This is a genomic window from bacterium (genome assembly GCA_016702305.1).
In the GTDB taxonomy this organism is placed as follows: domain Bacteria; phylum Electryoneota; class RPQS01; order RPQS01; family RPQS01; genus JABWCQ01.
Window position 1 is genome coordinate 519,044 of record JADJEH010000001.1, and the last position, 115,343, is coordinate 634,386.

Consider the following 115,343-nt stretch of genomic DNA (forward strand, 5'->3'; position numbering starts at 1 on the left):
GGCAAAGGCCCCGTATTACGGAAGAACATGGTCATCGCAATTGAACCGATGATCGCGCTGGGCGGACCGGAAGTGGACATGATCGGCGATTGGGACGTGCTTACGCGTGACCGCAAACCCGCCGCGCACTTTGAACATACGCTGGTCATCACAGACGGTTCCGCCGACATATTAACGATCTAATCCATTGCAACGCAAGGTTCTCGTATTTCAAAAGAACAGTCCATAAAAGTTGACGGGGTGATCGAGGAGTGCCTGCCCAACGCGACGTTTCGAGTCGTGCTGGAAAACGGACACAAAGTCCTCTGTCACATTTCAGGGAAAATGCGCATGCATTTTATCAAAATCCTGCCCGGCGACAAAGTTACCGTGGAACTGTCGCCTTACGATTTGAACCGCGGCCGTATTACCTACCGCTACAAGTAAACCGACCAATCTCGGAACAACGACGATGAAAGTCCGGACGTCCGTCAAAAAGATCTGCGAACACTGCAAGATCGTCCGCCGCCGCGGCAGAGTCTTCGTCGTGTGCGCTCGCACCAAAAAACACAAGCAGCGCCAGGGCTAACCCCCGCGCCGTAACCTCATCAGGCAAGCAGAAGCATGGCACGTTTAGCCGGCGTAGATATTCCGCGCGACAAGCGCATCGAAATCGCCCTCACCTACATTTTCGGAATCGGTCGTCCCACCTCGCAGAAAATTCTCTCCGAGTGCAAGATTGACTGGAATAAGCGCACACACCAGCTCACCGACGATGAACTCGCCGCAATCCGCGCCGTCATCGCCGAAATGAAGCTCGAGGGACCGCTCCGTTCCGAAGTGCAGCTCAACATCAAGCGCCTGATGGACGTCGGCTGCTACCGCGGCATGCGCCATCGTAAGGGTCTGCCCGTTCGCGGTCAGAATACCAAGAACAACGCCCGCACGCGCAAGGGCCGCAAGAAAAACTTGATGGTCAAGAAGAAGGGCAAGTAATGAGTTTCCCCGACCGCGATCGTGCGGCGTTAGCTTACACGGAGTCATACCTTGGCGACTAATACCAAGAGCAAAAAGGGCAAGCGCAAGAAAGAACGCGTCGAAGACACCGGCGTTGTGCACGTCAAGTCTTCGTTCAATAATACCCTGATCACCATCACCGACAACTACGGCAACACTATCTCGTGGGCGTCCGCCGGCAAAATGGGCTTGCGCGGTTCACGCAAGAACACACCGTTCGCCGCGCAGTTGGCCGCCGACAATGCCGCCAAGGCCGCCATGGCCCTCGGCTTGAAAAAAGTGTCCATTGAAGTGCGGGGACCCGGTGGCGGTCGTGACGGCGCCGTCCGCGCCATTGCGGCGTCCGGTCTTTCGATCAGCACCATCCGCGACGTGACGCCGCTGCCGCACAACGGCTGCCGCCCCGAAAAAGCGCGCCGCGTTTAAGCTCTGTCTGTTTCGTTCATAATTCACTCAACATAGCTTCGTACATCTATGGCAAGAAACCGCGGTCCCACAGACAAGATTTGCCGCCGAGTCGGCGTGCAGCTCTATCTTAAGGGCCAACGCGTGCGCAATGGCAAGTCGGCGTTCGACAAAAAGGGCTACCCGCCCGGTATGCATGGTCGTAACCGTCGCCCAAAAATCTCCGAATACGGACGCCAACTGCTCGAAAAGCAGAAGATCCGCGAATCGTACGGCCTGCTCGAACGGCAGTTCCATCGCTTCTTCACCGTGGCGCAGCGTCAAAAAGGCGTCACCGGTGAAAACCTGATGGGCATGCTCGAAAGCCGTCTCGATAACGTCGTCTACAGACTGGGCTTCGCTTCGACGCGCCGCCAGGCACGCCAGCTCGTTGTGCACTCGCACTTCACGGTCAACGGCAAGAAGGTCAATATTCCGTCCTACATCCTGAAGGCGAACGACCGCGTTCGCGTCCGGGACCGCTCGCGCAAGATGGAGGTGATTCACGCGGCCATGCAGCTCGCCGCGCACGGCAAAACGATGCCGAATCTGGATGTCGATCGCGCTAAAATGGAAGGCGTGTTCCTCGGACCGCCCGCGCGCAACGACATTCCGTTCGAGGCCAACGAACAGTTGGTTGTCGAACTCTACTCGCGTTAATTTCACCTCGAGGAGACCCATGAACGGTTTGAACTTCCAAATGCCGGAAGCGGTGGAAATTGATGAATCAACCCATACCGATACCTATGGCAAATTCATCGTCCAACCCCTTGAACGCGGCTATGGAGTTACCATTGGCAACAGCCTTCGTCGGGTTCTGATCTCCAGCTTACAGGGTGCGGCGATCGTCTCCATCAAAGTGGATGGCGTACTGCACGAATTCTCGACCATGTCCGGCGTATCCGAAGACGTGACTGAGATGATCCTGAATCTGAAGGGGGTGCGCTTCAAGCTCCTCAACAAAAAGCCGGACAAAATCTACGTCCAGCTTAAAGGACCGAAGGAATTCACAGCCCGAGACTTGCAGATCGGAAACAATGATTTCGAGATTCTGAATCCCGACCATCTGATTGCCACGCTGAACAGCGACGCGGAACTGAAGATGGAATTGGCGATCAAAAAGGGCCGCGGCTACGTGCCCGCCGAAGAAAATCGTCCCGCAGACGCGCCTATCGGCACGATCCCGCTCGACGCGATCTATTCGCCGATCCGCAACGTTACCTACACCATCGAGAACACGCGCGTCGGACAGCGTACCGACTACGAAAAGCTGATTCTCGAAATCTGGACCGACGGATCGGTCACGCCGGAAGACGCGCTGTCCAACGCCGGCCGCATCCTCCGCGACCACATCGCCCTCTTCATCAGCTTCGATATGAAGCCTGAAAAGGAAGATGAAGAGGACATTGACGAAGAAACTCTGCAAATTCGCAAACTGCTCCGCAAACCGGTCGAAGACCTGGAACTGTCGGTGCGCAGCGCGAACTGTTTGAAGGAAGCCAAGATTCGCACGATTGCCGATCTTGTGCGCCGCGACGAAAACGAAATGCTGAAGTTCAAAAATTTCGGCCGCAAGTCGCTGGTCGAACTGAATGAAATCTTGAAGGCTAAGGCACTGCATTTCGGTATGGACGTTGACAAGTATCTTTCCCCGGAACTCGATAAGAAATGAGACACCTTAATAAGGGACGGCAGCTTTCGCGCTCGTCCAGTCATAAGAAGGCGCTGCTTGGCAACCTCTCGCAGGAGCTGTTCGAGCACAAGCGCATCCAGACGACGCTGGGCAAGGCCAAAGAACTGCGCCCCTTCGCTGAAAAGCTGATTACCAAGGCCAAGGCTGGTTCGCTGGCAGCACGGCGCGATGTCGCCCGTTTCTGCTCGCGCAAATCCGCCATTGCCATGCTGTTTGACGATGTGGCTCAGAAGATGGCCGAGCGGCCCGGTGGTTACACGCGCATCATCAAACTCGGCTTGCGCCGCGGCGATGCCGCTCCGATGGCGATTATCGAATTGGTCGGCTATGAAGGTGCCGTCGTGACCTCGGCGTCTCCGGCCGCCGATGAAAAGAAGGCCGCCAAGAAGACCCCGGCCAAGAAGACTGCGGCCAAGAAGACCAAGAAGGCCGCCGCTTAAGCCTCTCCTTCCGCTGAATTCAAGAGGCCGCTTGAGCAATCAGGCGGCTTCTTTGCGTTGGTAAATTCCCCATTTCCCGCACAATGCGAGACTGACCCGGCGGCCAAACCCGAGTTTATTGCTGATTCGTGAGAGACCATTCAGCGGAAATTCCTTGATAAATGGGAAACGCTATGGTAAATTGGTAGTAATGCCTGTGCTATTCCATACGGAGGGCCTACCGATGCTGCGTTGTCTATTGATTTGTTCGCTACTGCTGGTAGCTGGGAATGCGTTCGCGGATTATCAGTACGTGATCTATAATTCGACGGGCATGACAACCTGTCCTCCGGAGAGCGCGCCCTTGCCACTTGACTGCATGGGCATGATCTACTGGGATCAGAACGAAAATGGACCGGACGCCGCCGACGCACCACCTCCGGTCGGTGCGTTGCCCGGCCAGTGCAACTTTAACACTTTCCCGTTGAACGGTGAAGCCGGCGGATTTCCACCGCACGCCTTTCTCACCGATCCGATGTTCATCTACCATGGTTCATTCCCAGTCCCTGTTTTCTACGTTGTCTTTGAGTGCGCGGGCGTGCGTTTGACCTCCCGTACTTTCACGGGCAATGGTGCAATCATGGATGTTCAGCTTGACGACGCATGGACCTGTGAGGCGATCGTGGACACCTGCCTGCATGCGGTTGAATTGTATCTGTGGGATATTCCGTCCCTGCCCGAAGACCATCGCCGTATTGTGTACACGGACTGCATTTGGCTTTGCGCTGGTGTGCCGGTAACCATGCATGTCGCCGGGCTGGATGATTTGTGGGGCGTGCGCCATGCCTATGCGACGATTGCTGCCGGATGCGGCGGCGAGACCGCCTGTAATTCCAATGTCGTTTCCCCGGCGGCCAGCCCGCTGTGGGAAAACGGCCAGACGACAGTTGATTTTACTGAATTCTGGCAAGGCACTTCGTTTACATTGAATTCTCCCGTAGCCGGCTGGGCCTGCTTGTACGTGGATATCTTCCTGCCCGTCGAGCAAGGCAGCATTGATGCCGTGGCCGGTGACGGCCGCGTTACGTTGAACTGGAACACCCTTTCGGAAACGGGCGTGGACCGCTTTGAAGTGCTGCGCAAGACTGTGACTTCCGAATATGAAGTCATCGGATCAATTCCGGCGGAGAACAATGCCGCGGGTTCGCACTACTCGTTCTTAGATGAGCAAGCCATCAACGATGTAAGCTATGCGTACACGCTCTCGGTCGTCAACCTCGACGGCTCGCGGCAGGAGTGGGGAGTGGAAGTCAACGCGACGCCGCGCGCCAATATCGTCAGCCAGTTCGCGTTACATCAGAACTATCCCAATCCGTTCAATCCCGAAACACAAATCGAGTTTGATCTGGCTGCCAGCGAACACGTCACGCTGACCGTGTTCAACACCAGCGGCCAGACGGTCACGGAGCTCGTCAACGGAACCCTCGAGACCGGTGCGCACACCGTCAACTTCAACGGATCAGTGCTGTCCGCCGGAGTCTATTTTTACAGACTTCAGGCCGGAAGTTTCACGGAAACCAGAAAGATGCTGCTGCTGAAATAGCGCATTCATCGCTGTAATGAACAAAAGCCGCTCGAGCAATCGGGCGGCTTTTGTGTTACGGGAATCGAGTGGCGCTTACTTCAACATAATCATGCCAATCGTCTCTGCCTGTGTTGCGGTGACGAGATGGCAATAGTAGGCGCCGCTCGCAAGACCTGCGCCGTCGAATCGCACCGTATGCTCACCTGCGGATTGAACGCCGTCGAGAAGTGTGGCAACCTGTCGTCCTAACGCGTCAAACACGGATAGCGTGACGTGCGCCGCGGACGGCAGTTCGTACGTGATCAATGTCGTAGCGTTAAACGGATTCGGGAAATTCTGGCTGAGCGCCCTATCCTCTATCATTGCGGCTGGACGCTGGCGCACTGTGTTCGGCGTCCGGCCGCGAAAGCAGCGTACGTCGGTGCCTGTGCCGCACACGATCATATGCCCGAATTGACCGATCGCCGGATTGCCGATATTTACATTGGGTATCTCTTCGTCCCAGAGAAACTGGAGATTAGCGTCAAACGACAAGAGCTTTCCCTGCGAAAATCCGCCGTTCGTCAGAAACACGACGCCCGCCGTGTCAATGGCCATGCGCGGCTGATAGAAGTCGGATTCGATGACTTGTGATGAATCCAGCGTTGCACCCGTGAGCGGATTGAGCCTGAGCACACGGAACTCACGCGAATAGCTGTAGACGCTGCCGTCAGGACCGATACCCAGTGTCCCGAACGGCACAAAACCAAGTGGAACGCGCCAAAGATCTTGAAAGGACGTGCCATTGTCCTGCAGCGCGACGAGCGAATCTGAAACCACGTTGTTCTGTGTGCGCGGCGCGTAGATTGTTCCGTTAGGACCAATTAGCAGGCTCAACTGTTGAATGAAACCGCCGCCGATACCGCGGCTGGAATAGAGTCTTGCACCGCTCGTCAGATCAAAGGCCGTCACCTTCGGGCCCTGCGGTGAGGCTTCCCATAGGTAGGCCCGCTCGCCAAACACCGCCGCTTCGCTGCCCCCTGAGGTGGGGCTGGTGCGGGCGCTGCGCCACACGCGCGATCCGTTCGTCGCGTCAACCCGCGGATCGCGCTGAAGCCGCCGACAATCAAATCACCGTTGTCCGCAAACGCCGGGCTTTCGGTCGAGCTGTCGTCGAGTGAATCTTCCGATTGCCAGAGAAACTCGCCCGTTTGTGCGTCGAGCGCATAGTAGTAAGAGTAGTTCGTATTCCCCGAGCGGCTGGCATAGACGCGCCCGTCGCGAATCGCCAGCACGCGGCTGCGCCAATCCGTCGCCGGGAAATCCACTGGCAGTTCAGCCGTCCACAGCGTGTCGCCCGTTTCCAAATCGTGCGCGACCATCAGCGTCCCGTGCAGCGGATCCACGATATTGAACGTGCGCGACATCACCGCAATATTGCCTTCAATCACCGCCGGCTGCGCGAACTGCGACGGCAGACTTTCATTCCATAAAATCTGACTGCCATCCGGCCCGAATTCGCTGGTCATGCCGTTACGCTGCGGATTGCCGCCCGTACCCGCATTCCAATCAGCAGCCCAAAGCAGAGCAGGGAAGAGGAGAAGAAGAAGGAGACGCATGGGAGAAATAGAAAATAGAAAATGGAAATAGGAAGGAGGAAACGTGTTACAAAAGAACCATGCCATCATCTCACATCTGAGGGGAACCCGCAGCGGTTGCCGCCGTGGGGAACTCAAACGAAACATTTCCCACAAAGTTCGTCCACGTCGGGTCCCAAACGAACCCGGATCTCCCCAACAACAAAACCGCGAACCCCACCCGCTTCAGAAGTCTGAATCCAGATAGAATTCGCGTTGACATGTTCGTGGACTCCAGGCGGGGCGGCAGGGTGGATCGGCTTGCGAGAAGGTAGCGACCGCCAACCGAATTGTCAAGCCGCTACCCCTTGACTTTTCCCCTCTGATGTCGTATCTTATCCCCTGAACAGACGTTCATCTCCGGCCTTCCCTTGCGCCGGATTTCTTTGACGGGTCATTTGAACAGATGTTTAGATAATCATGAGTGATACCGAACTACTTGATCCCATAGAAGTTATCGCGCTGTTCCAGCACGGTAAGTTGACCCCGATCAAGTTCCGCTGGCGCGAACGGGTGTACCGGGTGTTCCGGGTCAATGGCACGTGGAAGCAAAAAGACGGTACCGCAATGTACCACTTTTTCTCCGTCCACTGTGACGGGCCGGAGGTCTATGAACTCTCCTTCAACAACGAATCCCAGGCCTGGCGCATGGAGCGAATGCGACTCGGAGCGTGAGGGCGGAGGGGATGGGGGATGAATCAGTAGCCTTTCCGCCGTTTCCATTTTGAACTTTTCTATTTCCGTATTCTGACTTTTGACTTCTGATTTTTGACTTCTGATTTCGTATGAGCAAAACCCTCTTCCACCTCGACCTTGACCAATTCTTTGCGGCCGTTGAGATTCGCGACAATCCGAATCTGCGCGGCAAGCCACTGCTTGTCGGCGGATCCCCCGGCGGGCGCGGTGTGGTCACGACGGCGTCCTACGAGGCGCGTAAATTCGGCGTGCGCTCAGGGATGCCCATGCACGAGGCGCTGCAGAAGTGTCCGCAGGCCGTCTGCGTGCGCTCAGATACCGGGCGCTACGTGGATGCGTCGCGCCGCGTGCGCGAGATTCTGGTGGACTATACGGACCGCGTGGAATTTATCTCGATTGACGAGGCCGCGCTCGACGTGAGTGATGTGGTCTGGCAATGGCCCAGTGTCAAAGCGCTGGCCGATGAAATTCAAGAGCGCATCGAGCATGAGGTGGGTATTACCGCTTCCATTGGTGCGGCCGCCTCGCGCTGCGTCGCCAAGCTCGCCAGCGGCATGCACAAGCCGCGCGGCTTTACCCACATTCCACCCTCGAAAATCGCCGAGATCATGGGACCCTTGCCCATAGAAGAAATGAACGGCATCGGCCCGGCCACGAGTCACGTCTTGCACGGGCTCGGCATTCGCACGCTGAATGACTTAGCAATTTACCCGACGGATATCTTGCGCAACAAGCTCGGCGTGCGCGGACCTGAATTGCAATTGCTCGCGCGCGGCGGCGGCAAGAATACCGTCTTGCGGGCCGAGGACCTGCCGCCCGAGAAATCCATGAGCCACGAGACGACGTTCCACGAGGACCAAACGTCCGGCGATGCCATTCTGGGGCGGATGATGCTGTTGTGCGAGAAGGTAGCGCGCCGACTGCGCAATGCGCGGTTGACCGGGCGCGTAGTGACCGTCAAGGTGCGCTACAAGGGCTTCGAGACGCATCATCAGCAGCGAAAGCTCGCGCGCTTCGTGCATCTGGACACGGATATTTTCGTCGCGGCCAAGCTGATCTTCGAGCAGATCTACGATCCAACGCGGCCCGTACGGTTAATTGGTGTGGACATTTCGGATTTGGTGCCGATGGGACGGGTGCTGCAGGAGGAGCTGTTCGCGCCGCGGCAGGACCGCGATGCGCTGACGCACGCCTGTGACGATATCAAGGAGCGCTTCGGCGCCAACCTGATCGGTTATGCGGGACACATGACCGGACCCAAGGATCGCTATCATTCGGCTCGGCGGGGCCGCGAGTTTGGTTCGATTTCCTTTCGCTATCCCGGCATGAACGGCCGATAGCGGGGGAGAAGCTTTCGTTCGAGAACAGGATGAAATGCGGCCTGGGTGTATTGCTTGGAGGTACTCCCGGGCCGCGACCAAATTCAAAACTCCCGGTGTGCGGCACCGGGAGTTTTTTGTTCGAAAGCACACGGCATACTCGGCGCAGTGCAACGGGCTTATGTAGCGGATGGCCATCTGCCCGCATTGGACCGAAGCCAGATAATACTCGTACGGTTCATTGCGCCAATTCAACGAAATCTATTTTAAGATAATATTAATCAACATATTATAAAACATATCTTTCGCGCTCGCAATTCTTGACCAGTGGTCAGTTCGGCCTTATATTATAGGATAAATAATTCTGGGAATTGGGGGTCACTATGTCTTTTCTGCTCATTCTTCTAATTGCCTCGTCGTTGTGCGCCGCGCCCATTGACACCGTCTGGACGCGCAAGTTCGGCACGACACTGACCGACTTGGCGCAAGGCGGCAGCGCAGACCTAAGCGGTGGCTACATCACGACAGGATACTATCAGCATCCTGCTCCGAGCCCGCGCGGACAGGACATGCTGGTTGTGCGCGTGAACTCATCCGGCGACACCATCTATGCGCGCACCTTCGGCGGCAATTCCTCAGACAACGGTACCGACGTGCACGTCTCACCGTCCCAGACTCTTATCGCCGGAACCACATCCTCGTTCGGAGCAAATCCCTCCAACTTATTTGTCGTTGCGCTGAATGACAACGGAGATTCCCTCTGGACGCGCAACTACGACTTCGGCGCAACTGATGTTGCATTCGCACTGAAGCGCTCCGTCTCAGGTGACTACTACATCGGCGGCTACTCAATTGCATCCGGCAACTCCAGCTTCTTGTTGTTGAAGATTGACTCCACCGGTAATTTACTATGGTCGGAGACGCTTGGCGGGAGTGGCATTGACTGGGCCTTCGATGTTGAGCCGTTAGCCGATGGCGGCTGTTTGATAGCAGGCGGCAGCGCCAGCTTCGGTGCTGGTGCGCCGCCGCGCATGAACGGATGGCTCGTGCGCTATGATTCAACCGGTGACACCGTTTGGACACGCACCTACGGCACCGCGGCCCTTGATGAGCGCATCAATGACATCGAACCGACAAGTAATGGCGGTTTCCTCTTAGCAGGATATCAAGACGATCCATTTGGCGATCTGGATGTCTTTGTCGTCAAGGTTGACTCCAACGGCATCGAAGAGTGGAGCAACGTCTATGGCGGATCAAGCGATGACGATGCCCTCGGAATTGTTGTTGACTGCGACCGCTACATGGTCGCCGGCCACACAACGTCATACGGAGCTGGAGGTCGCGATGCCTACTTCCTAACGCTGGATCAAAATGGCGACACGCTATGGACGATGACCTTAGGCGGCACGCTCGATGACATGTTGTACGCAATTCACTCCGGCTGCACGACCGGCGAGCATCCGGGCTACTATGCCACAGGCCTCACGCGCAACGGCACCAGCGGCCCGCAAGACGCATGGCTCGTCAGGCTTGCCGCCGAACCGCGTCTTGAGTTTACGGCGCCTCAACCGTGCGACCGCTTTGTCTTCGGAGATATGATCAATGCGACATGGGATGACGACGGCCTGGAGGGATTCCCTGATGTTTCTCTCGAACTGAACCGTGACTATCCGAACGGCGCATGGGAAGTGCTTAACGCATCGTTCGTCAACAGCGGCTCGTTCAGCTTTGCGGCAACATCGCCGGCATCCTACCACTGCCGCTTGCGGCTGACGAAACTCGGCGGTGTCTCCGGTCAATGGATCAGCGACGAGTTCTCCGTTGTCCCACCTGGAGCGTTAACTCCGCCGCAGGTAGACTGGGACAGCAGTTACTTCCAAACCATCATCCGCGACATCGAGTATGTCGAGAGCGACGCCGGATTCGCTTATCCGCTCGGTGCATCCATCACCAAACGCGACTCGATCGGCGGATTCCTCTGGGACTACGCGCTTCCTAATCCCGGGAATGTCTATAACTACGGCGCAGCGGATATTGGCGAAATGAACAACGGCGACTTGTTAGCTGCGATAACCATGGATTCCGCCGGCACGTCCGATCCATCGTCTATGTTCGTGTTGCGCCTGACTTCAACGGGCAGCGTTTCTCCGCTAAACGTTGGAGGAAGGCCGATGGGAAGATCCGCAGTGGCAACGGAAATCCTCCCCGATGCTTCGGGAGGATTCTGGCTATTGGGCAACACCTATCCCGACGGTGGAGGTTTTGGGCCTCTACCTGCCGTGATTCACTATCCCGACACGAACGTGCCGCAGCTGCTGGATATGTACTTCTGTTCTGCGCAGGGCGCTGCACTCGCGGACAGCGGCGTTCTGTTAGCGGCATACTCAGGTGATCCCTTTGCATCCGCCGTAAACGTGCATCTTGTCCTGGTCAACGAATCGTACGACACGGTGTGGACGCGCACATACGATTTTGGTGGGAACGATACGCCCGAGCGCGTGCTCCGGCATTCAAGCGGAAATCACGTTGTGATGGGGAACACCTCGCCCTTCATCGGCGGCTCCAACACGGCATTCTTCCTCGAAGTGGATGCCAACGGCGATTCGTTGCGGTCATGGACTTACAGCGAGCGCAATAACGTCGAGCTGCACGGCCTCGCCGAAGACGGTGACGGCGGAATCATTGCTGTTGGCACCACAAATTTCACGGCCCAACCAAGCGATTTCGTATTGGTGAAGTTCGATTGCGACGGCGCAATCATGTGGGAGCAAATCTACGGCGGTGCCAACAGCGAGACGTTCTGGGATGTTGCCGTGACCAATGACGATGGCTACCTTGCCGCCGGATCGCGCTTCTTCCCGTCGGGGCCGGGACTCGGCGATGACCGAGGCACGGCAGTGAAGTACGGCAGCGAGACATTCTATGTTCCGCCCGCATGCGTCGCGGCGGATAGTCTCGTGATTCTCCACAACGCAGGTGCGAACTCCAACACGTTGACCTGGGTCGGCCCGGATAACGGCGCATTCTTCATCTACAGCACGACCGATCCGCTGGCCGTTTACCCAGCGGGCACATGGTCGCTAATCGGCTGCACTGAACCCGGCCCGCCGCCAGCCGCATCCGTCATGAGTTGGACCGACTTCGATCTGTCCCCCGCACAAAAATTCTACGTCGTCGTCCACGCCTGCAACCAATCCTGCGGCGGCGGCAGCAGCTTGGGCCAGTAAACATGGCGTATCATGGTGGAGAGCCCCCGCCTTGACTTTCCCCCCCAAATTCGCTATATTCCGCGTTCAACTTCGAGGATTTTGTATATGAAGCCTGACATCCATCCCGCTTATCACCTTGTTACCATTGAATGTGCGTGCGGAAACTCGTTCCAGACACGTGCGTCCCGTAACGAAAACCCCTGGAAGGTCGAAATCTGCAACGCCTGCCACCCCTTCTTTACGGGTCAGCAGAAATTGCTGGATACGGCCGGCCGTGTTGATAAGTTTCGCAAGAAATATCAGAAGTTTGCGACTAAGTAGTCCGCAGCTAAGTCTTTCCAGTAGGCGGTGTCTCGTGCGAGGCATCGCCTTTTCTGCATTCTGGGGGGTAAAGGAATCCCGTCAATGACCAATAATCCCACAGATTCGTCCGTCAACCGCCAGCACATGTCCACCGAACTGGCCATGGGCGGTCAGGCCCTGATCGAGGGCGTCATGATGCGCAGCCCGCACCGCGTCGCCATGGCCGCCCGCACGCCGGACGGCGGCATCGCCCTCCGGGCCTACCCCTATCGGCCCATCACCCGGCGCAATAAGTTCCTCGGCCTGCCCATCCTCAGAGGGGCTATCGGCATGGTCGAGGCCATGAAAGTCGGGGTGGACGCCCTGAACTGGTCGGCCGACAAATCCACACCCGCCGATGAAAATGCCAAGCCCGCCTCGTTCAAGGACAAGCTGCTCGGCGCGCTTTCTACGGTGCTCGCGATCAGCCTGGGCGTCGGTATCTTTCTATACCTGCCGTACGTCCTGGCTCGCGTGGTCGTAGGCGGGGAAGAGAACCAGATTCCCTTCCACCTGATCGCCGGCGGCGGACGGGTGATTGCCCTGATCGGCTATATGTGGATTATCTCGAAGTTCAAAGACATCTTTCGCGTCTTCCAGTATCACGGTTCCGAACACAAGACGATCTTCGCCTACGAACAGGGCCAGAAGCTCGAACCGGCCCAAGTCTTGAAGCAGACGCGCTTCCACCCGCGCTGTGGGACGAGTTTCCTGCTGATCGTGGCCATTCTCGCGATTATCTTCTTCGTGGTCGTAGACTCGATTGTAGTGGCACTGTGGGGACCCTACCGCAACGCCGCCACGCGCTTGTTGGCCCATCTGCCGCTGATTCCGCTGGTGGCCGGGGTGTCCTTCGAATTCCTGAAGTTTTCGGCCAAGCACGTCCGCAACCCGTTCATCAACGCCCTGATCCAGCCCGGCCTGTGGCTGCAGCGGATCACGACCAAGGAGCCCGAGGCTCCGATGTGCGAGGTGGCCATTTGTGCCCTGGAAGAGGCTCTGCGCGACCCGCAGGACAATGTTGAGGTCGAGACCGTCTTTCCGCCCGGCACGCGCCCCCATTCGCGGGCTGCGGCTCCTCTGGCCGCGATGTTCTAAACAGTGGCGCGGGAATTGCGCCGTTCCGTGTGACCAACATCCCTGTCTGTGACGCTCCGCGCTCCAGCGACAACGGGTCCGGTGTCCACGCCGGGGGGGCTTGACAAAGTGTGAAGAGAGTTGTATCTTCAAAAGTTAGACAATCCATCTGAACTGCCGCAGGCAGGCAAGACCATGAAATATCTGCTGATTTTGATGTTGGGGCTGGGCCTTTTGGGACCGGCGGCGTTGGCGGGGGACTCGTGCTGCAAGTCCAGCAGCAAGTGTTGCCCGGAAGATCCGTATGCCAATCCGGACTGGGGCTACAGCTACCGCAACGCGCATTATCTGCCGGACAATCCGCCGGCCGAACTGGAAGCCTTCTGGCACAAGCTGATTCCGATGCTGGAAGCCCGGCACACGGCCGAGTCGGCCTATCTGCGCGAGTATTCCAAGGAATTGCTCACCTATGCCCGTGATGTTAAGGGTTCGCTGGACGAGGGCACGCGCTATCAGAAGCATTTCTACAACGAAGCCGCCGCCGATCTCGTGCGCGCCTGCAAGGAATTGCATGTGCTGAGCTACGGTGCGCCGTCGCCGTCGTTGTATGCCGAGATGCACAAAGTCGAAGAAGCCTACGTGCGCCTGGCCAACCTGTGTGAATAAGAAAGTCCTTTCGATAATTTCGCAAACTTAGGTCGGGCCTCCGGCCCGACAAGGTCAAGCGAGACTGGGAAGATCAGCCCGCCCTTTTGGGCGGGCTGATTTGCTAAGCCTGGAGGCCACGAAAATGTCAACGCGAATTCTATCTGCATTCAATCTTTTGAAGCGGGTGGGGTTCGCGGTTTTGTTGTATGCGCGTTGCGCCTTTGCGCAGCCCTACGAGCCGACTTATTTGTTGGATGTTACGGGAGGGTACTTGGATTCAATTTGCAATCCATGGGATCAAGACGGAGATGGCTTTGAGGATTTTTTCGTCTATGCAGCTTCCGAAGAAGTGCAGGTCGGGATTATTGGCAAGGCTCACGAGGAGTTAAGGACTTTTGAGTTTGGAAGATTTGACTCGCTGTCGGGTTTGGCTGGTTTGATGCGGCCTTTGATGCGGGATTTACAGTTCCGGCAGGAGATGTCAATGGAGATGGGCATGCCGACATCATGCGCACGTTGTGCGTTTGGTACGATGGACTGTGACCTCTATCCCTATTGGGCGGTCCGGGCGTTTCGACACCATACCGGACTGGAATGGACCTGTCACAAGTCTGGATCACCAACGTAGGCGACTACAACGGTGATGGCCGTGATGATTATACGAGTCGTCCGTTGAGTGCGCAGTATTTCGGGTTGTATTTTGGGCAGGAACCGCCGCTGTCGCAGGAGTATGAGTGGGAGCACACTCCCAACCGGAATCACATGGGGTTTGGCGACGTGAACGGCGACGGGTTCTGGATTTTGGAATGAGCTACTTCATTCACGACTCGCGGATAGAGATGTTCTTGGGCTCGGCGGATGCGACTCCATGCCTTTGGTTTCTACCAATATGGACCAGACGATCCAGGCCTAATAGAGGCCGGATTGTGGGTGACATTAATGGTGATGGATACGACGACATTGTCGCATACTTTGCCATTTGAAATGGCGCGCAAGCATGTCTATTACGGACAGCCGAGCTTGATTTTTACTGGGGAAACGGGAATGAAATCGCCGGTTATGTCACACCGCTGGCGCGCGGACGGATTTGATGACTATGCACTATGACGCCCGAGGTTGGCTGCGGGACCCTCTGAACTCCGGCGTGGATCTGAGTCCACCGAGGCGACCGCCGGTGAAGGGCGTGGGTGGCTCGGCGCGTGGCGCGCCGGAGCGCACGCGTTGCGGCGGAGGCTCCGGCGGAAATCCCAGCAGCTCGCCTCCGTCCTGGAGATTCCGCTGGAAGTAACGGGAACGGGAACGCACACGTCACGCTGACCATGCCAACACGCTTGGCGATCGCCACAGTTTTTCGCAAACGGAATTCACGGTCTAACCTGCGGCTCGAGGGACCCCGCGGAGCGGCGCTCCAAAATTTGCAAGGATACCAAGACGGGGGGCTTCGTGACTTTGACTTCAATCCTAAATCGAATGACATCGCGCTTCGCTCTATTAGGAACGACGTAAGTATCGCCACTTTCAGGTTGGGGACGAGTTTTCTGGTCGGAGCGCCGGGGGGACGGCCACCCAGTTTTGCGCCTATACCTACTATTTCTGGGCGGTCCCGGCGTGTTTGACACGCTTGCAGATTGGGTGGCGACCTGACCACAATGCGATTCACCAACGTAGGGGACTACAACGGTGAGGCCGGAGATAGTCGCCGTGAGTGCACATTTCGGGTTGTATTTGGGGCGGGCCGGCTGTCCAGGGATGAGGGGCACCCAACCGGAATCACATGGGGTTGGCGACGTGAACGGCGACGGGTTCTCGGAGGGAATGAGCCCTGGGTGCGGCTCTTTCGGTCCGAAGCAGACTCTGTCCGGTGTTATCCAGCCCAGGAGAGGTAGGGCAGGATGTTGGCGATGTCAAGGGAGGGTTGACGACGTTTAACACTGTCCTGGTCGGCCAGCGCTGGCCTTGTATCGGGGAATGAAATGGACGGACCAAGGCTCTGGGGCGATGGATGGCCCAGAGTATGTCACGCCATGGCGACGTCAGCGATGCCTTTGACGACTATGCTTTTACGATAATGAGGCTTGAATACCAAATCGAGGTCTGGCTTGGGCGGTAATCCGTTACCCACCGCACCTGCATGGGTTCTTGAGGCCCACGGCATGACTACCCATACCGCATCGGTGAAGCGGGCGATTTTAACGGAGACGGGATAGATGACTGGTTCTTCTCGGCGTATCACGGTCTCGAAGAGCGTGGCCGCATCATCGTGGTTGCCGGAGACCGCAACTTCGGCGTTGCGGCGGATGACAATCCTGCGACAATCCCCGCCGCATTTGTGCTCCATGCCTGTTATCCCAATCCGTTCAACAGCAGTGTGACGATTCCGCTGGAGGTTACGGGGCCGGAGTCGCAGCACGTCACGCTGACCATTGCCAACACCCTCGTACAGATCGCCTACAGTTTTTCGCAGACGGATTTCACTCCTGGCCTGCACACGCTGCGCTGGAACGGCAGCGACGCCGCCACTGGACTCTATTTCGTCACCGCACATTCCCATAACGCTCGGCACATACAGAAGATCCTCCTAATCAAATGAGGGAAATCATCATGCGGAACATGACATCCTCTGGCGTTGCCCAGACTCGCCCCTTGACACATCCGTTCAAATTTCGTATATTAAAGATTGCCCAAACAACTCGCGGCGGCGTGCGCTGCGCGTGCCCCGAACGCCTGCCTCATTAAAAACAGTCCCTTCCGTTCCGACAATTGTGAGCGTTTAACGCAAAAACAAGATTTTAGCTTCGTCCCGCTTCCGCTTCACACTTCTGACTTCAGACTTCATACTTTACCCCACCCGTGAATATCGGCCTAATCGGCGCCCCGCAGTCGGGCAAAACCACCGTCTTCCACCTTCTGACCGGCACTGAGCCGGATGCCGCCGCCGCGCACAAGCGCGAAACGCTGCGCGCCATGACGCATGTCCCCGACCCGCGTGTGGACAAACTCGCCGAAATGAGCGAGTCGCGTAAAATCGTCTATACCACCGTCGAATACCTCGACACGCCCGGTCTCGAAGAAGGCGCGTCCAAACAGAGCTGGTTCGAAGGCGTGTTCTCGGGCGAACTCAAGAATTCCGATGCCCTCGGTCTGGTCGTGCGTGGTTTCGAGTTGGATGGGGCCGATGCGCCTGACGCGCCGCGCGACATTCGCCGCATCCAGGACGAACTCATCTTCAGCGACCTCGTCGTCATTGACAAGCGCCATGAGAAACTCCTAAAGCAGGTGCGCGTCAAATCGCCGTCCGCGCAGGAGACCATGGAGCTGTCCGTCCTCGAACGCGCCAAAGAGCGGCTCGAGGCCGGGAAGCCGCTGCGCACGCTCGCCCTCGAGTTCCACGAGAAAAAGGCTCTGCGCGGCTTCCAACTCTTGAGCGAAAAGCCGATGCTCGTCGTACTCAACCTCGCCGAAGGGGACCTGAACCAGGCCGAAGCGCTCGCCGCCAAACTGACCGCAGAGTTCGCCGCCGACGCCATGGCCGTCATCGGCCTGTCCGCCGGTATCGAAGGCGAAATCGCCCGGCTCGATGACGAAGAGCGCGCCGTGTTCATGAGCGATCTGGGCATCACAACCTCCGCCCGCGACCGCGTCCTCCAGGCGAGCTACGCGCTGCTCGGCCTGCAGAGCTTCCTGACCACCGGCGACAAAGAGACCCGTGCCTGGACCATCCGCGCCGGCGAAACCGCCCTCGACGCTGCCGGCGTGATCCACAGCGATCTGGCCAAAGGCTTCATCCGCGCCGAAGTTGTCCACTACGACGACTTCGTCCGCGAAGGCGGCTATCCAGGCTGTAAAGGGAAAGGACTGGTCCGCCTCGAGGGGAAAGAATACGTCGTCAAGGACGGCGACATCCTCGTCATCCGGCACAGTGGTTGAAAGATACTTCAAGCAACACTCGCAAGACCCGCTGATTCGTCAGCGGGTCTTTTTTTGCAATGGTTATTTGCGGCGGTCGCGCGCCTTCAACGTTAGCCGGACAAACTGTCCGAAAAGCACGAGCTTGGCAGGAAAATCGGCAGTTCCGCGCGAAACGATGAAGCAGAATGCGATGTTTCCGTGGCATGCACTTTGCGAACAATTGGCGTGATGCAAAGGCAATCTCCCGCAACGTTGGAAACGGTAAACAGCAGGCACAAGCATTCATGAGTTCGCGGCTACCGAATCTGCTGATCAGTAACGAACTGATCACGCAAGAGCAGTATCTCATCTTCAAGTCGCGCCAGAAGGACTCCGGCAATTCTGTTGTGACCGAACTGACGAAGCTCGGGGTCATCAGCGAAGAACAGATTGCGCAGTTCATCAGCAGCTACTACAGTCTCGAGCTCGTGGATCTCGAAAAGACCACCGTGCCCGAGGCCGTGCTGAAACTGTTGTCGAAGGACTTCATCCAGAAGTACCAGGTGCTGCCGCTGACGCGTTCGGGCAAGACGCTGCGCGTCGCGCTGGTGGATCCCAGCATTGACTTCGTGCTCGAAGATATCAAATTCATCACGGGCTTCAACGTGCAGCCCGCGGTGTGCACTGAAACCCAGTTCCTGCGAGCGATTGAGCGTTACTACCAGATGGGCGGAACGCTCAACAAGATCCTCGCGGACATGGGCGACGACAGCAATGTTGAAGTCGTCTCGCAAAGCAACGACGCCGAGCTTGACCGGCTCAAGGAAGAAGGCGAGACCGCGCCGGTCGTCAAGCTCGTAGATGGCATACTAACCGACGCCGTCAACAAGCGCGCCTCGGACATCCACCTCGAACCCTACGAAAATCAATTCCGAGTCCGGTTCCGTATTGACGGTGTTCTCATAGAGGTCATGTCGCCGCCTTCGCACTTGAAAGCGGCGATTGTGTCGCGCATCAAGATCATGGCGAAGCTGAATATCGCCGAGCGCCGCGTGCCGCAAGACGGCCACATCAAAATGAAACTGGGCGACCGCGGCATTGACTTGCGCGTGTCGTCGCTGCCGACGCTCTTCGGCGAGAAGATCGTGATGCGTATTCTCGACAAGACGAATCTTACCCTTGACTTGAACGGATTCGGCTTCAGCGAAAAGGCGCTCTCGGATTTCGAGCGAGCGATCCGCCTGCCGCACGGCTTGATTCTTGTTACCGGACCCACGGGATCGGGCAAGACCACCACATTGTACAGCGTCCTTTCGAAGATAAACACGCCGACCGTCAACACGATGACGGCCGAGGATCCCGTTGAGTACAACTTCGCCGGATTGAATCAGGTACAGGTCAAGGACGACGTCGGTCTGACATTCGCGTCGGCGCTGAAATCGTTCCTGCGGCAGGACCCGGATATCATCATGATCGGCGAGATTCGTGATCTTGAAACCGGCTCGATTGCCGTGCGCGCCGCACTCACGGGCCACCTTGTGCTCTCCACGCTGCATACAAATTCAGCTTCCGCGACCATCACGCGTATGATTGACATGGGTATCGAGCGTTTTCTCGTGTCGTCGTCCGTGAATCTGGTGCTTGCGCAGCGATTGCTTCGTAAGATCTGCAAAAAGTGCAAAGTGCCGATTGACGTGCATCCGGAGGCGTTGCGCGAAGTCGGGCTTGATCCCGAGCAACTCAAAGGCCACACCTTCTACCATGGCGCGGGCTGCGCGGAATGCAACGGCAGCGGGTACCGCGGACGAACGGGTATATATGAGGTGATGCCGATGTCCTCTAAAATCCGCGAAATGGTGCTTGATGGCAAAAACACGTATGAAATAGAGGCGCTTGCCGTGAAGGAAGGAATGTTGACGCTGCGCATGGATGCCTGCGAAAAATTCAAGAACGGCATCACGACTATCCAGGAAGTGCTGCGGATCACGGGCGAAGGACACTAATCATGAGCACAAGGATCGGCCTCTACTTAGAGCGCCTTACGCTGGATGATCTGTTGTTCCTTGAGAGTGAGCTGGAGCGGCGCAAAGAAAAGTACCGGCGCCAGCATGTCGTGATGGCCGTCCAGAGCGAACAACGACTGCTGACGACACTGAAGCGTGATAAGCTGACGATCATCGCAAAGGAGATGCGCCGCTACGTGCATGAATGCGCCGTGGCCGGCAATGGCGTAGTCTTGGCGTTCTCGCCGGAATCGTCGCTCATGCTGTTTCGTGACGTAAAGAGCGCGGCTGCCACCGCCGCGCGGTTGCTCACGACGCTCGCCGATTTGAATGGCAGACTCAAAGCAGAAACATCCAGCATTGCTCTGAAGTTGGGAATGGCGACCGGAAGTGATGTACTGGCTGCGGGTTCGATGCGCTCGGTGCGACAGTCAGTGCTCGTTAAGCGCGCCGGGCATTGCGCGTGGAAGGCGCCGGCGGGAAGCATGCTGATGGACGAACACTGTGCGCAGCAATGGGAGCCGCGCAACGAGGCGCTGCGCTTACCCATGGAAGTTGACGGCATTACAATCTATCGCGCAAACCCGGCGGCGACCAACAATACCACGACCGGCGCGGATGACGACCGTCTAATCGCCTACCTGGATGCTGTGGTCAGTAAAGGCATTTCCACGTTGAAATACTTCCTGCTGCGTGAAGACACCGCCGATGACGCCGAAGCCTGGACGCAATCGAATGGGCGTGCTGTAATCACGCTCGAAGGATTTGATCCAAGCACCATGAAGAACTTGTCATTCACGACACGCTGCCCGTTGAATGACTACGCGAACAAGGTGGACGCCATACGCCGGCTAATCAGCGACCGCGGCTTAGGGCTTGTAAAACACGAAGAGTCAATGCCGATTATCGCGGCCTAATGAGGAGATAGAATGTCCGCTAAACTTGACATACGTAAACTTCTGGAAGAGCTCATCGCGGCGCGGGGAAGCGACTTGCACATCGCCGTGAATAGTCCGCCGCGCGTGCGAGTTGACCAGCAGCTCGTACCGCTGAAGTACGATGCACTTTCACCGGATGACTGCCGCGTATTGGCGTACAGCGTACTGACCGACAAGCAGCAGAAAAAGCTCGAGTTGGACTACGAAGTGGACTTTGCTTTCGGAATTGAAGGGTTGTCTCGTTTTCGCGGCAACATCTTCTTCCAGCGCGGCTCGTTGACGACGGTAATCCGCGCGATTCCGTTCACGATTCCGCAAATGGAGCAGCTTAGACTGCCGCGCATTTGCCAAGCGTTTCCGAATAAACCCAAGGGATTAGTGCTTGTCACCGGTCCGACAGGATCGGGAAAGTCCACGAGCCTGGCCGCCGTGATTGACCGCATTAACACCGAACGCCCCGTGCACATCATTACTATTGAAGATCCAGTTGAGTATGTGCATTCTCATAAGCGAGCGTTGGTCAATCAGCGCGAAGTCGGCGCAGATACGAAGAGCTTCGCAACCGCATTGAAGTTTGTGCTGCGCCAAGACCCGGACGTTATCCTCGTCGGTGAAATGCGCGACCAGGAAACGATTCAGGCGGCGCTTACCGCAGCGGAGACCGGGCACTTGGTGTTTGCGACATTGCACACCAATTCGGCGACCGAATCCGTCAACCGTATTATTGACGTGTTTCCACCACACCAGCAAGGGCAGGTGCGCGCACAGCTCTCCATGTCACTGGAGGCTGTCATGACGCAAAAACTAATACCCAAGAAATCCGGGCCTGGCGTTGTGTTGGCTGCGGAGGTGATGATCTTAACACCGGCAATTCGCGCGTTGATTCGCGAGAATAAGGTGCACGAAATGTACGGTTTGCTGCAAGTGTCGCAGAAATACGGAATGCAAACCCTGAACATGTCGTTATTCGATCTGGTTATGACCAAGCAAATCAGCCCAGAGCGCGCACTGATGGTGGCGAATGTGCCGGAAGAGTTGCAGCGCATGCTGGGATTGACTCCGCAGCCCGTGCAAGCTGGCGGATCACGCATTCAGCCGAAGTAAACAGGGAGACTTAGACCATGCCAGTCTTTGTATATAATGGCCGTGGCGCAGGCGCCCGACCCGTGTCGGGTGAAATTGAGGCGTCTGACAAGCAGGAGGCTATGTCGAAACTGCGGCAGCGGCGCGTCGTCGTTCAAGACCTGCGCAGCAAGCCGAAAGATCTCAAAGTCGGTGGAATGGGCGGCGGCGTCGGGACGAAGGACCTCAAGATCTTCGCACGTTTGTTCGGCACGATGATCAATGCCGGCTTGCCGATCGATCAGTGCTTGCAAATCCTTGTGGACCAGATGCAAAACAAGAGATTCAGACGCACAATCGCTGAAGTGCATAATCAGGTCGCAGGCGGCGAATCGCTCTCAGAGGCGATGAGCAAGCACAAAGCGGTGTTCGACAACTTGTTTGTGCACATGGTTGCCGCAGGTGAAACGGGCGGCGCGTTGGCCATGGTTTTCAATCGTCTGGCAATTTATCTCGAAAAGGCGGATGCGCTAAAACGCAAAGTCAAAGGCGCGATGATCTATCCTGCCGTGATCGCATGCGTTGCCCTAAGCGCGACGATATTCCTGCTGATCAAGGTCATCCCGGTGTTTGCAGGAATGTTCAAAGATCTTGGCGCGGAATTGCCGAAGCCGACTCAATTCGTGCTGGCATTGTCAGACCTCGTGCAGAAGACATTTCTACCCGGCATGGGTGTTTTGATTATCGCGTTCTTTGTCTTTCGCAAGTGGCACAAAACTGCCAACGGCAAAGCGACGGTAGATAAGTTTCTATTGAAAACGCCGGTGATCGGCGGTGTGATCCGCAAAACGGCCGTCGCTCGATTCACGCGCACGCTCGGCGTGCTGATCTCGTCGGGCGTTCCGATTCTACATGGGCTTGAGATCACGGCCAAGACGGCGGGTAACACGGTGATTCAAAAGGCGGTGGATCGAGTGCGCAAGGAAGTTAGCGAAGGTCGCAACATCACACAGCCGCTCATGGAGACCGCTGTCTTCCCGGCGATGGTGTGCCAGCTCATCGCTGTTGGTGAGCAGACCGGACGACTCGCGGAAATGCTTGAGAAGATCGCGGATTTTTATGACGAAGAAGTTGACGCCGCGGTCGCCGCGATGACGTCCTTGATCGAACCCGTTGTCATCGTGCTGATGGGCGCGGTCATCGGCGGTATGCTTGTGTCCATGTACTTGCCGATGTTTGACATGATCGGCGCGATTAAGTAAACCCAGAACTGCAGGACGCGGAGAATACATACATGCTACGAGAGAAAATCCTGCTGGTGGATGACGAGCCCGGTCTGGCGTCATTCCTTGAAGAGGTCGTGCGAGAGGAAGGATTTCGGGTGCGTAAAGCGCAATCGGCGGCCGAGGCTCTGAGTGCGCTGGAGGAAGAGGCCTTCCAGCTCGTGATCACCGACTTGCGCATGCCGGAAGTTGACGGGCTTGAGCTGTTGCGCCGGGTGCGGGAGCGTGATCCGCAGCTCGGGGTTATCGTCATGACGGCCTTCGCCTCACTCGAGACGGCGGTGGAGGCCCTGCGGCTCGGCGCCATGGACTACATCACAAAGCCGCTGCACGTTCAGGAGATTCAGGTCGTGCTGCGGAAGGCGGTTGAGAGCCTTGACCTCAAACGTGAGAATCGGCGGCTCAAGGCAAAGCTAAGTGAGGAGAGCGGAGAGCCTCGCATCGTGGGCAGTTCCATGGAGACGCGTTCGATGCTTGAGCTTGTGCGCCGAGTGGCGCCTTCGGATTCGACCATTCTCATTACGGGAGAATCGGGAACCGGCAAGGAACTCATTGCACAGGTCCTGCATTTCTTTTCGGAACGGGCACGCGGTGAATTCGTGACTGTGAACTGCGCGGCGCTGCCGGATACCTTGCTGGAGAGTGAGCTATTCGGCCATCGGCGCGGCAGTTTCACCGGAGCGGTGCGCGACAAGGACGGCCTTTTTAAAGTCGCGAGCGGCGGAACGCTGTTTCTGGATGAAATCGGTGATATGTCGGCCGCGCTGCAAGTGAAGCTGTTGCGAGCCTTGCAAGAGCGTGAAGTGCTGCCGATTGGCGCGACGAAACCGGTGAAGATTGATGTGCGGGTCATTGCTGCTACAAATGCCGATCTCGAGCGCAAACAGCAAACGGGTGAGTTTCGGCCGGACCTATATTATAGGTTGTCGGTGATTCCCATTCATATTAAGCCGCTGCGCGAGCGCACGGGCGACATTCACGAGCTGGCAGCGTTCTTCCTGGAACGTGCGTGCAAGAAGGCGGGTGTGAGCACGCGCCGCTTCGCTCCCGAGACGATGCAGCGACTGATGCAGTATAAGTGGCCCGGCAACGTGCGTGAGCTGGAGAATACGATTGAGCGCTTGGTGATTTTGAGTGACCATGAAGTCATTGAGCCAGCGAGCCTGCCGGAGCGTTTGGGCGGCGGAGTCGCTGCCGCACCGTCGCAGCCGTATGCAAGCTCTGCAAGTCGTACACTTGATGATATGGAGCGGACCTACTTGCTGCAGGTGCTCGAAGAGTCCGGTTGGCAGAAAAAACGTGCTTCGGAGATTTTGGGAATTGATCCATCAACCATCTACCGCAAATTGCAACGTTACGGAATTAAGCCTCCGGCAGGTGTATGATGTTGCGGCATTTGAACGCGACCATTCGCGTATCGCTGGCTTAAATCAACACTTCGCATTGTGCAATGTGTCCGTATCAGTGTAAGTAAATGATAAATCTGATCCGCGTATCGGCGCCAAGTCTGGCACATGTGTTGCTCAATGGTAAGCTGAACGTGGAAGTATCACCAAGTGCCCATACACAAGAGAAGCTAGGAGACCACCATGCTTAAGGCCATCCGTAACAAGAAGAACCAAAAGGGATTCACGCTCATCGAATTGTTGGTCGTGATCGTGATCATCGGCATTCTGGCCGCCGTGGCCGTGCCGCGATTCATGGGCGCGCAGGATCGCGCTCGCATTGGCGCCGCGCGTGCCGACCTTGACCTGTTCCGTCAGGCTCTCGGTATGTTCGAAATTGACAATGCCGACTATCCTGCCGCGTTAACGTTGGTCACCGCCGCGACCGTGCTGGTTGACCCGCAAGGCAACCCGTATATGTCACTGCCGACGGGCGACAACTTCGCGGCCTTCACGTACACCTATGACGGTGCCGCGAACCCGACGTCGTACAGCATTGACGTTGAGTGCAACGACAACCAGGGGACCGTGTTGACGGCGACACCGGAAGGCATTCAGTAATCCCTGACAGCCTTGAAGAGAGACCCGCGGTCGTGAGACCGCGGGTTTCTCTTTTGCAACATGCAAGAAATTGCTCGGCATTGACACGAAACTCGGCAAAAACTACGAAAGCCGTTGCGAGAACGACGGCGAAGCCGGAAAGGTCGGCCGCGAAGCATTTGAAAAATAGAGCTATACCCGGCAAGAGTTGCATGGCACATGCATTGCACTCGTAAGCTTGGGCTCGAATCGGATTTTCCCCGACCGTCGAGCCGAGCAAATTTTCAGTTCAGTCAATGAATAGGGTAGACGCTTTTGAACGCATTAGCAACCCTCGGAGATACGTCGAATGATGTGAGTGCATCTGCTTGCGGTAGCGACCCGCAGGACCAGATGCAGATCTCATTGCCGTCGGAGACGGTGAGCATCAAACAGGCGCTGGCACGAGTCATTCCGGAAGTGGAGAGTGCGCTCATTAAACGCGCGCTCGAGCTGACAGGAAACAATCGAACCCGGGCCGCGAAGATTCTGGAGATTTCTCACCGCTCGCTACTCTACAAGCTCAAAAGTTACAATTGTGGATAAAGTGCAAGGAGTGCATGTGATGCAGCGCCGTTTGCCATTCAGTTTCTGGTTGCCCATGGGCACGTTGCTCAGCGTTGCCCTGTGGTACGGTTGCGAACAGAAGGGAGATTTGAGTCCGGTGTCCTCTGCACGGGACAATCTCGCTTTCATAGACACCATCATCATTGATCCGCCGGTTATTAGCCCATTGGGCACGGCGTGGATCGAAGCGCGTGTCGTTAACGAACAGCAGGAGCCCGCGGCCGGTGAAGATGTTCGCTTCACGGCGACGCGCGGAACGTTCGGCGAAGATGGACCTGACGTGACCATTCCCGCCGACAACTACGGCGTGGCCCGCACATTATATACGGCTCCCGCTGATACGGGCAACGTGTCCTTGCACATCGAGTTGGTCAGCATGCAGACGGCGCAATCGCGCTCGCTGCCAGTTCAAGTCGGTGCGGGATCGCAAGACGGCCTGTTAAGCGTAAGCGCTGACGAAGACACGCTGTTCGCGGACAACGGTGCTTCCACCACGCAGGTCCGGGCTCGAGTGCGCAATGCGCTGAATAACCCCATCGGCGGCGCGGAAGTTACCTTCTCGACGTCGCGCGGCGTGATTACTTCACCGAGCGTCACCGACGCGCAGACCGGCGCGGCCACCGCCACGCTAACGTCAACAGAAGCGATCGGGCGCGCCATGGTGGTTGCAACGTACAATGGAAATTCAGACACGGTCTACGTGGAATTCCTCGAACCTTTCGAGGCTTCGGCGATTCACGTGAACACGTCCCTGTCATCGCTGACGGCGGGCATGGATTCGTCGGTCATTAGCGCGCGGGTCATTGGCGAAGACGGCCAAACACTGCGTACAAATGTCATGGTGACGTTTGCCGCCAACGCCGGATCGTTCACCGCACAGGCTGTGACAACGGTGAATGGTGTGGCGACGACGACCTATCGCGCTCCAGTCACGGCCGGTCCGGTGACCATTGTAGCTTCAACCGGTACCGTTACGGGCGAAGCGGACGTTACCGTTAATCCCGGTGCGTTAGCGTCGTTGACACTGACAACGGGCGCCGACACCCTCGACGCTGACAATGCCAGCGAAACCATGGTCCGTGCACTCGCTCGTGACACCTACGGGAATCCCGCGCTGCCCGGAACCATTGTAGCGTTCAGCAGCGTCAATGGTTCGATTACCGAATCGGCATCCACCGACGCTTCCGGATACGCCAACGCGACGTTCCGCGCGGGCTTGAATTCAGGCAATGCCACAGTCACGGCGCTTAACGGCAGTATCGGCGGTAGTGCAGCAATCTACCTGCAGATGACCGAGGCCGAAGCTCTGAATATGACGGTTACACCCCGCCAACTTGTGGCCGACGGCCAAAGCACTGCGATACTGCGTGCGCAAGTCCTTGACGGCGATAATCGCCCCGTGTCCAACGGAACGATTGTTACTTTTACGTCGGAGCTCGGTCAGCTCGATGGCACAGGCGCCATTCATGATGGTGGAAAGCAGAGCCCGACTTGGAAGAATTCCGGTAACAGCGCCTTGGCGCGCACGCAAACTGCGCGGCTGCACGGCCACAACAAGGCCATGCGTGGCCCGGAACGTCGCGGCGATCCGGCCATGAGTGTTTTCAACGCTGTGACGCAAGACGGCTATGCCGTGGCGACGCTGACGAGTTCTACGACGGCGGCCAACGACTTGATCTCGGCCGTGGTCAACGGGCTGACGGACGAAGAGACCGTTACATATAGTGCAGGAACGGCGGCGAGCGTGGAAGTGACCCCTGCGGATGCAGATTTGCCCGCGGACGGTGCATCGAGCACGCCGGTTGTCTGTCGCGTCTATGACGCTTTTGGTAATCCGCTGGGCGGCGGTGTCGCGATTGCCGTGACGAGCACGATCGGTACGCTGTTGCCGACGTCCGGCTTCACCAATGCGAGCGGCACGTTCACCACGAATTTGACGAGCGCGCGCCAGGTGGGTAACTGCGCGATCGTGGCCAATGCAGGCGCGGCGAGCGGCTATGCCGAAGTAGATTTCACGGCACCGGAAGTCGCCGGACTGGTGCTTACCAGCACATCATCGTCCATTCTAGCGGATGGATACTCGTCAACGGTCGTCGTAGCGACGGTGCGTGACCAGCTCGGTCTCCCCGTCAGCGGACGCACTGTGGCCTGGTCCGCCGGCAATGGCATCGGCACACTGCAAGTGATTACCGGCGTCACCGACGCGAACGGCACGGTTAGCGCAGAGTTCTTCAGCGGTGCGTCAAACGTTGACGCGTCCCAAGTTGTGGATGCCGCTGCGGAAGGCGAAGAAGGATCCTACGCCATCACGATGCGCGGCGTTACCGTGCTCGTCAACGTGGAAGCGGACAATCTGCCCGCCAACGGCCAGGCGACTACTGACGTTCATGCAACGATACGTGAAACATCGAGCGGTTTGGCTGTGCCGAGCGCACCGGTCCGCTTCGCGACGACGAACGGCTCGATCGAGCAGTTCGCGGAGACGAACGAAAGCGGCGTGGCGACGGCTGTCTATCAGGCGGGCAATGACGCAGGTGAGGTTCATATCAGCGCATCGTTTGGCGACACGCTTCGTGCACAGTCCATGATCACGCTGACGAACACCGACGCCGAACAGATTGTCGTGACGATGGGCGATTCGGAACTATTAGCCAACGGTGAATCGTCCACGGAGGTCAGCGCATTCGTGACCGATGAGGGCGGCTATCCGGTGGAAAATGTCGAAGTCGTGTTCACGTCCGTTGCCAACGGTTCGTTCGAACCGGTGACGACCTTTACTGACGCTGCTGGCTTTGCGCGCTCTGAATTCATCGCCGTGGCGTCGGAGAACGATCTTGTCGCTCCGATTGACGTCGCCATCGAACGAAGCGCAATTCAGGATACCTTGACATTGCGCGGCGTGACTTTGCATGCGTACAGTGACGCGACGCTGTTGCCCGCGAATGGCGCGGCGACCGCGACGATAACGGTCAACCTCCGCGAGACGAGCAGCACGATCGCGATATCGGGTGCAACAATCCTGTGCGGCGCGAACATGGGTTCGATTGCCGCGAGCGGCATCACCAGTGAAGCCGGTGTTGCAACCTTCACGTATACTTCGGGAGTTGAAGTGGGCGACGCGAGTATCATCGTGCGCTACGGCAACCAGTTGCGTGATACGGTGACGATCTCTATGTTCTCGCCCTCGCCATCCGGATTGGACCTTGAGTCCGATCAGATGTCGTTGTTGGCCGACGGTCAGAGCTCGGCGAATCTGAGCTGCCGACTGTTGGATCAATCGGGCAGTCCGATTGCGAACACGCAGATTGTCTGGAGCGTGAGCGGTCCGGGCAGCCTGACGGATGGCATGAGCTACACGAACTCCGACGGCTATGCGACGAATGTTTACAACAGCGCAGGCCGCGCCACGGATGCGACGACCATTGTGCGGGCGCATTCGCAGTCCGCGTCTGATTCCGTGTCGCTTGCGTTGCGTGGCGTGACGGTCGTCTCATCTGCACAATTCAATGCGATGCCGGCAAACGGCATTTCAAGCAACACGATTACGGCTCAAGTTCGTGAGACAACCAGTCTCGTTGCGGTGTCGGGACGAGACGTGACGTTTGGCACGAGCCTCGGTTCCATACCGAACACGGCTGTTACGAACTCGTCGGGTATGGCCACCGTGAATCTTGTAGCCGGAAGCACGAGCGGCAATGCGCTGGTCGTGTGCACGATGGGTCCGCAACTTGGTGATTCGGTGATGGTCAACATGTATGCGCCAACGGCGCAGAACGTGGCGGTTGTCCCGCAGACCAATACGGTGCGTGCCGACGGATTAAGCAGTGTACCGGTTACGGCCACGGTCAGCGACGCCATGGGTGTACCATTGGCCGATGCGACCATCACCTGGACGGCAAGTGGAATCACTTTCACGCCGGTGACGACCGTGACCGGACCCGACGGCGTGGCGATGCTGAATTTCGCTCCGGCGGGCCGTTCGACCAATCTGAGTACTACCTTGACTGCGGCTGCCGGTACGGCGCAAGGCACAACCGCGATTACGCTGCGCGGCGTCACAGTGACGACGACGGCGATTCCGGACATGGTCATTGCGGACGGCAACTCGACCTCAGAGATTCGCGTGCATGTTTACGAGACCGTTTCGCAGATCGCGATTCCTGAAGCGACGGTCTATTTCGGGACAAATCCCGGTACGATACCGCAATCGGCTGAAACGGATGCGAGCGGCGTCGCGTCGGTAAACCTTGAGGCTTCAACGACGACTGGCACCGCCACGGTAACGGCAACGTATGGTCAGACGCTTACTGCGCAGACCAGTGTCCTGTTTGCCGCTTCGACGCCTACCACGCTTTCGTTGACGGCATCGCCGACGATTCTGTTTGCTGACAACAACTCGGCTTCAACGCTGACCGCGAATGTGACGGACCAGAACGGCAACCCGGTGCCCGATGGCACGCAGGTACGATTCAGCATTCCGCCGCAATCAGGATCGCTCGAGAATCTGCGGACTACAGTCGGCGGCGTGGCGAGCAATTCGTTGACGTCCAGCTCGAGTCCTGACACGTTCTATGTCGCAGCGTGGGCCGAGGATAACCCGGTCGTGCGCGACAGCGTTCAAATCATCTACCGCGTCGGCGATCCGTCTGTAGTGATCATGTCGGCGATGACCGATAGCTTGCTGGCGAACGGCATCGCAACTGACAGCATCACCGCACGGGTGACGGATGCCGTGGGGCACCCGCTGCCCAATGTGGAAGTGCAGTTCAACGCCACCATAGGCAACATCACGGCCAGCCGCGTTACGAACGCACAGGGCAACGCGACCGTACCGTTTAGTTCGTCGCAAACGGGCACATCCATTGTGACGGCCCGCGCCGGGTCGGCGGTGGCGAGTTACAACATCTTCCTGTTGCCCGGCCTGCCGAACAGCATCCAGTTGACATTCCTGCCGAATTCGGTTGGCGTGCGCGGAAGCGGACGCAACGAAACGCTGTTGATTACGGCGACCGTCAACGATGCGAACAACAATCCAGTCGTGGATGGAACGCCCGTGACGTTTAACATCAACAACTCCCCCGGCGGCGGTGACTTCCTGTCGAGCGGGAACGCGATTCCGACGATTAACGGTCAAGCGACGGTCGCCTACAATTCGGGCACCGTGAGCGGTACGGCCCGCGTGCGAGCGGTCTGCGCCGGCGTGAGCGCCGTATCCACGGAAATTTTGATTCACGCTGGACCGCCGTATATCGAGAACATTGGCGACGGCTGTCTGTCGAGTCACATGGCAATCGGCGCGAGTCCGTGCAATATGTTCGGCATGGATATCGTGGGCGAGAGCGTCCAGTTGGTTTGCCTCGTGGGCGATCGTTATAACAACCCCGTGACGCCGGGTACCGCCGTGTACTTCACGACATCCGGCGGCGTAGTGACCACAGCCACAGGTTATACCGACTCGGCCGGCTTTGCGCGCGTCACGCTGTACAGCGGCAATCCGCTGCCGACCGTGAGCCGTTGGCTGAACACCTTGACCGATCCGAATCTGGGCACAACGGTGCTTTGTACCGACGTGCCGGATCAGAATGGCATGGCCAAGGTCATGGTAAAGACGGCCGGTGTTGACGCCACGGGCGACAGCGTCTGGGTGTGGGCCACGACAAACGTCGTGTTCGATTACAGCCAGCCGATCCTGAACCTCCGAGAAGTGACTGTCAACGGCGACCCGGACGAGCGCACACTGTTCATCGGCGAAAATGCGTTGATTCGCTTCGCACTGTATGACAGCAACTACTGGCCGATGGTGTCGGGTACGACCGTGACCTTCAGCGCGAGCGCAGGCAACGTCTACCCGAGTGAAATCGAAATCGGCTGTCCGGGCGACACCACCTACACGGTCAGCTTCTTCAACAACATGACGACGAACGATGACGACGCCGCCACCCCGGTGCTGATCAACGTTTCCGCAGAGTACGGCGCGGCCTATGCGTTCACTGAGACGTTCACGTTGCGCGCGGCATTCAGCGGTGCGGCGCCACCGCCGTCCCGCGATGATGAGACCATTCAATAAGCGAGGCATACATGAAGATCAGATACATTTCCATTACCTGCGCAATGCTGCTGCTCACTTCCGCAGCAACCGCAATGGTCGGAGGTCCGCTGTTTTGCGTGGGCAATAAGGTCACAAGCATGACGGTTGAAGTCGAGCGAGTTGACTACAGTGTGCCGATGTCCGCCGACTTGAGCGGGCGCGGCGGCAGCCAGACACAACGGCTATTCCTTACCGGCAGCTATGGCTTGGCGGAATTCGTTGACGCGCACGTGAAACTCGGTGCCGCGGACTTGAACTTCGACGAGTTCAACAACGGCTTCTCGCCCTTCGCGAGTGATCCGTCGTTCGCGTGGGGCGCGGGCCTGAAGGCGGGCATTCCGTTCAACGAAAAGCTACAATTGAACGCGAGCTGTGATTACATCGGCTTCAATGCCGAAGGCGAAGTGTCGCGCACAGGCCGCACGATTTCGAACAAGTACTTGTGGCAGGAACTTCGTCCAGCGGTCACGCTCGGTTACAGGATTTCGGACGTAACGCCGTATGTCGGCGTGAGCAAGACTTTCCTGACCGGAAACCGCGAGTTCACGGTGGCCTATAACGGCAACATCCTTGACGCGGCGTCCGGAAGCGAAACTTATACAGATGGAGAACAGCCGATCAGTCCGCTTGTTGGTCTCGAATGGCATCTTCCCGACGGCTATTCGCTGACAGGCGAAGCGGCCAGCGGCGAGGACGGAAACTTCGGAATCTCGATTGGCTTGTCGCAAGCCTTGCGCTAAGCAGCAACCGGCAAGGAGAACAAGATGAATATGAAACGAGCACTACGAAAATGGCAGGCCGGCATTAGCCTGTTAGAGGTACTGGTCACGACACTCATCGTGACCGGCGGTCTGGTCGTTGTGATGGCGTCGTTCGTGGGAATTGCCAAATCGAATCGCTACGTTGAAAAGATGGAGACCGCGAACAATCTGCTGCGACTCGAGATGGAAAACTTGCGCAACAACGACTACGGCGCGATCCAATCGTTGTCCGGCGACTACAACGAAAGTTTCTCGGATCAGCCGGACTTCAGGCGCAGAATCACGGTGACAGACCTTGGCAGCGTAAAACGCGTTACCGTTCAGATCTTCTTCAATGACGATCACCATGTTGCCGAAGCCACGACGATGGTGGCGAATCTCTAAAAGGAAGCGAACATGCTTGCAATAACACGCATGGGCGAACACAGGGCAATCGGGCGCATACAGCGCGGCGCATCGTTATTGGAGATGACACTCTCCATGACTCTGGGCGCCGTAATTCTGGTTTCACTCTTCTCGCTCTACTACGTCGCGGCGGCTACCGCGGCCAAAGAAGAGAGCAGATCAGTCGCTACTTCGGAAGGGCGCTTGCTGACCATGCGCGTTGTGCGCGACGTGCGTTTAATGGGGCTTCTCGCGACCGAAGACATTGACGGCGACAGCAATGACATTGACACCGATGTTCCGGACATAAACTGGAGCAACGGGGTGCTTGAACCAATCGAGCATGCGTCCACTTACAACCTTGTCTTCAGTTGTGACATTGACGACGACTCGGTCACCGAAACCGTCGGTTATTGGATGAATGAGAACGGCATTCAGCAGGACATGTGGGAATGGCAACGTGACTCGACGGACTGGAGTATTCGCACCGCTCGAATCATTGGAGACAATGTGGACGCGGTGTTGTTCCGTTACTACGACAGAGACGGAAATGAGCTTCCGACGTCCGGGCCGATCCCGGTAGGCGGATATACTCTGACCGCGGGCGAGCGCATGCGGGTGACAGCCGTTGAGGTGAGCGTCGTCATTCGTTCGGAAGAGGCCGCCAACGTTACGCGCAGCAATTACCTGATGCTGCCGGACGGCAGATACTGGTACGATCACTTTCACCGGGAGCTGTACCGCTTCCTGGTGCGCGGACGCAATTTGAATCTTGAATCATAACGCCCGAGGATGAACATGAAACGAAGTCATGGCGGCTCGAAGGGCGGCAAGGCAGGGCAAAGTACGCGCCAGCAGGGCATGATTATGCTGGCCGCGGTAGTTATGCTGGCTGGTCTGATGTTTGTGGCAACGACTTCCTCGCTGAACTCGATTGGTACAACAAAAGTTGAAACGACTGCGCTGGATGAAACCCGGACGTTCTATGCGGCGGAGGCCGCCGTCGAATGGGGTGTTGATCAGTTGCGCGACTACCTTATGGTCAATCTGGACCCGGAAACCGCAGAGCTGGATTCACTGCCGCTCCCGGACATGGATGGTTATGTGTACGACCTCTACGAAGTCGAACGTGTTGGAGTGACGACGCAAGAAGTCATCACGGCAGGTGACTATCAGGGCCTGATCGGTTTTGTTAATCGGTACGGCATCACAGCGCGCGCGCAGTCCAACCGATCCTCGACGACCATTGCGCGCGAAATCCAACATCAGTTCATTCCGCTGTTTCAATTCGGCGTGTTCTATGATAAGGACCTTGAAATATACCCGGGCCCTGAAATGACTTTTGAGGGTCGAGTGCATACAAATGCAGACCTATTCATGGGTGCTGAGACCGGCATCATCTGCAATTCGTATGTTACATCGGGCGGTCAATACTGGCACCACCGCAAGGATGGCGCGCACGTTGACCCGCCGGGCTATGTGCGCATCATGAACAACCTTGGCGCTTACGAAGATGTGTGGCGGGGCGGATATTGGTTGGACAATCGCCAGGCGGATTGGGCGAATCAGGCATTGACTGTGTGGGGCGGACAAGTACGCGACAGCGCGCACGGCATGTCAACGCTCCGGTTGCCGCTGCCGCCCGCCGCTGACCAGCACGAAATCGTCGAGCGCGCGGACACGCTCAATGACGGCGCTCAAGAGATTGCCGCAAAGTACTGGTACAAGGCCGGTATGCGTTACGTAGACGGAGTGCTGACGGACAGTGCGGGAACGGTGCTGGCGAATCCGGGCTACTTCGTCTATACGGTCAACAAGTTCACGGACGCTCGTGAAGGTCGGAGAATGGACGTTGTTGATGTTGACATAGGTGCGATCCGGGCCGCCGGAGTGTATCCGGCAAACGGCATCATCTACATCAGCGATTACCGCGGTGCGGACAAAGCCGTACGCATCAAGAATGCAGCACAACTCCCGCCGAACGGGCTAACGATCGCGACCGATCTGCCGCTTTATATCTGGGGAAACTACAACACCGTCAGCAAGCGTGGTTCGTCGCTGCTTTGCGATGCGATCACCTTCTTGTCGCCGGCCTGGCTTGACGCAAACTCTGCGTTACCGCTGAACAGCCGGGTACCCAGTACCATGACGGTGAATGCCTGCATAATGACCGGTCATGTCTCGAGCGTTGACGGCGGAGCCTATAGCGGCGGTCTGGAAAATCTGCTGCGTTTCCTCGAAAAGTGGAGCTCGCAATGGGTGAACTACCGGGGGAGCATGATAGACCTGTGGTATAGCCGCTACAACGTTGCGCCATGGGTGTATGGTGGCTACTATACGGCTCCAAAACGTAACTGGGGATTTGATACCGACCTACTTGATCCGGACAATTGGCCTCCGGGAACTCCGCGCGTACACACAGTGCAACGCGGCGCGTGGCGGCAGATAAGCTAAAGGAAGATAAGTATGAACCTGTCCTTAAAGAGCGGGAAGAAACCTGATTCGAAATCGCGCCTCTTGCTGCGCAGCGGCAAGTGGAAAGCCGCGCTGCCGTTCTATGAAGAACAGGCGCGAGCGGACGAGCAAGACTACAGCAAGTTGAATCTGCTGGGTGATATACAATTCCGCGCCGGCGACTCGACTGCCGCCGCTTCAAGCTGGTTGCGCGTCATGGACGGCTTCGCTCAGGAAAGCCTGCATGAGAACGTGCTGGGCGTCGGCCGCAAGATTGCCAAGCGTTGTCCGGAGGAAACGTCCGTTCACCTGGTCCTCTCCGACGCCTATCTTGGACTGGAGTATTACGCCGACGCAATCAGTTCGTTTCGCAGTTACGTGAAGCTCTGCAAGCAGGCAACGAGCGCGGAAAAGAAGAACTGGTTCCGCCGTGTGTTGACGATTGACATTGCGCACCCGCATCTGCTGGAAGAAGTACAGCAGATCTACGAGGAATGTGCCTTTGAAGACATCGAGCTCGAGCGCGAGGTTAAGGCGTGGGTGAAGCGGATGTTTGAGGCCCAAGAGTACAAGCCCGAAAGCGAGGAAATCCTGGTCGCTGAAGAGAATAACTTCGAATCGCCAATGCTTGCCGTCGAGACTGATGGCTTGATGACGATAGACACAGGTTGGTCAGGGCAAGGAGCTGATTTCATCCGGCAGGATGCGATCTCGTACGATTCTCCCGTCCCCGCCTATGCGCCGCAAGACGCTGCAAGTTCTTATGTTGCCGCAGCCGACACGCCCGAAGAAGATATCCCCGATGGCCAGGGCAAGGACCATTTCGATCTGGGCGTCGTCTACGCCGAAATGAAGTTGTGGGATGCTGCCATCACGGAGTTTCAGACGGCCCGGCGAGACCGCAGTATTCGCAGCAAAGCGACGATTGAGCTCGCTCAGTGCTTCAAGAACTCCAATGATCCTCATCGAGCGTTGCGACTGCTCGAGGACGAGACAGCCGTCACCGCAGCGGAAGCGGACGTTCAGGATGATCTCAATTTCCAGATGGGCGTCCTCAATGAGACTTTGGGCAACGCCGCTGCCGCCGCCGCATGTTACGAAAAAGTCAGCGCGGAATCCCAAAATTACGGTGAAGCCACATCGCGAGCCGCTCGCGTGCGCGCTTAACAAATAGGAGAAGAAGGGCAAGGGCATGGAACTCAAAGGGCTGTTGGAGATGCTGTTCGCCAAAAAGGCGTCGGACTTGCACTTGCGGGTCGGCAGCGTGCCGGTGTTGCGGATTGATGGCAATCTGTTCGGCACGCGACCGGAGCCGGTGAGCGAGCGCGAGATGACGGTGTTGTTGAATGAAGCCCTGACATCGGGTCAGTTGGAGCGCTTCCTGCGCGACAAAGAGCTTGACCTTGCGTTGACCGTTCCCGGCCATGGCCGAGTGCGCGTAAACGCCTATTTCCAAAAAGGCACTCCGGCGCTGGCTTTCCGCGCCATCAAGACGTCCATTCCAACGTTTAAAGAGCTGGGGCTTCCGCCTGCCATCGAGCGCCTGTGCTCGCAGCGCCGCGGCATCATTCTGCTTACCGGCGCCACCGGATCGGGAAAGTCCACGACGATGGCCTCGATGATCGAGCACATCAATCAAACGCGCAGCCTCAATATCCTGACGATTGAAGATCCGATCGAGTTCGTGTTCTCGAACAAAAAGTCGCTGATCGCTCAGCGCGAGGTGCTGATTGACACGGAGTCGTTTCTGGCGGCTCTGACGCATGCGCTGCGCGAAGACCCGGACATTATCATGGTCGGCGAGATTCGCGATCAAAATACCATGAAGATCGCATTGCAAGCCGCGGAGACCGGCCACCTTGTGCTGACGTCTCTGCACACCCTGAATGCGGTTGAGGCTATCAACCGCATTATCTCGTTCTTCCCGTTGAATGAACAGGCGCAGATCCGCGCGATGCTCTCCGGCGCCTTGCAAGCCGTGATTTCACAGCGGCTCGTCGGCCGCAAAGATGCGCGGGGCCGCGTACCGCTGGTGGAGATCATGATCAGCACCGCCGCCATCCGTGAGTGTCTCACGCAGACTGACAAGATGAACCTGATTCACGGACTTATCGAGGACGATCAGGGCACTCACGGTATGCAGACATTCGACCAATCCATTTTGAATCTGTTTAATCTCGGACTGATCTCAATTGAGACAGCCCTTGAAAACGCGAATAATCCGAATGACCTCGAAATGGCCATACGCGGCATTAAGTCGTCCGGATCCAGACTTGCGGAGGCGGCCCATGGAGTCGCATAATGAGAGCAATTTGTTGGAGACGCTGGAACGCTATCGCGTGCGACGGTTCACGGGCAAGATTTCCGTCGAGAACGAACTGACCACAGCGGACATTTGGTTCGTGCGCGGAAACTTGACGCACGTTGAGAACCGCAACGGCGAGACCGGTTGGAAAGCACTTGAAGGCCTCAAAGGCGGCACGTTGTCATGTGCCGAGCTGATGGACGCGCTGCCGCCGCAGCGCTCGATTCGAGTCGAAACGGGGCGGCTGCTCAAGGCGATGAGAAGTTCGGCAGGCGCGCAGCGGGAAGCTGCTTTGCGCGTGCCGGTGCCGCTGCATTTGCGGCTGCAAACGAAGTTCATGGAGTTGCGCAACCGGATAAGCGGCCTGCGCGCTTTCGAGCTCAGCCGGGCCAAGCACGAACGTGAAAGCAGCCGGGGTAGTGGTGAACGTCTAATCCTCGAGCGCGATCCGCGCGGGTGCCGGTGGACGCACCGGAATAGCCAAAATGAGCTGACTGTTCGTGGAGACGAGAGTACGACCACGACCGAATTAATGCTGGCCGGAGAAGAAATGTGGCGCGAATTTGAGCGACTGAATCATTCCGACCGGGGCCATGAGTAACTCCGCAGCTCTTGACGCTCGCCTCGAGAAACGACTTGTTCGCAGCCGTTTGTTGAATGACGAGCAGCTTTCGCGAGCGCAAGTCGTGCAACGCGAATCTGCGGTCAGTCTGGCCGAGGCAATTGCCCAATTGAACCTGATTTCTATGCATGATCTCGCGACAATCGTCGAGAGCATGCAGGAGACACGCTCGGTTAAGCTCGAGGATGTTCAGATCGACTCCGAAGCGGTGAGGCACATCCCGGCGCAAGTGGCGTTGAAATTCGCGTGTGTCCCGGTCAGGCGATCAGGCAACACAATTGTGGTGGCGATGTCGGACCCCGGAGATAAGGCCGCACTGGATGCGCTGCGCGCCGTCACCGACTTCGAAATCATGCCGGTGCTGGCTGATTTTGAGGCACTTGAACATGCGCTGTACATCTTTTACGGTTCCGGAGCAAACACGGACGCAGGACGATTGGAAACGACCAAACGCGGCGGCGTGTCGAGCGGCTGGGAAATTGGTTCCCCGTGGAACTCGGACTTTGATTCTTTTGTTGACCACGAGGGAGTGACGCGCGCGCGCGAGCTTGCCAAGATTGTGGCAGCGGGCCAGTGGGACGGCTTGAGTGAAGCGCTTGTTCTCGTCGGCCCGAGCGGTTGCGGCAAGTCGCATTTGCTAAGCGCAATTCGACACTATACGGCAACCCGCGAGCCCTTGCTGCGCGGCCTGCATGTTCACGGTGACCAGCTTAAGCGCGCGTTTGCCGATTACATGTTGGCGGGAAAAGAGAATGCGCTCCGCTTTGAAATGCGCGATAGATCATTGCTGCTCTTTGACGACTTCTACAGCGCATGGGGACATGAAGCACTTGAAGAAGAGATCGTAACGGCCATGAACATTGTGCTTCACTCGGGCGGTGTGGTCATGGTTGCGCTGACAGTTGAACAGTTCTTCGGTGGACCGTTCAGCAAAGCGATGCGCGAGCTTATGGCGCGAGCGACCGAAGTCCGGATGCAACTGCCGACGGAGGACGCGATGCGGAGTATTGTCCGGGCCCGCTGCGGCGCGGAGCGCGCAGCTTCTCTGTGCGCCGAGCTGTGCAATCAGCAGTCCTCGCACACTTTGTGGTCTACAATGCAAGAGTGGGCGCTTGCCCATCCGGCACTCGATCAAGACAAAGCGGTGCAACGATGAACAGCACGAGGGTCATGCTGCTGGATGATGATTCGCGGTATCTGGAAGTCATTCAGTTCAGCTTGGAGTCCGCGGACATGACGGTCGATACAGCCGTTTCGGGAGCCGGTCTCAGCGCCCGCATAGAGCGCTTCGCACCAGATGTTCTCGTGATGGATGTCATGCTTGGTGAGCATAACGGGATTGCACTCGCGCGTGCCTTTCGTGAGGAAAGTGGGCGCTATGACTTGCCGATCGTGTTTGTGAGCGCTTGGACCGGAACCGGTGAATTGCGATTACCTGGGAATTCAGTGATGCTGTTCAAGCCGTTTACACCGAACGAGTTAATCAAAGCAATTGGTGATGCGCTGCGTGGGCAGCAGGTCACCGCAGACAATAATGTGCGCTGAAGTTACATCAAATCACACCGCGCTTGTTCTGGCCGACGCAATCCTGCGTTCTGCTGTTGATCTGGCGTATGTTATAGATCGCAAAGGGCAACTTGTGGCCGGTAATGAGCGCTTCTGGTTGGAGTTCTCCGTTACTGGGGCGCCCAGTCCGCTGCAACCGCTGGCTGGTATGATCGCGGAAGATGAACGCGCGATGGCTGAGCGTATATGGGAGACCGTACAGCGACACCGGCGAGCGGAGCGATCGGTGCGCCACATGCGAACGACAGGCGGACAGATGCACACCTTCAGCGTCGTCGAGACTCCGGTGGTGCATGCCAACGAGGTGACGGGTGTTCTGGGTGTGGCGCGCGACGTGAGCGAAGAAGCGACCATTGAAGATAAGTTGTGGAATCAGCAGGAACATCGCGAGGCGGCGCTCGAATACGCCGTGCGTGCTTCGATGGGATTGGTCAAGGGTTACGTATATTCCCTACGCAAACTTGAGAACATGCCCGAAGATAAACGCAGCCGTTTCAGTCAGGTGATCGCAGACGAAATTGACACCATGGGCCGGAGCATTGATAATTTGCTATTCAGTCGCGGCTCTGCGGACCTCCACGCGGATGAAGAGGTGTTTGACCTGCGGCATGTAGTGCACGAGGTGTTGAGCAACTGCAGAGCGGAAAGTGTGCGACGTGAGATCCGCCTGGAGTTTGACGATCCCAATGTGGAAGTGAATTACCACGGCCATGAAGAAGCGGTAGCGCGCGTGATCGCGAACCTCGTAGACTTCTGCCTGTTGCGCCTCACTCACATGGGCACGGTCACGGTCAGCATCTCAGACTGCGTCGAGTATATTGATATCGGCATCGTGGACAAGGGCGCGCCGGTCAATCGGGAGCAATTGGACGGGCTATTGAGTCCGGCACGAACTCCCGTGAAGGCTGATGGCGTCGCCTTCAGCGGCACGTTTGATCTTGAAGTCGCCAGACTACTGTGCGATTCAATGGGCGGAGGACTGGATCTGCGGGTGAGCGATGACCATAGCATTCAGTTTACAATCATGCTCCCGCGTTCGATCAATTATTTACATCGCGGCACCGTTCAATCACATTCGGCGGTCGAGTAACCGTACGCATAGACATCAGAGATAAGGGCAAGTCATGGCAAAGCGGAGCAAAATCGGCATCGGGATTGACGTGGGCAGCAAGCGTGTTCGCCTCGCGGTCCTGAAAAATACGGGTGACACCGTGGCCGTGGATAAACTGGCATGTGTGGATCTGCCACAGGACGCTGTCGTGGACGGCATGCTGATGGACAGCACGGCCGTTAGTGATGTGCTGACCCAGTTGGCCAAAGAGCACGGTCTGAAGGGCAAAGAGATCGCTGTCGCCGTCGGTGGCCGCCAGTTGATGATCAAGAAGATCACGACAGACGACATGTCTGACGAAGAACTGCGCCACGCGATTGAATACGAAGCGGACACAAACCTGCCGTTTAATATTGATCAGGTGTCGCTCGACTATGCCCGCTTGCATCAAGACGTTGACGGCGGTCGGATGGACGTCCTGCTTGTGGCCGCGAAGAATGAGGTTGTATTCGACTCGACGGAACCGCAGCATTGGGCCGGCATGAAGCCGAAACTTCTCGAAGCCGCGCCGTTTGCCATTCAAGCCGCGCTCACCGAGGCGGGATACCTCGATATGGAAGGTATCGTCGGAGTCTTGCACATTGGTTTTCAAAGCACGGAGGTTATGCTCTATGACATGTCCCAGTTTGAGACCAGCCGCAGCATTCCGATCGGCGGTAAGGCCTACATTGAAGGACTGATCAGGCGATGTGGCTTTGGATTTGACAAGGCGGTGGGTATGCTCGGCAAGACCGTGCGTACTGAAGAGGAGCAGGATGCTCTGGATGCGGTGGCACGGAGCGTCAGTGAGCGTCTCGCTGAACAGATCGAACGCGGCCTGCCCGAGTACCTTGGAGTTTTGGCCGAGCGCCCGATTTCGCGCATGCTGATGTGCGGCGGAGGTGCGGAGCTGCCGTGCCTTCAGTCGGCCATGCGTCAGCGCTTCGGCATTGATGTTGACGTTGTGGATCCGTTCCGCAAGATGAATGCGCCGTCCAAAGGTGTTGTGCTGCCTGAAGGCGGCGACGCCGCAGGATATTCGAGCGCGGTAGGGTTGGCTCTGCGAGCCATGGGCGGCGATCACCCCGGATTCAACTTAGTGTTCCGCAGTGACCGCCCGGAGACCAAGCGCGAGCACTATCTGGGCGCGCGCGCGGTGGTACCGATTCTGGGAATCTCAGCCGTGCTGCTGGGTATGACGATTGTGCATCTCAGCCAGCAAAACCGACTATCTGCGCTCGAATCCCGACTGGAGGCTATTCGCTCCGAGACGGACATCTACAGGGACAAAATCGCCGTTGTTGAAGACCTGACGATGAAGCGCGCCGACGTCTCGGAACGCATTGACGTGATTCAAGAGCTCGATCGCAATCGGTTCGCACGTGTCGAAGTGCTTGAGATGCTTGCACGCCGACTGCCGTCCTTAATGTGGTTGACCGAAGTCAAAGAGTCGCCGACGCCCAACGGTGCGGGCGTGCACGTATCCGGTATGACGAGTTCAAATACTCGCGTCGCTGAGTTTATGACGGCGCTGCTGAACGAACCACGCGTCAAGGCGGTGGACCTACTGGTCACGCAAAGCAACCAAATTGGCGAGACCGATGTTACCGAATTCACGCTGCAGATAACCATACCGACGATTGAAATGCAGGCGATTAAGTCCAAGCGCGAAAATCTGATCAAGAAGGGCGCGGCCGCCGTGAAAGAGAAGAACAAGGCGCTCGATGAGGCTAAGAAAGAAACTGAGAAGCATTAAACTCAAGATAGATTGGCAGGAGGTTCCATGCGGAACGTAATGTGGATGACAATGATCATGATCGCCGGCTTGCTGGCAGTGTCATGTGAAGAGGGAATCAACGAGGACAACAGCTCCGCGAAGGTCACGGGCTACGTCTATCGTTCGCACGGCGACCCGTCCGGAGTGCCCGGCGTGCGAGTGATCATTGAAAGTGACGTTGAGTCGGAGAATCCGTACCTCGGTCCAGACCGATGGTTTGAAACGGATGCCAACGGCTATTTTGAGGCCTACGTCTTCCTCGGTACCGATGAAGAGACCGGCGGGTATGACTATGTCGCCGACTGTCTGATTCAGTATTTCTACCAGGACGCTTCCGTCGGCTTGCCGACCGGCGGCATCACGCTGTCGCCTGGCTCGAACTTCACGATGCCGCCGCGCTATCTCAACTGACGAGGAGTAATTCGATGTCGCTCAATTTACGCAGTCCGGGCACGCAGAAAACGCTGATCGTCATCTTCCTGATGTTCGGCGCCGTCTATGCGTACTCGAACTTTGTGTACACGCCGCGGGAAGACAAAGCGACGCTGCTGGAAAAGAGTATTGCCGAAGAGCAAGAACTCTTGACCAAGGGCAAACGTATCGCCGCGAACTTCCAGACGGTGCAGGAAGACTACGCGCGGCTGATGGAAAGCTGGGATATCGCGATTCAACTCCTGCCGACGCAGCAGGAAATGGACGCGCTGCTGAAGAGCATCTCTGAAGAGGGAAGCCGCCGCGACGTGAACTTCCTCTTGTTCAGGCCGATGGATCCCGTCGAGCAGCCGTACTACTGGGAATATCCGATCCAGATCCGCACGCTGTCATCCTATCACAGTTTGGGCCGCTTCGTGTCGGCCGTCGCCGGATTGGATAGAATCGTGAACGTGCGAAATTTCAAACTGGCCGCCTATCGCCCCAACAAGGGACGAAGCCCCAATACGGTTGAAGCCGAGTTTTTGGCCACGATCTACGTGTTCAAGGAGTTGGGCTCGCCCGTCGGTGTTACACCCAAGGAAGAAGAGACGAAGGGCAAGAAGCGCAAGAAGCCGGTGGAGGACGCATAATGAATTCGCTGATCAAATGGCTGACCATCGTGTTGTGCGTGGTCACGGTGTTTGCCGAAGAGGATAGCCCGGCCAAGCGCAAGAAGCTCGCGCCCAGCGAGCCTGTGGTCGTCGAAACGGACGGCGCGCCCCGCGCGGGCGAGACGCTTTCGACAAAGACCTCAGGGCTTGATTCTCTCGGAGTTATGCCGACAGAGATGGAGACGCAGGCCAACGGCGGCACGCGCCGTGTGAAGCTTGAGTCGCTCGTGTTCAATCGCCACGAGCCGGTGCAATATCTGGCGTCGGATCTGCGCGATCCGTTCCGGGCATTGGTCGAAAAAGACAAACCGGACGACGCGCCGTCGGATCTACTGTCGCTTGACGGCGCGGTCCTGACCGGCGTCGTATGGTCCGATGGAAAATATTTGGCCATGGTTAAGGACAAAGACGCCAAGAGTTTCTTCCTGCGGGAAGGCGACGCCGTACAGAATGGCAAGGTGCTATACGTCGGCCAGACCGAGTCCGTGTTCGAGGTTACCGAATTCGGTGACTACTCGCGCATCACGTTGAAAGTTCAAGGATAATCAAAACGGAGTCCGCTCCGGAAAATAAGCGGAAAGGTGCAAACATGCAGCGGTATTGGAATTTCCTTCTGTTGACCCTACTGGTTTGCTCGCCAGTATGGGCGCAGACAACACGCGACGCGAATTACGAGCGCCGCATCTCAATGAATGTGGAACAGGCGGACATCCGCACGGTGCTGCGCAGCATCGCCGAATTCTCCGGGACGAATATCGTCGCGGGCTCCGAAGTCACCGGTCCGGTCACGGTCCTGCTGAACAATGTGCCGTGGCGCGAAGCGCTCGACAACGTGCTGCGCATTAACGACTTCGTGGCGGTAGAAGAGAAGGGCGTCATCCGCGTGACGACGCATAAAGACATCGCGAGCGCCGCCCAGCTCGAACAGCTGACGACGAATATCTATAAGATCAGGTACGCGCGCGCCGAGACCCTCAAGAAGACGCTGACGAAGCTCTTGAGCGAACGCGGCAAGATGGAGTCGGACACGCGCGCGAACACGCTGATCGTCACGGATATTCCCAACGTGATCGAGGCGATGAACCGGATCGTCAATGAGTTGGACCAGCAGACGGCGCAGGTGCTGGTCGAAGCCAAGATCGTGCAAGTGGATGCCGCGCGCAGCCGCGAGCTGGGGATCAACTGGTCGGCCGGCAACCTGAACAATCCGACCGCCAACACGAAGGCTGGCGCGTCGGTGGATCTGGGTGTCGCTAACCCGACGGGCTCGTTCACGTTCGGCAAGCTGCACAACGGTGTGGACATCGGCGCCACCCTCAGCGCTCTGGAAGAGGATAACGATGCTGAAGTCCTGTCACAGCCGTCCGTGCTGATCAATGACAATGAATCCGCGCAGATTACGTCGGGCAAGCGGATCCCGATCAACCGTCTCGACCAGTCGGGGAATATTGTGACGGAATTTTACGATGTCGCGGTCAAGCTGAACGTCACGCCGCACATCAACCCCAACAACGAAGTGCTGATGACGCTGAATCCCGAAGTCGCTGACCTGTCCGGTGAAGCGACCGTGGCTGGAGGTATCATCATCCTCACTTCGGAAGTCAAGACGACGCTGTTGGTCAAGGACGGTGAAACGGTTGTGATCGGCGGGGTGATTCGGTCGAAGGAGGGGACGCTCAATCGTCGTGTGCCGCTCCTGCACGCGATTCCGCTGTTTGGCCGCTTGTTTGAGTACGAAGTTGAAACCTCGGACAAGTCCGAGATTCTTGTCTTCGTGACCCCGCGGGTTATTCCGGCGGACATGGCCAAGAATTAGTTGGCAGCAACGTGTGATTCTCGCACCGTCGAGAGGCCGTGCGTGGGAAATGCACGTGACAATGCATGTTTTGCACGGCAAGAGGCCCCCAACAAGGGCCTTTTTGCTTGTTTATATTTAGGTTACAGTAACAACTTGGACTGGCCTATGTTATGCTCAAAGTAATTGTAAACATTGACTTTCTTGCACAGTCTCCGTAGCTTTTCCCTGTCAAAATCTGAGATTTATGATTCTCCGTCCCGCCGTGAGTGGGCCCACGGCGGGAACGATCTTTATTGGGCCCCAACAATTTGGAGTGAGTGGATGAGTTCCGCACGAACTGGTTTCTTGATGTTACTGCTGGGGCTGTTGGCGTGCGCGCAAGCGAGCCCTGTTGAACAATGGCAGGGAGTGGATTATCTACAGGGACGCGCGCTCGTTGTTCTCAATGACAACGCCAGCGATGTCGTGCCGCACGTGAATGAATTCGGTGTGGTCGAAACCGGCGTGGCGGAGTTGGATGCTATCCTTGAAGAATTTGAGTGCCGTTCGATGGCCAGGCTTGTGCCGGACGCGATCCTTGACCGCATCCCGACGGCCAGCCCCGAGGCCTACCGTACCTATGTTCTTGTGTTTCGTGCGGAATATCCCGTTCTGACGCTTCTGGAGAACCTTCTGGCGACGGCACACGTGCAGTACGCGGAGCCGGATGTGCTGCAGCGCATGTTCCGCACGCCTAACGACTCGCAGTTCAGCAGCCAGTGGGACAAGACCATCATGGGTTCGCCCGCGGTCTGGGACTTTACCACCGGTAGCCCGAGTATTATCGTTGCCGGTCTGGACACCGGCGTGGATTGGCGTCACCCGGACCTCGTGAATGCACTCTGGGTTAACCCGGGTGAAGACAGCGATGGCGACCAGGAACCTTGGTCCTTCAACGACTATCCCGGTGACATAGACGACCTAAACGGCGCCGACGATGAAGGCAATGGCTACGTGGATGACTTCCTGGGCTGGGATTTCATTCAGGGCATCGGCGGCTGTTTCACCGGCGAGGATTGCGATAACGTCCAGGATAACGATATGTTCGGCCTCGAGTCGCATGGCACGCACGTGGGTGGCATTATGGCCGCGTCCGGCAATAACTCGATCGGTGTGGCCGGGCACTCGTGGAACGGCACGCTCATGGCCCTGCGCTGCGGCTATCTCGCCAGCGACGGGCAAGGCTACATGCCGCAGTCGGCGACCGTGCCGGGCACCTACTACGCAGTGGCCAACAACGTGGACGTGATCAACATGTCGTACGGCGGCGCGGGCTTCTCCAATGTCGCCGCTCAGGCGACGGTTGCGGCGTGGCAGGCCGGTGTGATTCTCTTTGGAGCGTCCGGCAACGACAATGTCAACAGTATTCACTACCCGGCCGGCTATACGGACGTTGTCGCCGTGAATGCGACCAGTCAGAATGACGGCAAGGCCGGTTTCTCGAACTACGGAACATGGACGGATATTTCGGCGCCCGGCGTCAGTATTCCCAGCACGGTTATCAATGGCGGCTATCAGGCTTGGGACGGCACGTCCATGGCCTCGCCGAATGCGGCTGGAGCCGCGGCTTTGTTATGGGCACTGTTCCCTGATTTGTCGAATTCATCGCTGCGTGACTTGATGTACACGTCCGCGCAGAATATTGACACGCAGAACCCTAACTACATCGGCCAGCTTGGTGCGGGTCGTGTGGATGTTGAAAACGCGGCGGCGCTGCTGATGCCGAACATGTCCGTAACCTCGGCACTATTGAATGACAACGGCGGGGATGGCGACCAGCGGCTGGAGAGCGGCGAGACGGCGCAATTGGCGCTGGTCATCACGAACCAACCGAATTGGGCCGCTGCATCCTCCGTTGTGGTTACGGTGAGTTCCCCCGATGAGCGCGTGGTCGTCAGCAATGCCGTCCAGCAGATTGCCTTCCTTGGACCCGGTCAGTCGGAAAACGTGACGGTAACGCTGACCGCAGGTAACATTGGCGATGCCTTCTGGCTGCCGGTGCAAGTGAACATCACCAGCGGTGAGGGCGCGAATCTGAATGTCGAATACGAGATTCGGGTTGGCCGCGGCCGCGTGCTGGTTGTGGATGACGACGGCACGGGCAACTTCCAGCGCTTCCTGTTCAACGAGCTTGAGGAATTCGTCGCGTATCCCGACCTGTGGAGTAATTCGCTTGACGGCACGATCTCAACCTTTGAATTGAGCCACTATCAGGGTGTGTTCTGGGTCTGCGGCAACGAAGCGGTCAACACTTTGATTCAGGAAGAGCGTGACGCAATCGCCGGCTATCTGAATGGCGGAGGTAAGCTGTTCATCTCCGGACAGGGCATTCGCAACGACATTTCCGGTGATGCGTTCTTCGCGGATTACCTGCATGCCGCGGCGGATGGCGATGCCAATACCGGCGACCGCGTGGTGCGCGGTACGGCCGCGAACTCGATGTTTGGCGACCTTAATCTCCTCTTGCAGGGAGGAAGCTGCGCTAACAACGGTCAGATCGGTCCGGATAAGATCACGCCGACCAACGGCGCGGTCGCCGCGTTCGAATACACCACCGTTGGCGGCACAGGCGCCGTGCAGTATGACGGCGACTACAAGCTGATCTACTTCGGATTCTCAATCGAAGCCGCGTGCGGTTTGGCCGGTACGACGCACTTCTCCGAAGTTGTCAACCGCACGCTAGAGTGGTGGGGTGTGCCGCTTGCAGCTGAAGAAATCACGCCGGTGGCCGTGCCGACCTCGATTCGGCTGCTTGGCAACTATCCCAATCCGTTCAATCCGGCCAGCGATATTCGGTTTGAGCTGAGCACGGCCGCACTCGTGACGCTGAATGTGTACGATGTGCAGGGCCGCTTGGTTAACGAGCTGGTCAACGAAGTCATGCAACCCGGTGCGCATAGCGTCCGTTTCGACGGATCGGCGCTGGCCAGCGGTGTTTATTTCGCGCGGCTGTCGAGCGATCATTTCGCTCAGACGGCTAAGATGGTCCTGCTGAAATAGCGCGCCCAGTTTGTCGGTTTGCCCCGGGGTTATTCTAAACGGGAAAGGAATAACCGTGTTTTGTCTGAGGAGTTTGCGCATGGTCGCGCTGCTCGCTCCGCTTCTGGCGTGGGCGAGCGGTGCCGTCGCGCCCGGCAGCGAGTGGTTGCCCGGCCGACTGTTGGTGAATTTCGACGAAAGCGTCGGCGAGGTGCAATCGCAACTACGCGAGCGCGGCCTATTGAGCTTGGACCAGGTGGACGTGGACGAGCTTCTGAATCGTTATGAGGTCTTCGCGCTGACGCGCATCGTGCCCGATGGCGTGCTGGATCGCATGCCCGCCGAGCCCGACGCGCGCCGGCTGGTCGTCGTGGAGTTCCCCGCAACGTATGACGTACTTGCCGTGCGTGATGCGTTTTTGGCGCTCCCGGCGGTCGCTGATGCTGAACCGGATTACCTCATGCGCCAGCTCGATACCACGCCGAATGACCAGAGCTGGAATCAGCAGTGGGACAAGCGGCTGATGAACTGTCCGGTCGCCTGGGACTTCAGTCAGGGCAGCCGCGAGATATTGGCGGTGGCAGTGGATGGCGGTTTTTTCTGGTCACACGATGATGCCTACGATAATTTGTGGGTTAACCCCGGCGAAGACGTTGACGGTGATCAAGTTCCGTACTCGTTCCCTGATTATCCGGGCGACATAGATGACCTGAATGGTATTGACGATGACGGCAACGGATTCGTGGATGATCTGATCGGCTGGGATTTCATTGACAACATCGGCAATGCCGCGCCAGGCGAGGATGCGGATGTGCCGGACAACGACAGCTATAGCATCGGCAACCACGGCTCGCACGTACTGGGTTTGATTGGCGCACGCGGCGGCAACGGAATTGGCGTGGCGGGCGTGTGTTGGAACATGCGCATCATGGCCAGTCGGGCCGGCTACGTGCCCAGCAATGGCGAAGGCGTGGTGGTAACCTCCGCGGCAATCGCCACGATTAACTGGGCGGTCGCACATGGCGTGGACATTATCAATATGTCTTACGGCGGTCCGTCGTTCAGCAATCAGGTGAACAACACGATTCAAGCTGCCTGGGCCAGCGGCGCGCTGCTGTGCGGCGCGTCAGGCAACGATGGCTCAACCAATCCGCAATACCCCGCCGACTATGTGAATGTCATTTCCGTTGGCTCCGTGGATACGGACGATGGGCTGTCGAGCTTCACGAATCGCGGTCCTTGGGTCGAGTGCTACGCGCCGGGCGGCGGCGTCTATTCACTCAATCTGAATGACGGCTATACCAATTTGCAGGGCACATCCATGGCCAGTCCCAATGCGGCTGGCATTTTTGCTCTCGTCTGGTCCGTGTTTCCTGACTTGAACAATGGACAACTGCGTGACTTGGTTTTGCAGAACTGCGCCGATATTCAGGCGGCTAATCCCGGCGTGGATCCGACGTGGCTGGGGTGGGGAAGAGTGGATGCGGAGCTGGCACTGGCCGCGTTGCTGCCGAACCTGTCCGTAAACGCCGCGACGATTTCGAATGATAACGATGCCGACGGCCGCCTCGAAGCAAACGAGACCGGGCAATTGGCGCTGTCCGTGAGCAACGCGACCGATTGGTTTGAGGCGTCAGGCGTAAATGTGACGGTCACGTCCAATGATCCGAATCTCACGCTGTCGAACACGAACTACACGATTACGTCACTGCCCGGCGGACAGACGCAGCAGTTAGCGAATGCGAACGCCACGATCGCCTGCGGCGCGAATGTGCCCTGGGCGTACACGACGACGCTGACGGTTGAATTTTGGATCCCCGGCGACGTGCGCTTGGTTCGCAATGTTACGCTCCGTATTGGGCGCGCGCCGACACTGGTAGTCGACGACGATAACGGCGCCACGTTCGCCGGATTCTATGGCGCCGCCCTCGCGAATGGCGGCTATAATTTCGACGACTTCTCGACGGCGCTTGACGGCGGTGTCTCGACCCAGCTTCTGAATCATTACGACAATGTGATCTGGGCCTGTGGGAACGAACAGACCGGCACCTTAACGCAGTCGGATCGCGACGTCCTGCAATCATATCTTAGTGGTGGCGGCAACCTCATGCTCGTTGGCCAAGGGATTGACGAAGATACTGACGTGCGCAACAGCGAGTTCTACACAGATTATCTGCACTCGCAGAGCGGAGCGGCCGGTGGTTCCACGCAATTGACCGGAGTCGTTGGCGATCCGATCTCGGAGAACGCTAATTTGATTCTGCTCGGCGGTGGTTGCGGCAGTAACGGCAATGTCAGCCCGTCAGTGCTCACGGCCACCAACGGCGGGGTGATTGTCTACACCTACAATTCCAACGGTTTGGGCGGTGCGGTGCGCTACTCAAACGACACATATCGCGTCGTGTATTTCGGATTTGCGCTCGAGGCCGCCTGCGGCTCCGTCGGCTCAACTCACCACCGCGAAGTTGTGCGGCGCGTTATGAACTGGTTCGGCGCGGTCTCTGACGCCGACGATTCGCCGAACGAATTGCCGGTGAGTTTCAACGTGTCGCGCGCCTACCCCAATCCGTTCAACCCGGAAGCCAGCGTAGACCTTGAATTGAGGCGCGAGTCACACGTTCGCGTGACGCTGCATGACGTTCTGGGCAGGCAGGTCGAGACAATTGTGGACCGACCAGTCAGCGCGGGTACGCATACGCTGACGATTAGCGGCGCGAACCTGCCGAGCGGATCATACTGGCTCAATGTTTCCGTGGACAACCTCAGTCAGACGCAGCGTATTGTTCTGCTGAAGTAATCACGGCCTTGTAGCAATTAGAAAGCCCCGCGAGAACATCGCGGGGCTTTCTATTATTGCACGGCGTAATATTTCTATAGCTTGTCGTCCAACTCGTAGCCTGAGCCCGTCGTGGTTTCAAGATACGCGGCCAATAGCTTCACGCAGGATTCCAAGTCATCTTTGTGCGCCGTTTCCACGGTCGAGTGCACATAGCGCAGCGCCACCGAAATCGCGCCGACCGCCGTGTTACCCGAGACCATGCGGATCGCGCCGCCGTCCGTGCCGCCGCGCGGGAGGATTTCGTACTGCCAGGGAATCTTTTTCTTCGTGGCGATGTCCTTCAGCTCACGCACGAGCTTCGGATTGGAGATCATCGAGCCATCCATCACCTTGATACACGCGCCGCCACCGACTTTGGTCACATGATCCTGCGGCGGAGTGCCGGGGATGTCCGCTGCAATGGTCACGTCCAGCGCGATACCCACGTCCGGCTTGATGTCATTGGCCGCGCCCATTGCGCCGCGCAATCCGACCTCTTCCTGCGTGGTGGCCACGGCATAGATGTGCACCGAGTGCTTCTTGACGAGCTTAAGCGCCTCGATCATCAGCCACACGCCGAAACGGTTGTCGAGCGACTTGCCGGTTAGGCAATCACCTAACTCATCTAATTCGCGCGCCATGGTGATCGGATTGCCGACTTCGACTAACTTCTCAACTTCCTTATGCGGCAGGCCGAGATCAATGAAGTAGTCGGTGACGTCCAGCGACTTCTTCTTTTCCTCTTCCTTCAAAATGTGCACAGGCTTTGCGCCCATGACACCCAGCAGCCGTTTCTTGGCTGTGTGTACATAGACTCGCTGGCTCATCATCGTGCGCGGATCAAAGCCGCCGAGCGGCTGAAAGCGCAGGAAACCTTCCTTGTCAATGTGCGACACGATGAAACCGATTTCGTCCATGTGCCCGGCAAGCATCACGCGCTTCTTGCCCGTACCTTTTCGGTAGCCTGTCAAGTTCCCAAGCGAGTCCACGCCAACCGTTAACCCGACTTTTTCGAACTCGGCGCGAATCAAAGCTCGAATGCCCTCTTCGCGGCCCGATACGGCGTGACATTCGCACAGCCGTTTCAGCAATTTGAAATCCATAACTCCTCTATGGTGTTTGATTTCGACACCTTTTGGCCATAATAACAATTCTGCCGCAGAAATGCAAGAAAAAGGGCCCCGGTTCCCCGGAGCCCTTTGAAACGTCTGTGCAAATCCGTTAGTCCATCTGGCGGCGGAGGAAGGTCGGCACTTCGAAGTCTTCCAGTGAACTTTCGCCCTCGTCGCCCACGACGACGGGTTCGGTGCGACCATTCACTTCGCGCGTTAACGGACGCACGTTCATTGGGAACGATTCCGGCATGCGTTCGATCCGAATCGGCTCGCGCCGCAGGACCGGCTGCGGAGTTTCGGCAACCGCTGCGGGGATCACCACGGGCTGCGGACGCGTGATCACCGGAGCGCGATAGACATTTTGCGTCGAGCGCGAATGGGCCGGTGCACGGTTGAAGCCGGTGGCGATGACCGTGACGCGCACTTCCTCCGAAATGTTACGATCAATCACGGCGCCAAAAATCACTTCGGCTTCCTCGCCTGCGGCCTCGGTGATCACCGTCGTTGCGTCGGCGACATCCATCAGCGTCAAATCGCCGCCGCCCGTGATATTCACAAGCACCGAACGCGCGCCGTCAATCGAGACTTCTTCAAGCAGAGGAGAGGAGATTGCCTGCTGCGCCGCTTCCACCGCGCGATGCTCGCCCATGCCCACACCAACGCCCATCAGGGCATCGCCCTTGGCGGCCATGACCGTGCGCACGTCCGCAAAATCGAGATTCACCATACCCGGTTCACTGATCAAATCGGAAATACCGCGGGTTGCATGCAGCAGCACATTGTCCGCGAGCTTGAAGGCATCAATCAACGATGTCGAACGATCCACAAGCGAGATCAACCGCTGATTCGGAATCACGATCAGTGTGTCTACCTGCGCACGCAATTCTTCGATTCCTTCGAGCGCATAGGTCATGCGCTTTTTGCCTTCAAATGAAAACGGCTTGGTCACGATACCTACGGTCAGTGCTCCGATTTCGCGCGCTACTTCCGCAACGATCGGCGCCGCGCCAGTGCCCGTGCCGCCGCCCATACCCGCCGTCACAAACACCATGTCCGCGCCGGTCAGAAGCTGGCGGAGCTCGTCGCGATTTTCTTCAACCGCTTCACGTCCGACTGCCGGATTCGCGCCTGCGCCCAAACCGCGCGTTGAAGACATGCCAATCTGCATCTTGCGGGCCGCGGCGTTTGTCGCCAGCGCCTGCGCATCCGTATTTACAGCGATAAAATCAACATTCTTCAGTCCCGCCTCGATCATCCAATTCAGGGCGTTGCCACCGGCACCGCCTACCCCGACAACCTTCATCTTTGCGCCCAACGTATTGTCGGCGAACATGAATTGCATGGCTGCCATTGCTCGTACTCCTTGCTATGATTGAATTATCAAAAGATTTCAGAGAAAAACTTGCGCACTTTGACCTTTGTGCGCGAGGTCCACGATTCGGAATTGCCGCCGGACGCTAGCATCTCGACATACTGCCGATTGCCATAGCGCACCAGGCCGACCGCCGTCGCAAACTTGGGTCCGTATGCCGCGTGGTCGTGTCCATGCATCTCGACCGGCGTGCCCACGCGCACCGGTAATGCAAAAATCTCTTCGGCGATCTCGGGCATGCCGCACATCGAAGCACCGCCGCCCGTCAGAATGACGCCCGCGCCAATGTGATCAAGCACGCGCGCGCGTTTCAATTCGTCGCGCGCAATGGTCAGAATTTCTTCAACGCGAGGTCCGATGATTGACACCAGCATCGAGCGGCTCAATTCGCGAGGTTCCCGGCCGCCGATTCCTGGAATCTCGAGGAAGTCGTTCTGACCAATCGCGCGTTGATGAGCCGAACCGTGTTCAATCTTGATAAGTTCCGCCGAGTCCATCGGTGTGCGCAGTCCCATGGCGATGTCGCGCGTAATGTAATCGCCGCCGTAACCAATCACGACCGTATGGCGAATCGCGCCGCCTTGAAATGCCACTACGTCCGTCGTACCGCCGCCGAAGTCGAGCAGCACGACGCCGAGCTCTTTTTCGTCTTCGGTCAGCACGCTTTCCGCGGACGCGAGAGGTTCAAGAATCAGGTCATTGACCCCGACGCCCGCCCGCTTGCAGCATGCGATAATATTCTGCGCTGAAGACACCGCGCAGTGAACGATATGAACATCCGCCTCCAGACGCACGCCCGCCATCCCGACGGGCATGCGAATGCCGCCCTCGGCATCCACCATGAACTCCTGCGGTAACACATGCAGTACGCGGCGATCCGGCGGCAGCAGAATCGTGCGCGCTGCTTCGACGACTTTCTCGACGTCGGCGGTCGTCACTTCGCCGGTCTGTTCACCGCGCCAGCGAGTCACCGGAATGACCCCGCGCGAATTCAGACTCTTAACGTGTTCGCCCGCGATTCCGGCCCAAACCGTGTCCACGTCAACGCCGGCCTTGTCCTGTGCGAGCCCGATGGCCGTGGCGATATCGTGCGCCGTCTGCTCCAGATTCACGACGACGCCGCGCCGCAATCCGCGCGACGGAACGCAGCCCATCCCCAGCATGCGCGGTTCTCCGTCCATATTCGGCTCCGCGATAATCGCAACAATTTTCGTCGTCCCGATATCGAGACCGCAAATAATGTCCTGGTGCGGATGCGAGTGTTTCATACGATTACGATTCCTCCGCCTGCTTGACAGGCAAATGAAGTGTCACAAATCCAGGAAGACGCAAGTCAACGACCGCGTTTGAATCAATCTTGTTTCGAAATGAACCGTCATGCAGCAAGCGGTCAAACGCCAGCCAATTCTCCGCGCTCATGTCCGGCGCGAGCGATATCGAAAGCACCGGATCTAACAGCACCGCACCCCATGTCCCGTCTATCCGGTACATTTCAGCGATGTTGCGGGCAACATCAGGCGCAACGGCGAGAACGTTCGCGTATTGCCGGGCCACCGCGAACAACGGATCGCTTTGCAACATCGGCCCGGCGCTCCTTCCAAACGGTTGATTCACCGACAACCACGGCAGCGCGTTAGCCCACGGTTTGCCGTCGGCAGGGAGAAGATATAGATCAGAACTCACCGCCAAGTTCGACCCGTCGTTCAACAGTGCCACGCCCGTGCGTTCGGTCACGCGCACCTCAATCACGTTCGGTGGACGGCGCGTTACCAGAGCAGTGGCAATCCAGGGGCTGCGCAAGAGCCGCTCGGCAATCTGCGAAGTCGAATATGCGGCCAACGGGTAGTTCGGTTCGATTCCAGCGATTTTTAAGAGCGAATCCGCCGACAGCTCGGCACCCGCGACAACCTGAATCTGCTCGCAACGCCATGACTTTGTCCGAAACGCAAGCTCTGTGATGCCCAGTTGCGCGAGTCGCGGCGCCAATGCGGCGAATACGACGGCCAATACGGACAATACAACCATCGCGGCGATTTTGAAACGCTTGCGGCGCAATTGCGTATCGGGTTTAGACTGCGAACGGGTCGCCATCGAAGCCTACAGGTATGATTTCGTTTTCGAGAAGAACGTCGAACTGTTCGAACACACGGCGGCGCACCGTGCGGATCAAGTCCGCAATTTCGGTTGCTGACGCGTGGCGGTCATTGATGAATATCCCCGCATGCTTCGCCGGGACGCGCGCCCCCCCGATGCGCAATTCCTTGCAGCCTGACGCTTCGATCAAGCGTCCCGCGAAATCTCCCGGCGGGCGTTTAAAAATCGAACCGGCACTGGGGAATTCAATCGGCTGTTTCTGCCGGCGCAGTTGCCAAACCCGACGCATCTCCGAAAAGATCTGCGCAGAATCCCCGGTCGTCAGCTGATAGCGGCTGCTCAGTACAATCTTGTCGCGCAATTCCGGCGCACTCCGATAGCTGAAGTGAATATCGCGCTTCTGCAACGTGGTGATTTCCAGTTCGGGAGTGATGACACGCACGTCCATGAATGCATCGCAGATTTCACCGCCGTAAGCGCCGGCGTTCATCCAAAGTCCGCCGCCCACCGTGCCGGGAATCCCCGACAAGGGTTCTAATCCTGACAGTCCGTGCCGAGCCGCGATTGTTGTCATCAAGAGCAGTCGCGCCGCCGGGCCAGCCGTGACGATACTTCCATTCACCGACAACGCCGCCAATTCGCCGCATGCCCGAATCACGACGCCGCGAATGCCGCGGTCAGCGATCAGCAGGTTGGAGCCAAGACCGAGGTAGAAGTGCGGCAGGTCAAGCGCATTCAACGTACGCAGCAGTGCCAATAATTCCGCTTCCGTGCGCGGTTCGGCCAGAACTTCGGCGGGACCACCCGCGCGAAAGGTCGTCAGCGGAGCAAGCGGAACCTGAAAGCGTAAAGAGCAAGGCGCACGCTGCGTGAGCTCGGTTAGAGCAACGGCCTTCATGCGTGGGTCGGCAAAATGCCTTGAATAATTCCGGAGATCGAGCCCGCGCCCATCGCGATCAAGACGTCATTAGGGCGCAACTCAGCGGCAATCTGATCGCCGCAACGTTCAGCGCTGATCAAGACAACGTCTTTGCCCGCAAGTCGTAGCGGCGCCGCGACGAGTTCACTTGTCACATTCGGAAGCGGCCGTTCGCGCGATGGATAGATGTCAAGCAGCAAGATACGATCGGCAATTGACAGCGAATCCGCGAATTCACTGGCAAAATCCCGCGTGCGCGTGAACAAGTGCGGTTGAAATGCCGCGACCAATCGGCGATCCGGCCAACTGCGGCGGGCCGTTTCCAGCGTCACGCGCACTTCGGTCGGATGGTGCGCGTAGTCATCGAAGATCAGCGCGTCGTTCAGTTCGCCCTTGAACTCAAAGCGGCGATGAACTCCAGTGAACTCCCGCAATCCACTCTGAATCCGCGGCACCGGAAGGCCCGTTTCGAGCGCAATCGCCACGGCGGCCGTAGCGTTCAACACGTTGTGCGCGCCCGGCACTTGTAATTCGATGCGAATGCGTTCGCGGTCCAACGTGACCACTTCAAATGCTGATGTCAGCCCGGCATACTCTTCGGAAACGATTCGAAAATCCGCCGATTCCGCGCGACCATACGTCAATAGCGGGCGCTTGATGCGAGGCAGAACTTCAAGCGTGTGCGGATCGTCGGCGCAGGCCACGACTAATCCGTAGAACGGAACCTTGTTAGCGAATTCGACGAACGCGTCTTTGATGCTCTCCAAATCGAGATACGTATCGAGGTGCTCGGCCTCAATCGTCGTGATGACGGCCAGCGTGGGGGAGAGCCGCAAGAATGACCGGTCAAACTCATCGGCTTCCGCCACAAGGAACTCACCTGTGCCCGTTGCCGCTCCCGTGCCCAACGCGCGAACCTTGCCGCCGACGATCACGGTGGGGGCAAGTCCCGCATGCGCGAATAACTGACCGATCATGGATGTTGTGGTCGTCTTCCCGTGCGTGCCGCTAATCGCGATGCCGCGCTTCAAACGCATCAATTCGCCGAGCATTTCACTGCGGGGGATCGTCGGTATCCGGTTCTCGCGTGCATAGCGAACTTCAGCATTCTCGGGGCGTACTGCTGATGAGAACACGACGACGTCGGCGCCCGCCGCTTGTTCCGCGTTGTGTTCATAGCAAACGCGAACGCCCATGGACTCCAAACGTTCCGTCACGTCGCTGTGCTGCAAATCAGAGCCGCTGACCTCAAAACCCATGCTCACGAGCACTTCGGCGATACCGCACATGCCCGCTCCGCCGATCCCGACCATGTGGATCCGGCGTACGTGGCGAAATGTCGTAAGTGAGGGCGAAGTATTCAATGTTGGGTCAGAATATATTGAGCGATATCGTGCGCGGCCCGCGGTTTGGCGATGGATCGCATCGCATCGGACATCGCATGGCGTGTGTCAGAATCCGCCAGAAGTTTCGCAACAGCCTGAAAGAGACTCGCACCGGTAAGCTCGGCGTCTTCAATCACGCGCACGGCGCCGATCTTCGCAAGCGCGGCTGCATTGGCGCGTTGATGGTCGTGTGCGGCATGCGGGAATGGAATGAGGATTGCCGGAAGACCGTACAGTGGAAGCTCGGAAAGGGTCATAGCGCCGGCGCGGCAGACCACGATGTCCGCGTCCGCATAGTGCACGTGTATGTCGTCAAAGAACGGCGCGCAGACGAGTCTCTGCTGAGCTGTCAACTCTGAAACGGCGGCTGGATCAACGGTCGCCGGAAGGCCGGTCTTTCCGTATTGCCAAGCCAGTCGTGTGACGCCGCAAAGTTCGGCAAGGCTGCCAGCCACGGCATTATTAATGGACTTGGCGCCCAATGATCCGCCTGTCACGAATGTGCGCGGTGTACTCGAACTAACCTTGCTCGACACGCTCGCCTGTTCCACAATTGCATTGCGAAGTGGATTCCCAGTGAGCATCGTGCGAGCGCCGGAAAGATAACCCTTCGCGTCCGGATAGGCCAGAAACACCGCCCGTGCGTGTCGAGCGAACTTGCGAGTGGTCAGGCCGGGGAAGGAATTCTGTTCTTGAATTAGAAATGGAATCCCCAGCAAACGTGCGGCTAACAAAACAGGAGCCATCACGAATCCGCCCGTGCCGACAACCACATCGGGCTTCAAAGAACGCAAAGCGCTTAGCGACTGCAAAACTCCCAGCCCGGCGCGCGCCAATCCTGACAAGCGGTTGAGAGAACTTTTTCCGACGATGCCCCCGGCCGCAATGTGGTGCAACTTTTCGCCTGCTTGCGGCACTAATCTCGATTCTATACCTTCCGCAGTGCCTAAATAGTGCAAATCAACGGCGTGATCCGCGGCGCGCAGCGCTTCGCCGATGGCGAGCGCCGGAAACACGTGTCCGCCTGTTCCGCCGCCGCACAACACAATGCGCATGTCAGAAACTCAGCGTGCGCACGGAGCCTTGCCACTTCGTGGACGTGTTCTGTTGCTTGGCAATATTGAGAAGAATACCGACCGCCGCCAGTGACATCACGATTGATGTTCCACCGTAACTCACGAACGGAAGCGGCTGACCCGTGGCGGGCAAGAGCGCCAGATTCACACCAATGTTAATGACGGTCGAGCAGGCCAAGGCAACGGTGATGCCGGCCGCGAGGTAGTACGAAAATTGGTCCTGTGCGCGCAACGCGACTTTCCAGCCGCGCGCGATCAGCACAAGAAACGCGGAGAGCAGCAGCAGAGCCCCGATCAGCCCGCTTTCTTCACCGACGATGCTGAATATTGAGTCGTTGTACGGTTCGGGCAGGTAGTAGTGCTTCTGCGTAGATTGTCCGAGCCCCAATCCAAATATGCCGCCTTGGCCGATGGCAATGAGCGCTTGGCGCACGTGGTAGCTCGTATTCATCGGATTTGAGATTCCCGAAATGAAGGACGCGATCCGCTCAACCATGTAGGGTTTCACGAGCAGAATGCCCCCGACGCCCAGCGCTCCGATAGGGGCCAGCAGCAGCAGTTTCCGCCACTCCAGGCCGTGCATCATCAGCATCGTGCCAACAGTACCCGCGATCAAGATGACCATGGACAAGTTGGGCTCGATGATAATTAACCCGAGTGTCAACGCCACGATGATAAGCAGGGCATTGAATTTCCGCTTGCGCTCAACCGGAAAGGAAGACTCATCTATTTCGGAAAGGCGCTTCGCAACGTAAATGATCAGCGAGTATTTTGCGATCTCGGCAGGCTGGATACTCAACCCGAACACTTCGATCCAACGCTTGGCGGTAGTGCCGGGCAGTTTCGGCAACAGAAGCACAAGGACGAGTGCGGCTAACGCGGCGATTAATGCGCCGCGCGCAATGCGTTCCAGAAATTGGTATCGAATGTGGTAGAATAATGTCAATGCCGCGAAGCCGGCCAAGAGACGCTGCAAATGATTCGTCAAGAACGTCATCGAGCTGCCGCCAGCGCCCTGCCAGGAGTGTACGGCGGACGACGTGTACACGAAGACCACGCCTGCAATGCACAGCAACACTACTGATCCTACGAGGAAATAGTCCAACGCGGATTTCGTCTGGCCGAGCGGCGAGTATAGGGTGGTTTTCGGGTTCACGTTATGTTCCGCACAAGGGATTTGAACACTGTGCCGCGCTCTTCAAAATTGTTAAATTGATCGTAGGATGCGCAGCCGGGCGAGAGGAGAATCGCATCAGCGTCAGCGAATCCACAAGCGGTTGTTAACGCAGACGACAAATCATCGCAATATATGATACGGTCGTCTACAGGTACTTCCTGTCGGACCTTGGCGGTTGCTTCGCCGAACACGATGAGATGCGCCAACTTGTTGCCGAGCAGTTTTCCCAGCGGCGCAAAACTCTCGAGTTTCGGTTGTCCGCCGAAGAGTAGTGTTATCTTGCCAGCGACCGCCGCGATTGCAGTCATTGTTGCCGTTAGATTCGTACTCTTGGAGTCGTTGTAGAAGCGGATGCCCCGCAGTTCGCGGACGAACTCAATCCGATGCTCGACCGGCGTGGCGAGTATCAATGCGCTGCGAATGGCGTCAAGCGGTGCGTCCGCATGAAAGGCCGCCGCTGCTGCCGCCGCTGCATTGAGCAAATTGTGTTGACCTGTCAGATGCCATTCGTCCGCGTGCAGAAGTTGATGCGCGCTCGAGCCGTCAATCATAAAAACTGCATCATCCACAACCTGCCAGTCGGCATTGACTCCGGTGCCAAATTCCACTCGCCGCGATTTCAACGACGCCGCATGCTGCATCAGGAAAGCATCGTCACCGTTCAGAACGACGATGTCATTGGCTGTCTGCCGCCTGGCGAGTTTCAATTTGAGCAGACCATAGGTCGTCAAATCGCCGTGACGGTCCAGGTGATTTTCAAGTACGTTCAGCAAAACGGCGATCGTAGGACGGGCACTGTGCGTAAATTCCATTTGGAAACTGGACACTTCGACGACAAAAATGTCAACGTCGCGTGCCGGCAGCAGTTCACTCCAAGCCGTTCCAATATTGCCTACCGATTGCGCGCGAAGTCCTGCCGCGCGCAGCATCTCCGTAAGAAGAGTCACCGTCGTGGTCTTACCGTTGCTGCCGGTGACGGCAATCCAGCGGCCGTCGTAGCAACGCGACGAAAGCTCGAACTCCGACCAGATTTCTGTGCCGCGACTGGACCACGCCGCCAGCCACTCGTCCCGCAACACCGCGCCGGGGGAGACCACGACGATATCGAATCGTTCCGTCGTCAGCCGTGCATGTCCGCCGAATTCAAGTTGAATTCCGTCCGCTCGCAACGAACGCGGTGTGTCGCCCAACTCTGCTTCTGTCTTGCGCTCCGAAATCAGGGCAGTCCCGCCGAGCCGATGGATAAGTCTCGCTGCACTGATTCCACTGCGTTTTATTCTCAACACTCCGACCCGCTGACCCGTCAAGTCAAGTGCCATTAGCGCACCTTGAACATGGTCAGGCTGATCAAGACCAGCAGCACCTGTACGATCCAGAAGCGCACGACAACCTTGGTTTCGTGCAATCCCAATTGCTCGTAGTGGTGATGCAGTGGCGCCATGCGAAATATCCGTCGTCCCTGGCCGAACTTTCGCTTGGTGTACTTAAAGTAGCCGCGTTGAAGCATCACGCTCATCGCCTCGGCCACGAATATCCCGCCGATAACGACGAGAAAAAACTCCTTCTTCAGCAGTACGGCCATCGTACCCAGTGCCGCGCCCAGCGCGAGCGCGCCGGTGTCGCCCATGAAGACCTGCGCCGGGTAGCTGTTGAACCACAGAAATCCCAGACCCGCGCCGAGTAATGCCGAACAAAATATCGTCAATTCCCCGGCGCCATCCAGATAGATGATATTCAGATAGCTTGAAAACTTGACGTTGCCGGTGACGTAACTGATAACTGCGAAGGCCGCCGCAGCAATCGAAGTTACACCAATCGCCAGTCCATCCAATCCGTCCGTCAAATTCACGCCATTCGAAGAACCCGTTATCACCACCATGACGACGAGTGCATAGGCCCAGCCGAAGTCAAACATCACCTGCTTGACAAATGGCACGGTGGTCTGCGTGACCGAGTGGTGGAAGTTCTGACCGAAGAGGTGTGAGTAGTTCAACAGGAAGATGCCGACCAGCATGCCCAAACCGATCTGGGCAACGAGCTTCTGGCGCGCGACCAAACCGGCTTTCTTCTTCTTGACGGCCTTCAGATAATCGTCAAAGAACCCGATGGCCCCCATCCATAAGAACGAAATAAGCGTTAGCAGAACATAAAAGTTCGTCAGATTCGCCAGCAGCAGCGTGGGGATGGACACCGCCGCCAGAATCATCAAGCCGCCCATGGTCGGCGTGCCCGCCTTGACGAGATGCGTCTGTGGACCGTCGGTGCGTATCTCCTCGCCGATCTGATGCGCCTTCAGCCTGCGAATCAGCCACGGACCAATTAGAAATGAGATTAACAATCCCAGCACCGCCGCCAGCGCGGAGCGAAAAGTCAGATAGCGAAACAGATTCGCTCCGATGATTTCGTCCCGCAATGGTACCAGCAGGTGATATAGCATTAGCTGAACTGCTCTTCGAGCTTTTGAACGACCTTGTCGAGCGCCATGCCGCGCGATGCTTTGACCAGCACAAGATCATGCGGCCGCACAAGCTGTGCAAGCACCGGCAGCGCCTGATTGACTGAAGGATAGATGCACATTTGCGTTCGCGAAATACTCGAGGCCGCCACGTGCGAAAACTGCGGACCAATTAGCACGGCGATTGCCACGCCAGCGCTTTCTAATTCATTGACGACATCACGATGCGCCGCGTCCGCCATATCGCCCAGCTCCAGCATATCGCCGAGAATTGCAATCTTGCGCGGACTCTGGCGAAGCGAAAGAGTCTCCAATGCCGACCGCATGCTGGCCGGATTAGCGTTGTACGAATCATCAATGATCGTCACATCGCCCGCCTGCCGCACGCTGACCCGGCCGCGCGTCGGCGCCGCATGCGCCAAATATCCCGCCGCTGTGCGCGGGTTTCGTCCGTGGTGTAATGCGACTGTCATTGCGGCCAGCGCGGCTTGAGCGGCCGGGCGACCGGGTACGGCCAGTTCGACATGGACGCCGCGCACCACAAATCGCGCCCGCGCTTCGGCATCAAACTCCAACTGCTCGCCTTCGACATACTCGCTCTCCCAGTCATTGGTTCTTGGAGAAAATCCGTAGCCGATCTTATCTCGACAGTGAGTCGCCGCGCGCACACAGCGCGCATCCGCCAATGGAACGTAGGCCGTCCCGTGTTCCGCGATGTAATCGTAAAGTTCCCCTTTGCCGCGCATCACTCCGTCGAGCGATCCAAACGTCTCCACATGCGCCGCGGCGATTGTCGTGACCATGCCTGAATTCGGCTGGGCAATCGAGCACAGGTGCGCAATGTCGCCAATGCGCGCGGCGCCCATCTCGCAGATCAGCGCCGCCGCTTCGATCGGTGTGCGCAGAAGAGTTAGAGGTACACCGATCTCGTTATTGAAGTTGCCTGTGGTGGCGCTGACATCGTCCGCGCCGCCGAGTGCCGCGAAGATGAAGTCCTTCGTCGTCGTCTTCCCGACGGAGCCGGTCAAGCCAACCACGGTTCCGCGCAGTTCGTTTCGCCATGCGCGCGCCGCCGCGGTCAAGGCGTCCGTCGGGTCAGAAACGTGCACGAGTCGTGCGTCCAGTTCTGATACTCCCGTCGAGAAGCCGTTTGCGACTACCGCTGCCGCCGCGCCCGCGTGCAGAGCTGCTGCCACAAACTCGTGACCGTCACGAGTTCCACGCAACACCCAAAACGTCTCACCGGCCTTCAAAGAGCGACTGTCAATCGAAACCACCATCGGATGCTCTGCCAAAAGCGTCGCGCGTGTACCCAGGGTCCGCGCGAGCCAACCAATCGTCGGCAGCGTCATGCCTCGTAGCCGTGACTGAGGAGCCATTCACGCGCCACGGTCGCGTCGTCAAACGGATACTTCACGCCCTGTATTTCCTGGTACGTTTCATGCCCTTTGCCGGCAATCACCACAACGTCGCCGGACTGAGCAGCCGACAGCGCTGCGTGAATCGAAGCTCTGCGATCCGGATCAACGTGCGCCTGTTGCCGATCGCGCAGACCAGCCTGCATTTCCGCAAGAATCATCTCGGGCACTTCCGTGCGCGGATTGTCGGAAGTAAGATAGACTTGGTCGCTCCACTGCTCAGCGGTCGCCGCCATGATCGGACGTTTACCGCGGTCACGGTCACCGCCGGCCCCGACCACGCAAAGAAGTTTACCGCCTGTCAACTCGCGCAACGTCGAGAGAATCTTCTCCAATGCGTCAGGAGTGTGCGCGTAATCTACAAGCACCGAAAATGGTGCGGAAGACGTGACGACCTCAGCCCGGCCGCGCACGGGGTTCACGTGCGGCATGGCACGCACCGCGTCCACGGTCTCAATACCCAGCGCATGTGCCGCCGCCAATATCGCCAGCGTATTGTAGACGTTAAACTGGCCTACCAACTTCGTCGCGACCCGGAACGCGCCGTCCGGAGATACGAGCAAGAACTGCGTCCCACTCGCGGTTAGTGTGACCTCCGTCGCCTGGAAGTCGCTCACGGTAGATATGCCGTATGTCAAAGTATGCCGCGCAGTATGGCGAAAAAAGTGCTGCGCTTCCGCATCGTCGGCATTGATAACGGCTTGGCCGCGCAGACGGCTCGATTCAAAGAGCATTAGCTTTGCGGAACGGTAGTCATCCCACGTTCCATGAAAGTCAAGATGGTCGCGGGACAAATTCGTGAAGACCGCGACGTCAAACTGCAACTCGTCGAGCCGATGCATCACAAGGCCGATGGACGTGGCCTCCATGGCCACATGCGTCGCGCCCCGGGCGTGCATTTCGCCAAACGCCGCGGCCAACTCAGGCGCTTCGGCGGTCGTGCGATCACTATCAAAGCGATAGTCTCCAAAGAACATGCCCAGCGTACCGCAGACTCCGGTCGGCTTTCCGCACAGCGTCAGCAGTTGCGCAAGCGCCGCGGTCACCGTGGTCTTGCCATTGGTGCCGGTCACGCCAACGAGCTTCATCTGATGGTTGGGATAACCCGCCGTGAACCAGGCCGCGCCGGCAAGTGCCGCGCGCGTGCTGGGTACGCGAATCACCGGCCTGTTGCTGACAACCGCTACGTCCGTATCACAGATCACCGCGCATGCGCTGTGCTGAAACGCAGATTCAATGTACTTGCCGCCGTCGTCCTTGTGCCCGCTGATCGCGACGAACACATCTCCTGCTGTCACATGCCGCGAGTCATAGACGACGCTCGCGTAAGATTCACTTCCCGCCGCATTCTGCAAAGTGCCGCCGACGGCGCGCGCCAACTCAGCGAGAGACGGCATACTGTGCAACTCCGATCGGCTGAGCGATGATATAACACTCGTAGCCCAACGGCACCTGAATCCCTGCAGGCGGATGCTGCGACGATACCACTCCGTGACCTTCGAGCCTTGCGGTCAGACCGGCATTCGCCATGCGTTCAGCGGCGACGCGCAGAGGCAGGCCGAGCACCGCCGGCATCGCCACGCGCGGTACGTTCGCAAATTGCAGCGAGTCGAAACTGATTTCTTCTTGCTCAATGCTATCCTGTTCGACCAGTTTACTTGAGTCCGACTCCGTCGATTCTTCGTCCGGCGGCAGCAGGTGCGGGTGGCGCGACTCGAGAATTTCATGCGCAATCGCCTTGAACACCGGCGCCGAAATTTGCCCGCCGTAATACGAACCGCCGCGCGGATCATCCACCACGACCGCCAGCACGTATTGCGGCGCATCAGCGGGGAAAAAGCCGACGAAAGAACTCACGTAACGATTCGAGTAGTAGCTCTTGGCTTCCAAATTCACCTTCTGCGCCGTGCCCGTCTTGCCCGCAATCTTGACGCCTTCTATCTTGGCGGATTTGCCGGTGCCCTCTTCGACCACCATGGTCATCAAGCGGGTCAGCTCGCGAGCGGTCTCCTCTCGCAACACGGGGCGCAGGCTCACTGGATCAAATGCCACCTTCTCGCCGGTCGGAAACTCGAGAGCGCGAATCAACTTCGGCTGCATGAGCATGCCGCCGTTGGCAACGGCGCCGTACGCCGCGGCTATCTGCAGCACCGTGACAGATACGCCCTGGCCAATCGCAAGGTTGGATCGCGTCGGGCCGCTCCAGTTCGCCGGACGCGGCACGTAACCGCTTGGTTCCGCCAATAGTCCGACATCAGTCTTTGATCCGAATCCAAAGCGCATGATCCAGTCGTACACGTCGTCAGCGCGCAGGCGTTCCGATATTTTTGCGCAGCCGATATTGGAGGACTTGGAAAATACCTCAGCCACAGTCAGCGTTCCGTACGGATGCGCATCGTTCAGCACCTTGCCCGGCACGCGGTACTTGCCGCCTTCGCAGTCAATCAGCGTCGCAGCCGTAACGACATTCTCCTCAAGCCCGGCGCCAACGGTTACAACCTTGAAGATCGAACCGGGTTCAAACAGATCAGTCACCGGCCAACAGCGGCGAAACTCGCCCGCGACATCCGCCGGTGCATTTGGATCAAACTGCGGTAGGGTTGAAAGTCCCAGAATCTCACCCGTGTGCGGGTCGAGCAGCAGCGCGCAAGCCTTCTCAAACTGACGATCTGCCAATTCCTCCGATAGAGCGCGATCGAGAATTGCCTGCAATTGCAAATCAATGGTCAGTTGGACGTGCGCACCCGACTGCGCGACGGCCTCTTCCATCGGGCTCATGACGGCAGGCACTGCCCGACGGGCATCGTTCCATACGATCATGTCAAGTCTGTCGCCGCTAAGCAGTGAATCCATCGCGCGCTCAATCCCGTCCTGGCCGATGCCGTCCACATTGGTGAAGCCAACGATGGTGCCGGCGGCGACCGTGGCCGGATAGCTGCGGCGCGCTTCGCGTGTGAACTCAATGCCCGGCAGTTTCAACGGCTCGAGCCGCTGCTCAACTTGCCAATCCACACGCCGCGCCAAGTACGTGAAACCGTGACTGTCGAGTTTCCGGCGGATCGTCGTCTCGGCCAGCGGCAGGTAGTTGGTTAGCACTTGCGCCAGGCTATCGCGATTGATCGTTTCCGAAGGTCGAAATCCCACGGCATAGGACATCGGGAGGGTTACCGCCAGCGGAAGGCCATGCCGATCGCGAATCTCGCCGCGCGGCAGCGGCTCCTTGGCCGTGTTATACATTTGCGCCTGCGCCATGGCCTTCCAACGCGAATGCTCGACCACCTGAAGTTGGACCAAGCGCGCGCCAAACCCGATCATGACCACCAGAAAGGCGATCGCAATCAGGCGTTCGCGGCCACGAAAACGCCGATGGTTACCCGGGAAATTTGGCACGGTCATGGGATAGGGGAGAAGCGGACTGCGAGGGAACACGAATTGAATCCACTTGGGCGGAACGGAGCTTCCAGCCATGTTCGCGATTAGCCCAATCCGCAACCTCATTGTAGGGCGCGGCGGCTTCAATCGAACCGGTCAGATGCTGAATCTCCTGATCTATCTGGTGTAATTGCGCCCGCTGCCGAGCCACATCAATTGTAAGCTGCTGATAGGAGAAGTTCCGCCAGGCCACCATCAGCCCCAGCGTCGCCGCCATTCCGCACACAACCAGCAGGCGTATGAGCGGCGCCTGCCGACGCAACACGCGGGGTACGCGCTTCGGGCGGTAGATAGGAGTGGACACGGTCAGCGTGGAGGACATGGATTGGAGGTATCAGCTCAGTTTCTCAATGACACGCAGCTTGGCACTGCGCGAACGGGGATTGGCTTTGAGTTCCGACGCCGAAGGGAGGAGCGGTCCGCGCACCGGATACCGGGCGCGGGGAGGTTGTGCAGGAGTAATGATGCCCGTCAGAGGATCGAGGGGAGGATGGACAAGCGCTTGCATGAACTGCTTGACGGGCCGATCCTCAAGGGAATGGTAGCTCAGGACGACCAGACGGCCCGTCGGACGCAGCAACGCCCACGCGCTCTCCAGCCCCAATTTCAATTCATCCAACTCGTGGTTGACGGCCATTCGCAGCGCTTGAAACACTCGCGGCAACGACTTCACACAGGTGGCCGGCACCGAACGGCGAATGATCTCAGCCAGTTTGCCCGTCGTCGTGATCGGTTCGATCGCCTTGGCATTGTGAATGGCCTTGGCGATCCGTGGAGCCTGCGACTCTTCCCCGAGCCGACCGATCAGATTGCGCAGTTCGGCCTCCGAGAGTCTGGCCAGTAGTTCGGCCGCGGTCTCACCCGACTCCCGATCCATGCGCAAATCCAGCGGGCCATCGCCACGATAGCTGAAGCCGCGTGCGGCTTCGTCAAGCTGGTAGGACGACACTCCCAGGTCCATTAGGATGCCTGAAAAAGTGGCGCCAAACTCGTTTTCGAGCTTGCTCTGTGCCGCAGAGAATCGTATATTCCACAACTTGATGCGATTCGGCAACACGGCTCGTGCCGCCGCAACCGCATCGGAGTCGCGATCTATACCGCATAGCAGCCCGTCCTCGCCCAACTGATCCAATATCAGCCGCGAGTGTCCGCCGCCGCCCACCGTGAAATCCGCATATACCCCCTGCGGATCGGTGACCAGCCATTGAACGACCTCGGGACCCATTACCGGGATGTGATAGGGTGCGGTCATCGGATGAATTCCGTCAAAGAGCGCTGTGAAAAACTGTCCCCGCGCCCATCTGCGGTGAGCGCGGGGAGCCCGTCATGGTAGTTACACCTGACGGATGGCGAATCTATTGTCGGGGACAAGCTCGGCGACCACTGGACCGCGCGTCCGTGCGCGCTGAACGGTTGGAATCAGGGTGACGTCAATAATGGTGCAGCCGCGCGAACGGAAGTGCTCAATGGCGGCCTCCAATTGCGCGAGCGAATTCCCGCCAATCTCTCCGCGAACTTCGATTTCCGCGCGGTCGCAGTCCTGGCGGGTGTGCAGGTGCAGTCCCATCTGACTATTGTCCTTTGCCTTTGGTCTTGTCGGTCAGCATGTTCCAGGCTTCTGCCTTGGACAGCGACACGCTCTTCATGCGAGATTGGAACGCCTCGGCATTCCAAATCGTAAAAAACTTCTGACGGCCAAAGAAGACGACTTCCCGGCCTATGTTGGCTTGCTTGAGCAGGTTTCCCGGGACCGTTACTCGGCCCTGCGCGTCAATCGGGCGAACCGCAGCCTCGGTCAGCAGTACCATATCCCGGTCCATACTGTCGTCCAGCGCGAAATTGGCCGTGTCGTTTTCCGACGGGGCATAGAAAGCGTTGAAGTAGTCCACCGGGAACACATTGATGAAGTCCGAACTGCCGACCGTGAGCACAACATGCCGCTGAGCGTCGGACGGCAGGGCGTTCCGGAACTCGGCGGGAATAGATAACCGGCCCTTGTCGTCAACGGCCGCGTCGTGTTTACCTACAAACGGAAGACTGTGCATTTGGGCGGACGAACCAATCTGTCCCTATTTGCTCCACTTTGCACCAAAGATACGGTCGTTTCCTTCCGAAGTCAAGCGGTTTCCGGCACTTCAAATATTGGGTAAGTTCTCGATAATCAATTATATTTGTTGTTCTTATTCTCCGGATTTTCATTTCCACTCATACTCGAAGCTATTACGAGAGGCATAATCGCCTCTGGAACCCTGGCCACGCTGAAACGCTGGCTTTTTTTTGGCCCAAAAGGCAACTTTTCTTCAAGCCAGAACTCTGACTGGATAGACCCGTGACCAACCCGGAAAGGCCATGACGAACTTCCCCGCATTTTTACCGTAGGCCTATTGGCCTTCACCCTTCCACTGACATTCGGCTGCAAAAAGGACGTTGAAGCCAAGCCGCAACTTAAGTTGAGCAAGGTCGAGCGCGGCGACATGATCCAAACCGTTGTGGCGACTGGCAGCGTTCGCCCACTGCACCAAATCGAAATCCGGTCCAAGACTGGTGGTACGGTACGGCGCTTCTATGTTGAAGAGGGCGATTCCGTTAAGGCCGGACAGCGGCTGTTCGAGATCTCTCCCGAATCGTCGCCGGCCGAGCAGGTGCGGGCCCAGCAGGAACTTCGCACCGCTGAAGTTGAAGTCCGGCAGGCCGAGGATGACTTGCGGATCAGCCGCGAACTTTCGGAAAAAAACCTCGTCCCGGAACAGAATCGGCGCGATGCAGAACGGGTGCTTGAGCGTGCAAACGCCCGACTCGCGGCTGCTCAGGCTGAGTGGTCTCTGATTCAACGTGAACAGTTAGGAGCTCGTCTTGACGATCTCGAAATCGTAACAACCTCGACCACGATTGTCGCGCCAATCAGCGGGCTGATCTTCACGCGGGAATTGGACCAGGGGGCTTCGGTTACTCCCACCACATCGGCGTCCGGCGGCACGGTCGTGATTACTATGGGTGATCCCTCCGAGATCGAGTTCCGCGGAGACGTGGACGAGGCCGATGTCGGCAAACTTAAGACGGGCCTGACGGCTAATGTCACCGTTCAGGCCTACCAGGGAAAGACTTTCACCGGAGAAATTTACCACATCTCGCCGGTCGGTCGTTACAGCGAAAAAGAGCAACAGATCGTATTTAATGTGCGAGCCCGCGTCGCGAACGATGAAGGGAAACTCAAGGTCGGCATGAGCTCGACCGCCAAAATCGTTGTGGACGAGCGCACCGATGTCCCCATTCTGGACGAAATGGCCCTGTTCTTTAAAGGCGACTCCGCCTTTGTCAAACTGGTGACCGACACGATCGCCGGCACGACCGAAGAACGCTTCATTGCGCTCGGCATCTCCGATGGCATCCGGACCGAAGTGACCTCCGGCCTGCAAGGCGGCGAAATCGTCAGCGCCGGAACCGCCGAACAGGCAGAGTAGCCATGACGTTCTTCGAGCTGTTTCGGCAAGTCTTCAATACGCTTAGCGTAAACAAGCTGCGTAGCGCGTTGACGATGTTCGGTATCACTTGGGGTATCGCATCTGTGATGCTGCTGTCCGGCCTCGCCACAGGCTTCTCTGAGGACTCCCTTAAGGGCATCCGCTCCCTGGGTAAAGACGTAGTCATTGTCTGGGGCGGCCGCAAGAGCATCGCCAACGGATCGGCGCGCAAGGGCGAAGTCGTCCGGTTTGACGAAAAGACCGTGCAAGCGCTCGAAGCCAAAGCGCAGCTCTTTGACTTCTCGCCCGAAGTCTCAGCGTGGAGCACGGAAATGCGCGCCGGGCCGCGGCTGTTCAATACAAGACTTGCGGGAGTCGGCGAGAACTACGGAGGCCTGCGCAACGTCATCCCCGACCACGGACGCTGGATTTCGCACCGGGACATCAAAGATGCGCGGCGAGTCTGCGTCATCGGCGATGAAGTGCGCAAAAAGTTGTTTGGCGAAGAGTCCGATCCATTGCATGAACGCGTGCTCGTTGGCGGCCGAGAATTCCTGATCGTCGGTTGGAAATCCGCCAAGAAGCAAGGTTCCTCCTATTACGGTCCCGACAACGACGTCGTCTGGATTCCATACACCACGCAACTGGCCCTGTATGACCGCTACTGGTTCGGCAACGTCATTCTCGCTCCGCATGACGTGGATCAGCACGAATTGGCCGTCAAAGAGTTCAAGAACATCGTCGCCAAAGTGCACAAGTTTGAGCCTGACGACCCGGAAGCGCTTAGCCTCTGGGATACTCACAAGGACGCGATGGAGACGGCCAAGGTATTTGAGGCGATCAATGCCCTCATGGTCGCCATTGGTGCCATCACGCTGATGATTGGCGGCCTGGGAGTCATGAACATTATGCTGGTGTCCGTCGTCGAACGCACGCGGGAAATCGGTATCCGCCGAGCGATCGGCGCGAAAGCGCTGGACATCGTCAAACAGTTCTTCTTCGAGTGTCTCATCATCACGGTCATCGCCGGCATTGGCGGTATGTTCGTCGGATGGGGGCTGATCGAGCTGCTCAACTCTGTGACACTGCCCGAAGGAGTTGCGCCGCCGATCCTATCCGAGAAGACGATGTTTGTGGCCGCAGCGATGATCGGCCTAGTCACGATTCTCTCCGGCTTGTATCCGGCGATTCGCGCCGCGCGTGTCAATCCGATAACAGCGCTGCACCATGAGTAGACTCCTTTCGCTATGTGCCCTGTGCGCGTTGATCGGCTGCGACGATAGCACTCCGCCGCCGCGCAATGAGTCACATTGGGAGATCGAGTTCGTGGTCGCAGGCGGATCGCACCCCGTCATTTCACCGGACGACTCGGCTTTTCTCTTTCTGCGGGAGGGCGCTGGACTGTTTCTCTGGAGCGACGGCCATGAGACGCGCATTACACCGGAAGGACTGACCGCGCGAGCGGACTATTCTTGGTCGGCGTCCGGTGAAAATTTCTTTGCATTTTCGTATCCCGGTGCGCCGGGGAGCGGCGGCATCGTGGTCAGCAGCGACGGTGGCTCGCTTGCTGAAGTGTGGGATCAAGGTTCGGCCCCGGCCTATGTCGCTGCCGAGTCCTATCTGTACTGCGCGGGACCGGCTGAAGTAGACTCTGAAGCCGGGATCTGGCAAATTTTCCTACCAAACCTTGAAAAGGCGCGCCGCGTTCAACAAGGCATTGCCCCGCAGATATTTGACAACGGCGCTCTGCTTGCGCACCTGCTACCCGTTGCCGCATCCAGCGGCGGTCAACTGATTGTGCGCGACACACGAAATTTCGTGCCGGCATTGATTCTCGATCACATTGCCCGCTTCGCGACTCGGCCTGACACCGATCTTGTCGTAACGGAGGTCATTGCCGATTCGCAGGGACTGGCGACGCCGCCCCGCCTGCTGCTGAGTACGATGACCGGACCAATGTTGACGATTCCAATCGTTGCGCCGGCGACGGACCCGGTCGTGCTCCGCGATGGCAGTGTTCTATTTAACAGCCTTACCGGTGACGCTCTCGGAGCACTCGAAATTTGGCAAAATAGCGGATCTACCACCGTATCCGACTCGTTATTCGATGCGTCGGCAAATTCCGCGGACATCATCTATGCCGTTGGCCCGTCTGGCATTTCGCGAATAACGCGACGGCATTAAGCCGCTTTATGATAAAAGAAAAGCCCCGCGAGACTCTCGCGGGGCTTTCTATTTCGTGCCGACTTATCTTAGTAGTGCGTGACGACGGCTTTGTCCTCGGACTCGCCGGAAATGAAGCGCCGCACCATATCCACTTCTGAGTTAACCACGTCGGCAACCGTACCCGAAAAAATGACTTGACCCAAATGCAGCATGACAATTCTGTCAGCGATCTTGAAGGCCGATACCATGTCATGCGTCACCGTCACCGAAGTGACCTTGAGCTCCTGGTTGAGCTGTATGATCAGATCGTTGATGGATTCCGCTGTGATCGGATCCAAACCGGTCGTCGGTTCGTCGTAAAGAATATACTGCGGCTTCAGCACAATCGCCCGCGCCAGGCCAATACGCTTGCGCATACCGCCGGAGAGCTCGGATGGGTAGAGCTTCTCTGTCCCGGACAGGCTGACCATTGCGAGGCACTCAGCAACGCGTTTGTCCATCTCGCCGCGCGTCATCTTGGTGTGCTCGAGCAACCCCAAGCGAATATTCTCGGATACCGACATCGAGTCGAACAAGGCCGCGCTTTGAAACAGGACGCCAAACTTCATGCGAATGCGGTACACGTCCATCCGCTTCGCGTTGGAAATGCGGTCGCCGTCCACAAATATCTCGCCGGCGTCGGGGTTGAGCAGGCCAACAAGGTGCTTCAGGAATACCGACTTGCCGCAGCCCGATTGACCAATGATCACGATGGACTCTCCCGTCGGAATCGTCAGATCAACGCCGCGCAAGACCTCTTTCGTACCAAAATTCTTGCGAATACCGTGCGATTCAATCATTAGAAGAGCATCATGGCTAAGACAAAATCGAGAATGAGCACGGACAACGAGCTCCACACAAACGCCTGAATTGTCGCCGTGCCCACGCCCTCGGCGCCCCCGGTTGTGTTAAACCCGACGTAGCAGCCGATCATGGAGCAGCTCAAACCGAAAAACAACGATTTCAGAAGACCCGCAAAGATATCGTATACGTAGAAAAAGCTCGGTATCAGTCCGAAAAACTGCTGAGACGTCATGTTCAGGAAAACCGTGCACACCAGCCACGCACCGACTATTCCGACAAAATTCGCCTGCACAACCAGCACAGGCATCATCAAAGTCATCGCGGCAATGCGGGGTACGGCGAGGAACCGCGTGCTCGAGATCGCCATGGATTCAAGCGCGTCTATCTGCTCGGTGACCTTCATCGTCCCGAGTTCTGCGGCAATTGAAGCAGCGACTCGACCCGCAATAACCAATCCAGTTAAGACAGGACCCATTTCGAGCACAATGGACTTGAAGACGCCCGGTCCGATCATCTCGTAGGGCAGATACCCTTCAAGTTGGTACTGAAGCTGCCATCCGGTGACCGCGCCGGTGAACGTGCCGACTGTCAGTACCAACGGCAGACTGTCAACACCGAGACGTACGCACTCCTTGATAAAGGTAGAACCACGCCTGAATATCGCGCCCATTTCGCCGAACGTCCGGCCCATCAATAGGCCAAACCGACCGACCTCCGCGACTGAGACCAGCAGCTTGCGTCCAAATTCCTGCAACGGTGATAGTGCGACATTGGCAGCATCCGCCACGATCTTTGTCATGGATTAATACTCCGCACCAAGGGAGAAAAAATAGCGTGGCTTCGACGTATCCACACCGTCCGTGGACCACGCCACGTCCCAGCGCAGGAGCAGGAAGCCAAGATTCGAGCGCCAGCCGAATCCATACGCTGATTGCAAATCGTGCAGGCGGCGGGTGCCGCTTGCATCCACGGAAGTCAACCGAAACGCGTCGTCGAACCACGCCGCGCCGACATCCGCGAATAACGCGCCGCGCACATCCACCAATGTCAACGGCAAAGGCCATCCCATTTGCAGATAGCGCACGACCGGGAAACGAAATTCCTGATTCGTCAGGAAGTAGCGATTGCCGGTGCCGCGCTTCTCAAAGTAATCACCGCCGCGGAATGGCGTAACAAACGACGAAAAATAGAAGTCGTTGATCTCATCCGTCGGGATTTCGTCGTTCTCGAAGCGGCGGTTGATCCAGTTCGACACACCGCCCATGAAAAACCGCTGCGGCTCCGGACCGCCGCTCAATCCTCCCGTCAGGCGCGATGCCCACGAGTAGTCGCGGCCCATCCGGAAGTATTGCCGCACGTCCGCTTTGGCAGTGTAAAATTCCGAGCTCCACACCTCGTTATCGCCGCGACCGCTCTGCAAATTGGGACTATATGAGGTGGATACGCGATAGCGTGTGCCATTCACCGGTCCCGTGCTGCCCCAGACGACCGTGTCATGCACATAGCCCAGTTCAGGCAGCAAAATGCGGCGCCGCGCCGTCTTGCGGTAATCGTAATAGCCCCCGTTGTCCGGCATCCACTCAGCGCGGTCAATCCCGTACCCGCTTACGATCAGCTCCGTGCGCGTGTATTTCGAGAACGGATAGCTCATGTCCAATTGCAACTGCAGCGTTTGATCGCGCACGTTGCCCGCATCGAGATAATATACGTAGCGGTACAACCCCGCCCCGTAGTTGATGCGATTGGGCAGGTAGTAGTATTGGGCCGAGAAGTTCGAATTATCGAGATTGTTGAAATCGTAGTATAAATCCGTGTTCAATACGATGAGCTGGTTACCCATGACATCGCTGAACAGGATCTGTCCGGTCCCTTGCGCACCGAAAAATGAGCTGTAGGCCGCCGTCGCATAAACGTAGTCCGGCGTGAATTTCACGCGGTACTTCTTGCTGAAGAAGCCGCCGCCCGCCTTGCGCGTATTCGCCGTGTCCGCCGGGGCGCGATCTGCGCCGTCCAGAGCTTGACCGATGCCGTCCGCGAAAACATAGCGCGCAAACTCGCGAGTGTTGTCCTTATACTCCAGCGATTCAGTGTTACTGTTCGCCTGCTCGCCGTCCGCTTCGGGCGCTTCCGGTGTGCCATGCTGGCGAAAGGCCGTGGCAATCGGAGTCTTGGCGGGCAGTTGGTCCGGCGATTTCAACAGATAAACATCGTAGCCGCCTTCATAGAACGACGTGAAGACCAGACGATTGGACTTCACTGAGTAGCTCGGCTGAAAACAGCCCGTCAACGCGTTCGTGATCGCAATTGTCTCTCGGGTGCTCAAGTCCAGGCGGTATATGTTCGAAATACCGCTGACGTCAGAGACGTAGATCAGATAACGGCCGTCCGGGGAAAGCGTCGGGTTCTTCTCGGAGAACTCGCCGCTGGTCATTCGCTCACAGGCGTCAGCGCCGGGCCGCACGCGGAAGATGTCCATCGTGCGGTAGTCAAAATCCCACATGTCAAACGAAGCGTCGTACCCCGCGACGCGCAGCGAATCCTTGCGGTCCGACGCGAAGTAAAGCAAACTTCCGTCTGCGCTCCAGGCCGGATCGTCGTCACTGAATATGTCGTCCGTCACCTGCACCAACGTTTCCGTGGCGGTCTCATAGTAGTATACGTCGGACTGCCCCGACTTCAACCCGATAAACGCAATCTTCGAACCGTCGGGTGAGTACACCGGATTAAAAATGCCCTCGAGATTGGGACGGAAACGTTTGACAATGTCGCGCTTGTCCACGTTCAGGACATTGATGGCATCAAGCGCGCCGGCCTTCGATGCGAAAACGATTGATTCGCCGTCCGGCGACCAGGACATGCGGGCGTCTAACCACTTCAGTTGCTCGAAATCGCCGCTCCGCTCGCCGCGCAGAATCCGATGCGACTTGCCGCTCTCGATCTCCTGTAACCATACGTCAAAGTAATCGGCGCGGTCCGACAAAAAGGCCACGCGCTGCCCGTCCGGCGAAATCGCGCCGCCGTTGTTGACGTAGTTATGCGTGTCGCGATGATTCGTCAGCCGTTCAGCGAAATCGTCGGGCGTTTCGTAGTTCACGACGCCCGGCCAGTAGATCTTGCGCAGCCAGCTTTGCCAGGCACGATTAAAGTCCTCCATCTCGAGGCCCGTTGCGCTCTTGATCGAGCGCGGTGCCTCGCGTGACGACTTCACCTTATTGACCAGTTCGCCGACCTTTTCTTTTCCGTAGCGGCGGTCAAGATAGTAGAACACCGACTGCCCGCCTTTGTAGGCAAAGTAGCCGCCCAGATAGTCAATGGGGGGGAGGTACCCGGTGATCGTGGCATCGCGCATGAACATGTCGGCCTCGACATCCCAGCCGCCGCGCGATTCGTATTCCGCCAATCCTTCTGTAAACCACAACGGTACATCCGACGTCGCCACTCCGATCAAAATGCTCTGAAAGCCCGTGCCGTAAAAGAGCCGCATGTTCACGGCATGCGTCAATTCATGGTGAATCACATGCCGAAACGCTTCGTAGTTGCCGGTGTACGGCAGAACGACACGGTTCTTCAGAAACTCCGTGAAACCACCGAGCGATTCTTCCTGGATCGAAAGCGAGACATTGGTTTGCTGAAATCGGTTGTGGGACGCGTAGATGATAAACTTGATGCGGCCCTCAAGCGTGTAGTCCCAACTCGATTCCACCAGCTTCAGCGCCCGTTCGGCCGTCTCCGCCGTGAACTCCGCAATGCGCTCCTGCCCGTCAGCATAGTACACGTCAAAATGCTCCGACTGGATATATCTCCAATCGAAATCAACATATTGGACTTTATTCTTGCCAAAGCCCTGCGCTATCGCGGCAGCCGCCGACAGCAGCACAAGACAAAGCAATATGAGGGGACGAACCATGGTACTCTCCGGGGGACAAAACTGCGGGACCCTGCTTTAGGAAACTCGCCCGGACCACTGCAAGTTTCCGGAGGTTCGGAAAAAACGACCCCGAAGCTGGAGAGCCGCGGGGCGAAGGTGCAAACAAACGTCAGCGGACAGCAGAATTAGGGGCCGATCACCTCGGCCACCATCTCCAGAAGCTCTTCGCTCTTGATCGGCTTCGTGAGATAATTGTAAGCCCCCTCCTTGATCACCTGGACGGTGTCTTCGATCTTGGGGTAGCCCGTCAGGATGACGATCACCGATCCGGGATCCACAGCCTTGATCTCGCGAAAGACGTCAATGCCGCTTCTACCACGCAGCTTCACATCAAGAAAGGTCAGCGCGGGCTGTTTCTCCATGTGCATCGCCACCGCCTCTTCACCCGTTCCAGCGGTGAGCACGGCGTAGCCCGCTGCTTGAAGCAGATCAGACATAACCTGTAAGATCATCGCATCGTCGTCCACCACAAGGACATACGACGAACGAGGCTTCGTCTCCGAGGCCTTCTGCTTTTCGATGTTCTGGCGGATTTCTTCGAGGTTGCGCTCGTCATATAAACGCCACCCTCGCCAGTCACGCCGAACCTTGGTGATGAGCCCCTCGCGTTCCCACTTGAACAACGTGGACTTGGAGATCTGCAGCGTCTCGCAGACGTCCTTTGAAGAATAGAACTTACCGTTCGAACCGGTCATAATACCTCACTATATTAGTTATAGGTAATATAACCACAAAATACCAACTTGTCAAGGCTTAATGACCCGAATTCCAAACCCTTAAGGGTTCTTCGACTCGTTGTCATCGCCCCGCAGGCCTTCTTTGAATTCACGTGCCCCGCGCCCCAAGCCTTTCATAAGCTCAGGAATCTTCTTGCCGCCAAACAAAAGCAAAACAATGACAGCAATCAAGAGTATTTCGACCCAGCCAAATCGCATTCTGATCTCCCCCTAATGAGGGCCTCGTTATTCGCAACTTCAGCCAATTAAGGAATTATTCCGGCCAAATTCAAGTCCTTAGGGTGTCGCCGAGCGGACCAAGTAAAACGCTTGGGACAACGACCCCATGATGCCCGTATCCGTCCAAACCGTGTCCGACGTGGTTGCAACAGGGGTCACGAAGGGTCCGTCAAGTGAAGTCGCCCGGTAAATCTCGTATTGAGGGGCACCTGTATTGGTCCAGCGCAATACGGCATCGCTACCCTCAGAGGCGATCACGAGCACGGGAGGCACCAGCGCATAGCCCTCGACCCGGAACATCCGCTTCCCCAGCGAGGTATTGGAATTGATTCCGTCTTCCGCCAACCACGCCCCTTCACAGGACTCCCAGAGGAACGAGCGACTGTCATCCCCATTTGAAAAATCCAGCCCGAACGCCGTTGAACGGCCTCGCACACCGAGGTAGAAGTCGCCGGCCACCACGATGGCGTTTCCAGCTTCCTCTTGAAGGACATATCGTCCCCAGGCCGGGGTCGAACCGGCGTTGCCCGAAGCTAAATTAGGAAGCACGCCCGAAAGAAACTCACCAAGTGTATCGCCCGGGGTTCCCCCGGGACCGTTGGCCGCGAGAATCATCACCGTGACAAAATGGTGCGTTGAGTCGGGCTTACGGGCTGAGAGCGCCACCTCAGCCGCACATAATACGAACGGCGAAGCAGGAGGGGTACACTTCAGCGCCCAAGTCAGTCCGCTGTCGGGCGACCATTGGTAGCTCTCGGCCGTTCCATCGTCATAGGCAATTTGAGTTGGGCAGGCAGACTGCACCGCAAACCCCAGCGTGTCGGTCTGCGCTGCCAGTCCGCCGATATCCACAACCCGCAAGACATATTCGTAATAACCTGTGGCGAACGTCCGGGTAGTCGAGTACCGATTTGTGGTCACCAAACTCAGCGTGACGCTGTCTGTGGTTGCGAAGTGATCGGCGCTCCAGAATAACTTCGGTGTGCTGTAGGCACCGGTGTCGCTAATCTTGCAGAAGAAGCTCACCGAGCCGGGAACGGCATCGCAAAGCGGATTGTGTGTGAGCGTTGGCGGCGCGTTGCTCGAGTTGGTTTTGAGTTTGAACAATCCGGAAGTGTCGCCGACGGTTGGCGCAGTCGTCATCAGAATGCGGATCCGCGCCGAATCGGTCACCGTGCCGCTGGATAGCCAGCCATAGAAGCCCGAGTTTGGCGTACTCGCGGTGATCAATTCCCAAGTTGGAGAAGACGGTGACCGGCTAAGCTCAATGCGCACTGTGCCGCTGCCATCCAATGCGGTCCACTGTATGTCCACGCTGTTTCCGATAGTGAACGAGTCGTTCGGCGCAGGCGTGAAAATCGAAATATCCCGGTCAAATATCGTAAAGTCTGCATTGGATAGATCGCTAACCGACGGCACTCCATCCAGCGTGACTTGAATCCGCGCCTGCGTGGTCGCGGGGACAGACGCAATCCACCAGAGTTGCCCGTCATTCGCGGTGGTCGTGGCAAAGCTAGTGAACGGGCCGCCGAGACCAGCCCGACTCAGAGCGATGCTCACCGTGCCGGTATAGTTGGTGGTGCTCCACGTCACGTTCACCGAGTCGCCTTCGCCATAATTCTGACCGCCGTTCGGTGTGTTGAGCACAACTGTGGCGGAGGCGGAAATCTGCCGCACCATATCAAAAAAGACTGGCAGGTGATCGGAGCTGACATGCAACGCGTCGGCGATGCTGTCCGGAACCGCGAAGTTGGTACCGTTGTTGATTGATTGCTGAAAGTGCGCGCCGTCGTTGCCGAATTCAGTGTAGCTTGCCGGGAGGACCTGCCAGCTCGGCAAGGTTTGAAACGGAAACGTCGGCAGCAGGAAGTCGAAGCGATCATCCATGCCACCGGTCGAGCCGCCGTCCCCCAAGTCAGTCAGTCGCGGTGACTGTGTATGAATATCGGCAAACGAGCCGGAATTGTTCCAACTTCCCGGGCGATTCAGGACATCATACAAGCGGCCGTCATTGTCCGCTTGACTTCCGATGAACTGCTGGTATGCAGGTTCGGTGCTCGTATACAGATTGAAATCGCCGCCGACAATATAGTGACCTGAGCCCAGCGCATTGAGATGGTCCCGCACGATGATGGCCTCGGCTTCCCGAAGCGACTCGTTCCCTTGGCTCGCCCGCAAATGCGCTGAGTATATGCGGAAATCCAGGGAATCAGCAGAGACTCCCGCCGGGCGCACGATATACCCGTTGATGTCGCGCAGAGCGGTCGTGAGTACAAGTTGTGATTGAAACGAGACCTTGGAAGTCTTGTAGTAGAATGCGTTGTCCGTGTCCGGCCCGTTTTGAAACGGCGCGTTGGCATAAGTGCCGGGCTGACCGAAATTCAGCACTTGATTGAGAAACTCGCTAACTCCGGCGCTCGACTGCATCTCCTGCACAATCAACACGTCTGCATCAATGGCGTGCAGAATTTTCCGAAACTCGGGGTTGCGGGCAGCCGAATTTGTGCCCGGATAATTCAACAGGTTGTAAGTGGCCACACGCAACGTGTCATACGTTTGCCCGTATGCCATCGGGCAGGCAACCAGCCAAATAAGCACCATCAGTCGCAGCTTCACGCGATTTTCATCCTTTTTGCGGGTCAACAATTTTCATGCGAATATGTGTACAAGAACATAATGTACGCTCACAATCCCGTGAACGCAACTCGAAACCCTAAGCTGATATATTACTTGACCTTTAGCAGCCGATTGGGTATATTACGAAGTTGCGGATTTTGTATCTAAGTTTAGAATTTTCAAATCTTGCCGGGTAGTGTGCCCGCCCGGCGGTGCTGGAGCGACAATGACCCACTCCCCGCTACGTGTTCTATCCGCGCAAAACAATGACGAGTCTGGCGGTTCGTTTCGACTCGAGTACATCCGAATTGAGCAGGGAAGTCGGCCTCTGCCGTGGAGCGAACCGACCCAATGGGTGCCGGCGATAGACGTTGTCGGGACCGAGGATGCCGTGGTTCTGGAAATCCACCTTCCCGGAATCCAGCCGGACGACACACAGCTTGAAATTACGTCAGATCAAGTCCGGATAAGCGGAGTGCGGCGCGACATTGATGTCACGGGCCGCAGCGAATTTTATCACGTCGAAATTGCCCGCGGCCATTTCCTGCGGGTGATCTCGCTGCCCAAAGGCGTGGATGTGCGGCAGGCCAACATCACATTTGAATTAGGAGTATTGAAACTTGTTATCCCGTGGAACGGCCAACAGTGGGCCGCTTCTTGTCCGCGCGCCCGCTTCCCCGAGGAGTGGTCATGAGCGAGCCTGAAGTCGCTGCCCCCCCGCAGTCAGGATCTATCGCTCCGGACGGCCAGATCCGCATTCCCGAGGCCTGCCCGGCCCTGCTCCTGAACGACGTCCTGATTTTCCCGAATACCATCGTGCCGCTGGCTATCTCTACGCCCGCCATGATCACCATGATCAACGATGCCCTGTCAAGCCATCGCGTCGTCGCCTGCTTTTCGCGGGCCCATGCGCCGCGGTCGGACAAACCGGAGGATCAGTTCTATACAATCGGCACTGCGGCCCATATCATGAAGATGTTCCGCATGCCGGACGATTCGATACGCGTCTTGATACAGGGGATGGTGCGCATCAAACGAGTCGAGATTCTCAAGACCGAGCCCTACTTGCAGGTCAAGATCCTCCCCCTGCCGATCACGCGCGAAAGCACCGTGCGCATCGAAGGGCTGGCGCGGACCGTTGTCAGCGACTTCAGCAAATACGCTGAAGAACATTCCCTCCCGGACGAGGTACGGATCGCCGTGCATAATATCTCCGACCCCGGTGCGCTGGCGGACATCGTCGCCTCAAATCTGAACCTGCCCCTCGATGAAAAGCAGGAAATTCTCGAGGCCAACGATTTGGAGCCGCGCCTCACTCGCGTCGCCACCCATCTAGCCCGCGAGCTTGAGCTGCTCAAGATCGGCAGCGAGATACGCGGCATCGTCGAAAAAGAGCTCGAATCAAATCAAAAAGAGTACTACCTCCGGGAACAGTTGAAGGCGATTCGCCGTGAACTTGGTGAAGACGCCGATACCAGCGCCGAGATTCAGGAGTTCGAACGTAAGATCGCCGATGCCGGATTGACCGCCCAGGCCGCCGATGTGGCCCGCAAAGAGCTTGAACGCATGCGGGTCATGTCCGTCTCGTCCGCCGAGTATTCCGTGTCGCGCACGTACGTCGAATGGCTCGTCAACCTGCCGTGGACGAAAGCATCCGTTGACGAACTGAATCTCGTCCAAGCGCAAAAAGAGCTCGACGAAGACCACTACGGATTGGCTGAGGTCAAGACGCGCATTCTCGAATTCCTCGCAGTTCGTAAACTGAAACAGAACAACCGCGGCCCGATTCTGTGCTTCGCCGGACCGCCCGGAGTGGGGAAGACCTCGCTGGGACGCTCAATCGCCCGTTCGATGAATCGCGAGTTCGTGCGCATGAGCCTCGGTGGCGTGCGTGACGAAGCAGAGATTCGCGGCCACCGACGGACGTACGTCGGTGCGCTGCCAGGCCGTATCATTCAATCGCTGCGCAGGGTCGCCGTCAAAAATCCGGTAATCATGCTCGACGAGATTGACAAGCTCGGTATGGACTTTCGCGGGGATCCGGCCTCCGCACTGCTTGAAGTTCTCGACCCAGCACAGAACAACTCGTTCTCGGATCACTATCTTGACGTCGAGTTCGATCTCTCATCGGTCTTTTTTATTACGACCGCTAACGATGTCGGACTAATCCCCGGACCGCTGCGCGACCGCATGGAGATCATTGAGATTCCGAGCTATATCACCGATGAGAAGATTCAGATCGGCCTGCGCTATCTCGTGCCCCGTCAAGTAGAAGAGTCCGGCCTCAAGCCCGCTCATCTGAAAATCACCGAAGACGGTATGCGTGCTGTTATCCGCGGCTACACACGCGAAGCCGGCGTGCGTCGGTTGGAACAGAAAATTGCCGCGATCTGCCGCAAAATCGCCCGTGATGTCGCCGAAGGCAAGCGCCGCAACGTTACCATCACCGCCAAATCCGCGGCAACGTATCTTGGACCCGCGCCGTTTGCCGAAGACGGTCTACCTGAATCCCCGCAGATCGGCGTCGCCCTGGGGCTTGCGTGGACGCCCGTCGGAGGCGAGATTCTGGTCATTGAATCCACGACGATGCCCGGCACCGGGCGCTTGCAAGTCACCGGGCAACTGGGTGACGTCATGAAAGAGTCCGCGCAAATCGCGCTGTCCTACATGCGCGCACACGCCGCCGCGTTGCACATCGCGCCCGAGATGTTCACCACCCACGATGTGCATCTCCACGTGCCGGAAGGCGCTCAACCCAAGGAAGGTCCGAGCGCCGGCATCGCCTTGGCCTCCTCGCTCGCCTCACGGCTGTCCAACACGCCCGTCCGCAATGACCTGTGCATGACTGGCGAGATCACGCTGACCGGTCAGGTGCTGCCCGTCGGCGGGATTCGCGAGAAGATCGTCGCCGCGGCCCGGCGAGGGATCACGACGATTGTTATGCCCAAAGCCAACGAGAAAGACCTGTTCTACGTGCCCGAGCACATCAAAGCACGGCTGAAGTTTCACTTTGTGAACGATCTCGAACAGGCCCTGCAGTTGACGCTGGGGAAGTCCGGTAAGCGCAAATCCCGCGGGCATGCGTAGCGGCGTCTTGTCGCTGCGAGCGCTGCGCGAATGGTCGTTCTGGTCGTTTGCGTTTCCTGCCCACTGTGTTTACTGCGCGCGGGATTTGAAACCTTCCGACGTGCTGTTCTGTGACGCCTGTTGGGCCGAATTGCCGCGGGCCGAGAAGACCCCCGCCGAACGCCGGCCGAAGCATGTGGATTGGCTGCACTCAGGGTTCGCTTACCGCGACGGCGGATTGACGCGCGAGATTGTGCACGCCATGAAATTTGACGGTCAAACGGCGCTCGCGCCGCGCATGGCGCAGATGCTTGTCCGCACGATCCCGACAGGTTTCCTCTCCGACGACTTGATCTTTGTACCCGTCCCGCTGCATTGGCTTAGGCAAGGCGACCGCGCCTTCAATCAAAGTGAACTACTCTGCCATGAATTGACGAAGCTCTGCGGCGGGCGCGTTACGCCCTTGTTGAAGCGCGTGCGTAATACACCCGCGCAAAGCGGTCAAGGTGCCCGCACACGCGCGGAAAACGTCAAAGACGCCTTCCGCTATCGTGCCGGCGCCGTGCCTGAATCCGTCGTGCTGGTGGACGACGTCGTGACGACCGGCGCGACCGTGTCCGAATGCGCCCGCGTGCTCAAGGCCGAGGGCGTACAGCAAGTGCGTGTACTGAGTTTCGCGCATGCCGATTAGAATTTGCCATTCGACCAAAGGAATCGTGTGAATCGTCTCCTGCTGCCGCTGCTGCTCGTCATTGCTACAATCGCGCGCGCCGACTACGCGCCGGGCGAGCTTTTCCTCAAATTGCGCACGGCGCCGAACCGCTCCGCGCTGGACGGACAATACACCACAGCGTCACCGCGCGTCAATGAACTGGCCGTGCGCGCGCGGTCGGTCGATCTCCCGTTTGCGCCTTACGCTGAGTTGTCCCTTCCGCTGGAACGTATTTTGAAACTTGAACTGGACGCCGGCGAAGACCTGACCAGTCTGGCCGCCGAGTTGTCAAGAGATGACGCCGTTGAGTGGGTCGCATTCAATAATCGCTACAATACTGGACAGCTTGACGAGCCGATTGAACCGCGCGATTCGCTTTTCTCCGACGCCTGGTGGCTGACGCGGATCTCCGCCGACCTTGCCTGGGAGATTACGCGCGGGGATTCGACGGTCCTCATCGGGATTATTGACACCGGTATTGACCATACTCATATTGATCTGGCCGCGAACATCTGGCGCAATCGCAATGAAATCGAGGAAAATGGCGTTGACGACGACCACAACGGTTTCGTGGATGACGTCATCGGCTGGGATTTTGTGGACGCGCCGAGTCTGCCGGCCGCCGGTGACTTCTTGGTGCGCGACAACGATCCCATGGACGATATGGGACATGGCACCTATGTCGCCGGGTGCGCCGCCGCCGCTTCGGACAACGTCACCTGTTTCCCGTCGGTCGGCTTTCATTGCCGCATTATGCCCTTGCGCGCCGGTAACGCCAACGGCACGCTCGAAGAAGACGACGTGGCGGCCGCGCTGCTCTACGGCGCGGCCAACGGCGCCGCGATCATCAACATGAGTTTCGGTGACGTCGTATCGTCACCGCTGCTGCGCGAAGTCGTGCAGATCGCGTACGCCGCGGGAGTCGTGCTGGTCGCGTCGGCAGGCAATGCGAACAATGACGGAATCCACTATCCCTCGGGCTATCCCGAAGTGATTTCAGTCGGCGCAACGGACAGTCTTGATCGCCGCGCGAGTTTCTCCAACCGCGGTCCCAGCGTGGATCTCATGGCGCCAGGTGTCAACATCGGTTCGACAATCATCGGCGATTCGTGCGGACTATGGCGGTTTCCTTCAGGTACAAGTTATGCCGCGCCTATCGTCGCCGGAGTGGCCGGGCTGATGCTGTCGGTGAATCCAACCCTGTCGCCCGCTGACGTAGCCGATATCTTGCGTTCAAGCGCGGACGACTTGCGTCCTGACGGCTGGGATGCGCAAACCTCCAACGGTCGCGTGAATGCACGACATGCGGTCGAGAATGCGGCCTTCGGCGCGGAAGCCGAAGCGCGGATTCTGTCGCCGCGATCCGATGCCGGAGTGCGCGGCACATTCGCAATCGTCGGCGATGCCAAAGGCACGTCGTTTGCCGATTATGCTTTGGCCTATGGCCTCGGCGAAAATCCAACGCAGTGGACCGGGATTGCCACAGGTGATCGCCGCGTCCAGGGTGACACGCTCGGTTCAATGACCGCGCCAACTACCGACACCGTCCTCGTGATTCGGCTGACCGTCACGGGCACCACCGGCGTGCAATCCGTTGACATGGCGCACGTATATGTACAGAACGGCCCGCCCGCTATTGACAGCATGCGCACGCGACTCGTGCTCGACGGCCCTGGCTACGGCATGCAGGTTCTTGCGTGGAGCAATCAATTCGGACGGGCAACGCTGCTCATGACCAATGCCGACGGCGATTCCATTCGCGAGGACTTCGGCTACATCACAGATGAGCACGTGGCCGTCATCTCGCAGAGCCGTTACCCCGGTCAATGGCAGGCCGTCTTGCAGGTCACCAACCTATTGGGAGAAACTGCGCGGAGCGCGCCCTTCCCGTACTCATCCGTCCAAAGCAGTATCCTGCCCTATCTTTACAACCGCTACGAAACATCTTTGCCGCACGGCTTGGTCAGTGACTTTGTCAGCGACTATGATTGTGACGGACTGGGCGAGGTTTGGCTGCTTGCCGTTGACCAGAACAATCTCGTGGATACGCTCGAACCGTATGAATGGAACGGCGATGACTTCGTCGAAACCGAGAATACCTACGGTCCGCACATCTCGCAGACTTATGGCGACGCGGACGGTGACGGATTAATGGAAATGGCAGGCCGACGGTTTGCCGAAACACGGCTGTGGGAGCAGGGGACGGCCTGCGGCGTGCCGAACAACATCGTGTTCGACAGTACCATTGATTCCGTGGAGTTTCTGGTTAGCCGTTACGTGCGGGTGGACAGCTCCGTGAACCGCGACGACATTCTGGCGCGCATCGCAACCGAGGACGGATCGCGCTTCGCGCTGTTTTCCGTCAGTACGAGTTTTGAACTCACATTGCGTTCAATCTTGCCAAACGAAACTGACGGATTAAATCAACTCGGTACGCCGACTACGGTCGTTGCGGATCTCGATCGTGACGGTCGGCTCGACATCATCTACGGTGACTATGACGGAGAAGTTATCTGGTGCGAATGGAACGGTTCGACCATGCAGCAAGTCTGGGCGGCAACATTGCGACAGAATGACGCAACCGCTTGGATGGCCGTCGGCGATTTCAACTGCGACGGTGCGCCGGAGCTGTTCGCCGGATCGCGTTCGAATGCCGGCTATTCGTCGGAGAGCCAGCGCCTGTTGCAAGGATGGGACTTCGTCCTCTTTGAATGCACCGGAGACAATCAGCTTGTTCTCGCGGACAGCATGAGCATTTTAGGCAATGAAAATGTCTCGTTCAATCCCGCGTCGGTGACGTCGGTGGATTTGGACATGGATCAGTGCGACGAAATCGTCATCTCGGCATTCCCGGATCTGTACGTGGTGGGCCGCGCCGAGACAACCGGACGACTCACACCGCTGTGGTACGAATTCCCATCGAAAGCTGGCGTGATTGCCGTGGCGGACTTCAACAGTAACGGCGTACCCGAGTTGGTGGCGTCCGACGGTGAACGGCACTGGCGAATCGAGAATGCACTGGCGACTACCGACGCACCGTTTCCGCCGGTACTTTCCGGCCACCCACGCGACCAGCACGTGCTGACGCTAAATTGGACGCATGTACCCGGCGCACTTCACTATGAACTCTATCAAGCCGCGCGCACGGGCAACTTCGAATTTGTGACCGCGCAGACGGACACGCACTTCACCTGGGCAGATGCTCCGACGGATTCGCTCTACCGGTTCGTTGTATTGACCTATGACACTTCGTATACGTCGGATGTAAGCGTGTTCTCGAACATCGTGACGATGGCCGCCAACGCTCCGCCTGTTGCGGAAGACAGCGTCGTCCTCGCAACTCCGCGATCGCTGGAAATCACGTTTAGCGAGCCGATGAGCAGCTCAGTGTTTGTGCAGGGTAATTGGCGGTTAGGCGATGGCGAGATGCCAGCCGTCGTTGCTGAAGACGCCGGCGTGCGCCGCATCTATCTGGTCTTTGACAATCCGTTCGCGCCGGGCGAGTATGTGCTCCATGCCCGCAATTTGAGTGACGCGCAAGGAACGCCGCTGCCTGTCACGGAAAGTCATTTCATAATTCGCGTTCCCGCACCGCGACCGACGGATGCCTTCGTCATCGCCCATCGGCTCGCCGACCCGCCGGTCGGACATCGTGTAGAGATTGAGTTCTCCGAACCGATGAGTCTGGACGCCGTCGTGCCGAGCCGCTACGCGATTTTCGATCCAAGACTGAACAACGTCGCGTACACGGCGCTCAGCGTCAACCCGCTTAACCCTGAACGCACAAAAGTCGAAGTTGAACTGGATCGCCGTTACCCAGTCGGGGCAATAGGGCTGGAGGTGCGTCTGAGCATTGCTGCGATGCCGACCACCGCCGGAGGAGAACTTGAGCCGACCAATCTGCTGATCGCGCAACCGGCGACAAATCTCGATCAAGTTTACGTCTATCCCAATCCCTATAAAGGCACCGGAGCCGCGGGAACTGAAGACCTCTTCTTCGCCGCGCTGCCGCGCAAAGCGGTGATCCGAGTTTTCACGGTCAACGGCGTGCTTCTCAAGATGATTGAACACGACGGCGCCAGCGGCCATGCCGCATGGAATCTGCGGACCGATGATGGCGACCGTGTTGCCTCGGGAGTATACCTCTACTCCGTGGAAGCCGACGGCGACAAGGTCATGGGCAAGTTCGCCGTGTTGCGATGAAACAAGTCGCGGTCGGTCTCACCGGCACGATAGGCGCGGGCAAGTCCACCGTCGCCGAGCTATTGCGGGGGTTCGGCGCGGACGTGGCGTCGGGCGACGTCTTTGGCCGCGAGGTCATCACAGAGGACCGCTCCGTCATTGCTCAAATTACGGCCAAGCTCGGCGCGACTATTGTTCGCCCCGACGGATCACTGGACCGCGCGGCGATCGCTGCGCGCGTGTTCGACGATCCAGAGTTAAGTGCGTGGCTGACGGCCTTGACTTTTCCCGGCATTCATGAACGGTGGCGCAAATTCCTGAATCATAGTACCGCGGAAGTCGTCGTATTTGACGCGGCGCTCATTCACGAATGGAAGATCGCGCACGAGTTCGACCTCATCCTCTGCATAATCTCGGAACATGGCGTCGCGCAAAAGCGCAGCGCCAATCGCTTCTCCGAAGCTGATTTCGAGCGGCGGTGGCAAGCCCAACTGTCCGCCGACGTCAAAGCCGCCGAGTCGGATATTGTCGTTCCCAATAACGACAGCCTCGCGGAATTGACCACTCACATAACACGAATCTGGCAAACCAACATACTCCCCCTGACACGATGACCCTACTGACACGACTCTTCTGCCTCGCCTGTCTGCCGTTGGCCGCCTTGGCACAGGACTTCACGCTCGCCCAGTTCCTCAACATTCAATCCGCCGGTTCACCGACTTTTCGCATGGATGGTCTCGAGGTCGCCTACATGACCAACACAAGCGGGCAACCGCAAGTCTGGCGGACATTCGACCGGCAGGGACCGACGACTCAGGTTACGTTTGAAGAGGATGGCGTGGACGGAGCGTGGTGGTCGCCCGTCAATCCGCTGCATCTAATCGTGGCAGCATCGCGCGGAGGCAACGAGCGTTCCAAACTCTATCTGCTGAATCCCAATCAATCACCGATGCTGCCGCTGACTCCGTGGACGATGACGGTATCTATCGTTTCGGAAGTTGGTCGAGCGACGGAAACATTATCTGCTACGCGACTAACGTTCGCAACGGCGTTGATTTCGATGTTTACGAGCACCACCTGAGCGAGACTGCGCCGCGCTTGCTTTATGACGGCGGCGGACACCTTTCGGCCGGACGGTATTCGCGTGATAATCGTTATCTCTTGATCACGCGCGACATTTCAAATGTCAATGCGGACCTGCTGCTCTATGACCGCTCCGCAAACACAACGACGTTGCTGACGGAACACACCGGTGACGAGTTTTACAGTCACGCGCACTTCAGCGCCGACGGCATGAAGATCATCGCGTTGACGAATCGGGAGCGCGAGTATGTTGGTGTGGCCGAGTACGATATCGCTACGAAGCAGTGGACGTGGCTCGAGAAGCCTGAAGCGGATATAGACCTGTTGGCGGTTGCGCCGGACGGTTCCGGCTACGCTTTTTCCGTGAATGATCACGGCCTGTCGCGGTTCAACTATCGCAATCGCACAAAAGACCAACTGGTCGGTGCCTACCGTTTCCCGGAGGGCATCATTCGCGACATGAACTTCTCGCCGGACGGTGCCAAGATAGGAATTACCTTTGGCTCGGCGACGCGGCCCTTTGATGTGTGGACCTATGAACCGCGCACGGACCGCTTGAACCAACTCACCGCCACGGCTACAGGCGGCGTGCCGCAAACGCTGTTTGTCGCTCCGGAAGTCATCGAGTTCGAGTCGTTTGACAAACGGAAGATTACCGCGTTCTTCTACAAACCTGCCCATGCCGAGGGCAAGTTGCCGGTCATCATCGCGATTCACGGCGGACCGGAGTCGCAGGCGCGCCCCGATCTCTCAGGGCTATTCCAATATTGGCTGCAGCGCGGCTACGCGATCCCTGAACCCAACGTCCGCGGGTCGTCGGGTTTTGGCCGGACTTACCTGACGCTTGACAACGTCGAGAAGCGCATGGACTCTGTGAAGGATCTCGAATACGCCGCGAAGTGGCTGGGCAAGCGCAAGGACATTGACAAAGACAAGATTGTTCTCTATGGCGGAAGTTACGGCGGGTTCATGGTGCTGGCCGGATTGACGACGTATCCCGAACTATTCGCCGCCGGTGTGGACATCGTCGGCATCTCGAACTTTGTTTCGTTCCTTGAGAACACCGGCAAGTATCGTCGAGGGTTGCGCGAAGCGGAGTACGGTTCTTTGGAGCGCGACCGTGCCTTCCTCGAGCAGGTGTCGCCGCTCAACCATGTGGACAAGATTGTTGCGCCGCTGTTTGTGATTCAGGGCGCCAATGATCCTCGCGTGCCGCAATCGGAGGCCGATCAGATCGTCGCGGCCGTGCGCGCTAAAGGCGGCGTGGTCGAGTATATGCTGTTCGAGGACGAGGGTCACGGCTTGCGCAAGACGGAGAACAAGCTCGAGGCCTATGGAAAGCTCGCCGAGTTCCTCGATACTCACGTTCGTAAGTAAAAAAAAGGAGCGGCAATCGCCGCTCCTTAGGTGGAAGGTCAGGGGGAACTTACTGTGCTTGGATGGCGCGGACCGCGAGCTTTGGTTCAAAACTCAGTTTCAGCGTCTTGCACATTGGTACGATTTCATCGGTAGTGTAACAGGTGTGTTGGCCGACGCGCCAACTGACGTCATACGCGCCCATCGGAATTTCGTAGCGGACAACTTGTCCGGCGGCGACGTTGAACGTGTGATTGTCCCCGACCATGCATGTCACCGGCGCGTGCCGCGATTGCTCAATTCAACAAATCCGGTGTGATTCGTTTCGCAGGCGGGAACTTCGGGTTCAATATCGTTAACCGGAACAGCCTCGGGACTTACGTCGCTAAGGGCGGTCGCCAGAGTTGCGGATTCTTGGTCCTGCGGGCCGGTGCTCATGTCGTGCGAACAGCCGACAAGCCAGAGCAGCATCAGCGAAAGTGCGGAAGCTTCATGGGAGTCTCCTTTTCGTCACGATCTTGCACGGATCGCAACAGGTTGCATAGCGGACTACAACAACGCGGGACACCCGACGCGCGATTCGTCCGTATCTTCGCGCGTCCTGTAATAATAGAACGTAATTGGTCTGGTTTTGTTGCAGGGTGAATAACAGTGAACAAATGTGCAGTTATTAGCATGGCCATGACGTTGCTCGTTGCTGCCGGCGTCGGGGCGCAAACGATGACAGTCGTACCATCCGTAGAACTCGATCGCTACATGGGAACGTGGTACGAAATCGCGCGGCTGCCGAACCGCTTTCAAGAACAGTGCGCGGGCGAGGTATCCGCCACATATTCATTGCTGGCTGACGGCACTGTGAAAGTTGTCAACCGCTGCCGCAAGGAAAATGGCGAATTCGCCGAGGCCGAAGGCCAGGCCAAGCGCGCGGACAAAGACCAACCGAACACCAAATTGAAAGTCCGCTTCGCCCCTGCCTTTCTCTCGTTTCTGCCGTTCGTTTGGGGCGACTACTGGATCATCTACTTGACGCCCGACTACACCTGCGCCGTCATCGGCGAGCCATCCCGCGAATACCTGTGGGTCTTGTCGCGCACCCCCACAATGGCGCCCAACGCTCTGCAAGCCGCGCTCGCAAGTGCCAAACAGCAGGGCTACGATCTCGCGGATTTGGTGATGACGAAGCAGGAATAGGAAGAATGTTCATCAACAAAGGGGCATGCGCGGCGCATGCCGCCGCGTGAATAACAACAAAATTGAAAAAGACCATGTTGACAATTATGCAGCACACGAAATCTGAGCACCTTAGGGGCATGCGTAGAGCGCTGGGCATTTTAATCATTCTCATGCTTGCTTCAAGCGCCGAGTCGCAAGATGGAATGACCATCAGCATTGGTGGCTCACGTCAATCGTCGTGTCCAGGGAGTAGGAATGGACTCTTGGCCGGTTCAATCGCAAGAACGACGGTTGTCGTTAGTGCTGAGGCAATTACGTACTTTGGCTTGACTCGGCCAATCGCACCCGATCCGCCGGTCTGGCTTTCGCTCGAGTTCAACGATTGCACCGCACAAGAAGGACGTGGAGCCGCCGCAAACTCAATCACCGAAACGCTCAGATACCGCACTTCACTCAAACAGTTGCAGGAGGCTTCGCCTGCCCAGGACGGTTCTGCCTGGTTCAGATACGAGTTCACAGTTCCGTCGTGGACTGAGTCCAAAGTCGTTTGTCTGACGGCAAAAATCGTGCACTCTCGGGGCGATGCTAGCCCAAAGTTGAAGTCCGAGGCTGTCGAACACTTTATCATTGATCCTGTTTGCAGCAAGGAAGACGCGGACCGGGTCCTCTACTCCTTCGTTAACTCTGAGTGGGATTTCGGGGACTATGCTACCGTGGTTCGCACGGCCGACTCACTGCTTCACACTGGCTGGCAGTCGCAGAGCGGTCTATGGCTGGCGAAACTCGCAGCACACCAGTTAAATGATTACCGCAGTTGCATTGAGTTTCTCGATTCCATGTATAGTTTTCACGGCACCGTGTCGCCATATGCGCGCGAGGAGACTCAAGAGCACAGCGCCGAAATCTACAGGAGATACCGCGAAAGCTATATCAAATCCTTGAACAAGATCGAAAAATGAAGATTACACTTACCCCTCGAATACGCCACAGCATAAGATTCACGTCGTGCCATCGGTTGGCATCTGTCACGCACCCCCGACGCATCGCTGTCACTAGCTGCGCTCGAAATGGCCATCGCCACTCGGCAACCGCAAGCAGGGTCATTCATCACTCGGACCAGGGCGTGCAGTACGCCTGTCATGCTTACACTGGCCTGCTGAAGCAGCACGGGTTCCGGATCAGCACGAGCCGTAAGCTAACCCCTACGACAACGCCCAGGCCGAAAGCTTCATGGCCACGCTCAAAGAAGAAGTCTATCTGTCCGACTACCGCACCTACGAGAGGCTGCCGCGAGGCTGCCCCGGTTCATTGACGATGTCTATAACCGGAAACGACTGCACTCAAGCCTCGGCTATCTCTCCCCAGTAGCCTTCGAAATCAAACAAAATCAACCCCAACAACCCGCCAAAACCCATCTATCGCTACACTCCTGACTGTCCAGAAAATGGGGTACACTCCAATAACTGCTTTGTTGTGTTGACAGACGTTTCCGAAATGTTATCGAGCCTCTCTTGCGACACTAGATTTGATAAGCGGCCGTGTAGTGATAGAATTCTTGTATAACGATTTCCAATGTAGCTTCACTATCCTTCCTGAGCGGGACAATGAGGCTTTTTCATTTCTGAATCGAATCAACACCACACCTCCACCACCCTTTTCGGGAGGGCTACCATGAACCAGCGCATCCACCTTGCATTCCTTCTGCAACTCGGCTGCGCTGTTCTGTTTTTGTTGGGGTTAGGGGAAGTTCGGGGGCAACCGGAAGCATGGCATGTGATTTATAGTTCAGAATTGGACTTCTTTGACGTGCATTTTATGGACCAGCAGCACGGAATCGCTACCAACACGATTCCGCTCGTCAGCGTTTACAAAACGAATGATGGAGGATTCACAGGGCCTTCCATCATGTGGATAGACTTCTATACCAACGGGGACGGCATTGAGTTCTACAATGAGCGAATCGGCTATCTCATTGGCGGCACACGAACAGCGAGCACTTCCGATGGAGGAAGTAATTGGACAATCCATTATCATGGAGGAATCAATATATTGAACAAGTCGCTTATATAGATTCACAAAAAATGATAGCGGTTGGCAATGTGAATCACGGGCCGGATTCTACAATCCGTCGCATCTATCGCAGCACGGATGGAGGGGCGACCTGGACAACAATCATAGCGGAAGTGGGACAGCGTGGTTTCAATTACGTTGTATCCGTAGCCGAGAGCTTGCAAGTTGTATCGGTTCAGCGAGGCGATGAGATATGGCGGAGCAGGGATCAAGGTCTCACCTGGTCGTTGGATGTCTACTCTTCCAATTCTATTACAGATATGTGCTCACCGTCAGCGAATGTCATCATAGCATCAGGCTTCACGCTTCCCGGACATTTTCCGGCGATATCAAAAAGCATGGATGGCGGATTAACGTGGGAGAACGTGTTTAGAGATACGACGTTGGCGGCCACAATCTTTTTGAAAGTGGATTTTCCGGACTCTCTGCATGGCTGGGCAGTGGGCTACGATGGGTTAGTTGCGCAAACTGCGGATGGAGGTGATACGTGGGAATCGTATTTTCTTGATAGTGTGAATGTATTCTTGACTTCGGTTTCGTTTATCGATTCGATAAATGGGTGGACGATCGATCCTACAGGTCAAAACGGCAGTAGTTTGCAACTATTTCGATATGGGGAGCCTCAAAACTCGGAAGAACCACACGCTCACAATTTTCCCCAAAATCTGCAGGTTCATCCCGCCTCGCCAAATCCATTCAATAATACAACGAACATCCAATTTTCTATCCAGAAACCGGGGAATGTAAGTGCTACGATCTACGATTTAACCGGAAGGGAGGTAATACAACTTCAGAATGGTGGAATGGCGGCAGGAGCTCATGAATTGCGTTGGAATGCCGGGAGTCTTGCCTCGGGAATCTACCTTTGCCGAATCGAGTGGAATTATTCTATCCGGCACACAGCCAAGTTGGTCTATCTAAGATGAAAAGAGAAAAACAATGCGACAGAATATATTCTTGCGTTGCGCGGCGCTTATGGCGTGTGCATTACTGCAACTTTCGAACGTGACTGCGGGCACAGTTGACGGACGAATCCTTGTAAAGTTTGACGAAGGCCTTTTCCCGCGGCGGCACCCGCTGCGGGTGCCCCGAACTCCCGGCGCACAGGAGAGTAAACCGAACCAGAGCCTCAACTGCCGCGACAACACCCGGTCTCACAGTTCAAATCAAAAAGCCCCGAACCAAAATGGTCCAGGGCTTCTTTTATCACTCACCTATCTATTGCGCCACGCGCCAGCGGCAATGTGCCCCGCTTTCAAGCGGGCCCTAGCGGCAAAGTTGCCTACTTATCAAGTGGGTTACGCCGGGCGATTGAACTCGAGTTCGAGCGTGATTTCCACGTCGTCACCCACCACCACACCGCCCGCATCGAGCGTCTTATTCCCGCGGCGGCACCCGCTGCGGGTGCCCCGAACCCCGCCCCTTGACATTCTCCCCAAAACCCCTAACTTTCATAGTCTTGCGGATGTAACTCAATGGTAGAGTACTGGCTTCCCAAGCCAGTTGTTGCGGGTTCGAGCCCCGTCATCCGCTCAAAAAAACAGGCACTTATGAGTGCCTGTTCGCGTTTCCAATCGCTATGACTTGTCCACTCTGCTATTCCAACTCAACCACTTCCACACCGCTGCCCGCCGAGCGGCGGGGCTGGTGCTGCGCCGAATGCGGGCTAATCGCCCTCGATCCGGCGCAACAGCTTACCCTTGAAACCGAGCGCGAACGCTACCTGTTGCATCGCAATGCCCGACACGATATCGAGTATGTGGCCTTTCTTGAGCGACTCGTGGCGCCGCTCGTCGCCGTTGTCACCCCTCCGGCTGACGTCCTCGACTTCGGCAGCGGCCCGGCGCCCGTGATGGCCGAGCTGCTGCAAGCACGCGGCTACCGTGTGACACTCTACGATCCTCTGTTCGCCAATGACGATGCCGCCTTGGTCAGGCAATACCATGCTATCGCCTGCTGCGAAACCGCCGAGCACTTTCGCCAGCCCGCGAAGGAATGGCAACGCATGTGCGCGGGCCTCATGCCCGGCGGAGTGCTGGCCGTCATGACCCTCCTCTATGAAGACGCCGACCTGTCGAACTGGTGGTACGCCCGCGATCCCACGCACGTCTGCTTTTACGCCTTGCGAACAGTCGAGTGGCTCGCCTGCAAGAACGATTTCGAGATTCTCCAATGCGATGGCCGCGTGATTATCTTGCGTAAAAGTAAACGGGACTCAAGCGGGCCCCGTTTACTTTTTCAATTACGAAACGCGAATCAAATCGCGCGCGTCATCTTGAGCAGCCAAGCCTTCGCCGGACCGCGCAGCTTTGAACCGAGCGTTTTGCGCACCCGCGCATGATAATCATTCAGGTACTTGCGCTCCGCTTCCGTCAAATACTTGACTTCAATCAGGCGCGTATCAATCGGACAAAGGGTCAGATTCTCAAACTTCAAGAAGCCCGGCCGCACCTTGTCTTCGGCGACGTACACGAGATTCTCGATGCGAATCCCGTACTCGCCGTCCTTATAGTAGCCCGGTTCATTCGACAGCACCATGCCCGGCTGCAAGATCTCATTGGGGAAGCGCGGAGCAAGCGAGGCGGGACCTTCGTGCACGCACAAATAGTGGCCGATGCCGTGGCCCGTGCCATGCAAGTAGTTCAAACCGGCCATCCACAATGAACGCCGCGCCAGCACTTCAAGCTGCGGACCGCGCGTCCCCTTGGGGAACGGCGTGGTGACAATCCCGATGTGCCCCTTCAGCACGCGCGTGAAATGCTCCTTCTGTGCCCGCGACGGCGGACCGCATGGTACAACACGCGTGATATCCGTCGTGCCGTCGGGATACTGACCGCCCGAGTCTACGACCATGATGCTGCGCGCCTTGACCTGCTTGCTCGTCGCTTGCACGGCGCGATAGTGCACCACCGCGCCATTCGGACCGTAGCCGATAATCGGGGAAAAGCTCGGACCACGATAGAGTGCGCTGGCCGTGCGCGCCCGCTCGAGTTCGACCTCGAGCGACAGTTCACTCATCGGCACCTTGCCTATATTGGCATCCACCCACGCGAGGAACTTGACCATCGCCACGCCGTCGCGCACATGCGCAGCCTGCATGCCTTTGATCTGATGCGCGGTCTTCATGGCCTTGAGCAGCGTGATCGGCGATCGCTCCGTGATCAATTGCGCCTTGCCGACCTGCGAAAACATCCATTGAGTCGCCGTCGCATCGTGCAGCCAAACTTTCCCGCGCGATTTCGCCAGCCCCTTCAGCGCGTCACCAAAGGCTTCATAACGATGCAAAGTCACATGTTTGCCCAAATGCTTGCGCACCGCCGGAGTGACCTTGCGCAAATCAAGGTACAGATGCACCGACGATTCGCGGACAATCGCGTAGGCGATAAACACCGGATTGTACTCGACGTCACGGCCCCGCAAATTGAACAGCCAGGCGATCGCGTCCAATTCATTCAGCACATGCGCCACTGCGCCGCGCCGTTTCATCTCCGTCCGCACGCGCTTTAGCTTGCTGATAACACTCTCGCCTGAGTACTTCAGTTCGTGTACTTCCAGCGGCGTGGTCGGCAGCGCCGGGCGGTTCGGCCAGACGGCATCCACGAGGTCGCGCGTCACCAGCACCAACTGCAAGCCGACGTCCGCAAGCTCGGCGCGCAACGCATCGCAGCGCTGCTTGGACACCAACTGCGGATTCACGCCAACTTTGCCGCCCTTGGGCAATTGCGACTTAAGCCACCCAATCGGGTCCGGCGTACCTGCTATGCCGATTTTCTGCAATTTGATTCCCGAGCCAGCCAGTTCGCGCTCGGCCTGCAGGAAATAGCGCGAGTCCGTCCACAATGCCGCGTTCGACGACGTGACCAGCACTTCACCTGCCGAACCGGTGAAACCGCTGATATAGGCCCGGCGCTGCCAGCATTCGGGAATGTACTCGCTGTTGTGTGCGTCGGAGCTCGGTACCAGATAGGCATGGAGTCCCGACTGCTTCATGTGTGCGCGTAGTGCGCGTAATTTTTCTTTTGTCTTCACAATGATCCTCCTAACTTCAAAGGTACATGGAAAGTCCTTAAATATCAAGGGCGAGTTCTTGAACATATGGATAGATTATTGACTCCTTGTACGCAAAGTGGCGTGCCCTTTGCGCCCACACGGCTCGTTTGCAGTTTTGCACAAGTTTCGTTACACTATATCTTCTCCCAAACTATCAGCATAATTAGATTTACATGAGAATCAGCGTTTTCGGGTTAGGCTACGTCGGCTGCGTTTCTGCCGCCTGTTTGTGCGAAGCCGGACATGAAGTCTGGGGTATTGACGTTGACCAAACCAAAGTTAACTTCCTCCTTGAAGGGAAGAGTCCGATCGTCGAAAAAGAGCTGCCTGAGCTGATCGCGAAACATCGCGCCGCCGGTAGACTCAATGCAACCACTTCTGTTGCCGAAGCCGTTCGAGCGACCGACCTGTCGCTCGTCTGCGTCGGAACCCCATCGCTCCCGTCGGGTGCATTGAACACAGAGTACGCCCGCCGTGTCTGTGAACAGATCGGTGAAGCCATTAAAGGACTCGATCGCGTTCACACCGTGATCATTCGCAGCACCTTGCTGCCCGGCACGACACGCAAAGAGCTCCTGCCACGTCTGGAGAAATTCTCCGGAAAGGCCGAGGGCAGCGGCTTTTACATCGCCTACAACCCGGAGTTCCTGCGTGAAGGTTCGGCAGTTGCCGACTTCTTCGGACCGCCCAAGACCGTCATCGGCGCTGATCGTGAACTCGCGGCGCAACAGGTGGCCGACCTGTATAAGGGACTCCCCGGCGCATTCCACAATTGCAAAATTGAAGAGGCGGAACTGGTCAAGTATGCCGACAACGCCTTCCATGCCGTCAAGGTCGTATTCGGCAACGAAGTCGGGGCGATTGCCAAGTCGGTCGGTGTGGACAGCCATCGCGTGATGGAGATCTTCTGCACGGACACCAAGCTCAATTTGTCGCCGTACTACCTCAAACCCGGTTTCGCCTTCGGCGGCTCGTGCCTGCCCAAGGACGTTCGCGCGTTGACTGCCTGTGCGCGGCAGCACAATCTCGAAACGCCGCTCCTGTTCTCCTTGATGGAATCGAACGAAGAATCCGTCAAGCGCGCCGTCAAGGCCGTGCAGGCCTTTGGTAAGAAAAAGGTCGGCGTCCTCGGGCTTGCCTTTAAAGCCGGCACGGACGACATGCGCGAGAGCCCGGTCGTCGAGTTGGTCGAAACGCTGCTCGGCAAGGGATACGATCTCAAAATCTATGACCGCAACGTCTCGCTTGCCCGTTTGATGGGCGCCAACAAGGCCTTCATCGAGTCGGCCATCCCGCATCTGGCTGATCTGCTGTGCGACAGCCCTGACGAAATCGCCGCGCATGCCGAAGTCGTGCTGGTCACCTACAAGGATCACGAGTTCGACGACGTGCTGGGTAAGCTGTCGCGCCAACAGATCGTCTATGATCTTGCCCGCGTTCCCGGGACGGATCGCATTCACGCGGAGTATCATGGCATCTGCTGGTAAGGTCCTGGTCTTAGTCGAGAATCTTTCCGTACCCTTCGACCGGCGTGTCTGGCAGGAGTCGCTGGCGCTCGCCCGTGCCGGCTATCAGGTTAGCGTTATCTGCCCGCGGATGGTGGACAAAAAGCCCTTCGAAATGCTCGAAGGCGTGGCCATCTACCGCTACCCGATGCCATACACTGCCAACCGTGCCATCGGCTATGCCCTCGAGTATTCGTGGGCGATGCTGTTCACGTTCCTGTATGCCTGCTTTGTCTTCGTCCGGCGCGGTTTTAAGGTCGTGCACGGCTGTAACCCGCCTGACCTCTTCTTCGCCGTCGTCATGCCCTTCAAGCTGTTCGGCGTGAAGTATGTTTTCGACCAGCATGATCTTTCGCCCGAGACCTTTGAGTCCAAGTTCCCGGGACGAGAGGGGTTACTGCTAACGATCTTGAAGAAACTCGAGTGGTGGACCTATCGCACGGCCAAGGCCGTCATTTCCACCAATGAGTCCTATCGCAAGATCGCGTGCGAGCGCGGTCATCTGAAACCCGAGCAACAGTTCATTGTGCGCAGTGCGCCGGACCTGAACAAATTCAGCCCGCTGCCGCCCAATCCTGAGTGGAAGCGCGGCAAACGCTATCTTGCGGCCTATCTCGGCACCATGGGCGCTCAGGATGGACTCGACTATCTGTTGCGCGCTGCCAAGATCATCGTTCACGACTGGGGCAGGGAGGATTTGCACTTCGTCCTCATGGGCGGCGGCGAAAACCTCTCCGTGCTAAAAGAGCTCGCCTCTGAGTTGAAACTCGACGGCATCGTTGAGTTCACGGGCCGCGTCTCGAATGAACAGGTCCGCGAGGTGCTCTCAACCGCCGACGTCTGTCTCGCACCCGATCCGATCAACCCGCTCAATACCCATTGCACGATGAACAAGATTCTCGAGTATATGGCGATGGGGCGGCCGATTGTGTCGTATCGTCTCACCGAGTCTCACTACTCGGCCCGTGAGGCCGCAACCTACGCGCAGGACAATGATATCGAGGACTTCGCGCGGCAAACGCTGGCGTTGCTCGACGATCCGGAACGCCGGGCCACCATGGGAGCGTTTGGCCAGAAGCGTCTGCACGACGAGCTATCCTGGGACCACAGCGTCGTCCAATTACTGCGCGCCTATGACTTTGCTTTCGGGCGGGCGAAATAAAAAGCGGCCAGACCACCGGGTCTGACCGCTCTTGTATTTCTGAGTCTGAGCGGATTACTCCGACGGCCTGCCATAGGCGACGCGAGCCAATAGCGTGAGAATTGCTGCGGCAACGACCGCAAAGGCCGCAGCCATCGCGACCGGGCTGGGGCCAGCCGAACCGGATGGGCTGATCACGCCGCCGGAACGCGGGGTCTTTGATAGGACGATGTACCCACCGCGGCCCTGGTTCGACTTCAAGACGTAGTGATAGCCCTTGTTGTCGCTGTGGAGCAGGCCCTCGCCAGGCTCCAACGACGTCAGTCGCTCGGCTTGCTCGCGCGGGAAACCAATGTCCCCGGCGGCCTCGCCCGCCGATTCGCGGACGCGGATATCGGCTTCTAAGGCCGTCTCCCATTCCTTTGGAATACTGGCCTTGCCACTTGAAGGCAACTTCCCAAGGCAAAAGTAGTCCACCAATCTCGCCTGTTCAGCGAACTCCTGCTCAGCCGGCGCAGCCGCAACGCGGCTGCCGCCTAATTGCGTAAACGGCCACAAGGCGAGCAGAAAGAGGAGGACAGTTGCGGCAATCCAGAACTTGATCCAGGGCTTCATCGGAACTCTTTGGTTAGACACTCTCACCGAAGATACGCAACCCACGTGAAAAATCAAAGGCTTGCACTGGCGCATCCGCACCATGTTGGACCAATTCAACCGGTATCTCTGCATAGATTTGGACTTTTCTCAAATAATATCAATATGATAACGTTTCGGCAGCCGATTTGCAACAGCCCGATGCGAAAGCACAACACGTCGTTTCCCAAAAGCGGAAACTTCCCAACACGAGTTCGCGTAACATTATGTAAGCGGTACGAGTGGGGGGCGACGCCTAATGAGTCCGGTCTATTCGCGCGAAGGACCGGACTCGACAATTCTGGACCTACCCAACGAGGTCAACTGTGGCCCTAATCTTGCCCTATCAACAGTTGACGCCCAAGATTGACCCATCGGCTTGGTTGTCGCCTACAGCGGTCGTCACAGGAGATGTCGTGATCGGCCCCGAGTGTTCAGTCTGGTTTGGGACGGTCGTTCGCGGCGATGTAAACTGGGTGCGCATCGGCGCACAGGTGAATCTGCAGGACGGCGTGATCTGTCACGTGACGATCAACCGTGCACCACTCACCATCGAAGATTGCGTTTCCGTGGGGCACGGCGCGATTGTTCACGGCTGCACCCTGAGGCGCGGCTGTCTGGTCGGCATCGGCGCCAGAGTCTTGGACCTCGCCGTCGTCGGCGAAGAGTCGCTGATCGCAGCAGGTTCCGTGGTGCTTGAGAGTACCATCGTCCCGCCCGGAGAGTTGTGGGCCGGTATTCCCGCCAAAAAGAAACGTGACCTGTCGCCGGAAGAACGGCTGGGCCTCTTGTCCACCGCCGCGCGTTATGTCCAGTATCGTTTGCACTATCAAGGCCAGGATGCGCCGATCCGCGACGAATGGCTGCCCAAAGGATAAACTTGTTATGATTACTTCGATACGCCCTCGGGTCAATGCACCGAAAGGCACGATGGACACCGGTGTGGTGAAGTGGTTCTCACAGAAGAAAGGCTTCGGCTTCATTGAATCGTCCGCAGGTGCCGAAGTATTTGTGCATTACTCTTCGATACAGGGCCGGGGCTATCGAGTGCTTGAACCCGGTGATCGTGTGCAGTACGAAGCTGTTCCCGGTCCCAAGGGTGATCAAGCCTATCACGTCGTCGTTTTGTCCTGATTCCCATAGCAAGGGGAATCACTCGAGAGGCTTTCCGCGGACACGGAGGCCTTTTTTGTTTGCCGGGCGCGGCCTTTGCTCTGCTTGTTGATTGATGTGAATTATGCCCGCAGAGGTTGACCCCATGAAACAACGCGTTGCCACATTGCTGCTCATGTTGATTTTCTGCTCTGCTTTGACGCGCGCCGCAAGCGCCGCCATGCAGCAGCAGCCGCACGTGTCGTGGGAACGGGTCAGTCGCAGTGAATGGCAGGTCCGCTGTGTCCTACCTGCCTTGCGCATGGACAGCGTCAGTCTCTCCGGATCCGCCTGGAGCGCCCTGTCTGCAGCGCCGTTAGCCGTCACCAATCACCCTGGTGAACCTGCTCTGCCGTTCTTCACCGTATGGATTCCCGCGGCCGTAACCATGTCGGAGATTCAAATCGTCGAGCGGGCGCCGCGCCTGATCGAATGCGCGCCGCCGCTGCCGTCTCCACAGCCGCTTGATCGCGGCTTGCAAACCAGCATGACGTATCTTCCTTCCGAGGAAGTCTATGGGCACGGCGCGCCGTATCCCGCCGAAACGCACGAGATCGTACAGCAGGGCAGCATCGGACGCGCGCCGATGACGCTCGTGCAACTCTATCCGGTGCGCTATTGGGCGGCGCAGGGCGGAGTGCTGGTGCAGGACACCATGGTCATGCGCATTTCGCTGGCGAATGGCCGCAGTCTGGATGACAATACTCAATTCTCGCGCTACGCCGAGACGTTTGTCTCGCAACTCGTTCCGATTCAACTTCCCGAGAATCCGCCGCAAGAGATGGTCGAACCGCGTCTCTGGATTGTCACGGCGCCCGAATATATTGAAGTGCTGGCCGAATGGCGGCAGTTCAAGCGGTCGTGCGGCATTCCCAGCGATGTCTTCATTGCCTCCGAAGTCGCGACAAGCGCCGCGGCGCTCCGTGACTTCTTGCGGACCAGATTCGAATCCGTCGCGACTCCACCCGAGTTCCTATTGATCGTCGGCGATTTCGACGCTGTTCCGGCCTTTTACGGAGTCAGTTCGAGCCTGACCGACCACCCCTATTCATGTCTGGCCGGGCCGGACTACTTGCCTGATCTCTCTGTTGGTCGGCTTCCGGTGCATACGAACGCTGAATTGTCGGCGTGGATCGCGCGCGCATTGGACTATGAGTTTCACGGTAATGTCGGACCTGGCAACGCCACGGTGTTCGCAAGTTCAGTCGCGCTTGACCCTGAGCACGGAGAGCAGATACACACACTTTTCAGCGGCGCGGGTCTAACCACAACAGCGTTGCAGCAGCCGCAGAGCGGCGCGCTGCCGTTGCTGCTGAACTCGTTGAACGCTGAACCACTGTGGACGTTTTACATCGGCCACGGCACCGTTGATCGCTGGTCGTCTGTCGCGCCGCATCTGACCGCAACCGGACTGGCTTCGATACAAAATGCCCGAGTGGGCGTCGTTGTCTCCGTCGCCTGCGCAACAGCCGACTTCGACGAAGGGTCGCCCTCCTTGGCAGAAGCCTGGAATGTCCAGCAATTGCAAGGTGCGTTATGTTACATTGGCGCAACCGAGAGCACCGCGTTCTTCTACAGCGATACGATCGGTTTGGCCACAGTCGAGGCCGCCTTCAGTCTGAATTTTGATTATCTCGGTCACGCCTTTGACTTCGGCAAGATGCGCTGTGCGGAGTCCTTCCCGCAACCCGCCGGAGGCCTTACCGAAGAGACTATTCAGCAATTCGTCCTGTTGGGTGATCCATCCTTGCGACCCTACACGGCGTCGCCCTTGGTCACGACGGTCGAATTGCCCAATACCGTGCCTATCGGAACGACACATGTCCCGATCACGGTCAGGCGGAACAATGTTCCGGCCGCCAATGCAGAAGTAACTCTGTCCAGTCCCGCGTGGCCGCCCCGTCAAGTTCGCACGGATGCCGATGGCTTTGCCCTAATGGAGCTGCCCGCGACAACCGCGCACAGGTGGTCAGTCATGGTACGCGGCCACAACCTGTTGCCGTCAGAGCACACCGTGGACGTCATCCCGGTATCCGGCCCGCTGGTGCAGGTCCAGACCTTGGAGATAACAGATCCGAACGGCGATGCCGACGGCAGACCTGATCGCGGAGAGAGTGGTCTATTGCGGGTGCTGGTTCGCAACAACGGATCAGCAGCGGCTCCGGCGGCGTCATTGCGCATTGAATGCAGCACTCCGGCGTTCACGCTTGTGCCTCAATTATTGACGAGTCCGGCCCTGTTTCCGCAAACTGAGGAGTGGCTGGAATCCGCCGCCACGTTCACCGTTTCCGATAGCGTGCAAGACGGCACAACGGCGGTTCTGCAATTCTGGAACGGAACCGATCATGAAGCCGGATTCGCCGGCAGTGTCTCGCTGCGGCTTGACGCGCCGTCGGTCGTCGTCACATCACAGACCTTACGCGAGTGGATGGGCGACAGCGATGGAGAGCCGGAAGCGGGCGAACAGCTTGCGCTTGAACTGGTTGTGGCGAACCGTGGTCAAGAAGTCCTGAGGTCACCGGTCGCTGATTGCTTCCCTGATCACGACTACCTGCACATTGACTCGACAAGGTGGACAGGCCGTGATCTGTTGCCCGGTCAGATGGATACGCTGCGTTACACCTTCCGCTGCGACAGCAATACACCGCGCGGCTACGCGTTCGAGTATAATATTGCTCTCAGCGCCGACAACCAGCCTGTCGAGTCTTTCTGGGGAAGCCACCGCATCTCCCGAATTCCCGCGCTGCTTTATGTTCTGGATTCTCAACCCCAGCAAGTGAATGGAGTGGAGGCGACCCTTGCGGCGCTCGGCATCGAGTTCGTGCGCAGCAGTACGCTGCCCAACGATCTCAGCAGCTATGCATCAATCTGGATCTTCTGCGGAGTGCATCCGAATCAAGAACCCCTTCCGGCCGAGCACGCACAGCGCATCGCCGAGTACCTCGACGACGGCGGAGCTTGCTATTGGGAGGGCGGCGACGTTTGGTCTTTTGACAACCCGACGAATTTGCATCCCTATTTCGGGATTGACGGCTTGGCTGACGGGACTGGAGATGCCGGACCCGTGGCTGGAGTCCGCGGCCGCTTCACGGAAGGCATGAACTTCTTGTACAATGGCGAGAACAGTTTCATAGATCGTATCACGGCCATGGGCTCTGCGGAGAACATCTTAACCAACGGCAGGAGCGGGGCGGAGTACGCCCTGTGCGTCGCCAACTCCGGCACCACATACCGCACCGTTGGATCCTCCATTGAAATTGGCGCGCTGATCGACGCGTCGGCTCCGTCGCGGCGCATTGATTTGATCCGCTCGATACTGAACTGGTTTGATATCCCGGTTCTGCATGACCTGACGCCGCCGGTCATCACCCATCTGCCGTTAAACCGCTGGTTCCATGATGGTCGGCCAATTCCAATCACCTGCGATGTGCAGGACGATAGCGAACTGGACTTGGTGGCTTGCGATTACCGCATCAATGGCGGAGCACCGCAGACCACCGAACTCACCTACGACGGCGCAGAATTCGCGGCGTTATTGCCGGCTCAACCCTACGGCACCACCATCGCTTACCGTCTGCGCGCCGCTGATCGCTCAACGCCACAAAATACGACGGTGACGGATGAGTTTGTCCTGACCGTTGAGTGGTACCAAGACCGGGCCGTTCAACTCTTCACTCCGGGCGAATCGCTCAGCCGCTTACGGAAACGGGGCGCCAGCGGTACGGTAACATTGGTCAATCGTGGTCCCGCGCAGCAGAGTCTGGTCTTAATCGGCGATCGCCGAGCGCAGACATGTACTTTCGTTACGGATGTCTTGGACCTCAGCACGATGCTTGCACCTGAATTGTCATTCTGCAGCGTGCTTTCCGGACGCAACGCGCGTGAGCCGGTGGTCGCTCGCGTACTCGGCAGTACAGATGGCGGTGCGACTTTCCCGCATTTGTTGTGGCGCTCGGGCGGAGCCTCGAATACTGCGGAAGCGGTCCGAACCGAAGTGCTGAAACCGCTCATTGGACAGACCAATGTCGTCGTCAAATTCGTTTACTACGCCGACCGATATTGGGAAGTCGCCGAACCCACTCTAACAGAAGCCGCTGCACAGCCGGAGCCGGTGCGCAATCTGGTGGTTCGACCGGGCGAGGTGATCTCACTGCATTGGCGGCCCGCCGACTTGCCCGGCTCGTACTACCGCATCTCGGCCGCACCCGATCTGCTGGCACCGTTCGAGCCGATTGCCCTGGTCCAGGATACGTTCTATCAAGATGCTGATTGGGGGAAATACGCGCAGCGCTTTTACCGAGTCGAAACCGTACCGCCCGCAGCACGCCGACCGATGTGCGTGTCAAGTGCGACGCATTCCTACGACCGCGTGGCCCGCTCGTTCACTGAGCGCTCGCGCTAAACTCTACCTTGAGTATCGTATTCAAAAGGCCCTAATCGGGCCTTTTGTGCGTTGGTCACATAACGACATTCTTGCATGTTCGCGCAGATTGTCGTATTTTCCTTCATCCTGAGAATTCAGCCCATCCAGTTTATGCGCCTGATTTTGCTAATCTTACTGCCTCTCGTCTGCGCTGCCCAGGGCCGTGATCACTTCGGTGTGACGTGGTCCGGTGAAACTCCGCGACACGAGTTCTGTCGCCATGGCCGAGTAGGCACGCTCGATGACAGCTTGCACCAATATGATGTGCAAAAAATCTGGTGCAATCTTGACGTCTCGCTGGCAATGTCCCGGATTCACGGCGATGTGCGGATGCTTGTCGCCTTCAATGAGATTGACCTGCCGCGCATTGATTTGCGGTTCACGGACAACTTGATCATAGACTCGGTCATCAGTCCGACTCACACTGTGGATTCAGTCACTCAGCGCGGTGATGATTCCCTACAAATCTATCTCAGCCCGGCATTGCAGTTTGGAGACACCGCCGACTTCACGATTTACTACGGCGGCACGCCAGTGCAAATTGACACGTGGGGCGGCATGCGCTTCGCTCCCGCGCAATCGTGGCGTTCGGCGATCTGCTTCACCTTAGGCGATGGCCTGGATCTGGAAACGCCGCCTGCCAATTATAACTGGCTGCCGAGCTTTGCCGATCCCAACGACAAAGTGTTATGGGAATGTCGGCTCACTGTGCCCGCTAATAATGTGGGCGTCAGCGCGGGTATTCGACTGCCGCACGTCGTCAATCCCGACAGCACAGTCACGTGGCACTATCGTCTCGATCAACCGGTTTCGACTTACCTGCTGTTTGTGTCGGTGTCGGACTATGTGATCATGACGCAACGCGAGAGCAACCCTGTCATCGAGAACTTTGTCTATCCGCAGCGTGTCACCCAGGCCGAGTTTCATTTTGAACCCGTGCCCGCGTGCTTGGACAGCTTTGCCGCGAATTTCGGGCCGTTCGTCTTCGACCGCTTCGGCTACAACATGACCCGAATCGGCGACATGGAGCACGCAACCAGCGTGTCTCACTATGACGGGGCCGTCGTCAGCAACCGCGGCTGGGATTGGATTCTATTCCACGAAATGTCGCATCATTGGTGGGGCGATTGGGTAACCTGCGGCGACTGGCGCGACCTCTGGCTCAATGAAGGTTTTGCCACGTATTGTGAAGCCCTTGGCATGGAGTGGATACGCGGTGAGCAGGCGTTTCGGGACTATGTTCGCACCGATATTCAACTGGTCGCCCGCGCTGCCGGGAACCAGTCCACAATCTACGATCCCGACTATTTCTGGGGTGGCATCGTCTACGAAAAAGGCGCCAGCGTGATGCACATGCTGCGTTGGGTCATGGGCGATTCACTCTTTTTCACGGCCCTGCGCGACTACGGCCAGCAATACGCCTTCTCAACGGCAACGACCGTCGAGTTTCAAGCGGTGTGCGAAGCGCATTATGGATCGAGCTTGCAGTGGTTCTTCGACCAATGGGTGTTTGAAGGCACGGGTTACCCGCAGTATGATGTGGTGATGGAGCCTACGCAGTCATTCTCGGTAACACAGCGCCAATCCGGAACTCAATTCACCATGCCCGTGGAAGTCGAGTTCTGGTCAGGGAATAGCCGCACGGGAATTGACACCCTGTGGATAGACCCGGAATTGGTGTCGTATGCTCCAGATGTTCCGTTCGATTCCGTCTCGTTTGATCCGCGCGGCTGGCTGCTGAAAACGCTGATCTATACCCCCAATGTCTCGGTGCAGGATGTCGCGGTTGCCCACGCTTTCGCAGTTTCCGCCGCCTACCCCAACCCGTTCAATCCTACGCTAACCATCGAGTTCACAGCGCCGCGCGCGCAAGCGGTGACCATGCGAGCCTATAACATCAACGGCCAGCTTGTGCACGAACAGGGAGTGCTGGCCGCGCCCGGTGCGAATTCGATCGCGTGGAATGCAGCCGCGCAGGCGTCGGGCATCTACATGATCACGCTCGCCACCGCGCACGAAACTCGCACGGTCAAAGCCAGTGCTCTAAAATAGCCCTATTCATCCCGGGACGGCGAGACCGTCCCTTTACTTTAATCGTTGGAGACACATTTTGAGTAAGTACGTTTATACCTTCGGGAATGGACAAGCCGAAGGCCGCGCCGACATGAAGGACCTGTTGGGCGGAAAAGGCGCGAATCTCGCCGAAATGAATCATCTCGGTCTGCCCGTTCCTCCGGGCTTCACAATCTCGACCGAGATCTGCACGTATTACTATGCGAATAATCGCAACTATCCGTCGGAGCTGAAGAAGCAAGTTGCCGACGGTATCGCCTACATCGAGAAGCTCACTGGTGCGAAATTCGGCGACAGCCAGAATCCGCTGCTCGTCTCGGTACGCTCGGGCGCGCGCGCCTCGATGCCCGGCATGATGGATACCATTCTCAACTTGGGCCTCAACGATACGACCGTAAAAGGTCTGATCGCCCGCTCGGGCGATGAACGCTTCGCTTACGACTCCTACCGCCGGTTCGTCGCCATGTACGGCGACGTTGTGCTTGATCTCAAGCCGCAGACCAAGGAAGATCACGATCCGTTTGAAGTGCTTCTGGAAGCGAAGAAGCACAAAGCCGGTGTTAAATACGATTCTGAACTGAACGCCGCACAGTTGAAAGAGCTCGTCGCCGAGTTTAAGGCGATTATCAAGGAGCGCAAAGGCATCGCTTTCCCGGACGATCCGCAAGAGCAGTTGTGGGGCGCTGTCGGCGCCGTGTTCAATTCTTGGATGAATGAACGCGCCAACGTCTATCGCCGTCTCAATCGGATCCCCGAAAGCTGGGGCACCGCGGTCAACGTGCAGGCCATGGTCTTCGGAAACCTCGGCAGCGACTGTGCAACCGGTGTGGCGTTCACGCGCGATCCGGCGACCGGTGAAACGGTCTTCTACGGCGAGTTCCTCGTCAACGCGCAGGGCGAAGATGTTGTGGCAGGCACGCGCACACCGCAGCAGGTCGCCGTCAAGGCGTCCAAGACTTGGGCGCAAAATCATCAGATTAGCGAAGCCGACCGCTCGGGCAAATATCCGTCGCTTGAAGAAGCCATGCCTGACGCCTACAAACAGCTTCTGCAGATCTCCGACACGCTCGAGCGTCATTACAAGGACATGAATGACATCGAGTTCACGATTCAAGATAAGAAATTGTGGATGCTGCAATGCCGCGTCGGCAAGCGCACCGGTATGGCGGCCGTGCGGATCGCCGTGGAAATGGTGGACGAAGGCTTGATCAAGCCCGAAGACGCTGTGCTCCGCGTAGACCCCAATGCCCTGAATCAGTTGCTGCGTCCGGTGTTTGATGCCGCCAAGATCAAGTCCGAAGTCCCGGTCGCGCGCGGTTTGAACGCCGGTCGGGTGCCGCGACAGGGCGCGTGGTGTTCCACGCGAGCGACGCTGAAGCGTGGGCCGCCAAAGGTGAGCAGGTGATTCTCGCGCGTGTCGAAACAAGCCCCGAGGATATTCGCGGCATGGACGCGGCGCAGGGCATCCTGACGCAGCGCGGCGGCATGACATCGCACGCGGCGCTCGTCGCGCGCCAAATGGGCAAGGTTTGCGTCGCGGGCTGCGAGTCCATTCACATTGACTACACCAAGGGCGAATTCGTCGCAGGAAAGATCACTGTCAAGGAAGGCGATTGGATTTGGTTGAATGGTTCAACCGGTGAAGTCTATAAAGGTAACATACCGACCAAGCCGTCCGAAGTGATTCAAGTGCTGCTCGAAAAGACGCTTGATCCGAAAGAAGCGCCAACCTATCAACTCTACGCCAAGCTGATGAGCTGGGCCGATGGTCTGCGCCGCATGAAGGTGCGCACCAACGCCGACCAGCCCGACCAGTGCCGCAACGCCATCGCGTTCGGCGCCGAAGGTATCGGCCTCACCCGCACCGAGCATATGTTCTTCGAGGGTGATCGCATTGATGCCGTCCGCGAGATGATTCTGGCCAATGATCTCGAAGGCCGCAAGAAAGCACTCGCCAAGCTTGAACCCTACCAGCGCGATGACTTCACGGGAATCTTCCGCGTCATGAACGGCTTGCCCGTGACGATTCGCCTCCTCGATCCGCCGCTGCATGAGTTCCTGCCGCAGACCGATGAAGCGGTGCTTGACCTCTCCAAGAAGATCGGCGTGAAACCCGAGCAAATCAAAGCCAAGGTCAACGATCTCCACAGGATGAACCCGATGCTCGGCCACCGCGGCTGCCGACTCGGCGTGGTCTATCCCGAAATCACCGAAATGCAGGCGCGCGCTATTTTCACCGCCGCCGTGAACGTGAAGAAGGAAGGCATTGACGTACATCCTGAAGTCATGGTGCCGCTTGTCATGACTCCGGGCGAGTTAAAATCGCAAGGCGATCTGATTCGCCGCGTCGCTGATGAAGTCTTTAAGGCCGCCGGTGTGTCGGTGAACTACCTCGTCGGCACGATGATCGAATTGCCGCGCGCCGCGCTATGCGCCGACCAAATCGCGCAGCAGGCTGAGTTCTTCAGCTTCGGTACCAACGACCTTACGCAGACCTGCATGGGCCTGTCACGCGCGACGACTCGGGCCGCTTCCTGCCGTTCTATGTTGCTTCGCAGTTGCTGCAAGCCGATCCGTTTGAAGCGCTCGATCAAACCGGGGTCGGTCAGTTAGTCGAAATGGGCACCACGCGGGGTCGCCAGACCAAGCCGAACCTGAAGGTCGGCATTTGCGGAGAACATGGCGGCGAGCCGTCGTCGGTGATCTTCTTCGACAAGGCCGGCTTGGATTACGTCTCGTGCAGCCCGTTCCGCGTGCCGATCGCGCGCCTCGCGGCGGCTCAAGCCACTCTCATGCATCGGAGCAAATGATCGAGTCGTACCTATCAGACGACTACTGGACGCTCTCGGGGCCCGGCACTGCGCACACGCGGGTGCTGGGCTCCCGCTTTTCTGCCATCGCGTTCCATGTGGCGGACGAGTCCGAGCTGGAAAGTAGGTTAATGGAATTGAAAAAGACGGAATTCGACGCCACGCATCACTGTTGGGCCCATGTGATTCGCAAAGACCATGAATTGCGCGAGCGTGTGAGTGACGACGGCAGGCCCAAGGGGCACGGCCAGGTTGCCCATTCTTCACGAAATTCGCAAGCAAAACTTACAGAACATCGCGGTTATCGTCGCTCGTTGGTTCGGCGGCACCAAACTTGGCACCGGCGGCCTGGTACGGGCCTATGGTGAGTGCGGTGCGCTGGCGATCGGTAATGCAGTGCGCGTTCAGCGCAAAACGGAGTCATCGTCGCCGTTGACGCCGTTTCGGTTGCAGTCGGTTGTCTACCAACTGGCGGCGTCTTCCTTCGCCCATGTCGAGCAGGCGTCATCCGAGGGCGATGCCCGTCTGCTGGTGAAACTGCGCCGAGCGCAGGCCGGGCGTTCTGCGTCGCCCTGCGTGATCGGTCAGCGGGCGAGATTTGGCCGGTTTTATCGAGGGTGAATGGACCTCCTGACGCTCATCATTGCGGCGCTGTTGCTCAGTGCCTACTACTCGGCCATGGAGATCGCGTTCACGACCTTTGACGCAATCATCATTGGCAGTTGGAAAAAGGCCGGCCGCTTCGGAACGAAATTCGCCGATTTCCTGTCGTCTGTACCCGAGCGCTATCTGTTCACGGTGCTGGTGGGCAACAATCTGGTCATGGTCGCCTATTCGTCACTGGTGGTCATCTGGGCTGAAACCCAGGGTGTTGATGAAGCGTGGATCATGATTGTCTCTCCGTTGGTCGTGTTGCTGATCGGCGAAGTTGTTCCCAAAACAATCGGCCTGGCGTACGCTAACCCGCTCGTCCGTTTTCTCTCGCTGCCGCTGTATCTATTCTATTGGCTGTTCCTGCCGTTTCGTGCGATCGTCGCGCCACTCGAGAAACTCCTGAAGCGGGGTGTTCCGGAGACAGACCATACCCATGCCTATGACATCTTGTTCCGGCGTGAAATTGACACCGTGCTCGCGCGCGCCAGCGCCGAGGGCACCGTCACGGACAAGGAATCCGAGATTCTCGACCGCTATTTGCACGCCCGCGAGGTGCGTGCCCGCGATGTGATGACGCCGCGGCTGGCGCTCATTGCGTTGCCCGCTGATGCCACGATCAACGACGTCGTCGAGGCCGTGCAGGACAGCCGCCACAGCGTATTCCCAGTATTCAAAGGGAACCTCGACAATATCATCGGCTTCATACACTCGCGTGACCTGCTCGAACCGCACAGGACGTTGGAGGAGATTCTCCGCCCGGCGCATTTCGTCCCCGAGTCCAAACTCCTGATCGAGCTCCTCGAGCAATTCAAAACACAGCGGCTGCCTGCCGCAATGGTCGTAGATGAGCATGGCGGGGTGGATGGAATCGTCACGTTGAAGGACATCTTTCGGGAACTCGTCGGACCGCTGCGGGAAGTTGCCGAGGGCGCACATGCGGGGCTATCAAGAGGTTATCACAGGGCACTTTCCTTGTTTCTGCCTCGCCGACCTCTCGGATATCGCAGAGGCGACCGGTTGGCGCCCGCCCGACGGAGATTACGCAACCCTATCCGGTCTTCTGTCCGAAGAACTTGGTCACATCGGAAAACCCGGTGAAGAGCTTGATCTTGAAGGAGTTGTAATTCGAATTGTCGGTGCAACGCCCCGCCGTGTCGAGAGTTGCTTACTCAAAATACCCAGGCACGAAGACTAAGAACCCGTTTCAAGCCCTGCCTTGACAATCCGGCCTAGAACCCTATATTCAAGGCCTTATTGCGGGATGGAGCAGCC

Annotated in this window: 99 protein-coding genes, 2 tRNA genes and 1 pseudogene (2 of these 102 running past the window's edge); 72 read left to right on the top strand and 30 right to left on the bottom strand. The window is 57.6% G+C overall.

Annotated elements, in window-relative coordinates; genetic code table 11:
- The 9 genes from map to IPH10_02155 form a co-directional block, all read left to right on the top strand.
- Nucleotides 1-183: the 3' end of a type I methionyl aminopeptidase gene (gene map / locus IPH10_02115; protein ID MBK6909720.1), read on the top strand. 573 nt of this gene lie to the left of the window's left edge; the window shows 183 of its 756 coding nt (coding positions 574-756); its start codon lies off the left edge, out of view; it ends in the stop codon at nucleotides 181-183.
- 24 nt (nucleotides 184-207) lie between these two features.
- Nucleotides 208-426 (top strand): translation initiation factor IF-1, encoded by a 219-nt coding sequence (gene infA / locus IPH10_02120; GenBank protein MBK6909721.1) that lies wholly within the window; start codon nucleotides 208-210, stop codon nucleotides 424-426.
- 25 nt (nucleotides 427-451) lie between these two features.
- On the top strand, nucleotides 452-568 hold the full coding sequence (gene rpmJ / locus IPH10_02125) for a 50S ribosomal protein L36 (GenBank protein MBK6909722.1): 117 nt from the start codon (nucleotides 452-454) through the stop codon (nucleotides 566-568).
- Nucleotides 569-603: 35 nt separating this feature from the next.
- Nucleotides 604-975 carry a 30S ribosomal protein S13 gene (gene rpsM / locus IPH10_02130; GenBank protein MBK6909723.1) on the top strand — a complete coding sequence of 124 codons (372 nt, stop codon included), beginning with the start codon at nucleotides 604-606 and terminating at the stop codon, nucleotides 973-975.
- Nucleotides 976-1,026: 51 nt separating this feature from the next.
- Nucleotides 1,027-1,422: a 30S ribosomal protein S11 gene (rpsK, locus tag IPH10_02135; protein ID MBK6909724.1), complete on the top strand. Its 396-nt coding sequence runs from the start codon at nucleotides 1,027-1,029 to the stop codon at nucleotides 1,420-1,422.
- Nucleotides 1,423-1,470: 48 nt separating this feature from the next.
- Nucleotides 1,471-2,100 carry a 30S ribosomal protein S4 gene (rpsD, locus tag IPH10_02140; protein MBK6909725.1) on the top strand — a complete coding sequence of 210 codons (630 nt, stop codon included), beginning with the start codon at nucleotides 1,471-1,473 and terminating at the stop codon, nucleotides 2,098-2,100.
- Nucleotides 2,101-2,119: 19 nt separating this feature from the next.
- Nucleotides 2,120-3,112, top strand: a complete 993-nt coding sequence (locus IPH10_02145; GenBank protein ID MBK6909726.1) for a DNA-directed RNA polymerase subunit alpha — start codon at nucleotides 2,120-2,122, stop codon at nucleotides 3,110-3,112.
- Nucleotides 3,109-3,573: a 50S ribosomal protein L17 gene (gene rplQ / locus IPH10_02150; protein MBK6909727.1), complete on the top strand. Its 465-nt coding sequence runs from the start codon at nucleotides 3,109-3,111 to the stop codon at nucleotides 3,571-3,573. Before IPH10_02145 ends, rplQ begins: the two co-directional genes overlap by 4 nt.
- Before the next feature lie 223 nt (nucleotides 3,574-3,796).
- On the top strand, nucleotides 3,797-5,155 hold the full coding sequence (locus IPH10_02155) for a T9SS type A sorting domain-containing protein (protein MBK6909728.1): 1,359 nt from the start codon (nucleotides 3,797-3,799) through the stop codon (nucleotides 5,153-5,155).
- 75 nt (nucleotides 5,156-5,230) lie between these two features.
- Here the strand turns inward: IPH10_02155 and IPH10_02160 are convergent, their stop codons facing one another.
- A complete protein-coding gene (locus IPH10_02160; protein ID MBK6909729.1) occupies nucleotides 5,231-6,190 on the bottom strand; it encodes a T9SS type A sorting domain-containing protein in 960 nt (319 codons plus the stop codon).
- Complete coding sequence (locus IPH10_02165; GenBank protein ID MBK6909730.1) at nucleotides 6,085-6,735, bottom strand: PQQ-like beta-propeller repeat protein; 651 nt, start codon at nucleotides 6,733-6,735, stop codon at nucleotides 6,085-6,087. Before IPH10_02165 ends, IPH10_02160 begins: the two co-directional genes overlap by 106 nt.
- Before the next feature lie 438 nt (nucleotides 6,736-7,173).
- On the opposite strand from IPH10_02165, the gene IPH10_02170 reads away from it, so the two are divergent.
- From IPH10_02170 to IPH10_02210, 9 genes are all read left to right on the top strand, one after another.
- Nucleotides 7,174-7,428: a hypothetical protein gene (locus IPH10_02170; protein MBK6909731.1), complete on the top strand. Its 255-nt coding sequence runs from the start codon at nucleotides 7,174-7,176 to the stop codon at nucleotides 7,426-7,428.
- 110 nt (nucleotides 7,429-7,538) lie between these two features.
- Nucleotides 7,539-8,789 carry a DNA polymerase IV gene (gene dinB / locus IPH10_02175; protein MBK6909732.1) on the top strand — a complete coding sequence of 417 codons (1,251 nt, stop codon included), beginning with the start codon at nucleotides 7,539-7,541 and terminating at the stop codon, nucleotides 8,787-8,789.
- Nucleotides 8,790-9,151: 362 nt separating this feature from the next.
- Nucleotides 9,152-11,995: a hypothetical protein gene (locus IPH10_02180; protein MBK6909733.1), complete on the top strand. Its 2,844-nt coding sequence runs from the start codon at nucleotides 9,152-9,154 to the stop codon at nucleotides 11,993-11,995.
- Between the two features lie 87 nt (nucleotides 11,996-12,082).
- On the top strand, nucleotides 12,083-12,298 hold the full coding sequence (rpmE, locus tag IPH10_02185) for a 50S ribosomal protein L31 (GenBank protein ID MBK6909734.1): 216 nt from the start codon (nucleotides 12,083-12,085) through the stop codon (nucleotides 12,296-12,298).
- 84 nt (nucleotides 12,299-12,382) lie between these two features.
- Nucleotides 12,383-13,417 (top strand): DUF1385 domain-containing protein, encoded by a 1,035-nt coding sequence (locus tag IPH10_02190; protein MBK6909735.1) that lies wholly within the window; start codon nucleotides 12,383-12,385, stop codon nucleotides 13,415-13,417.
- A gap of 174 nt (nucleotides 13,418-13,591) precedes the next feature.
- Nucleotides 13,592-14,062, top strand: a complete 471-nt coding sequence (locus IPH10_02195; protein MBK6909736.1) for a hypothetical protein — start codon at nucleotides 13,592-13,594, stop codon at nucleotides 14,060-14,062.
- A gap of 253 nt (nucleotides 14,063-14,315) precedes the next feature.
- A complete protein-coding gene (locus IPH10_02200) occupies nucleotides 14,316-14,672 on the top strand; it encodes a hypothetical protein (protein ID MBK6909737.1) in 357 nt (118 codons plus the stop codon).
- Nucleotides 14,639-14,854 carry a hypothetical protein gene (locus IPH10_02205; protein ID MBK6909738.1) on the top strand — a complete coding sequence of 72 codons (216 nt, stop codon included), beginning with the start codon at nucleotides 14,639-14,641 and terminating at the stop codon, nucleotides 14,852-14,854. Before IPH10_02200 ends, IPH10_02205 begins: the two co-directional genes overlap by 34 nt.
- Nucleotides 14,855-14,968: 114 nt before the next feature.
- Nucleotides 14,969-15,151, top strand: coding sequence for a hypothetical protein (locus tag IPH10_02210; protein MBK6909739.1), 183 nt, complete (start codon nucleotides 14,969-14,971; stop codon nucleotides 15,149-15,151).
- A 910-nt stretch (nucleotides 15,152-16,061) separates the two neighbouring features.
- Here IPH10_02210 and IPH10_02215 read toward each other — a convergent pair.
- Complete coding sequence (locus tag IPH10_02215; protein MBK6909740.1) at nucleotides 16,062-16,382, bottom strand: hypothetical protein; 321 nt, start codon at nucleotides 16,380-16,382, stop codon at nucleotides 16,062-16,064.
- On the opposite strand from IPH10_02215, the gene IPH10_02220 reads away from it, so the two are divergent.
- From IPH10_02220 to IPH10_02350, 27 genes are all read left to right on the top strand, one after another.
- A complete protein-coding gene (locus IPH10_02220) occupies nucleotides 16,374-16,634 on the top strand; it encodes a T9SS type A sorting domain-containing protein (GenBank protein ID MBK6909741.1) in 261 nt (86 codons plus the stop codon). The two genes, IPH10_02215 and IPH10_02220, sit on opposite strands and share 9 nt — an antisense overlap.
- Nucleotides 16,635-16,894: 260 nt before the next feature.
- Entirely contained in the window at nucleotides 16,895-17,971 is a 1,077-nt protein-coding gene (gene ychF, locus IPH10_02225; GenBank protein MBK6909742.1) for a redox-regulated ATPase YchF, read from the top strand.
- A gap of 266 nt (nucleotides 17,972-18,237) precedes the next feature.
- Nucleotides 18,238-19,935 (top strand): type IV-A pilus assembly ATPase PilB, encoded by a 1,698-nt coding sequence (gene pilB / locus IPH10_02230; GenBank protein ID MBK6909743.1) that lies wholly within the window; start codon nucleotides 18,238-18,240, stop codon nucleotides 19,933-19,935.
- Nucleotides 19,936-19,937: 2 nt separating this feature from the next.
- Complete coding sequence (locus IPH10_02235) at nucleotides 19,938-20,852, top strand: hypothetical protein (protein ID MBK6909744.1); 915 nt, start codon at nucleotides 19,938-19,940, stop codon at nucleotides 20,850-20,852.
- Nucleotides 20,853-20,864: 12 nt separating this feature from the next.
- The gene (locus IPH10_02240) at nucleotides 20,865-21,977 is read left to right on the top strand and encodes a type IV pilus twitching motility protein PilT (GenBank protein MBK6909745.1); all 1,113 of its coding nucleotides are present in this window, start codon (nucleotides 20,865-20,867) and stop codon (nucleotides 21,975-21,977) included.
- A gap of 17 nt (nucleotides 21,978-21,994) precedes the next feature.
- Nucleotides 21,995-23,197: a type II secretion system F family protein gene (locus tag IPH10_02245; protein MBK6909746.1), complete on the top strand. Its 1,203-nt coding sequence runs from the start codon at nucleotides 21,995-21,997 to the stop codon at nucleotides 23,195-23,197.
- Nucleotides 23,198-23,229: 32 nt separating this feature from the next.
- Nucleotides 23,230-24,603 (top strand): sigma-54-dependent Fis family transcriptional regulator, encoded by a 1,374-nt coding sequence (locus IPH10_02250; protein ID MBK6909747.1) that lies wholly within the window; start codon nucleotides 23,230-23,232, stop codon nucleotides 24,601-24,603.
- A 204-nt stretch (nucleotides 24,604-24,807) separates the two neighbouring features.
- Complete coding sequence (locus tag IPH10_02255; protein ID MBK6909748.1) at nucleotides 24,808-25,224, top strand: prepilin-type N-terminal cleavage/methylation domain-containing protein; 417 nt, start codon at nucleotides 24,808-24,810, stop codon at nucleotides 25,222-25,224.
- Nucleotides 25,225-25,596: 372 nt separating this feature from the next.
- Entirely contained in the window at nucleotides 25,597-25,788 is a 192-nt protein-coding gene (locus tag IPH10_02260; protein ID MBK6909749.1) for a hypothetical protein, read from the top strand.
- A 19-nt stretch (nucleotides 25,789-25,807) separates the two neighbouring features.
- Nucleotides 25,808-31,876 carry an Ig-like domain-containing protein gene (locus tag IPH10_02265; protein MBK6909750.1) on the top strand — a complete coding sequence of 2,023 codons (6,069 nt, stop codon included), beginning with the start codon at nucleotides 25,808-25,810 and terminating at the stop codon, nucleotides 31,874-31,876.
- 11 nt (nucleotides 31,877-31,887) lie between these two features.
- Nucleotides 31,888-32,637: a hypothetical protein gene (locus IPH10_02270; protein ID MBK6909751.1), complete on the top strand. Its 750-nt coding sequence runs from the start codon at nucleotides 31,888-31,890 to the stop codon at nucleotides 32,635-32,637.
- Nucleotides 32,638-32,667: 30 nt separating this feature from the next.
- Nucleotides 32,668-33,042 carry a hypothetical protein gene (locus IPH10_02275; GenBank protein ID MBK6909752.1) on the top strand — a complete coding sequence of 125 codons (375 nt, stop codon included), beginning with the start codon at nucleotides 32,668-32,670 and terminating at the stop codon, nucleotides 33,040-33,042.
- Between the two features lie 12 nt (nucleotides 33,043-33,054).
- On the top strand, nucleotides 33,055-33,825 hold the full coding sequence (locus tag IPH10_02280) for a hypothetical protein (GenBank protein MBK6909753.1): 771 nt from the start codon (nucleotides 33,055-33,057) through the stop codon (nucleotides 33,823-33,825).
- A gap of 15 nt (nucleotides 33,826-33,840) precedes the next feature.
- A complete protein-coding gene (locus IPH10_02285) occupies nucleotides 33,841-35,496 on the top strand; it encodes a hypothetical protein (protein ID MBK6909754.1) in 1,656 nt (551 codons plus the stop codon).
- Between the two features lie 12 nt (nucleotides 35,497-35,508).
- Nucleotides 35,509-36,663 (top strand): hypothetical protein, encoded by a 1,155-nt coding sequence (locus IPH10_02290; protein MBK6909755.1) that lies wholly within the window; start codon nucleotides 35,509-35,511, stop codon nucleotides 36,661-36,663.
- Nucleotides 36,664-36,688: 25 nt separating this feature from the next.
- On the top strand, nucleotides 36,689-37,798 hold the full coding sequence (locus tag IPH10_02295; protein MBK6909756.1) for a PilT/PilU family type 4a pilus ATPase: 1,110 nt from the start codon (nucleotides 36,689-36,691) through the stop codon (nucleotides 37,796-37,798).
- Entirely contained in the window at nucleotides 37,785-38,402 is a 618-nt protein-coding gene (locus tag IPH10_02300; GenBank protein MBK6909757.1) for a hypothetical protein, read from the top strand. The genes IPH10_02295 and IPH10_02300 overlap by 14 nt, the downstream gene beginning before the upstream one ends.
- A complete protein-coding gene (locus tag IPH10_02305; GenBank protein MBK6909758.1) occupies nucleotides 38,395-39,579 on the top strand; it encodes a hypothetical protein in 1,185 nt (394 codons plus the stop codon). Before IPH10_02300 ends, IPH10_02305 begins: the two co-directional genes overlap by 8 nt.
- A 14-nt stretch (nucleotides 39,580-39,593) precedes the next feature.
- Nucleotides 39,594-39,968 (top strand): response regulator, encoded by a 375-nt coding sequence (locus tag IPH10_02310; protein MBK6909759.1) that lies wholly within the window; start codon nucleotides 39,594-39,596, stop codon nucleotides 39,966-39,968.
- Nucleotides 39,958-41,079, top strand: a complete 1,122-nt coding sequence (locus IPH10_02315) for a PAS domain S-box protein (protein ID MBK6909760.1) — start codon at nucleotides 39,958-39,960, stop codon at nucleotides 41,077-41,079. The genes IPH10_02310 and IPH10_02315 overlap by 11 nt, the downstream gene beginning before the upstream one ends.
- A gap of 34 nt (nucleotides 41,080-41,113) precedes the next feature.
- Nucleotides 41,114-42,835 carry a type IV pilus assembly protein PilM gene (gene pilM, locus IPH10_02320; GenBank protein MBK6909761.1) on the top strand — a complete coding sequence of 574 codons (1,722 nt, stop codon included), beginning with the start codon at nucleotides 41,114-41,116 and terminating at the stop codon, nucleotides 42,833-42,835.
- A 27-nt stretch (nucleotides 42,836-42,862) separates the two neighbouring features.
- Nucleotides 42,863-43,267 (top strand): hypothetical protein, encoded by a 405-nt coding sequence (locus tag IPH10_02325; GenBank protein MBK6909762.1) that lies wholly within the window; start codon nucleotides 42,863-42,865, stop codon nucleotides 43,265-43,267.
- Between the two features lie 14 nt (nucleotides 43,268-43,281).
- Nucleotides 43,282-43,920, top strand: a complete 639-nt coding sequence (gene pilO, locus IPH10_02330) for a type 4a pilus biogenesis protein PilO (GenBank protein ID MBK6909763.1) — start codon at nucleotides 43,282-43,284, stop codon at nucleotides 43,918-43,920.
- A complete protein-coding gene (locus tag IPH10_02335) occupies nucleotides 43,920-44,486 on the top strand; it encodes a hypothetical protein (GenBank protein ID MBK6909764.1) in 567 nt (188 codons plus the stop codon). The genes pilO and IPH10_02335 overlap by 1 nt, the downstream gene beginning before the upstream one ends.
- A gap of 44 nt (nucleotides 44,487-44,530) precedes the next feature.
- A complete protein-coding gene (gene pilQ / locus IPH10_02340; GenBank protein MBK6909765.1) occupies nucleotides 44,531-45,757 on the top strand; it encodes a type IV pilus secretin PilQ in 1,227 nt (408 codons plus the stop codon).
- Nucleotides 45,758-46,060: 303 nt separating this feature from the next.
- Nucleotides 46,061-48,778, top strand: a complete 2,718-nt coding sequence (locus IPH10_02345) for a S8 family peptidase (GenBank protein ID MBK6909766.1) — start codon at nucleotides 46,061-46,063, stop codon at nucleotides 48,776-48,778.
- Nucleotides 48,779-48,857: 79 nt separating this feature from the next.
- Nucleotides 48,858-51,554, top strand: coding sequence for a S8 family peptidase (locus tag IPH10_02350; protein ID MBK6909767.1), 2,697 nt, complete (start codon nucleotides 48,858-48,860; stop codon nucleotides 51,552-51,554).
- Nucleotides 51,555-51,628: 74 nt separating this feature from the next.
- Here the strand turns inward: IPH10_02350 and IPH10_02355 are convergent, their stop codons facing one another.
- The 17 genes from IPH10_02355 to IPH10_02435 all read right to left on the bottom strand — a co-directional run bounded on the left by IPH10_02355 (nucleotide 51,629) and on the right by IPH10_02435 (nucleotide 70,063).
- On the bottom strand, nucleotides 51,629-52,678 hold the full coding sequence (locus IPH10_02355) for a M42 family metallopeptidase (GenBank protein MBK6909768.1): 1,050 nt from the start codon (nucleotides 52,676-52,678) through the stop codon (nucleotides 51,629-51,631).
- 118 nt (nucleotides 52,679-52,796) lie between these two features.
- On the bottom strand, nucleotides 52,797-54,032 hold the full coding sequence (gene ftsZ / locus IPH10_02360; protein ID MBK6909769.1) for a cell division protein FtsZ: 1,236 nt from the start codon (nucleotides 54,030-54,032) through the stop codon (nucleotides 52,797-52,799).
- A 38-nt stretch (nucleotides 54,033-54,070) separates the two neighbouring features.
- A complete protein-coding gene (gene ftsA, locus IPH10_02365; protein MBK6909770.1) occupies nucleotides 54,071-55,330 on the bottom strand; it encodes a cell division protein FtsA in 1,260 nt (419 codons plus the stop codon).
- A 4-nt stretch (nucleotides 55,331-55,334) separates the two neighbouring features.
- Nucleotides 55,335-56,153: an FtsQ-type POTRA domain-containing protein gene (locus IPH10_02370; GenBank protein ID MBK6909771.1), complete on the bottom strand. Its 819-nt coding sequence runs from the start codon at nucleotides 56,151-56,153 to the stop codon at nucleotides 55,335-55,337.
- Nucleotides 56,131-57,054, bottom strand: coding sequence for a UDP-N-acetylmuramate dehydrogenase (gene murB, locus IPH10_02375; protein ID MBK6909772.1), 924 nt, complete (start codon nucleotides 57,052-57,054; stop codon nucleotides 56,131-56,133). Before murB ends, IPH10_02370 begins: the two co-directional genes overlap by 23 nt.
- On the bottom strand, nucleotides 57,051-58,388 hold the full coding sequence (locus IPH10_02380) for a UDP-N-acetylmuramate--L-alanine ligase (protein MBK6909773.1): 1,338 nt from the start codon (nucleotides 58,386-58,388) through the stop codon (nucleotides 57,051-57,053). Before IPH10_02380 ends, murB begins: the two co-directional genes overlap by 4 nt.
- A 47-nt stretch (nucleotides 58,389-58,435) precedes the next feature.
- Nucleotides 58,436-59,515: an undecaprenyldiphospho-muramoylpentapeptide beta-N-acetylglucosaminyltransferase gene (murG, locus tag IPH10_02385; protein ID MBK6909774.1), complete on the bottom strand. Its 1,080-nt coding sequence runs from the start codon at nucleotides 59,513-59,515 to the stop codon at nucleotides 58,436-58,438.
- A 1-nt stretch (nucleotide 59,516) separates the two neighbouring features.
- Nucleotides 59,517-60,692: a cell division protein FtsW gene (locus tag IPH10_02390; GenBank protein MBK6909775.1), complete on the bottom strand. Its 1,176-nt coding sequence runs from the start codon at nucleotides 60,690-60,692 to the stop codon at nucleotides 59,517-59,519.
- A complete protein-coding gene (gene murD, locus IPH10_02395; protein MBK6909776.1) occupies nucleotides 60,689-61,996 on the bottom strand; it encodes a UDP-N-acetylmuramoyl-L-alanine--D-glutamate ligase in 1,308 nt (435 codons plus the stop codon). Before murD ends, IPH10_02390 begins: the two co-directional genes overlap by 4 nt.
- A gap of 35 nt (nucleotides 61,997-62,031) precedes the next feature.
- Nucleotides 62,032-63,150, bottom strand: coding sequence for a phospho-N-acetylmuramoyl-pentapeptide-transferase (locus IPH10_02400; protein ID MBK6909777.1), 1,119 nt, complete (start codon nucleotides 63,148-63,150; stop codon nucleotides 62,032-62,034).
- Entirely contained in the window at nucleotides 63,150-64,520 is a 1,371-nt protein-coding gene (gene murF, locus IPH10_02405) for a UDP-N-acetylmuramoyl-tripeptide--D-alanyl-D-alanine ligase (GenBank protein MBK6909778.1), read from the bottom strand. Before murF ends, IPH10_02400 begins: the two co-directional genes overlap by 1 nt.
- Nucleotides 64,517-65,983 (bottom strand): UDP-N-acetylmuramoyl-L-alanyl-D-glutamate--2,6-diaminopimelate ligase, encoded by a 1,467-nt coding sequence (locus IPH10_02410; GenBank protein MBK6909779.1) that lies wholly within the window; start codon nucleotides 65,981-65,983, stop codon nucleotides 64,517-64,519. The genes murF and IPH10_02410 overlap by 4 nt, the downstream gene beginning before the upstream one ends.
- Complete coding sequence (locus tag IPH10_02415; protein MBK6909780.1) at nucleotides 65,967-68,015, bottom strand: hypothetical protein; 2,049 nt, start codon at nucleotides 68,013-68,015, stop codon at nucleotides 65,967-65,969. The genes IPH10_02410 and IPH10_02415 overlap by 17 nt, the downstream gene beginning before the upstream one ends.
- The gene (locus tag IPH10_02420) at nucleotides 67,957-68,340 is read right to left on the bottom strand and encodes a hypothetical protein (GenBank protein MBK6909781.1); all 384 of its coding nucleotides are present in this window, start codon (nucleotides 68,338-68,340) and stop codon (nucleotides 67,957-67,959) included. Before IPH10_02420 ends, IPH10_02415 begins: the two co-directional genes overlap by 59 nt.
- Nucleotides 68,341-68,352: 12 nt before the next feature.
- Nucleotides 68,353-69,270 carry a 16S rRNA (cytosine(1402)-N(4))-methyltransferase RsmH gene (gene rsmH / locus IPH10_02425; GenBank protein ID MBK6909782.1) on the bottom strand — a complete coding sequence of 306 codons (918 nt, stop codon included), beginning with the start codon at nucleotides 69,268-69,270 and terminating at the stop codon, nucleotides 68,353-68,355.
- An 81-nt stretch (nucleotides 69,271-69,351) separates the two neighbouring features.
- On the bottom strand, nucleotides 69,352-69,585 hold the full coding sequence (locus IPH10_02430; protein MBK6909783.1) for a hypothetical protein: 234 nt from the start codon (nucleotides 69,583-69,585) through the stop codon (nucleotides 69,352-69,354).
- Between the two features lie 4 nt (nucleotides 69,586-69,589).
- Nucleotides 69,590-70,063, bottom strand: coding sequence for a hypothetical protein (locus tag IPH10_02435; protein ID MBK6909784.1), 474 nt, complete (start codon nucleotides 70,061-70,063; stop codon nucleotides 69,590-69,592).
- A gap of 339 nt (nucleotides 70,064-70,402) precedes the next feature.
- Here IPH10_02435 and IPH10_02440 point away from each other — a divergent pair, with 339 nt between their 5' ends.
- The 3 genes from IPH10_02440 to IPH10_02450 are packed head-to-tail and all read left to right on the top strand — an operon-like array spanning nucleotide 70,403 to nucleotide 73,663.
- Nucleotides 70,403-71,479 carry an efflux RND transporter periplasmic adaptor subunit gene (locus IPH10_02440; GenBank protein ID MBK6909785.1) on the top strand — a complete coding sequence of 359 codons (1,077 nt, stop codon included), beginning with the start codon at nucleotides 70,403-70,405 and terminating at the stop codon, nucleotides 71,477-71,479.
- 2 nt (nucleotides 71,480-71,481) lie between these two features.
- The gene (locus IPH10_02445; protein ID MBK6909786.1) at nucleotides 71,482-72,714 is read left to right on the top strand and encodes an ABC transporter permease; all 1,233 of its coding nucleotides are present in this window, start codon (nucleotides 71,482-71,484) and stop codon (nucleotides 72,712-72,714) included.
- Nucleotides 72,707-73,663 (top strand): hypothetical protein, encoded by a 957-nt coding sequence (locus IPH10_02450; protein MBK6909787.1) that lies wholly within the window; start codon nucleotides 72,707-72,709, stop codon nucleotides 73,661-73,663. The genes IPH10_02445 and IPH10_02450 overlap by 8 nt, the downstream gene beginning before the upstream one ends.
- A gap of 68 nt (nucleotides 73,664-73,731) precedes the next feature.
- On the opposite strand, the gene IPH10_02455 is transcribed toward IPH10_02450, so the two are convergent.
- From IPH10_02455 to IPH10_02480, 6 genes are all read right to left on the bottom strand, one after another.
- Complete coding sequence (locus tag IPH10_02455) at nucleotides 73,732-74,484, bottom strand: ABC transporter ATP-binding protein (protein MBK6909788.1); 753 nt, start codon at nucleotides 74,482-74,484, stop codon at nucleotides 73,732-73,734.
- The gene (locus tag IPH10_02460) at nucleotides 74,484-75,158 is read right to left on the bottom strand and encodes an ABC transporter permease (protein ID MBK6909789.1); all 675 of its coding nucleotides are present in this window, start codon (nucleotides 75,156-75,158) and stop codon (nucleotides 74,484-74,486) included. The genes IPH10_02455 and IPH10_02460 overlap by 1 nt, the downstream gene beginning before the upstream one ends.
- Nucleotides 75,159-75,290: 132 nt before the next feature.
- Nucleotides 75,291-78,395 (bottom strand): PD40 domain-containing protein, encoded by a 3,105-nt coding sequence (locus IPH10_02465; GenBank protein MBK6909790.1) that lies wholly within the window; start codon nucleotides 78,393-78,395, stop codon nucleotides 75,291-75,293.
- A gap of 146 nt (nucleotides 78,396-78,541) precedes the next feature.
- Complete coding sequence (locus tag IPH10_02470) at nucleotides 78,542-79,111, bottom strand: response regulator (protein MBK6909791.1); 570 nt, start codon at nucleotides 79,109-79,111, stop codon at nucleotides 78,542-78,544.
- An 81-nt stretch (nucleotides 79,112-79,192) separates the two neighbouring features.
- Nucleotides 79,193-79,351 (bottom strand): twin-arginine translocase TatA/TatE family subunit, encoded by a 159-nt coding sequence (locus tag IPH10_02475; GenBank protein MBK6909792.1) that lies wholly within the window; start codon nucleotides 79,349-79,351, stop codon nucleotides 79,193-79,195.
- 78 nt (nucleotides 79,352-79,429) lie between these two features.
- Complete coding sequence (locus tag IPH10_02480) at nucleotides 79,430-81,988, bottom strand: endonuclease/exonuclease/phosphatase family protein (protein ID MBK6909793.1); 2,559 nt, start codon at nucleotides 81,986-81,988, stop codon at nucleotides 79,430-79,432.
- A gap of 226 nt (nucleotides 81,989-82,214) precedes the next feature.
- On the opposite strand from IPH10_02480, the gene IPH10_02485 reads away from it, so the two are divergent.
- The 7 genes from IPH10_02485 to IPH10_02515 are packed head-to-tail and all read left to right on the top strand — an operon-like array spanning nucleotide 82,215 to nucleotide 92,408.
- A complete protein-coding gene (locus tag IPH10_02485; protein ID MBK6909794.1) occupies nucleotides 82,215-82,682 on the top strand; it encodes an Hsp20/alpha crystallin family protein in 468 nt (155 codons plus the stop codon).
- The gene (lon, locus tag IPH10_02490; GenBank protein MBK6909795.1) at nucleotides 82,679-85,075 is read left to right on the top strand and encodes an endopeptidase La; all 2,397 of its coding nucleotides are present in this window, start codon (nucleotides 82,679-82,681) and stop codon (nucleotides 85,073-85,075) included. Before IPH10_02485 ends, lon begins: the two co-directional genes overlap by 4 nt.
- Nucleotides 85,068-85,745: a ComF family protein gene (locus IPH10_02495; protein ID MBK6909796.1), complete on the top strand. Its 678-nt coding sequence runs from the start codon at nucleotides 85,068-85,070 to the stop codon at nucleotides 85,743-85,745. The genes lon and IPH10_02495 overlap by 8 nt, the downstream gene beginning before the upstream one ends.
- Before the next feature lie 27 nt (nucleotides 85,746-85,772).
- Entirely contained in the window at nucleotides 85,773-89,969 is a 4,197-nt protein-coding gene (locus tag IPH10_02500) for a S8 family serine peptidase (protein ID MBK6909797.1), read from the top strand.
- Nucleotides 89,966-90,562 carry a dephospho-CoA kinase gene (coaE, locus tag IPH10_02505; protein MBK6909798.1) on the top strand — a complete coding sequence of 199 codons (597 nt, stop codon included), beginning with the start codon at nucleotides 89,966-89,968 and terminating at the stop codon, nucleotides 90,560-90,562. Before IPH10_02500 ends, coaE begins: the two co-directional genes overlap by 4 nt.
- Entirely contained in the window at nucleotides 90,559-91,029 is a 471-nt protein-coding gene (locus IPH10_02510) for a hypothetical protein (protein MBK6909799.1), read from the top strand. The genes coaE and IPH10_02510 overlap by 4 nt, the downstream gene beginning before the upstream one ends.
- Entirely contained in the window at nucleotides 90,915-92,408 is a 1,494-nt protein-coding gene (locus IPH10_02515; GenBank protein MBK6909800.1) for a S9 family peptidase, read from the top strand. The genes IPH10_02510 and IPH10_02515 overlap by 115 nt, the downstream gene beginning before the upstream one ends.
- 49 nt (nucleotides 92,409-92,457) lie before the next feature.
- Here the strand turns inward: IPH10_02515 and IPH10_02520 are convergent, their stop codons facing one another.
- Both IPH10_02520 and IPH10_02525 read right to left on the bottom strand, forming a co-directional pair.
- Nucleotides 92,458-92,655, bottom strand: a complete 198-nt coding sequence (locus IPH10_02520; GenBank protein MBK6909801.1) for a hypothetical protein — start codon at nucleotides 92,653-92,655, stop codon at nucleotides 92,458-92,460.
- 5 nt (nucleotides 92,656-92,660) lie between these two features.
- Nucleotides 92,661-92,858 (bottom strand): hypothetical protein, encoded by a 198-nt coding sequence (locus IPH10_02525; GenBank protein ID MBK6909802.1) that lies wholly within the window; start codon nucleotides 92,856-92,858, stop codon nucleotides 92,661-92,663.
- Nucleotides 92,859-93,062: 204 nt separating this feature from the next.
- On the opposite strand from IPH10_02525, the gene IPH10_02530 reads away from it, so the two are divergent.
- The 6 genes from IPH10_02530 to IPH10_02555 all read left to right on the top strand — a co-directional run bounded on the left by IPH10_02530 (nucleotide 93,063) and on the right by IPH10_02555 (nucleotide 97,971).
- Entirely contained in the window at nucleotides 93,063-93,578 is a 516-nt protein-coding gene (locus tag IPH10_02530; GenBank protein MBK6909803.1) for a lipocalin family protein, read from the top strand.
- 119 nt (nucleotides 93,579-93,697) lie between these two features.
- Nucleotides 93,698-94,519: a hypothetical protein gene (locus IPH10_02535; protein ID MBK6909804.1), complete on the top strand. Its 822-nt coding sequence runs from the start codon at nucleotides 93,698-93,700 to the stop codon at nucleotides 94,517-94,519.
- A gap of 712 nt (nucleotides 94,520-95,231) precedes the next feature.
- Nucleotides 95,232-95,630, top strand: coding sequence for a hypothetical protein (locus IPH10_02540; protein ID MBK6909805.1), 399 nt, complete (start codon nucleotides 95,232-95,234; stop codon nucleotides 95,628-95,630).
- Nucleotides 95,576-96,556: a T9SS type A sorting domain-containing protein gene (locus IPH10_02545; GenBank protein ID MBK6909806.1), complete on the top strand. Its 981-nt coding sequence runs from the start codon at nucleotides 95,576-95,578 to the stop codon at nucleotides 96,554-96,556. The genes IPH10_02540 and IPH10_02545 overlap by 55 nt, the downstream gene beginning before the upstream one ends.
- A 535-nt stretch (nucleotides 96,557-97,091) precedes the next feature.
- Nucleotides 97,092-97,163 (top strand) — tRNA-Gly (locus tag IPH10_02550).
- 46 nt (nucleotides 97,164-97,209) lie between these two features.
- Nucleotides 97,210-97,971: a class I SAM-dependent methyltransferase gene (locus IPH10_02555; GenBank protein MBK6909807.1), complete on the top strand. Its 762-nt coding sequence runs from the start codon at nucleotides 97,210-97,212 to the stop codon at nucleotides 97,969-97,971.
- Here the strand turns inward: IPH10_02555 and IPH10_02560 are convergent.
- Nucleotides 97,887-99,659: an aminopeptidase P family protein gene (locus IPH10_02560; GenBank protein MBK6909808.1), complete on the bottom strand. Its 1,773-nt coding sequence runs from the start codon at nucleotides 99,657-99,659 to the stop codon at nucleotides 97,887-97,889. The two genes, IPH10_02555 and IPH10_02560, sit on opposite strands and share 85 nt — an antisense overlap.
- 194 nt (nucleotides 99,660-99,853) lie before the next feature.
- On the opposite strand from IPH10_02560, the gene IPH10_02565 reads away from it, so the two are divergent.
- Together IPH10_02565 and IPH10_02570 are read left to right on the top strand one after the other, a co-directional pair.
- The gene (locus IPH10_02565; protein ID MBK6909809.1) at nucleotides 99,854-101,167 is read left to right on the top strand and encodes a UDP-glucose/GDP-mannose dehydrogenase family protein; all 1,314 of its coding nucleotides are present in this window, start codon (nucleotides 99,854-99,856) and stop codon (nucleotides 101,165-101,167) included.
- Nucleotides 101,151-102,347, top strand: a complete 1,197-nt coding sequence (locus IPH10_02570; protein ID MBK6909810.1) for a glycosyltransferase family 4 protein — start codon at nucleotides 101,151-101,153, stop codon at nucleotides 102,345-102,347. The genes IPH10_02565 and IPH10_02570 overlap by 17 nt, the downstream gene beginning before the upstream one ends.
- 54 nt (nucleotides 102,348-102,401) lie before the next feature.
- On the opposite strand, the gene IPH10_02575 is transcribed toward IPH10_02570, so the two are convergent.
- Nucleotides 102,402-102,941, bottom strand: coding sequence for a hypothetical protein (locus tag IPH10_02575; protein MBK6909811.1), 540 nt, complete (start codon nucleotides 102,939-102,941; stop codon nucleotides 102,402-102,404).
- A gap of 344 nt (nucleotides 102,942-103,285) precedes the next feature.
- On the opposite strand from IPH10_02575, the gene IPH10_02580 reads away from it, so the two are divergent.
- The 9 genes and pseudogenes from IPH10_02580 to IPH10_02620 form a co-directional block, all read left to right on the top strand.
- Nucleotides 103,286-103,837: a gamma carbonic anhydrase family protein gene (locus IPH10_02580; GenBank protein MBK6909812.1), complete on the top strand. Its 552-nt coding sequence runs from the start codon at nucleotides 103,286-103,288 to the stop codon at nucleotides 103,835-103,837.
- Nucleotides 103,838-103,889: 52 nt separating this feature from the next.
- Complete coding sequence (locus tag IPH10_02585; GenBank protein ID MBK6909813.1) at nucleotides 103,890-104,093, top strand: cold shock domain-containing protein; 204 nt, start codon at nucleotides 103,890-103,892, stop codon at nucleotides 104,091-104,093.
- 124 nt (nucleotides 104,094-104,217) lie between these two features.
- Nucleotides 104,218-108,513 (top strand): hypothetical protein, encoded by a 4,296-nt coding sequence (locus IPH10_02590; protein ID MBK6909814.1) that lies wholly within the window; start codon nucleotides 104,218-104,220, stop codon nucleotides 108,511-108,513.
- A 75-nt stretch (nucleotides 108,514-108,588) separates the two neighbouring features.
- Nucleotides 108,589-110,586 carry a T9SS type A sorting domain-containing protein gene (locus IPH10_02595; protein ID MBK6909815.1) on the top strand — a complete coding sequence of 666 codons (1,998 nt, stop codon included), beginning with the start codon at nucleotides 108,589-108,591 and terminating at the stop codon, nucleotides 110,584-110,586.
- A 112-nt stretch (nucleotides 110,587-110,698) separates the two neighbouring features.
- Nucleotides 110,699-113,417 (top strand): annotated as a pseudogene (locus tag IPH10_02600) (pyruvate, phosphate dikinase).
- Nucleotides 113,414-113,785 (top strand): YigZ family protein, encoded by a 372-nt coding sequence (locus IPH10_02605; protein ID MBK6909816.1) that lies wholly within the window; start codon nucleotides 113,414-113,416, stop codon nucleotides 113,783-113,785. Before IPH10_02600 ends, IPH10_02605 begins: the two are co-directional and overlap by 4 nt.
- Complete coding sequence (locus tag IPH10_02610; protein MBK6909817.1) at nucleotides 113,670-114,038, top strand: YigZ family protein; 369 nt, start codon at nucleotides 113,670-113,672, stop codon at nucleotides 114,036-114,038. Before IPH10_02605 ends, IPH10_02610 begins: the two co-directional genes overlap by 116 nt.
- On the top strand, nucleotides 114,039-115,169 hold the full coding sequence (locus tag IPH10_02615) for an HlyC/CorC family transporter (protein MBK6909818.1): 1,131 nt from the start codon (nucleotides 114,039-114,041) through the stop codon (nucleotides 115,167-115,169).
- Nucleotides 115,170-115,326: 157 nt separating this feature from the next.
- Nucleotides 115,327-115,343 (top strand) — tRNA-Met (locus IPH10_02620) (it continues 57 nt past the right edge of the window).

Excerpts from the sequence above, each read along its gene's own strand:
- rplQ (MBK6909727.1), top strand. The coding sequence starts at position 3,109 with ATGAGACACCTTAATAAGGGACGGCAGCTTTCGCGCTCGTCCAGTCAT.
- IPH10_02355 (MBK6909768.1), bottom strand. The coding sequence starts at position 52,678 with ATGGATTTCAAATTGCTGAAACGGCTGTGCGAATGTCACGCCGTATCG.
- IPH10_02180 (MBK6909733.1), top strand. The coding sequence starts at position 9,152 with ATGTCTTTTCTGCTCATTCTTCTAATTGCCTCGTCGTTGTGCGCCGCG.
- rsmH (MBK6909782.1), bottom strand. The coding sequence starts at position 69,270 with ATGACCGCACCCTATCACATCCCGGTAATGGGTCCCGAGGTCGTTCAA.
- rpsD (MBK6909725.1), top strand. The coding sequence starts at position 1,471 with ATGGCAAGAAACCGCGGTCCCACAGACAAGATTTGCCGCCGAGTCGGC.
- IPH10_02380 (MBK6909773.1), bottom strand. The coding sequence starts at position 58,388 with ATGGTCGGGATCGGCGGAGCGGGCATGTGCGGTATCGCCGAAGTGCTC.
- pilB (MBK6909743.1), top strand. The coding sequence starts at position 18,238 with ATGAGTTCGCGGCTACCGAATCTGCTGATCAGTAACGAACTGATCACG.
- murG (MBK6909774.1), bottom strand. The coding sequence starts at position 59,515 with ATGCGCATTGTGTTGTGCGGCGGCGGAACAGGCGGACACGTGTTTCCG.
- dinB (MBK6909732.1), top strand. The coding sequence starts at position 7,539 with ATGAGCAAAACCCTCTTCCACCTCGACCTTGACCAATTCTTTGCGGCC.
- IPH10_02155 (MBK6909728.1), top strand. The coding sequence starts at position 3,797 with ATGCTGCGTTGTCTATTGATTTGTTCGCTACTGCTGGTAGCTGGGAAT.
- IPH10_02485 (MBK6909794.1), top strand. The coding sequence starts at position 82,215 with ATGACCCACTCCCCGCTACGTGTTCTATCCGCGCAAAACAATGACGAG.
- murB (MBK6909772.1), bottom strand. The coding sequence starts at position 57,054 with ATGAAGGCCGTTGCTCTAACCGAGCTCACGCAGCGTGCGCCTTGCTCT.
- IPH10_02450 (MBK6909787.1), top strand. The coding sequence starts at position 72,707 with ATGAGTAGACTCCTTTCGCTATGTGCCCTGTGCGCGTTGATCGGCTGC.
- IPH10_02205 (MBK6909738.1), top strand. The coding sequence starts at position 14,639 with ATGGACCTGTCACAAGTCTGGATCACCAACGTAGGCGACTACAACGGT.
- IPH10_02195 (MBK6909736.1), top strand. The coding sequence starts at position 13,592 with ATGAAATATCTGCTGATTTTGATGTTGGGGCTGGGCCTTTTGGGACCG.
- IPH10_02255 (MBK6909748.1), top strand. The coding sequence starts at position 24,808 with ATGCTTAAGGCCATCCGTAACAAGAAGAACCAAAAGGGATTCACGCTC.
- IPH10_02495 (MBK6909796.1), top strand. The coding sequence starts at position 85,068 with ATGCGTAGCGGCGTCTTGTCGCTGCGAGCGCTGCGCGAATGGTCGTTC.
- IPH10_02535 (MBK6909804.1), top strand. The coding sequence starts at position 93,698 with ATGCGTAGAGCGCTGGGCATTTTAATCATTCTCATGCTTGCTTCAAGC.
- rpmE (MBK6909734.1), top strand. The coding sequence starts at position 12,083 with ATGAAGCCTGACATCCATCCCGCTTATCACCTTGTTACCATTGAATGT.
- IPH10_02300 (MBK6909757.1), top strand. The coding sequence starts at position 37,785 with ATGGAGTCGCATAATGAGAGCAATTTGTTGGAGACGCTGGAACGCTAT.
- IPH10_02275 (MBK6909752.1), top strand. The coding sequence starts at position 32,668 with ATGAAACGAGCACTACGAAAATGGCAGGCCGGCATTAGCCTGTTAGAG.
- IPH10_02445 (MBK6909786.1), top strand. The coding sequence starts at position 71,482 with ATGACGTTCTTCGAGCTGTTTCGGCAAGTCTTCAATACGCTTAGCGTA.
- IPH10_02145 (MBK6909726.1), top strand. The coding sequence starts at position 2,120 with ATGAACGGTTTGAACTTCCAAATGCCGGAAGCGGTGGAAATTGATGAA.
- IPH10_02540 (MBK6909805.1), top strand. The coding sequence starts at position 95,232 with ATGAACCAGCGCATCCACCTTGCATTCCTTCTGCAACTCGGCTGCGCT.
- IPH10_02570 (MBK6909810.1), top strand. The coding sequence starts at position 101,151 with ATGGCATCTGCTGGTAAGGTCCTGGTCTTAGTCGAGAATCTTTCCGTA.
- IPH10_02285 (MBK6909754.1), top strand. The coding sequence starts at position 33,841 with ATGAAACGAAGTCATGGCGGCTCGAAGGGCGGCAAGGCAGGGCAAAGT.
- IPH10_02250 (MBK6909747.1), top strand. The coding sequence starts at position 23,230 with ATGCTACGAGAGAAAATCCTGCTGGTGGATGACGAGCCCGGTCTGGCG.
- IPH10_02420 (MBK6909781.1), bottom strand. The coding sequence starts at position 68,340 with ATGTCCTCCACGCTGACCGTGTCCACTCCTATCTACCGCCCGAAGCGC.
- IPH10_02170 (MBK6909731.1), top strand. The coding sequence starts at position 7,174 with ATGAGTGATACCGAACTACTTGATCCCATAGAAGTTATCGCGCTGTTC.
- IPH10_02520 (MBK6909801.1), bottom strand. The coding sequence starts at position 92,655 with ATGGTCGGGGACAATCACACGTTCAACGTCGCCGCCGGACAAGTTGTC.
- IPH10_02455 (MBK6909788.1), bottom strand. The coding sequence starts at position 74,484 with ATGATTGAATCGCACGGTATTCGCAAGAATTTTGGTACGAAAGAGGTC.
- IPH10_02315 (MBK6909760.1), top strand. The coding sequence starts at position 39,958 with ATGTGCGCTGAAGTTACATCAAATCACACCGCGCTTGTTCTGGCCGAC.
- IPH10_02475 (MBK6909792.1), bottom strand. The coding sequence starts at position 79,351 with ATGCGATTTGGCTGGGTCGAAATACTCTTGATTGCTGTCATTGTTTTG.
- IPH10_02325 (MBK6909762.1), top strand. The coding sequence starts at position 42,863 with ATGCGGAACGTAATGTGGATGACAATGATCATGATCGCCGGCTTGCTG.
- IPH10_02270 (MBK6909751.1), top strand. The coding sequence starts at position 31,888 with ATGAAGATCAGATACATTTCCATTACCTGCGCAATGCTGCTGCTCACT.
- pilM (MBK6909761.1), top strand. The coding sequence starts at position 41,114 with ATGGCAAAGCGGAGCAAAATCGGCATCGGGATTGACGTGGGCAGCAAG.
- IPH10_02295 (MBK6909756.1), top strand. The coding sequence starts at position 36,689 with ATGGAACTCAAAGGGCTGTTGGAGATGCTGTTCGCCAAAAAGGCGTCG.
- IPH10_02430 (MBK6909783.1), bottom strand. The coding sequence starts at position 69,585 with ATGGGACTGCACCTGCACACCCGCCAGGACTGCGACCGCGCGGAAATC.
- IPH10_02310 (MBK6909759.1), top strand. The coding sequence starts at position 39,594 with ATGCTGCTGGATGATGATTCGCGGTATCTGGAAGTCATTCAGTTCAGC.
- IPH10_02280 (MBK6909753.1), top strand. The coding sequence starts at position 33,055 with ATGCTTGCAATAACACGCATGGGCGAACACAGGGCAATCGGGCGCATA.
- rpmJ (MBK6909722.1), top strand. The coding sequence starts at position 452 with ATGAAAGTCCGGACGTCCGTCAAAAAGATCTGCGAACACTGCAAGATC.
- IPH10_02350 (MBK6909767.1), top strand. The coding sequence starts at position 48,858 with ATGGTCGCGCTGCTCGCTCCGCTTCTGGCGTGGGCGAGCGGTGCCGTC.
- IPH10_02525 (MBK6909802.1), bottom strand. The coding sequence starts at position 92,858 with ATGCTGCTCTGGCTTGTCGGCTGTTCGCACGACATGAGCACCGGCCCG.
- ftsA (MBK6909770.1), bottom strand. The coding sequence starts at position 55,330 with ATGAAACACTCGCATCCGCACCAGGACATTATTTGCGGTCTCGATATC.
- lon (MBK6909795.1), top strand. The coding sequence starts at position 82,679 with ATGAGCGAGCCTGAAGTCGCTGCCCCCCCGCAGTCAGGATCTATCGCT.
- IPH10_02345 (MBK6909766.1), top strand. The coding sequence starts at position 46,061 with ATGAGTTCCGCACGAACTGGTTTCTTGATGTTACTGCTGGGGCTGTTG.
- IPH10_02585 (MBK6909813.1), top strand. The coding sequence starts at position 103,890 with ATGGACACCGGTGTGGTGAAGTGGTTCTCACAGAAGAAAGGCTTCGGC.
- IPH10_02595 (MBK6909815.1), top strand. The coding sequence starts at position 108,589 with ATGTTCGCGCAGATTGTCGTATTTTCCTTCATCCTGAGAATTCAGCCC.
- IPH10_02190 (MBK6909735.1), top strand. The coding sequence starts at position 12,383 with ATGACCAATAATCCCACAGATTCGTCCGTCAACCGCCAGCACATGTCC.
- IPH10_02335 (MBK6909764.1), top strand. The coding sequence starts at position 43,920 with ATGAATTCGCTGATCAAATGGCTGACCATCGTGTTGTGCGTGGTCACG.
- IPH10_02260 (MBK6909749.1), top strand. The coding sequence starts at position 25,597 with ATGCAGATCTCATTGCCGTCGGAGACGGTGAGCATCAAACAGGCGCTG.
- IPH10_02370 (MBK6909771.1), bottom strand. The coding sequence starts at position 56,153 with ATGGCGACCCGTTCGCAGTCTAAACCCGATACGCAATTGCGCCGCAAG.
- IPH10_02510 (MBK6909799.1), top strand. The coding sequence starts at position 90,559 with ATGACCCTACTGACACGACTCTTCTGCCTCGCCTGTCTGCCGTTGGCC.
- IPH10_02235 (MBK6909744.1), top strand. The coding sequence starts at position 19,938 with ATGAGCACAAGGATCGGCCTCTACTTAGAGCGCCTTACGCTGGATGAT.
- IPH10_02615 (MBK6909818.1), top strand. The coding sequence starts at position 114,039 with ATGGACCTCCTGACGCTCATCATTGCGGCGCTGTTGCTCAGTGCCTAC.
- IPH10_02465 (MBK6909790.1), bottom strand. The coding sequence starts at position 78,395 with ATGGTTCGTCCCCTCATATTGCTTTGTCTTGTGCTGCTGTCGGCGGCT.
- IPH10_02605 (MBK6909816.1), top strand. The coding sequence starts at position 113,414 with ATGATCGAGTCGTACCTATCAGACGACTACTGGACGCTCTCGGGGCCC.
- IPH10_02460 (MBK6909789.1), bottom strand. The coding sequence starts at position 75,158 with ATGGGCGCGATATTCAGGCGTGGTTCTACCTTTATCAAGGAGTGCGTA.
- IPH10_02245 (MBK6909746.1), top strand. The coding sequence starts at position 21,995 with ATGCCAGTCTTTGTATATAATGGCCGTGGCGCAGGCGCCCGACCCGTG.
- rpsM (MBK6909723.1), top strand. The coding sequence starts at position 604 with ATGGCACGTTTAGCCGGCGTAGATATTCCGCGCGACAAGCGCATCGAA.
- IPH10_02400 (MBK6909777.1), bottom strand. The coding sequence starts at position 63,150 with ATGCTATATCACCTGCTGGTACCATTGCGGGACGAAATCATCGGAGCG.
- IPH10_02590 (MBK6909814.1), top strand. The coding sequence starts at position 104,218 with ATGAAACAACGCGTTGCCACATTGCTGCTCATGTTGATTTTCTGCTCT.
- IPH10_02435 (MBK6909784.1), bottom strand. The coding sequence starts at position 70,063 with ATGCACAGTCTTCCGTTTGTAGGTAAACACGACGCGGCCGTTGACGAC.
- coaE (MBK6909798.1), top strand. The coding sequence starts at position 89,966 with ATGAAACAAGTCGCGGTCGGTCTCACCGGCACGATAGGCGCGGGCAAG.
- murF (MBK6909778.1), bottom strand. The coding sequence starts at position 64,520 with ATGACGCTGCCGACGATTGGTTGGCTCGCGCGGACCCTGGGTACACGC.
- pilQ (MBK6909765.1), top strand. The coding sequence starts at position 44,531 with ATGCAGCGGTATTGGAATTTCCTTCTGTTGACCCTACTGGTTTGCTCG.
- IPH10_02215 (MBK6909740.1), bottom strand. The coding sequence starts at position 16,382 with ATGGAGCACAAATGCGGCGGGGATTGTCGCAGGATTGTCATCCGCCGC.
- IPH10_02530 (MBK6909803.1), top strand. The coding sequence starts at position 93,063 with ATGGCCATGACGTTGCTCGTTGCTGCCGGCGTCGGGGCGCAAACGATG.
- IPH10_02265 (MBK6909750.1), top strand. The coding sequence starts at position 25,808 with ATGCAGCGCCGTTTGCCATTCAGTTTCTGGTTGCCCATGGGCACGTTG.
- ftsZ (MBK6909769.1), bottom strand. The coding sequence starts at position 54,032 with ATGCAATTCATGTTCGCCGACAATACGTTGGGCGCAAAGATGAAGGTT.
- IPH10_02555 (MBK6909807.1), top strand. The coding sequence starts at position 97,210 with ATGACTTGTCCACTCTGCTATTCCAACTCAACCACTTCCACACCGCTG.
- IPH10_02565 (MBK6909809.1), top strand. The coding sequence starts at position 99,854 with ATGAGAATCAGCGTTTTCGGGTTAGGCTACGTCGGCTGCGTTTCTGCC.
- IPH10_02290 (MBK6909755.1), top strand. The coding sequence starts at position 35,509 with ATGAACCTGTCCTTAAAGAGCGGGAAGAAACCTGATTCGAAATCGCGC.
- IPH10_02305 (MBK6909758.1), top strand. The coding sequence starts at position 38,395 with ATGAGTAACTCCGCAGCTCTTGACGCTCGCCTCGAGAAACGACTTGTT.
- IPH10_02240 (MBK6909745.1), top strand. The coding sequence starts at position 20,865 with ATGTCCGCTAAACTTGACATACGTAAACTTCTGGAAGAGCTCATCGCG.
- IPH10_02165 (MBK6909730.1), bottom strand. The coding sequence starts at position 6,735 with ATGCGTCTCCTTCTTCTTCTCCTCTTCCCTGCTCTGCTTTGGGCTGCT.
- IPH10_02410 (MBK6909779.1), bottom strand. The coding sequence starts at position 65,983 with ATGCCGTCTCTCGCTGAGTTGGCGCGCGCCGTCGGCGGCACTTTGCAG.
- IPH10_02575 (MBK6909811.1), bottom strand. The coding sequence starts at position 102,941 with ATGAAGCCCTGGATCAAGTTCTGGATTGCCGCAACTGTCCTCCTCTTT.
- IPH10_02470 (MBK6909791.1), bottom strand. The coding sequence starts at position 79,111 with ATGACCGGTTCGAACGGTAAGTTCTATTCTTCAAAGGACGTCTGCGAG.
- pilO (MBK6909763.1), top strand. The coding sequence starts at position 43,282 with ATGTCGCTCAATTTACGCAGTCCGGGCACGCAGAAAACGCTGATCGTC.